Annotated in this window: 96 protein-coding genes, 2 tRNA genes and 3 rRNA genes (2 of these 101 only partly in view); 30 read left to right on the forward strand and 71 right to left on the reverse strand. The window is 64.3% G+C overall.

The window, feature by feature from the left end; all coding sequences use genetic code 11:
• The 6 genes from aceE to fabF form a co-directional block, all read left to right on the forward strand.
• A protein-coding gene (gene aceE / locus N2K95_RS10180; protein ID WP_304659209.1) for a pyruvate dehydrogenase (acetyl-transferring), homodimeric type crosses the window boundary here: on the forward strand, nt 1–1,097 show its final stretch. The gene continues 1,648 nt to the left of window position 1, outside the view; the window shows 1,097 of its 2,745 coding nt (coding positions 1,649–2,745); the start codon falls outside the window, past its left edge; the stop codon is at nt 1,095–1,097.
• Nucleotides 1,098–1,295: 198 nt separating this feature from the next.
• Nucleotides 1,296–2,519, forward strand: coding sequence for a PucR family transcriptional regulator (locus N2K95_RS10185; protein ID WP_255791635.1), 1,224 nt, complete (start codon nt 1,296–1,298; stop codon nt 2,517–2,519).
• A gap of 109 nt (nt 2,520–2,628) precedes the next feature.
• Entirely contained in the window at nt 2,629–3,582 is a 954-nt protein-coding gene (locus tag N2K95_RS10190) for an ACP S-malonyltransferase (protein WP_260651471.1), read from the forward strand.
• Nucleotides 3,579–4,640 (forward strand): beta-ketoacyl-ACP synthase III, encoded by a 1,062-nt coding sequence (locus N2K95_RS10195; protein WP_255791633.1) that lies wholly within the window; start codon nt 3,579–3,581, stop codon nt 4,638–4,640. The genes N2K95_RS10190 and N2K95_RS10195 overlap by 4 nt, the downstream gene beginning before the upstream one ends.
• 111 nt (nt 4,641–4,751) lie before the next feature.
• Nucleotides 4,752–4,997: an acyl carrier protein gene (locus N2K95_RS10200; RefSeq protein WP_055240832.1), complete on the forward strand. Its 246-nt coding sequence runs from the start codon at nt 4,752–4,754 to the stop codon at nt 4,995–4,997.
• Between the two features lie 80 nt (nt 4,998–5,077).
• The gene (fabF, locus tag N2K95_RS10205) at nt 5,078–6,316 is read left to right on the forward strand and encodes a beta-ketoacyl-ACP synthase II (RefSeq protein ID WP_255791632.1); all 1,239 of its coding nucleotides are present in this window, start codon (nt 5,078–5,080) and stop codon (nt 6,314–6,316) included.
• A 79-nt stretch (nt 6,317–6,395) separates the two neighbouring features.
• Here fabF and N2K95_RS10210 read toward each other — a convergent pair whose 3' ends face one another.
• The 7 genes from N2K95_RS10210 to N2K95_RS10240 form a co-directional block, all read right to left on the reverse strand.
• Nucleotides 6,396–6,899 carry a DUF3145 domain-containing protein gene (locus N2K95_RS10210; RefSeq protein ID WP_260651472.1) on the reverse strand — a complete coding sequence of 168 codons (504 nt, stop codon included), beginning with the start codon at nt 6,897–6,899 and terminating at the stop codon, nt 6,396–6,398.
• A gap of 181 nt (nt 6,900–7,080) precedes the next feature.
• Nucleotides 7,081–8,019, reverse strand: coding sequence for a tyrosine recombinase XerC (locus tag N2K95_RS10215; protein WP_260651473.1), 939 nt, complete (start codon nt 8,017–8,019; stop codon nt 7,081–7,083).
• Between the two features lie 31 nt (nt 8,020–8,050).
• Nucleotides 8,051–8,578, reverse strand: a complete 528-nt coding sequence (locus N2K95_RS10220; RefSeq protein WP_260651474.1) for a methylated-DNA--[protein]-cysteine S-methyltransferase — start codon at nt 8,576–8,578, stop codon at nt 8,051–8,053.
• A 54-nt stretch (nt 8,579–8,632) separates the two neighbouring features.
• Complete coding sequence (gene dprA / locus N2K95_RS10225; RefSeq protein ID WP_260651475.1) at nt 8,633–9,916, reverse strand: DNA-processing protein DprA; 1,284 nt, start codon at nt 9,914–9,916, stop codon at nt 8,633–8,635.
• A complete protein-coding gene (locus N2K95_RS10230) occupies nt 9,913–11,463 on the reverse strand; it encodes a YifB family Mg chelatase-like AAA ATPase (protein ID WP_260651476.1) in 1,551 nt (516 codons plus the stop codon). Before N2K95_RS10230 ends, dprA begins: the two co-directional genes overlap by 4 nt.
• A complete protein-coding gene (locus N2K95_RS10235) occupies nt 11,463–11,828 on the reverse strand; it encodes a YraN family protein (protein WP_260651477.1) in 366 nt (121 codons plus the stop codon). Before N2K95_RS10235 ends, N2K95_RS10230 begins: the two co-directional genes overlap by 1 nt.
• Before the next feature lie 158 nt (nt 11,829–11,986).
• Nucleotides 11,987–12,721, reverse strand: a complete 735-nt coding sequence (locus tag N2K95_RS10240) for an SDR family oxidoreductase (protein WP_260653784.1) — start codon at nt 12,719–12,721, stop codon at nt 11,987–11,989.
• 246 nt (nt 12,722–12,967) lie between these two features.
• On the opposite strand from N2K95_RS10240, the gene N2K95_RS10245 reads away from it, so the two are divergent.
• Nucleotides 12,968–14,089, forward strand: coding sequence for an MSCRAMM family adhesin SdrC (locus tag N2K95_RS10245; protein ID WP_260651478.1), 1,122 nt, complete (start codon nt 12,968–12,970; stop codon nt 14,087–14,089).
• A 31-nt stretch (nt 14,090–14,120) separates the two neighbouring features.
• Here the strand turns inward: N2K95_RS10245 and N2K95_RS10250 are convergent, their stop codons facing one another.
• Nucleotides 14,121–14,711 (reverse strand): 2'-5' RNA ligase family protein, encoded by a 591-nt coding sequence (locus N2K95_RS10250; RefSeq protein WP_260651479.1) that lies wholly within the window; start codon nt 14,709–14,711, stop codon nt 14,121–14,123.
• A gap of 42 nt (nt 14,712–14,753) precedes the next feature.
• On the opposite strand from N2K95_RS10250, the gene N2K95_RS10255 reads away from it, so the two are divergent.
• Nucleotides 14,754–15,344 carry a GNAT family N-acetyltransferase gene (locus tag N2K95_RS10255; protein ID WP_260651480.1) on the forward strand — a complete coding sequence of 197 codons (591 nt, stop codon included), beginning with the start codon at nt 14,754–14,756 and terminating at the stop codon, nt 15,342–15,344.
• 3 nt (nt 15,345–15,347) lie between these two features.
• Here N2K95_RS10255 and N2K95_RS10260 read toward each other — a convergent pair whose 3' ends face one another.
• The 10 genes from N2K95_RS10260 to N2K95_RS10305 all read right to left on the reverse strand — a co-directional run bounded on the left by N2K95_RS10260 (nt 15,348) and on the right by N2K95_RS10305 (nt 21,768).
• Nucleotides 15,348–15,668, reverse strand: coding sequence for a DUF2469 domain-containing protein (locus N2K95_RS10260; RefSeq protein WP_227901490.1), 321 nt, complete (start codon nt 15,666–15,668; stop codon nt 15,348–15,350).
• A gap of 7 nt (nt 15,669–15,675) precedes the next feature.
• Nucleotides 15,676–16,437 carry a ribonuclease HII gene (locus N2K95_RS10265; protein ID WP_260651481.1) on the reverse strand — a complete coding sequence of 254 codons (762 nt, stop codon included), beginning with the start codon at nt 16,435–16,437 and terminating at the stop codon, nt 15,676–15,678.
• Entirely contained in the window at nt 16,434–17,192 is a 759-nt protein-coding gene (lepB, locus tag N2K95_RS10270) for a signal peptidase I (protein ID WP_260651482.1), read from the reverse strand. Before lepB (N2K95_RS10270) ends, N2K95_RS10265 begins: the two co-directional genes overlap by 4 nt.
• Nucleotides 17,193–17,203: 11 nt before the next feature.
• The gene (lepB, locus tag N2K95_RS10275) at nt 17,204–17,914 is read right to left on the reverse strand and encodes a signal peptidase I (RefSeq protein ID WP_260651483.1); all 711 of its coding nucleotides are present in this window, start codon (nt 17,912–17,914) and stop codon (nt 17,204–17,206) included.
• A gap of 5 nt (nt 17,915–17,919) precedes the next feature.
• On the reverse strand, nt 17,920–18,279 hold the full coding sequence (rplS, locus tag N2K95_RS10280; RefSeq protein WP_146364401.1) for a 50S ribosomal protein L19: 360 nt from the start codon (nt 18,277–18,279) through the stop codon (nt 17,920–17,922).
• A gap of 232 nt (nt 18,280–18,511) precedes the next feature.
• Nucleotides 18,512–19,291, reverse strand: a complete 780-nt coding sequence (gene trmD / locus N2K95_RS10285; RefSeq protein WP_260651484.1) for a tRNA (guanosine(37)-N1)-methyltransferase TrmD — start codon at nt 19,289–19,291, stop codon at nt 18,512–18,514.
• A complete protein-coding gene (gene rimM, locus N2K95_RS10290; protein ID WP_260651486.1) occupies nt 19,292–19,855 on the reverse strand; it encodes a ribosome maturation factor RimM in 564 nt (187 codons plus the stop codon).
• A 179-nt stretch (nt 19,856–20,034) separates the two neighbouring features.
• Nucleotides 20,035–20,277 (reverse strand): RNA-binding protein, encoded by a 243-nt coding sequence (locus N2K95_RS10295; RefSeq protein ID WP_104053842.1) that lies wholly within the window; start codon nt 20,275–20,277, stop codon nt 20,035–20,037.
• Nucleotide 20,278: 1 nt separating this feature from the next.
• Nucleotides 20,279–20,686, reverse strand: a complete 408-nt coding sequence (gene rpsP, locus N2K95_RS10300; protein ID WP_229948989.1) for a 30S ribosomal protein S16 — start codon at nt 20,684–20,686, stop codon at nt 20,279–20,281.
• 194 nt (nt 20,687–20,880) lie between these two features.
• A complete protein-coding gene (locus N2K95_RS10305; protein WP_260651487.1) occupies nt 20,881–21,768 on the reverse strand; it encodes a VOC family protein in 888 nt (295 codons plus the stop codon).
• A 227-nt stretch (nt 21,769–21,995) separates the two neighbouring features.
• Here N2K95_RS10305 and N2K95_RS10310 point away from each other — a divergent pair, with 227 nt between their 5' ends.
• On the forward strand, nt 21,996–22,799 hold the full coding sequence (locus N2K95_RS10310) for a hypothetical protein (protein ID WP_260651488.1): 804 nt from the start codon (nt 21,996–21,998) through the stop codon (nt 22,797–22,799).
• On the opposite strand, the gene N2K95_RS10315 is transcribed toward N2K95_RS10310, so the two are convergent.
• From N2K95_RS10315 to N2K95_RS10340, 6 genes are all read right to left on the reverse strand, one after another.
• A complete protein-coding gene (locus N2K95_RS10315) occupies nt 22,796–23,341 on the reverse strand; it encodes a GNAT family N-acetyltransferase (protein ID WP_260651489.1) in 546 nt (181 codons plus the stop codon). The two genes, N2K95_RS10310 and N2K95_RS10315, sit on opposite strands and share 4 nt — an antisense overlap.
• Nucleotides 23,341–23,913, reverse strand: coding sequence for an alpha/beta fold hydrolase (locus N2K95_RS10320; protein ID WP_260651490.1), 573 nt, complete (start codon nt 23,911–23,913; stop codon nt 23,341–23,343). Before N2K95_RS10320 ends, N2K95_RS10315 begins: the two co-directional genes overlap by 1 nt.
• 8 nt (nt 23,914–23,921) lie before the next feature.
• Nucleotides 23,922–24,461: an NUDIX domain-containing protein gene (locus tag N2K95_RS10325; RefSeq protein WP_260651491.1), complete on the reverse strand. Its 540-nt coding sequence runs from the start codon at nt 24,459–24,461 to the stop codon at nt 23,922–23,924.
• Nucleotides 24,462–24,574: 113 nt separating this feature from the next.
• Nucleotides 24,575–26,158 carry a signal recognition particle protein gene (gene ffh, locus N2K95_RS10330; RefSeq protein ID WP_255791611.1) on the reverse strand — a complete coding sequence of 528 codons (1,584 nt, stop codon included), beginning with the start codon at nt 26,156–26,158 and terminating at the stop codon, nt 24,575–24,577.
• A gap of 161 nt (nt 26,159–26,319) precedes the next feature.
• Complete coding sequence (locus N2K95_RS10335) at nt 26,320–26,658, reverse strand: P-II family nitrogen regulator (RefSeq protein ID WP_146364419.1); 339 nt, start codon at nt 26,656–26,658, stop codon at nt 26,320–26,322.
• A complete protein-coding gene (locus N2K95_RS10340) occupies nt 26,655–27,953 on the reverse strand; it encodes an ammonium transporter (RefSeq protein WP_255791610.1) in 1,299 nt (432 codons plus the stop codon). The genes N2K95_RS10335 and N2K95_RS10340 overlap by 4 nt, the downstream gene beginning before the upstream one ends.
• A 233-nt stretch (nt 27,954–28,186) precedes the next feature.
• Here N2K95_RS10340 and N2K95_RS10345 point away from each other — a divergent pair, with 233 nt between their 5' ends.
• Complete coding sequence (locus N2K95_RS10345; RefSeq protein ID WP_260651492.1) at nt 28,187–29,857, forward strand: hypothetical protein; 1,671 nt, start codon at nt 28,187–28,189, stop codon at nt 29,855–29,857.
• A gap of 79 nt (nt 29,858–29,936) precedes the next feature.
• Here N2K95_RS10345 and ftsY read toward each other — a convergent pair whose 3' ends face one another.
• Nucleotides 29,937–31,124, reverse strand: a complete 1,188-nt coding sequence (gene ftsY / locus N2K95_RS10350; RefSeq protein WP_260651493.1) for a signal recognition particle-docking protein FtsY — start codon at nt 31,122–31,124, stop codon at nt 29,937–29,939.
• Nucleotides 31,125–31,186: 62 nt separating this feature from the next.
• Between ftsY and N2K95_RS10355 the strand changes: the two genes are divergently transcribed.
• Together N2K95_RS10355 and N2K95_RS10360 are read left to right on the forward strand one after the other, a co-directional pair.
• A complete protein-coding gene (locus N2K95_RS10355; protein ID WP_255791607.1) occupies nt 31,187–32,416 on the forward strand; it encodes an MFS transporter in 1,230 nt (409 codons plus the stop codon).
• Complete coding sequence (locus N2K95_RS10360) at nt 32,413–33,144, forward strand: glutamine amidotransferase (RefSeq protein ID WP_260651494.1); 732 nt, start codon at nt 32,413–32,415, stop codon at nt 33,142–33,144. The genes N2K95_RS10355 and N2K95_RS10360 overlap by 4 nt, the downstream gene beginning before the upstream one ends.
• Here the strand turns inward: N2K95_RS10360 and smc are convergent.
• Complete coding sequence (smc, locus tag N2K95_RS10365; RefSeq protein WP_260651495.1) at nt 33,141–36,758, reverse strand: chromosome segregation protein SMC; 3,618 nt, start codon at nt 36,756–36,758, stop codon at nt 33,141–33,143. The two genes, N2K95_RS10360 and smc, sit on opposite strands and share 4 nt — an antisense overlap.
• Before the next feature lie 214 nt (nt 36,759–36,972).
• Here smc and N2K95_RS10370 point away from each other — a divergent pair, with 214 nt between their 5' ends.
• Genes N2K95_RS10370 through N2K95_RS10385 form a run of 4 tightly spaced genes read left to right on the forward strand, consistent with a single transcriptional unit; the run spans nt 36,973 to nt 42,446 of the window.
• Nucleotides 36,973–37,998: a 3-oxoacyl-ACP synthase III gene (locus N2K95_RS10370; protein ID WP_255791604.1), complete on the forward strand. Its 1,026-nt coding sequence runs from the start codon at nt 36,973–36,975 to the stop codon at nt 37,996–37,998.
• The gene (locus N2K95_RS10375) at nt 37,992–40,619 is read left to right on the forward strand and encodes an alpha/beta fold hydrolase (RefSeq protein ID WP_260651496.1); all 2,628 of its coding nucleotides are present in this window, start codon (nt 37,992–37,994) and stop codon (nt 40,617–40,619) included. The genes N2K95_RS10370 and N2K95_RS10375 overlap by 7 nt, the downstream gene beginning before the upstream one ends.
• On the forward strand, nt 40,616–41,617 hold the full coding sequence (locus tag N2K95_RS10380) for an NAD-dependent epimerase/dehydratase family protein (protein ID WP_260651497.1): 1,002 nt from the start codon (nt 40,616–40,618) through the stop codon (nt 41,615–41,617). Before N2K95_RS10375 ends, N2K95_RS10380 begins: the two co-directional genes overlap by 4 nt.
• A gap of 10 nt (nt 41,618–41,627) precedes the next feature.
• Entirely contained in the window at nt 41,628–42,446 is an 819-nt protein-coding gene (locus tag N2K95_RS10385) for a serine hydrolase domain-containing protein (protein ID WP_260651498.1), read from the forward strand.
• A gap of 15 nt (nt 42,447–42,461) precedes the next feature.
• Here the strand turns inward: N2K95_RS10385 and N2K95_RS10390 are convergent, their stop codons facing one another.
• The 4 genes from N2K95_RS10390 to N2K95_RS10405 form a co-directional block, all read right to left on the reverse strand.
• The gene (locus N2K95_RS10390; protein ID WP_260651499.1) at nt 42,462–44,096 is read right to left on the reverse strand and encodes an HNH endonuclease; all 1,635 of its coding nucleotides are present in this window, start codon (nt 44,094–44,096) and stop codon (nt 42,462–42,464) included.
• Between the two features lie 137 nt (nt 44,097–44,233).
• On the reverse strand, nt 44,234–44,839 hold the full coding sequence (locus tag N2K95_RS10395; protein ID WP_260651500.1) for a hypothetical protein: 606 nt from the start codon (nt 44,837–44,839) through the stop codon (nt 44,234–44,236).
• A complete protein-coding gene (locus N2K95_RS10400; protein ID WP_260651501.1) occupies nt 44,839–45,957 on the reverse strand; it encodes a serine hydrolase domain-containing protein in 1,119 nt (372 codons plus the stop codon). Before N2K95_RS10400 ends, N2K95_RS10395 begins: the two co-directional genes overlap by 1 nt.
• A gap of 1 nt (nt 45,958) precedes the next feature.
• The gene (locus N2K95_RS10405) at nt 45,959–46,471 is read right to left on the reverse strand and encodes an ArsR/SmtB family transcription factor (RefSeq protein ID WP_260651502.1); all 513 of its coding nucleotides are present in this window, start codon (nt 46,469–46,471) and stop codon (nt 45,959–45,961) included.
• Nucleotides 46,472–46,593: 122 nt separating this feature from the next.
• Between N2K95_RS10405 and N2K95_RS10410 the strand changes: the two genes are divergently transcribed.
• From N2K95_RS10410 to N2K95_RS10420, 3 genes are read left to right on the forward strand one after another with little or no spacing between them, the layout of a single operon-like run.
• A complete protein-coding gene (locus tag N2K95_RS10410; RefSeq protein WP_260651503.1) occupies nt 46,594–47,064 on the forward strand; it encodes a hypothetical protein in 471 nt (156 codons plus the stop codon).
• On the forward strand, nt 47,064–47,366 hold the full coding sequence (locus tag N2K95_RS10415; RefSeq protein ID WP_260651504.1) for a transcriptional regulator: 303 nt from the start codon (nt 47,064–47,066) through the stop codon (nt 47,364–47,366). The genes N2K95_RS10410 and N2K95_RS10415 overlap by 1 nt, the downstream gene beginning before the upstream one ends.
• The gene (locus N2K95_RS10420; protein WP_260651505.1) at nt 47,363–47,770 is read left to right on the forward strand and encodes a VOC family protein; all 408 of its coding nucleotides are present in this window, start codon (nt 47,363–47,365) and stop codon (nt 47,768–47,770) included. Before N2K95_RS10415 ends, N2K95_RS10420 begins: the two co-directional genes overlap by 4 nt.
• On the opposite strand, the gene mutM is transcribed toward N2K95_RS10420, so the two are convergent.
• From mutM to N2K95_RS10440, 4 genes are all read right to left on the reverse strand, one after another.
• Nucleotides 47,751–48,758: a bifunctional DNA-formamidopyrimidine glycosylase/DNA-(apurinic or apyrimidinic site) lyase gene (mutM, locus tag N2K95_RS10425; RefSeq protein ID WP_260651506.1), complete on the reverse strand. Its 1,008-nt coding sequence runs from the start codon at nt 48,756–48,758 to the stop codon at nt 47,751–47,753. The two genes, N2K95_RS10420 and mutM, sit on opposite strands and share 20 nt — an antisense overlap.
• A gap of 12 nt (nt 48,759–48,770) precedes the next feature.
• Nucleotides 48,771–49,478: a ribonuclease III gene (rnc, locus tag N2K95_RS10430; RefSeq protein WP_255791593.1), complete on the reverse strand. Its 708-nt coding sequence runs from the start codon at nt 49,476–49,478 to the stop codon at nt 48,771–48,773.
• Between the two features lie 84 nt (nt 49,479–49,562).
• Entirely contained in the window at nt 49,563–49,766 is a 204-nt protein-coding gene (rpmF, locus tag N2K95_RS10435) for a 50S ribosomal protein L32 (protein WP_146364453.1), read from the reverse strand.
• A 2-nt stretch (nt 49,767–49,768) separates the two neighbouring features.
• On the reverse strand, nt 49,769–50,335 hold the full coding sequence (locus tag N2K95_RS10440) for a YceD family protein (protein WP_255791645.1): 567 nt from the start codon (nt 50,333–50,335) through the stop codon (nt 49,769–49,771).
• A gap of 237 nt (nt 50,336–50,572) precedes the next feature.
• Here N2K95_RS10440 and N2K95_RS10445 point away from each other — a divergent pair, with 237 nt between their 5' ends.
• Nucleotides 50,573–51,154, forward strand: coding sequence for a YdcF family protein (locus N2K95_RS10445; protein WP_260651507.1), 582 nt, complete (start codon nt 50,573–50,575; stop codon nt 51,152–51,154).
• Here N2K95_RS10445 and coaD read toward each other — a convergent pair.
• Nucleotides 51,151–51,621: a pantetheine-phosphate adenylyltransferase gene (coaD, locus tag N2K95_RS10450; protein ID WP_260651508.1), complete on the reverse strand. Its 471-nt coding sequence runs from the start codon at nt 51,619–51,621 to the stop codon at nt 51,151–51,153. The two genes, N2K95_RS10445 and coaD, sit on opposite strands and share 4 nt — an antisense overlap.
• Nucleotides 51,622–51,661: 40 nt before the next feature.
• Between coaD and N2K95_RS10455 the strand changes: the two genes are divergently transcribed.
• Both N2K95_RS10455 and N2K95_RS10460 read left to right on the forward strand, forming a co-directional pair.
• Entirely contained in the window at nt 51,662–52,915 is a 1,254-nt protein-coding gene (locus N2K95_RS10455) for an aminotransferase class I/II-fold pyridoxal phosphate-dependent enzyme (RefSeq protein WP_260651509.1), read from the forward strand.
• Complete coding sequence (locus tag N2K95_RS10460) at nt 52,912–53,688, forward strand: spermidine synthase (protein WP_260651510.1); 777 nt, start codon at nt 52,912–52,914, stop codon at nt 53,686–53,688. The genes N2K95_RS10455 and N2K95_RS10460 overlap by 4 nt, the downstream gene beginning before the upstream one ends.
• Here the strand turns inward: N2K95_RS10460 and rsmD are convergent.
• The 3 genes from rsmD to N2K95_RS10475 are packed head-to-tail and all read right to left on the reverse strand — an operon-like array spanning nt 53,685 to nt 57,532.
• A complete protein-coding gene (gene rsmD, locus N2K95_RS10465) occupies nt 53,685–54,299 on the reverse strand; it encodes a 16S rRNA (guanine(966)-N(2))-methyltransferase RsmD (RefSeq protein WP_255791588.1) in 615 nt (204 codons plus the stop codon). The genes N2K95_RS10460 and rsmD overlap by 4 nt on opposite strands.
• A gap of 58 nt (nt 54,300–54,357) precedes the next feature.
• Nucleotides 54,358–56,583, reverse strand: coding sequence for an ATP-dependent DNA helicase RecG (locus tag N2K95_RS10470; protein WP_260651511.1), 2,226 nt, complete (start codon nt 56,581–56,583; stop codon nt 54,358–54,360).
• The gene (locus N2K95_RS10475) at nt 56,573–57,532 is read right to left on the reverse strand and encodes a DAK2 domain-containing protein (RefSeq protein ID WP_260653785.1); all 960 of its coding nucleotides are present in this window, start codon (nt 57,530–57,532) and stop codon (nt 56,573–56,575) included. The genes N2K95_RS10470 and N2K95_RS10475 overlap by 11 nt, the downstream gene beginning before the upstream one ends.
• A 240-nt stretch (nt 57,533–57,772) precedes the next feature.
• Between N2K95_RS10475 and N2K95_RS10480 the strand changes: the two genes are divergently transcribed.
• Together N2K95_RS10480 and wecB are read left to right on the forward strand one after the other, a co-directional pair.
• Nucleotides 57,773–58,051, forward strand: a complete 279-nt coding sequence (locus N2K95_RS10480; RefSeq protein WP_260651512.1) for a hypothetical protein — start codon at nt 57,773–57,775, stop codon at nt 58,049–58,051.
• 89 nt (nt 58,052–58,140) lie between these two features.
• Nucleotides 58,141–59,274 carry a non-hydrolyzing UDP-N-acetylglucosamine 2-epimerase gene (gene wecB / locus N2K95_RS10485; RefSeq protein ID WP_260651513.1) on the forward strand — a complete coding sequence of 378 codons (1,134 nt, stop codon included), beginning with the start codon at nt 58,141–58,143 and terminating at the stop codon, nt 59,272–59,274.
• Nucleotides 59,275–59,614: 340 nt separating this feature from the next.
• Here the strand turns inward: wecB and N2K95_RS10490 are convergent, their stop codons facing one another.
• The 5 genes from N2K95_RS10490 to N2K95_RS10510 form a co-directional block, all read right to left on the reverse strand.
• On the reverse strand, nt 59,615–61,186 hold the full coding sequence (locus N2K95_RS10490) for a glycosyltransferase (protein WP_260651514.1): 1,572 nt from the start codon (nt 61,184–61,186) through the stop codon (nt 59,615–59,617).
• 313 nt (nt 61,187–61,499) lie between these two features.
• Nucleotides 61,500–65,246 carry a CDP-glycerol glycerophosphotransferase family protein gene (locus N2K95_RS10495; protein WP_260651515.1) on the reverse strand — a complete coding sequence of 1,249 codons (3,747 nt, stop codon included), beginning with the start codon at nt 65,244–65,246 and terminating at the stop codon, nt 61,500–61,502.
• Between the two features lie 64 nt (nt 65,247–65,310).
• The gene (locus tag N2K95_RS10500) at nt 65,311–66,027 is read right to left on the reverse strand and encodes a phosphocholine cytidylyltransferase family protein (protein ID WP_260651516.1); all 717 of its coding nucleotides are present in this window, start codon (nt 66,025–66,027) and stop codon (nt 65,311–65,313) included.
• 247 nt (nt 66,028–66,274) lie between these two features.
• Nucleotides 66,275–69,094, reverse strand: a complete 2,820-nt coding sequence (locus N2K95_RS10505) for a CDP-glycerol glycerophosphotransferase family protein (RefSeq protein WP_260651517.1) — start codon at nt 69,092–69,094, stop codon at nt 66,275–66,277.
• Between the two features lie 167 nt (nt 69,095–69,261).
• Nucleotides 69,262–71,991 (reverse strand): bifunctional glycosyltransferase/CDP-glycerol:glycerophosphate glycerophosphotransferase, encoded by a 2,730-nt coding sequence (locus N2K95_RS10510; RefSeq protein WP_260651518.1) that lies wholly within the window; start codon nt 71,989–71,991, stop codon nt 69,262–69,264.
• A 502-nt stretch (nt 71,992–72,493) separates the two neighbouring features.
• Here N2K95_RS10510 and N2K95_RS10515 point away from each other — a divergent pair.
• Nucleotides 72,494–73,423, forward strand: a complete 930-nt coding sequence (locus N2K95_RS10515) for an SGNH/GDSL hydrolase family protein (RefSeq protein WP_260651519.1) — start codon at nt 72,494–72,496, stop codon at nt 73,421–73,423.
• A 27-nt stretch (nt 73,424–73,450) separates the two neighbouring features.
• Here N2K95_RS10515 and N2K95_RS10520 read toward each other — a convergent pair whose 3' ends face one another.
• Complete coding sequence (locus tag N2K95_RS10520) at nt 73,451–75,886, reverse strand: accessory Sec system protein Asp2 (protein ID WP_260651520.1); 2,436 nt, start codon at nt 75,884–75,886, stop codon at nt 73,451–73,453.
• Nucleotides 75,887–76,006: 120 nt separating this feature from the next.
• On the opposite strand from N2K95_RS10520, the gene N2K95_RS10525 reads away from it, so the two are divergent.
• Nucleotides 76,007–78,262, forward strand: coding sequence for a tetratricopeptide repeat protein (locus N2K95_RS10525; protein ID WP_260651521.1), 2,256 nt, complete (start codon nt 76,007–76,009; stop codon nt 78,260–78,262).
• Between the two features lie 68 nt (nt 78,263–78,330).
• Nucleotides 78,331–81,081: a bifunctional glycosyltransferase/CDP-glycerol:glycerophosphate glycerophosphotransferase gene (locus N2K95_RS10530; protein ID WP_260651522.1), complete on the forward strand. Its 2,751-nt coding sequence runs from the start codon at nt 78,331–78,333 to the stop codon at nt 81,079–81,081.
• Here the strand turns inward: N2K95_RS10530 and N2K95_RS10535 are convergent.
• The 9 genes from N2K95_RS10535 to N2K95_RS10575 all read right to left on the reverse strand — a co-directional run bounded on the left by N2K95_RS10535 (nt 81,056) and on the right by N2K95_RS10575 (nt 93,883).
• A complete protein-coding gene (locus tag N2K95_RS10535) occupies nt 81,056–84,133 on the reverse strand; it encodes a bifunctional glycosyltransferase/CDP-glycerol:glycerophosphate glycerophosphotransferase (protein ID WP_260651523.1) in 3,078 nt (1,025 codons plus the stop codon). The two genes, N2K95_RS10530 and N2K95_RS10535, sit on opposite strands and share 26 nt — an antisense overlap.
• A gap of 1 nt (nt 84,134) precedes the next feature.
• The gene (wecC, locus tag N2K95_RS10540) at nt 84,135–85,421 is read right to left on the reverse strand and encodes a UDP-N-acetyl-D-mannosamine dehydrogenase (protein WP_260651524.1); all 1,287 of its coding nucleotides are present in this window, start codon (nt 85,419–85,421) and stop codon (nt 84,135–84,137) included.
• A complete protein-coding gene (locus N2K95_RS10545; protein WP_260651525.1) occupies nt 85,402–87,303 on the reverse strand; it encodes a glycosyltransferase family protein in 1,902 nt (633 codons plus the stop codon). Before N2K95_RS10545 ends, wecC begins: the two co-directional genes overlap by 20 nt.
• Entirely contained in the window at nt 87,304–88,191 is an 888-nt protein-coding gene (locus tag N2K95_RS10550; protein ID WP_260651526.1) for an ABC transporter ATP-binding protein, read from the reverse strand.
• Nucleotides 88,178–89,059, reverse strand: a complete 882-nt coding sequence (locus N2K95_RS10555) for an ABC transporter permease (protein ID WP_260651527.1) — start codon at nt 89,057–89,059, stop codon at nt 88,178–88,180. Before N2K95_RS10555 ends, N2K95_RS10550 begins: the two co-directional genes overlap by 14 nt.
• Complete coding sequence (locus N2K95_RS10560; protein ID WP_260651528.1) at nt 89,059–90,819, reverse strand: glycosyltransferase family 4 protein; 1,761 nt, start codon at nt 90,817–90,819, stop codon at nt 89,059–89,061. The genes N2K95_RS10555 and N2K95_RS10560 overlap by 1 nt, the downstream gene beginning before the upstream one ends.
• A complete protein-coding gene (locus N2K95_RS10565) occupies nt 90,816–92,015 on the reverse strand; it encodes a glycosyltransferase family 4 protein (protein WP_260651529.1) in 1,200 nt (399 codons plus the stop codon). Before N2K95_RS10565 ends, N2K95_RS10560 begins: the two co-directional genes overlap by 4 nt.
• Nucleotides 92,016–92,097: 82 nt before the next feature.
• Nucleotides 92,098–92,526, reverse strand: coding sequence for a hypothetical protein (locus tag N2K95_RS10570; RefSeq protein ID WP_260651530.1), 429 nt, complete (start codon nt 92,524–92,526; stop codon nt 92,098–92,100).
• A gap of 355 nt (nt 92,527–92,881) precedes the next feature.
• A complete protein-coding gene (locus N2K95_RS10575) occupies nt 92,882–93,883 on the reverse strand; it encodes an LCP family protein (protein WP_260651531.1) in 1,002 nt (333 codons plus the stop codon).
• A gap of 95 nt (nt 93,884–93,978) precedes the next feature.
• Between N2K95_RS10575 and N2K95_RS10580 the strand changes: the two genes are divergently transcribed.
• Entirely contained in the window at nt 93,979–94,455 is a 477-nt protein-coding gene (locus tag N2K95_RS10580; protein WP_260651532.1) for a DUF3515 domain-containing protein, read from the forward strand.
• Here N2K95_RS10580 and N2K95_RS10585 read toward each other — a convergent pair.
• The 6 genes from N2K95_RS10585 to leuC form a co-directional block, all read right to left on the reverse strand.
• The gene (locus N2K95_RS10585) at nt 94,452–95,594 is read right to left on the reverse strand and encodes a D-alanine--D-alanine ligase family protein (RefSeq protein WP_260653786.1); all 1,143 of its coding nucleotides are present in this window, start codon (nt 95,592–95,594) and stop codon (nt 94,452–94,454) included. The genes N2K95_RS10580 and N2K95_RS10585 overlap by 4 nt on opposite strands.
• An 11-nt stretch (nt 95,595–95,605) precedes the next feature.
• Nucleotides 95,606–96,649, reverse strand: coding sequence for an NAD(P)H-dependent glycerol-3-phosphate dehydrogenase (locus N2K95_RS10590; protein ID WP_260651533.1), 1,044 nt, complete (start codon nt 96,647–96,649; stop codon nt 95,606–95,608).
• Nucleotides 96,646–97,440, reverse strand: a complete 795-nt coding sequence (locus tag N2K95_RS10595) for a lysophospholipid acyltransferase family protein (protein ID WP_260651534.1) — start codon at nt 97,438–97,440, stop codon at nt 96,646–96,648. The genes N2K95_RS10590 and N2K95_RS10595 overlap by 4 nt, the downstream gene beginning before the upstream one ends.
• 9 nt (nt 97,441–97,449) lie before the next feature.
• Entirely contained in the window at nt 97,450–98,790 is a 1,341-nt protein-coding gene (gene murA, locus N2K95_RS10600) for a UDP-N-acetylglucosamine 1-carboxyvinyltransferase (protein WP_255791558.1), read from the reverse strand.
• 278 nt (nt 98,791–99,068) lie between these two features.
• The gene (leuD, locus tag N2K95_RS10605; protein ID WP_255791557.1) at nt 99,069–99,668 is read right to left on the reverse strand and encodes a 3-isopropylmalate dehydratase small subunit; all 600 of its coding nucleotides are present in this window, start codon (nt 99,666–99,668) and stop codon (nt 99,069–99,071) included.
• A 10-nt stretch (nt 99,669–99,678) separates the two neighbouring features.
• Nucleotides 99,679–101,130, reverse strand: a complete 1,452-nt coding sequence (leuC, locus tag N2K95_RS10610; RefSeq protein WP_260651535.1) for a 3-isopropylmalate dehydratase large subunit — start codon at nt 101,128–101,130, stop codon at nt 99,679–99,681.
• A gap of 111 nt (nt 101,131–101,241) precedes the next feature.
• On the opposite strand from leuC, the gene N2K95_RS10615 reads away from it, so the two are divergent.
• Nucleotides 101,242–101,961, forward strand: a complete 720-nt coding sequence (locus N2K95_RS10615) for an IclR family transcriptional regulator (RefSeq protein ID WP_255791555.1) — start codon at nt 101,242–101,244, stop codon at nt 101,959–101,961.
• 35 nt (nt 101,962–101,996) lie between these two features.
• A complete protein-coding gene (locus tag N2K95_RS10620; protein ID WP_260651536.1) occupies nt 101,997–102,425 on the forward strand; it encodes a potassium channel family protein in 429 nt (142 codons plus the stop codon).
• A 20-nt stretch (nt 102,426–102,445) separates the two neighbouring features.
• On the opposite strand, the gene thiL is transcribed toward N2K95_RS10620, so the two are convergent.
• The 12 genes from thiL to N2K95_RS10680 all read right to left on the reverse strand — a co-directional run.
• On the reverse strand, nt 102,446–103,459 hold the full coding sequence (gene thiL / locus N2K95_RS10625) for a thiamine-phosphate kinase (protein ID WP_260651537.1): 1,014 nt from the start codon (nt 103,457–103,459) through the stop codon (nt 102,446–102,448).
• A gap of 133 nt (nt 103,460–103,592) precedes the next feature.
• Nucleotides 103,593–103,665, reverse strand: a tRNA-Glu gene (locus tag N2K95_RS10630).
• A gap of 124 nt (nt 103,666–103,789) precedes the next feature.
• Nucleotides 103,790–103,861: transfer RNA gene (locus N2K95_RS10635), tRNA-Gln, on the reverse strand.
• A gap of 112 nt (nt 103,862–103,973) precedes the next feature.
• The gene (locus N2K95_RS10640; protein ID WP_260651538.1) at nt 103,974–104,699 is read right to left on the reverse strand and encodes an HAD family hydrolase; all 726 of its coding nucleotides are present in this window, start codon (nt 104,697–104,699) and stop codon (nt 103,974–103,976) included.
• Between the two features lie 12 nt (nt 104,700–104,711).
• Nucleotides 104,712–106,229 (reverse strand): glutamate--tRNA ligase, encoded by a 1,518-nt coding sequence (gene gltX / locus N2K95_RS10645; RefSeq protein WP_260651539.1) that lies wholly within the window; start codon nt 106,227–106,229, stop codon nt 104,712–104,714.
• A 42-nt stretch (nt 106,230–106,271) separates the two neighbouring features.
• Entirely contained in the window at nt 106,272–106,871 is a 600-nt protein-coding gene (locus N2K95_RS10650; protein WP_260651540.1) for a hypothetical protein, read from the reverse strand.
• On the reverse strand, nt 106,871–107,644 hold the full coding sequence (locus N2K95_RS10655) for a fumarylacetoacetate hydrolase family protein (protein ID WP_260651541.1): 774 nt from the start codon (nt 107,642–107,644) through the stop codon (nt 106,871–106,873). The genes N2K95_RS10650 and N2K95_RS10655 overlap by 1 nt, the downstream gene beginning before the upstream one ends.
• A 45-nt stretch (nt 107,645–107,689) precedes the next feature.
• Nucleotides 107,690–108,445, reverse strand: a complete 756-nt coding sequence (locus tag N2K95_RS10660) for a DUF1648 domain-containing protein (protein WP_260651542.1) — start codon at nt 108,443–108,445, stop codon at nt 107,690–107,692.
• Between the two features lie 79 nt (nt 108,446–108,524).
• Nucleotides 108,525–108,641 (reverse strand): 5S ribosomal RNA (gene rrf / locus N2K95_RS10665).
• Between the two features lie 278 nt (nt 108,642–108,919).
• Nucleotides 108,920–112,053: ribosomal RNA gene (locus tag N2K95_RS10670) — 23S ribosomal RNA — on the reverse strand.
• A gap of 532 nt (nt 112,054–112,585) precedes the next feature.
• A 16S ribosomal RNA gene (locus N2K95_RS10675) occupies nt 112,586–114,113 on the reverse strand.
• Together the 16S, 23S and 5S rRNA genes form the textbook arrangement of a ribosomal RNA operon.
• A gap of 643 nt (nt 114,114–114,756) precedes the next feature.
• Nucleotides 114,757–115,343: the 3' portion of an MBL fold metallo-hydrolase gene (locus tag N2K95_RS10680; protein ID WP_407080077.1), read on the reverse strand. 202 nt of this gene lie beyond the right edge of the window; the window shows 587 of its 789 coding nt (coding positions 203–789); its start codon lies off the right edge, out of view; the stop codon is at nt 114,757–114,759.

Consider the following 115,343-nt stretch of genomic DNA (forward strand, 5'->3'; position numbering starts at 1 on the left):
TCTTCCCCACGGCCAAGATCTACAACCCCAAGGGCCAGAACTACCTGTCCGTGGACCGGGACCTCGTCCTGGCCTACAAGGAGTCCCCGCAGGGCCAGATTGTGCACGTGGGTATCAACGAGGCAGGCTCGATCGCGGCATTCACCGCGGCAGGCACCTCCTACGCCACCCACGGCGAGCCGCTGATTCCGGTCTACGTGTTCTACTCGATGTTCGGCTTCCAGCGCACCGCCGACTACATCTGGGCGGCCACCGACCAGATGGCACGCGGATTCCTGATCTCGGCCACCGCCGGCCGCACCACCCTGACCGGTGAAGGCCTGCAGCACGCCGACGGCCACTCGCCGATCCTGGCCTCCACCAACCCCGCGGTGAAGACCTACGATCCGGCGTACGGCTACGAGATCGGACACATCATCCGGCACGGCCTCGAGGAGATGTACGGTCCGGATTCACAGGATCCGAACGTCATCTACAACCTCATGGTCTACAACGAGCCGATCCAGCAGCCCAAGGCCCCCGAGGACCTGGACGTGGAAGGCATCATCAAGGGCATCTACCTGCTGGCCCCGGCGAAAATCGACGGACCCCGCACCCAGCTGCTGGCCTCCGGCGTTGCCGTGCCGTGGGCACTGGAAGCCCAGAAGCTCCTGGCTGAGGACTGGGGTGTTTCGGCCGATGTCTGGTCCGTAACCTCCTGGAACGAACTCCGCCGCGACGGCCTTGCCGCCGAGGAGGAAGCCTTCCTGAATCCCGGCTCCGAGCCGCGGGTGCCGTTCGTGACCCAGCAGCTGGCCGGGGCAACCGGACCGATCGTTGCGTCCACGGACTACATGAAGGCCGTCCCGGACCAGATCCGCCAGTTCCTGCCGAACGAATTCGCCACCCTCGGTGCCGATGACTTCGGTTTCGCGGACACCCGTGCAGCTGCACGCCGGTACTTCAAGATCGACAGCCACTCGATGGTGGTGCGCGCACTCGAGATGCTCGCCCGCCGCGGTGAAGTCGACGCCAATGCCCCCAAGGAGGCAATGGAGAAGTACCACCTGCTGGACGTCAACGCCGGTACCAGCGGAAACGCCGGGGGCGACGCTTAAGCGTTCTGCCTCTCCACCGGGCTAAAGAAAAGGGAACCGCCGCATCTGCGGCGGTTCCCTTTTCTTTGCCTGAGGACCCCGGTGCGCCGCAGGTGGCAGCGGACATGACCCGGGGTTAAACCTCAGCTGCCCGCCTAGCCAACTTGTAGCCTTCACACAAAATAGCGGTTCACTCCCGCAGGCCGTAAGCTCGCAGGTATGCCAGTGCGTCCCCCTCAGTCCGCTGCCTCGGCACCCCCGGAAGCAGACCAGCCCACCGTCGAGCGCCTGAAAGCGAATATCGGCAGGCTTTCGACTGCCACCCTGCAGCAGCTGGACATCTCCCTGCCCTGGTACCGGGGCCTCCGCCCGGACGAGCGCTCCGCGCTGGGAATGGTCGCCCAGAAGGGCATCGCGTCCTTCGTGAACTGGTACCAGCGACCCGCCTCCCCCGCCTGGGTCCTCAGCGACGTCTTCGGCACCGCACCGACCGAGCTCACCCGCTCGATCAGCCTCCAGAAAGCACTGCAGCTGATCCGCGTGGTGGTCCAGGTCGTGGAGGACCGGGTGCCCGAACTGGCCGGCAGCGAGGTGCAGTCCAAGCTGCGCGAAGCGGTGCTGCGCTACTCGCGGGAAGTGGCCTTCGCCGCGGCGGATGTCTACGCCCGTGCGGCCGAAACCCGCGGAGCCTGGGACACCCGGCTCGAGGCACTTGTCGTGGATGCCATCCTGCGCGGCGAGAGTTCCGACGCACTGCGCTCCCGGATTGCCGCCGTCGGCTGGAGCTCGACAGCACCGGTGACCGTTATGGTCGGCGGCTCGCCGGCCGAAGCCAATGCCACCTTCGTGAACGAACTCCGCCGGGCCACGGGCCGGCTGGCCGAAGACACCCTCGTCGGAATCCAGGGCGAACGGCTGATCCTGGTCCTGGGCGGCCTGGAAGACAAGGCCTTCTCCTATACCCGCCTGTCCGAACTCTTCGGTCCGGGACCGGTGGTGTACGGCCCGCCCGCCCCGTCGCTCGTCGACGCCGGACCGTCCGCCCAGGCGGCGTTCGCCGGACTGACCGCCGCCCGCGCCTGGCCTGCCGCGCCCCGTCCGGTCGCGGCCGACGACCTGTGGCCCGAACGGGTGATGTCCGGCGACGACACTGCGCGCAAGGCCCTTGTTGAGAGCATCTACACGCCCCTGCTGGGCGCCTCCAACGGCCTGGCCGAGACCCTGAGCGCGTATCTGTCGCTCGGCCACTCCCTGGAGGCCACGGCACGTGAACTCTTTGTCCACGCCAACACGGTCCGCTACCGGCTGCGGCGCGTCTGCGACGTGACCGGCTGGGATCCGATGCTGCCGCGGGAAGCCTTCGTACTGCAGACCGCGCTCGTGGTCGGACGCCTGGCTCCGGCCGGAAAAGCGGTCCCGGAGAAGCCTGCGGCCCGCCTCTGACCCCTGCCCGGACACCGCCCCCGGCTTGTAGACTTCCTACAAAGCCGTCCGGGGAGCTTGGTCTACGCAAACACCCGGTCCCGTCCCCTATGTTTGGAAAGCTGTATACGTGCTTGCAATTGTCTGCCCCGGCCAGGGGTCCCAAACGCCAGGATTCCTCGCGCCGTGGCTTGAACTGCCCGGCGTGCGGGATCACCTCTCAGCGCTCAGCGACGTCGCCGGCCTGGACCTGATAGCCCACGGCACGGTCTCCGACGAGGACACCATCAAGGACACCGCCGTCGCGCAGCCGCTGATCGTGGCCGCCGGCCTCATGGCCGCCCGCCTGCTGCTGGACCCCGCGGCGCTGACTTCCTCCACCGTCCTGGCCGGCCACTCCGTCGGCGAAATCACCGCCTCGGCCATCGCCGGCGCGCTCCCGGAAAAGGATGCCCTGGTGTTCGTCCGGGAACGGGCCAACGCCATGGCCCGGGCCGCAGCGGTCGAACCCACCGGCATGAGTGCCATTCTCGGCGGGGACCCCGACGACGTCGCCGCCGTACTGGAAGCGGCCGGACTCACGGCAGCCAACGCGAACGGCGGCGGGCAGACCGTCGCAGCGGGAACGCACAACCAGCTCGAGGTCCTTACCGCAGCACCGCCGGCCAAGGCACGCGTCATCCCGCTGAAGGTCGCCGGCGCCTTCCACACGTCCCACATGGCACCGGCCGTCACCGTCCTGGAAGAACTGCGTCCGTCCCTGACGCCGCAGGCGCCGCTGGCCACGCTGCTGTCGAACCGCGACGGCGCCGCCGTGGTGTCCGGCGACGCGAACCTGGACAGCCTGATCGCCCAGGTGTCCCGCCCGGTCCGCTGGGACCTGTGCATGGAGAACATGCTCGCCATGGGCGTGACCGGCCTGCTGGAACTGCCGCCGGCCGGAACCCTCACCGGACTGGCCCGCCGCGGCATGAAGGGTGTTCCGACCCTGGCCCTGAAATCCCCAGAAGATCTAACCGCTGCCCGGGAGTTCATTCGTGAGCATGCCGGAACTGCAGCAACAACCGGAGAAGGTAACGCGTGAGCACGCCCACCCTGAAGCAGTCACCCGTCAACGAATTCAGCCGGATCCACGGCATCGGCGCCTTCCGGCCGGATGTCATTGTCAGCAACGAGGACGTCTGCCAGTGGATCGACTCCTCCGATGAGTGGATCCGCCAGCGCACCGGCATCGTGACCCGGCACCGCGCGGACAAGGGCACCTCAGTGGTGGACATGGCCGAAGCCGCCGGCCGCGAGGCACTGAAGAACGCCGGCATCGACGGTTCGCAGCTGGGTGCAGTCATCGTTTCCACCGTCACCCATCCGTATGCCACACCGTCGGCCGCCACCCAGATCACCGAACGGCTGGGAGCCACGCCGGCACCGGCCTACGATGTCTCGGCCGCCTGCGCCGGGTACTGCTACGGCATTGCCCAGGCCGACGCGCTGGTCCGCTCCGGTGCCGCCACTTACGTGCTGGTCATCGGCGTGGAGAAGCTCTCCGACTTCATCGACAACACGGAACGCACCATCTCGTTCCTGCTCGGTGACGGTGCCGGCGCCGTCGTCGTCGGCCCCTCGGACACCCCCGGCATCGCGCCGTCCGTCTGGGGCTCGGACGGCAGCAAGTCCGGTGCGATCGGCATGACCCACTCAATGCTGGACGTGCGTGAACTCTCCCTCGCCGCCGAGGCCGACGGCGGCATGAGCCCCGCGGACCTCTCCGAGCGTGAGACCAAGCTCTGGCCCACCCTGCGCCAGGACGGCCAGACCGTGTTCCGCTGGGCTGTGTGGGAGATGGCCAAGGCGGCCCAGCAGGCGCTCGACGCCGCGGGCATCACCGCCGAGGATCTCTCCGCCTTCGTCCCCCACCAGGCCAACATGCGCATCATCGACGAGATGGCCAAGCAGCTGAAGCTGCCCGAGTCGGTCATCATTGCCCGCGACATCGCCGACGCCGGAAACACCTCCGCCGCGTCCATTCCGCTGGCTACCTACCGGCTGCTGAAGGAAAACCCGGAACTGAGCGGCAAACTGTCGCTGCAGATCGGTTTCGGTGCCGGACTGGTGTTCGGCGCGCAGGTCGTCGTCCTTCCCTAACTTCCCCGCCCGCTGCCCCGGCTCCGCCGGTACAGCCCCTCAAACCACACCGCTTCGGCGGTTGGAAACCCGAACCGGTCCCGGACCGGCACTACAAGAAAAGGAGCCAACATGGCTAGCAACGAAGAAATCCTGGCCGGCCTCGCCGAGATCGTCAACGAAGAGACCGGCCTGGCCCCCGAGGCCGTCGAGCTGGACAAGTCCTTCACCGACGACCTGGACATCGACTCCATTTCCATGATGACCATCGTCGTCAACGCTGAAGAGAAGTTCGGCGTACGCATCCCGGACGAAGAGGTCAAGAACCTGAAGACCGTCGGCGACGCCGTGGACTTCATCTCCAACGCCCAGGCTTAACCCTCCGGCGGCCGCTGCCCCGCGGCGGCCGCCCGGCTCCGCCGGAACCTGCACCCGCAACTGCTTCAAGAGAGTGAATCATGGCCCGCAAAGTAGTCATCACAGGCCTTGGCGCCACCACGCCGATCGGCGGGGACGTTCCCACCATGTGGAAGAACGCACTCCAGGGCGTCTCCGGCGCCCGCACGCTCGAAGACGAGTGGGTGCAGAAATACTCCCTCCCGGTGACCTTCGCGGCGCGGGCCTCCACTCCTGCCACCGACGTCCTTTCCCGCGTTGAAGCCAAGCGGATGGACCCCTCCACCCAGTTCGCCGTCGTCGCCGCCCGCGAAGCGTGGGCCGACTCGGGCCTGGACGGCGATATCGACAAGGACCGCCTCGGAGTGGCCTTCGCCACCGGCATCGGCGGCATCTGGACCCTGCTGGACGCCTGGGACACCCTGCGCGAAAAGGGACCCCGCCGCGTCCTGCCCATGACCGTACCGATGCTGATGCCCAACGGCCCTGCTGCCGCCGTCAGCCTCGACCTGGGTGCCCGTGCCGGCGCGCACACCCCTGTCTCCGCCTGCGCCTCCGGAACCGAAGCCCTGCATCAGGGCCTGGACATGATCCGTTCCGGCAAGGCCGACATCGTCGTCGCCGGCGGTGCGGAAGCGTGCATCCACCCGATGCCGCTGGCCTCGTTCGCCTCCATGCAGGCACTGTCCAAGCGCAACGACGACCCCGCACGTGCCTCCCGGCCCTACGACCGCGACCGTGACGGCTTTGTTATGGGTGAGGGTGCCGGCGCCCTGGTGCTTGAAAGCGAAGAGCATGCCCTGGCCCGCGGAGCGCGGATCTACGCCGAGCTCGCCGGGACCGCGGTCACTGCCGACGCGTACCACATCACCGCCCCCGACCCCGAGGGCCTGGGCGCCACCCGCGCACTGAAGGGCGCACTCCTCGACGCGCAGGCCCAGGCCGAGGACGTCGTCCACGTGAATGCGCACGCCACCTCCACTCCCGTCGGTGACAAGCCGGAATACACAGCACTCAAGGCAGCCCTGGGCACGGCCCTCGACGGGGTTGCCGTGTCCGCCACGAAGTCGCAGATGGGCCACCTCCTGGGTGCCTCCGGTGCAGTCGAGGCCGTCCTGACCGCCCTCGCGGTTTACGAACGGCAGGCACCGGCCACCATCAACCTGGAGAACCAGGATCCGGAAATCCCGCTCGACGTCGTGACCTCCAGCCGCCAGCTGCGCGGCGGAGACATTGTCGCGCTCAGCAATTCCTTCGGCTTCGGCGGACACAACGCCGTCGCCGTACTGCGCAGCCGCTAAAAAGCTCCGCCAACGCAACAGGCGTCCGGTCCCTGCGGGGACCGGACGCCTGTTGCGTTGGGGCTACGGAGTGTTCGAACTAGCCGACCTGGTGGAGCCACCGCACCGGAGCGCCGTCCGCGGCGTGCCGGAACGGCTCGAGTTCATCGTCCCAGGCTTCGCCCAGGGCCAGCGAAAGTTCATGGTAGACCGCGGAGGGATCGCCGGCGCCGTTTTCATACGCGTACCGGATGCGGTTTTCGGAAATCATGATGTTGCCGTGCACATCGGTGGCCGCATGGAAGATGCCCAGCTCAGGGGTGTGGGCCCAGCGGCTGCCGTCTGCTCCGGGGCTTTGGTCCTCGGTCACCTCATAGCGGAGGTGCGCCCAGCCGCGAAGTGCGGACGCAAGGAGGGAACCGGTGCCCTGGGGCCCGGTCCAGGCGATTTCGGCCCGTACCATTCCCGGCGCGGCCGGCTGAGGGAACCACTGAAGATCCGTTCGCTTTTCCACGACGGATCCGATGGCCCACTCGATATGGGGGCACAACGCGGAAGGGGCAGAGTGCACAAACAGTACTCCGCGCGCCATCACATCAGACATTCCATCCTCCATAGCTGTAGGTACGTCTTCCCCAACGACCTTGCTGTATGGACGGATATCGAGCCGTATGTGTCCGCTGTCCATCATTGTGCCGCAAGTTACGGCGATGCGCCAATGTAGCCTTCTGCCCCTGGCCGGCATGGATGATCCAGCCGCAGAACCGGTGCCGTTCGGCCGGACGTCAGGCCCGCGGATGGGCCTGGCTGTAGCTCTGGCGCAGCCGGTCCACGGACACATGGGTATAGAGCTGAGTGGTGGCAAGCGACGAGTGGCCCAGGATTTCCTGGACGGCTCGCAGGTCCGCACCGCCGTCGAGCAGATGGGTCGCCGCCGAGTGGCGGAGGGCGTGCGGTCCGGAGGCGGAGGTGTCCGGCACAGTTTCCAGCAGTTCTGCGACGACGCTGCGGACCTGGCGCTGGTCCACGCGTCCGCCCCGCTTGCCGAGGAACAGTGCGGGACCGCTGTCCCCCGTGGCCATTCCGGGGCGGCCGCGGCGAAGCCAGTCGTCGACCGCCAGAGCGGCGGGGAGCCCGTACGGGACCGTGCGTTCCTTGTTGCCTTTGCCCAGCACGGTCAGTGTCCGGCGGTCAGGATCGAGGTCATCGACGTCCAGGCCGGCGAGCTCCCCCACCCGGATGCCCGTGGCGTAGAGCAGCTCCACCATCGCACGGTCCCGCAGGGCTACGGGGCCGCCCTCGGCGGCAGCTGCCTGCAGGGTTTCGAACAGGTCATCCAGCTGACTGCTGCGCAGCACGCCGGGAAGTGTCTTTTCCTTCTTGGGTGCCTTCAGCCGCAGGGCCGGGTTCTCACTGATCAGTTCCTCGCGCAGCGCCCAGTTACTGAAGCTGCGGGCCGTTGCTGCGCGGCGGGCCAGTGTGGAGCGGGCCTGTCCCCCGGAGCTGAGTTCCCCCAGCCAGCCCCGCAGGATGCCCAGGTCCAGTTCCTTCAGGGATCCGGCGCCGGAGGCCGCGGCATAGTCGAGCAGTTTGGACACGTCCGACTCGTAGGCACGCACCGTATGTTCCGACCGGCCGCGCTCTGCCGTCAGGTACCGGCAGAACCCTTCGAGGGCAGATCGGAATTCCGCCGGCCAGCCCGTGGCGGTTGCTTTTGATGTCACCTCTTCACTGTTCTCTCTTTGCCGCCGCCGTTCAAGCAGGCACGCTGTCGGCACGCCGGCAGGTACGGCGCAGATGCTCTGTCTGCGGCGCCTGCTCCAGGTCGAGCAGGTACCGCTTGGCGTCGACTCCGCCGGAGTATCCGGTCAACGCGCCGCGGGACCCGACGACACGGTGGGTGGGAACCACCAGATTCAAAGGGTTGTGGGCCAGGGCGGCGCCGACGCTGCGGGCCTTGGCCGCATCACCAAGCTGGACCGCCAGTTCCTTGTAACTTGCCGTCGATCCGTAGCCAATGGCCGCTACCTGCTCCCATACCCTGCGCTGGAACTCGGTGCCCTGCGGGTTGGTGTCCACGGCGAAGCAGCACCGTGTGCCCTCGAAGTACTCGGTGAGTTGGCGTTCGATGTCTTCAAAGCCGTCCTCTGCTGCCATCCCGTACGGCGTCCCTCCCCCGGCCGGTACGGGCGGCGGTCCGAGCCGGACGGACGTCAGGACGCCGTCCAGGGCGACGAGGGTGAGCACCCCTATCGGGGAGGTGACGATTTTATGCGTGGTCATGATGGTGTTTCCTTTCTGGTGCGGTGAAGCGGAGTTGTGCAGGGTGGGTTGCAGCTAGTGCCGGCCGCGGCGCCACAAGTCCGCGCCGGTCCGTACCGCCAGGCCTTCGAGTTCCAGGCGGGCCAGTCCGGCGCGAACCCCCGGCGGGGACAGGCCCGCGACGGTGGCCAGCTTGTCGATGGTCGTTCCGCTGCGCACCGGGAGCGCGTCCAGCAGGAGCAGGTCCTCCACGGCCAGTCCGTCCTGAACGGCCCGGCGGTTTCCGCCCTTGCCGCCGTCTCCTCCCGGCTCCCCGGTGCGGGCATCCGCCTGCGTACCGACACCCTCCCGCGCGGCACCGGACTGCTCGGTATCCACCGCGGTGGTGTCCGCTGCTGTGGTGCCCAGCGGCTGCGCCAGCTCGGCAACTTCCTGTGCGTCAGTCACACAGACCGCACTTCCGTCACGCAGCAGGCGGTGGCAGCCGGCGGAGTTGGCCGAGTACACCGACCCCGGCACGGCGCCGACTTCCCGGCCCAACCCGGCGGCGTGATGGGCGGTGTTCAGGGCGCCGGACCGCCACCGTGCCTCGACCACCACGGTGACGGCGCTCAGTGCGGCAATGATCCGATTGCGCTGCAGGAATCTCCAGCGGGTGGGCGCCGACCCGGGCGGAACCTCGGACAGCAGCAGCCCGCGGGCAGCGACGGTGCGCAGCAGGTCGTCATTGCCGGCCGGGTAGAACCGGTCTGCACCGCACGCCATCACTGCGATGGTGGCGGTCTCCTCGGAAGGAGCAGAAGCGAGGGCTGCACGGTGGGCCTGGGCATCAATTCCGTAGGCTCCCCCCGAAACCACGGTGTACCCGCGGTTAGCCAGCCCCGCGGAGATGTCACCGGCAATGGATAAGCCGTATCCGGTGGCATCGCGGGAACCGACCACCGCCACCGTCCGCTCCAATACCGGCAGCCCCCGTGCCAGCGTTCCCCGCGCCCACAGGCACAACGGCATGCCCAGTTCCAAGTGGCGCAGGGACTCCGGCCAGCGGGAATCCTCCGGCACAAGAAGTTCACCGCCCAGCCGGCGTATCGCGTCCAGGTCCCGGCCCGGGGCCAGGTCCGCCACCCGGGGCGCCCACCGTTGAAGCCCCTCTGCCAGGGCGCTTCCCTGTCCGCTGCCGCTCGACAGGTAGGCGGCTGTTTCGGCGGCCACTGCCGGCGGCGCCGCCTGTTCCCCGGTGGCGATCCGCAGCGCCTGAACCGGGCCGGCGGCTGCCACAAGGGCGAGGCCCACCGTGTCCGAGGGTTCGAAGAGTCTGGACAACGCCGCCCGTGCCGTCAGCACCTCATCGACGCTCATGCTGCTGCACCCTGCCGGCGGAACGCGAGAGCCTGACCGACGTCGTCGGCGTCCGGGGTTCCGTGCCCGCCGAGATCAGCGACAGTCCAGGCCACCCGCAGGACGCGGTCATAGCCCCGCGCAGTCAGCAGCTGCCGTTCCATTGCCCGGTCCAGCGCGGCAGTCGCCTTGGTCGGAGGCCGCAGGCTCTCCCGGAGCAGGGTGCCCGGAACCTCGGCATTCGTTTCACAGCCCAGCGGCCGCAGCCGGTCCCGTTGCAGCCTCCGTGCCTCCTGCACCCGGGCCGCCACGGTGACACTGGCTTCCGTGCTCTCTCCGCCGAAATAGTCGCCCAGGGAAACCCGCTGCACGGAAAGCTGCAGGTCCACCCGGTCCAGCAGCGGTCCGGACAGCCGGCTGAAATAGCGGCGCCGCTGCTGCGGCGTACAGGTGCAGTCGATTCCTTTGCCCGCAGCCAATCCGCAGGGACAGGGGTTCGCCGCCAGCACCAGCTGGAAGCGTGCCGGGTACACCGCAGTTCCAGCCGCCCGGTGCAGGACCAGCTTCCCGCTCTCCAACGGCTGGCGCAGCCCATCCAGGACCCGCCGTTCATACTCGGGCGCTTCATCCAGGAACAGCACGCCGCGGTGGGCGCGGGACGCGGCCCCCGGACGCGGAATCCCTGAACCGCCGCCGATCACTGCCGCTGTGGAGGCGGTGTGGTGCGGGCTCTCGAAGGGCGGCCTGCGGAGCAGGGAACGGCACGGATGTCCCTGCCAGGCCAGGGAATGGATGGCGGTGACTTCCATTGCCTGGTCGTCGGGAAGATCCGGAAGAATCCCTGGCAGCCGCTCCGCCAGCATGGTTTTTCCCGCTCCGGGCGGCCCTGTCATCAGCAGGTGGTGCGCTCCGGCTGCGGCCACCTCGACAGCGAACCTGGCTTCTGCCTGCCCTGCTACGTCTGCGAGGTCGGGAACCCTGGGCCTGCCGCCCGGGCCCTCTTCTTCCGCATCATCTTTTCCGCCAAGCGTCACCGGCGGCGGAAAACTCAGTTGTTCGGGGTCTGCTCCGAGGTCCGCAGCCACCGCAGCGAGGCAGGAGTAACCGCGGACGCGTGCCGCGGGAACCAGGGCCGCTTCTTCGGCATTCTCCGTTGCCACGGCTATGTCCGTGTATCCGGCGGCAACCGCCGCCATGACGGCCGGGAGGACGCCCCGGATCGGGCGGAGCCTGCTGTCCAGCCCGAGTTCTGCCAGGAAAACGCACCGGCCCGGATTTCTCAGCACGCCGCCGGCGCAAAGTGCGGCGACGGCAATGGCCAGGTCAAAACCGGAGCCGTGCTTGGGTACGTCTGCGGGCATCAGATTCACGGTGATCCGGCGGCGGCTCAGCGGCAGCCCCGCGTTCTTCGCCGCTGACTTCACCCGGTCCCGGGCTTCGTTCAGGGAGGCATCGGGCAGCCCCAGCAGGACGAAGGACGGCAGGGACTGGCCGATGTCCGCCTCCACCTCGACGATTCTTCCCTGCAGGCCGACGAGTCCTATGCCGTAGGTCCGTCCGAGCGCCATCAGGAAATTCCCCTCAGGTGCTCCACGACGGGCGGATTGGTGCCGTCGTCGAGTACCGAAACCGCGTCGATCCGGCGGTGGGTGAAGTATCGACTGTTGGCCCTGGCCCAAGCCCCCGCCAACAGATAGAGGCGGGCTACTTTGTCCTGACCGATTGCTTCGAAGGGGTGCCCGAAGTCCAAGGAGGAGCGGGTCTTCACTTCCACCACCACCAGGGTGGCCCCGTCCACCGCGACCAGGTCGATTTCGCCCTCCGGACACCGCCAGTTCCGGTCAATGACGCGCAGCCCCGCTTCTGTCAGGTACCGCGCCGCCAGCTCTTCTCCCCGGCTTCCCAGAATATCTTTCGCTCTCATGCCCGCCACATTGGCTTGCCGCGGGCGGAACCGACACGGCGGGACACTGCCATGTGGAGAATGGCGGCGTGACCGGGCCCTGATGCCTACCTGTGGAGGAAGAACCTAGAGGGACCCGGAACTCCATGCTGCCGACTGTTTGCCGCCCCTGTTCGCCGGCGCGGCGTTCAGGCCAATCCGCCGTTGGCGAAGACGACCTGGCCGTTGACCCAGCGGCCAGGTCCGGCAAGGAAAGCCACCGTTTCCGCGATGTCCCCGGGTTCGCCCAGGCGTTCGAGCGGCGGGGCCTCCGCGAGGCGCGTGATGGTGGCGTCGTCCTTCCCGTCCAGGAACAACGCAGTCGCCGTCGGCCCGGGCGCCACCGCGTTGACCGTAATGTTCCGCCCCTTCAGTTCCCGCGCGAGGATGAGCGTCATCCCTTCCACCGCGGCCTTGCTGGCAACGTAGGCGCCGTAGCCGGGGTATTGGGTGCGCGTAACGGTGGTGGAGAAGTTAATGATTGCTCCGCCGGGACGGATCCGACGGGCTGCCTGCTGCGAGACCACGAACGTTCCCCGGATATTTGTGTGGTGCATCCGGTCCAGATCCGCCAGGCTCAGTTCCGCGATAGGGCCAAGGAGCATGATGCCCGCGGCATTGACGACCACGTCTATTCCGCCGAAGGCTGTCTCAACGGCGTCGAACGCGGCGGCCATGTCCGCTTCGTCCCCCACGTCCCCGCCCACGGCCAGGCCGTGTCCTCCGGCGGCGGCAGCGTCGGCAACGACCCTGTCTGCGGTCAAGTTGTTCCGCGCGTAGTGCACACCCACCGAATAGCCGTCCGCGGCGAGGCGGCGGACCACAGCCGCTCCAATCCCGCCGGACCCTCCGGTAACCAGGGCAACCCGTCCGGCAGTATCCATCACGCTGTCCCCTCGCTAGTCGATGGCAGGACCCTAGCGTTTTCGGTGTTCCGGGTACATCCCCCAGGGCCGCGGTTCCCTCAGTGTCGAGGAGTCCGAGCGTAATTTTGTGCGGGTCTTGCCCGGAGCCTGCGTAATTCCTGAAGGAAACACTGAGATACGCCCGTCAGGATAGCGACGCAAACGCGTAATTCGATTCTCATAAAGGAAATCATGCAAAACCGCAAGAGAAATACACCAGCTCTCGTGGCCGGATTTGCAGCCATCGCAGGGCTGTCGATTGCCACCGGCGGGCCGGCCTTGGCTACCGCCATGCCAGCAACCGGGGGTCCCCTCACCACGGAACCGCCGAGCCATTCCCCTTCGACCGGGACCTCCGTGACGGAAACAGGTGTCTACCTGTACCAGAAGCTGGACCCGAAGAAGCCTGCCGCCTGGGAGAACTCGGGCGAACAGAACTTCCTGGCGAAGCAGCCCGGACACCAGTGGTTCACGGATGTATCGGCTCTGGTTCCTTCCGAGGTATGCGGGCCCGGCTGGGGCATCCAGCAGGATGTACTCGAATTCAAGGGAACGTACGACTGGCCCAAGACGCTCCGCCACCCGGACGCCACCTTCCCCGGGAATCCGACGTTGAAGGACAACAAGCATCAGGAACTTGCAGATCTGATGACCGTGCCCGAGTGCGAGACCCCGTCGGACAAGCCTTCCGAAAACCCCACCCCCAAACCCACGCCTTCGGACAAGCCGTCCGAAACCCCCACGGACAAGCCGACCGAAAAGCCCACCCCGAAACCCACACCTTCGGACAAGCCCTCGGAAACACCGTCGGATACCCCTTCGGAGACCCCGTCGGAAAAGCCCTCCGAAAACCCCACCCCGAAGCCCACCCCTTCGGACAAGCCGTCGGACACCCCGTCGGAGACCCCCTCGGACAAGCCCACCGAAAAGCCCACCCCGAAACCCACACCTTCGAACAAGCCTTCGGATACCCCTTCGGAAACCCCCACGGACAAGCCTTCCGAAAACCCCACTCCGGAAACCACCCCGTCGGACACCCCGTCGGAGACCCCGTCGGAGACGCCCTCGGACAAGCCCTCGGACAAGGTGACCCCGAAACCCACCGCCACCCCGTCGCCGACCAGCACCCCGGCAGGTGCAGTGCCGCCGCCCGGAACGGACACCACCCCTCCTGCTGCAGGCAGCACTGACCCCCGCGTCTCGGTTGCAGGCACCACGGACCAGCGCGTGCCTGATGCAGGGCTCGCCCACACGGGCGCAAACGGAACCTGGCTCGCCGTAGCCGGTGCCGCCGTTCTCGCTCTCGGAGCCGGACTGGTCGTGATTGCCCGCCGCCGGAAGGCCTAGGCCCTAACCGGTCGGTGTACCCCGGATAGCTTCAGTGTCCGGGGTACACCACCGGCATCGGTGTCAGGGTTACCGGTTCCAGCCGCAGCGGCGGAACCGCACCAAGGTACCCGCGGGCCAGGGTGATGTGCGGACGCAGGGCCGCGGCAAACATAAAGTTCGGGTCCGACGCCATAAAGGCCGCACTATCGGAAACGCCGCATGCGGCCAGGAAATCCACCAGCACCTCGTACAGCTCCCCATGCAGCGCAGTAAGTTCCAGGGAAGGCTGATATTCCACCACCAGGGTTGAGCCCCTCGCCCCGAACCCTGCGGTCCCCAGCGGGTCGAGCCGGAAGGCTGAGGGAGGCAGCAGTGCCTCGGTCCGGGCAATATACCCGCCGAGAAGCTGGTCATAGGCGGAGCGGGAAATGCCGGTCTCTGCACTGATGACCCGATATACGTCCATCACCTTCCCGAAGTGGATCAGTGTTGCATGCAGCTGCCGGCGCGGCACCCGCCGGGTACCTGCGGGCAGCGCGTCCTGCAGGGACAGCAGGTGGGCCAGCGATGCGCCGTCGGGCTCCATCTGCGCGTAAAGGCGGAGATTTGCGTCAAAACCGGGCCGCTCGGATTCAGGCATGGGAAAAGTGTAGGCCGGGCGCCGTCGGCTAGGCTGTCGCGCATGGCTTTCGAGATTCCCCTGCTCCGCGACGACACGCTCCTGCTCCGCCCGCACACAGCTGCTGACCGCGACGCCGTCCATGCCCGCTGTGTTGACCCGTTGACCCTCAGGTGGACCACCGTTCCGGTGGATTACACCTCGGAGATGGCGCAGGAGTACCTGGAGACCATCTCGGCTCCGCAGGAGAACGCCGTGTCCTGGGCCCTCGACGTCGGCGGCCGCTATGCGGGAACCATTGACCTGCGCTTCGAAGGGGCCGCTTCGGGCTCCCTGGGTTTCGTCACCTCGCCGGAATACCGTGGCCGCGGCCTGATGTCGCGTGCCGTCCGGCTGGCAACGGCCCACGCCTTCGAGGACCTGGACTGGGACGTGGTGACGTGGAAAGCGAACGCGGGAAACGTCGGCAGCTATAAGACGGTCTGGCGCTGCGGTTTCCCGCGGCCCGTCGCCGTTCCCTACCTGCTGAACCACCGGGGAAAGATGGTGGAGGGCTGGATGTCCAGCCTCGCCGCCGAGGATCCCCGGCACCCCTCGGGCAGCTGGGAGGAAGCCAAAACCCGGCTTCCGTCCGTGCCCGTGAACGCGGGATAAACGCTAGAGCTCGTCCGCCTTGGGCAGAGTGAGGTCGTCGTTGCGGGTCAGTTCCTCCACATTGACGTCCTTGAAGGTAATGACGCGCACGCTCTTCACGAACCGTGCGGACCGGTAGACATCCCAGACCCAGGCGTCCTGCAGTGTGAGGTCGAAGTAGATCTCGCCGTCGGCGGACCGGGCCTGCAGATCGACGTGGTTGGCCAGGTAGAAACGGCGTTCGGTTTCCACCACGTAGCTGAAGAGGCCTACGACGTCGCGGTACTCCCGGTACAGCTGGAGCTCCATGTCCGTTTCATAGTTCTCAAGGTCTTCGGCGCTCATATTCCTATCATCCCCCAACTGTGCTTAAGTCGTCCCCCGGCTCCAGCACCGGTTCGCCCGGGCGGGGCTTCGAACCCAGCCGCCAGGACATACGGTGCAGCGGCGTGGGGCCGTGGACGTCGATGGCTGCGCGGTGAGACCCGGTTGCGTAGCCCTTGTTGATTTCCCATGAATAATGCGGGTTCGAAGCGGCAAACTCTACCATCATGGCGTCGCGTTCAACCTTCGCCAGCACGCTGGCGGCTGCCACGCTCAGGCACTGCATGTCCGCCTTGATCCGGGTGTGCACGGGCGCGGTGCAACCTTCTCCGGCCGCCGCCGCAGGACCGCCCGCCGGTTCCTCGAAGTCGTCGAAGAGGCTGCCCTGCCGCTCGGGCGAGAGCCAGTTGTAATTGCCGTCCAGCAGCACAACGTCGGGGCACACCGTCAGGCACACCTGATCCCACGCGCGGGTGCCGGCAAGCCGAAGGGCCGCCGTCAGCCCGTGCAGGTCGATCTCGGCGGCGGTCGCATGGCCGACACCCCAGGCGAGGGCCCACTTCTTGATCTGCGGAACCAGCGCATTCCGGTCCGCCACGGAAAGCAGCTTGCTGTCGCGCACGCCCTTGAGGGACCGCGCGCTGGCCAGGTCCACGGCCACCAGACCCACCGACACCGGTCCGGCCAGGGCACCGCGGCCGACTTCGTCGCACCCGGCAAGGATCCGGTGACCGGAGGCGGTGAACGTACGTTCGAGCCGCAGGGTGGGGGCCTTGGCGGTGGAACTCACTGGCCGCTGCTCGGTTCGGGGACGTCCTCGAAGACCTCCGGATAGCTGCTGACCCCGCCGACGCGGTTCAGGGGCCACGCCGTGACGACGGCCTTGCCCTCAATGTCCTTCACGTCCACGAAGCCGCCGCCGTCACCGTACTGGTGCTCCCGCGAATCCGCGGAGGCGTTGCGGTGGTCGCCCATCACCCAGACCTTTCCTTCGGGGACAACCACGTCGAAGGGGATGTCGGAGGGAGTGGCGCCGGGGTACAGGTAGGGCTCGTCCAGGGGTTCGCCGTTGACGGTGATCCGGCCCTCGGAGTCGCAGCAGACCACGTGGTCGCCTTCGGTGCCGATGACCCGCTTGACCAGGTGCTGCTGGGACTCGTCCGGCAGCAGCCCCACAAAGGTCAGTGCCTCACGGACCGGATTGGCTGCCTTCTCAGGGGTCTCCGGCAGCCAGCCCTTGGTGTCCTTGAAGACGACGACGTCGCCGCGGTTCAGGTCCATGGGTTCGGGGACCAGGAGGTTCACAAAGATACGGTCGTTGATTTCCAGTGTCTCCTCCATGGATCCGGAGGGAATGTAAAACGCCCGGAAAAGGAACGTCTTGATCAGGAAGGACAGCACCAGTGCTATGACCACGATGGTGAGGACTTCCCTGAGCCAGGCACCGAAGCCGCGCTTTTTCTCCTTCGGCGCGTTCGCTGCGTGGTTCCGCTGTTCCCCGGAGCCGGGCGTCCCGTCAGGGGACTGGTCCGGTTGCTGCGACATTGCGTTTCCTCTTATTTCTCCGTGTTCCACTCGGCTCCTAAGGATAGCCGGTCAAGATTGGTACCGCGTTCGAGCGGCCAAAGAATCCGCTGGGCCTGTCCGATCACCCGTTCGGTGGAAATCAGGCCGCCGCCGGGAGCTCCCAGCAGTGAGCGGGAATCCGCCGAGACTGAGCGGTGGTCCCCGAGCAGCCACAGCCTGCCTTCCGGGACGACGACGTCGAACGCGGAGTCGCTGGGAGTGTCACCTGGATAAACGTACGGCTCATCCACCGGAGTTCCGTTGACCGTAATCCGGGGATCCCCGTCGGAGCAGCAGCTCACATGGTCTCCCGCCACGCCGATGACCCGTTTGACGTAGACGGTGTCGCTGCCGGCCAGACCGAGCCAGCGCCCGACCGTCACGGCGGCGTCGGCCAGGGCCGGGCGTCCGCTGTGCAGCGGGGCCAACGAGCCCCGGCCGTCGAACACCACCACGTCGCCGCGCTGGATCTCCGCCGTATCGTAGGCGGTGCGGGACACGAGGATCCGGTCACCGGGTTCCAGCAGCGGCTGCATGGAGTCCGAGGGGATGTAGAAGACGTCGAAAAGGAAAGCCCGGACGAGTGCGGCGAGGATCACGGCGGCGGCGAGAGCACATAGCACAAAACGCCAGCCCACAAACCGGGGCCGGCGTTTCGCGTGCTTCGCGGGGGGACCCCCGGAGGCGGATGCTGCAGTCAAGTAAGTTACTTGGCGGGACGGAAGTCGCGCTTTTCCTTGATCTTGGCTGCCTTGCCGCGCAGATCGCGCATGTAGTACAGCTTCGCGCGGCGGACGTCGCCCTTGGAGACAACCTCGAGCTTGTCGATGACCGGGGAGTGTACCGGGAAGGTACGCTCCACGCCGACGCCGAAGCTGACCTTGCGGACCGTGAAGGTCGCGCGGAGGCCATCACCCTGGCGCTTGAGCACGAAGCCCTGGAAGACCTGAACACGGGTGTTCTTGCCTTCGATGATGTTTACGTGAACCTTGACGGTGTCACCGGCGCGGAACTCGGGGATGTCCGTACGCAGGGAAGCTGCGTCAACAGAATCTAGGATGTGCATTGTGTATCACTCCTGGTGAACGCCACAGGTCATTCACTTTGGTAACGGCAGCAAGAATGCGCCCGAAGGCTGCACGGATGCTGTCGAAGCTAAAAGACCGGCAGGACCGAGGATGGAATGCCGGTGTGTACATATCTGTTGGCCGCGTTCCCCCTGTGGCAGGTACGGACCCAGATGACACAACTCCCTATTTTGCCACACGCACTTCAACGGCACCAATCCGGCGCCGGGGTCAGGCCGGCGGGTGGACCCGGCCGTCGCGGATCTCGTAGCCCAGCGCCGCCAGGGTGGCACGGTCGGCCTTGTCCAGAGTGGAGGCGTCAAGCTTTTCGAGCAGATCCGGCCGGCGGGCTGCGGTGCGCTGCAGCTGTTCGTCCCGCCGGAACCGGGCGATCTTCCCGTGGTTTCCGCTGAGCAGGACCTCCGGGACCGCACGCTCGCGCCAGGCGGAGGGTTTGGTGTACACCGGGTATTCCAGCAGTCCGTCCGAGTGGGATTCCTCCACCAGGGACTCGGGATTGCCGACGACCCCGGGCACCAGCCGGCCCACGGCTTCCACCATGGCCAGCACCGCCACTTCACCGCCGTTGAGCACGTAGTCGCCGAGGCTGACGGGACGGACATCGAAGCGTTCCCCGGCCCATTCCAGCACCCGCTCGTCGATTCCCTCGTAGCGGCCGCAGGCAAAGACCAGCTGCTTTTCCTCGGCCAGCTCGTAGGCCATGGCCTGGGTGAAGACGGCACCGGCCGGCGAGGGGACAATCAGGACCGGCCGCTCGTCGCCGTCGCCGGCCACCGCGTCCAGCGCCTGCGCCCACGGTTCGGGCTTCATAACCATGCCCGCTCCCCCGCCGTACGGGGTGTCGTCCACGGTCCGGTGCCGGTCGGTGGTGAAGTCCCGCAGGTCATGGACGGCCAGGTCCAGCAGGCCTTCCTGCCGGGCCTTGCCGATCAGGGACAGCTCCAGGGCGGCGAGGTACTCCGGGAAGATGCTGACGACGTCGATACGCACTTACTGTCCGGCTTCCTTCGTGTCGGCCGGCGCTGCGTCCTTTTTGTCCTCGGGCTTGTTCAGCTCGAAGAGGCCCTCCGGCGGGGTCAGCAGCACGTAGCCGTCCTCAATGTTCACTTCGGGGACGATCGCCTCGACGAACGGCACGAGGATCTCCTCGCCGCGGGTGTCCTCGACCACGAGCAGGTCCTGGACGGTGAGGGTACGCAGGCCGCTGACGGTTCCGACGACGTCGTCGCCCACCCGTGCCTTCAGGCCCACCAGTTCGTGCTCGTACCAGCCTTCGTCGTCGTCGTCCTCATCCACCGTTTCGGTGTCGATGAACAGCTTGACGCCGCGCAGTTCCTCCGCACCGTTGCGGTCCGTGATTTCATCGAACCCCAGCAGCAGGATGTCCTTGTTCCACCGGGCGCTGATCACCGTCAGCGGGCCCTTTGCCGCCGGCTCGACGGTAAGTTCTGTGCCCGGGACAAAGCGGTCCTCCGGTGCGTCGGTCAGCACCTGGACGGTTACTTCACCGCGGATGCCGTGCGGCTTGCCGATGCGTGCCACCTGTAACTGCATGGAATCTCCTCTGTGGGGGTTTTCGTCGCCCGGGTTGGCCGGCGCCTGAAAAAAATCCGGCCCCTTCACCATTATCTGGTGTCGGGGCCGGATCCTGTGTACTGCTGTTACTGCTCTACTTCCGGTACTGCAGTGAAGAACTGTTCGCTTCCGCTGCGCCGTCGGTGATCATTTTCAGATCAGCGGCGCCGGTCCGTGTCCACTACGTCCACTCGTACCGGCTCACCGTTGGCAAGGGCTGCAATGACCGTGCGCAGTGCGCGTGCGGTCCGTCCCTGCCTGCCGATGACCCGGCCGAGGTCGTCCTGGTGAACCCGAACCTCGAGGGTTTCCCCGCGACGGTTGCTCTTGGCGGAAACCTTGACGTCCTCAGGACTGTCAACGATTCCGCGCACGAGGTGCTCCAGCGCTTCAGCGAGCAAGTTACTCTGCCTCAGCCTCGGTGGAGGCCTCGGGGGCCTCTTCCTTCTTAGCCTTGGGGGTGATGGCCTCGGGGACAATCACGGACTTCTTTTCGGGAACCACGAAGGGCTCCTTCGGGGCCTTGGTACGCAGGGTACCTTCCTGGCCTTCGATGTTCTTGAACTTCTGCCAGTCACCGGTGATCTTCAGCAGTGCTGCGACCTGCTCGGTGGGCTGGGCACCGACGCCGAGCCAGTACTGCGCACGGTCCGACTTGATGTCGATGTACGACGGCTCTTCGGTCGGACGGTACAGTCCGATTTCTTCGATGGCACGGCCATCGCGCTTGGCACGGGAATCCATGACAACGACGCGGTAGTGTGCTGAGAACTTCTTGCCAAGGCGCTTAAGGCGAATCTTTACGGCCACTTTTGTGGTCACTCCTGATCTGAAATGGGGCGAACCCGTACTTCTGCTCCCGTGGGGCGGGCCATAACGTTGGGGTTCAAAAGGACAAGATGCATGCACGGAGAGAGGGTCCGCGCAGATCGAGTACCTGACCATTGTGCCAGATGAGTCCATGTTTGGCGACTCTTGCGGCCGCGGCGGATATCCGCGGATTTTCAGGCGACGGCAACACGCAGCCGGTTGCGCCACGGGTCCTCGAAACGCAGCTCCGCCCCGGTGGAGTGGCTGGAAATCCCGGCGTGCCGGAGACGGTCCGCCAGCCCGGCGACGTCGTCGGCTGCGGGAACGCTGATGAGCACCTCCCCCAGGCCCAGCGTGTCCCTGCGCGGTCCGGCACCGCGGCTGTTCCAGACGTTCATCGCCATATGGTGGTGGTAGCCGCCCGCGGAAACAAAGAGTGCCTGTCCGTGGAAGCCGGCTGTCCGTTCGAACCCGAGCGTGTCGATATAGAAAGCGGCGGCGGTTTCCGTATCCCCCACCTGCAGGTGGACGTGCCCGACGGCGGCATCGGCAGCCCGGAGTCCACCCAGTGCCGCTTCGGTGAGGTGGTCACGGAAGTAGGCCTGCGAAGACAGCGGCAGCGACGCCATCCGCACCTCACGGCCGGCCGCGGTCTCGTCCCAGCCCCAGGTGTCCCGGGGCTTGTCATAGTAGAGCTCGATGCCGTTGCCTTCGGGGTCGGTGAAGTAGAACGCCTCGCTGACGAGGTGGTCCGCGGAGCCGGCAAAGGCCGACGGGTCATACCGGGCCGCCGAGGCAACCGCAGCGGCGAGGTCAGCCCGGGTTTCAAAGAGTATGGCGGTATGGAACAGGCCTGCCTCCCCACGGGAAGCGACCTGCAGGTCCGGCCCCGGGGCCAGATGCACCAGGGGAACGCTCCCGCGGCCCAGGTACATGCCGCCGTCGGACTCCGCCACCACGTCCAGACCGAGGGCGGCGCGGTAGTAGGCGGAGACGTTCGCCAGGTCGCCGACCTTGAGCATCACGGTGCCCATGGCGAGAGCGGCGGGCAGCAGGTCCCGGGCATTTACTTGAAGGTTCATGCAATGAGTTTACTTGAAGCTTCATCTAATCCCAAAGTAGGCGGAAACAGCACAAAAGGGCCATTGTCCGGCGACCTCATGCCTGTTACGGTCGGCACGGCAATGGGCCGCGGACAAATATCAACGGGGGAAACCGCATGCTGGGTGCAAAGCGAAGTGGAGCGGGGATGGGCCAGTCAACGGCCCAAAGAAAACGCAAACCATCCGGCGGAAGGACAAAGCGCAGGGTGCTGGGGGTCGTCACCGGCATCGGCGTCGTCTTGGCGGTGCTCGGCGCGGCTATGGTGGCCTTGAACCTGTTCGTCTTCTCCCATACCTACAATCCGTCCTGGTGGGATGATGACGTCCCGGTTCCGGAAACGTTCGTCCCCGCCTCCTCTTCCGAGATCGACGAACTCAGCGTCCTCTCCTCCGTCCCCGGGGTCCTGTTCCTGATCGCGATGTGCTTCATCTCCATCGGACGGGTCCTGCGCGGCGGGGTGGGCATAGCCCTCGCCCAAGGTCCGGCGCGCGGAACGGTCGTCTCCGCCAACACCTATCTCTCCCCGCGGGCCCACTTGGCGTGGCTGGGTGTGGCGCTGGCCTTCTGGATCGTCCTCGTTCCCGTTCCCGTCATACTGTCCCTCGGGGGCAGGTGGCCTGCGACCGTCAGCGACGCCACGCGGGATCAGGTCTGGGTCAATCTGGTGCTCTACGGCGGCCTCGCCGCGGCAATCGCCGGCACCCTTCTCGTCTCCCACCACAAGAAGCAGCACTATCTGGCGCTGGCCGCCGCCGATAACCTCCGGCTGGACGAGCCGCAGCGCGAAATCTGGCGCTGGCTCACGTTCCGCTGGCGCTTCGACCTGTGGCTCGGAGGGTCCGGAGGAGCATTCACCGGCGCCTCGTTTTCCGCCCTGGCCTACGACCACCCCGCTGCCCTGGTGATCCTCCTGGCCATCGGCATCGTTCTCATGGTCCTCGGGGTACTGCTGGCGCGGCAGTACTGGCGGGCTGAGCTGCCCCTGGGACTGGCGGAATCCTACTCTTAGGACGCCCCGGACGACGACGGCCGGGGCGCCGGGCCTCGTCGGTTGAGCAGGTCCCGACGCATGGCGACCCGCTCCCCCAGAGCATCCAGGCCCAGACTGATTTCGTGCTCCCGCACCGCCGCCAGTTCGCCGTCGGGCTCCGCCACAACCTCGAAGCCGCAGCTGGCGTAGAACGGGGCATTGAACGGAATCCCGGCAAACGTGCACAGTGTCATGGACGTGTAGCCCTGCTGCCGCGCCCAGCCGAGAGCGGCCTCAACCAGCGCCCGGCCCAGTCCGGCTCCGGCAGCATCGGGATGTACGGAAAGCTGCTCCAGGTGGGCCTGGCCGTCAACCTCCTCGAGGCGGGCGAAGCCGACGGGCGGATCGCCGCCCACCAGGAGGTGGAGGGAAGCGGCGAGCTCCTGAACCGTGGCAGGCGGCGGCAGCTCCCCGGAGCCTGCGGGCAGCAGCCCGTCCAGCAACGTGTCGGAGGCCGCTTCCAGCGCGGGCAGCACGGGAAGATCGCCGGGGCCGGCGTTCCGGATGGACGGTCCGAGCATCAGCTGTCCCCCGTCCGGTGGCCCCGGGCGAGGAACTCCCGGATCGCCTGTCTGCCGGCGTCCGTGTCCTGCGGCCGGTGGTTCCCGCCGACCTGCCGGTGTTCGGCTCCGGTGGAGACCAGGAAATCCGCCACCTCCTCGTACAGCGGCTCCCATCCGCCGGTGAGGACCAGCGTGGGAACGCCCGGAACAATGTCCAGCGGCGCGTCATCAAAGAGGGGCTGCTGCAGGTTGCGGTGGGCGGCGGTGGCCGGCAGGTCCCGGGTCAGGGAGAACACGGCAGGCTCGCATAAAACCAGGGAGTGGACCTTTGCCGGATTCCGCAGTGCAGCCAGCATGGCCGGAACCGCACCGGCCGAGTGCGCCACCAGGTGTCCGCCGTCGTCCAGCGCATCGCAGAGGATGGCAATGTCAGCTTCCAGGTCCGGCGGCAGCGGTTCGGCGACGGCGTCATAGCCGTGGCGCTTCAGGAACAGGCAGTCATAGTCCAGGGCAAGCCCGTGCTGCCGGGGCCAGGCGGCCGCACCGAAACTGCCGGCGCCGTGCACAAACACCACACGTTCCCGAGGCAAGCCCACTCCTAGCGTCCAAGGATTCCGGAGAAGCCCTCAACCGGGGGCATCATCCTGCGGAGCGACGGTGCTGCCAGCGGCGCCGGGGCGGCAGCCTCGCCGTCCACCAGCTCTACGATGGTGCCCAGTTCCAGGGCCTGGAGCGCGGCGTGCCGGCGCTCCTCGTCCAGGCCCTCACCGCAGTCCTCCAGGGGAACAAAACGGGCCTCCCGCTCCCCGCCGGCTCCGGTGAAGGCCGTGACGGAGGTGGTCACCGTACCGCCGTCGAACAGGAAGGCGATGGAGTCGCCCTGCCCCTGGACTCCCTGCACATAGTCCAGCACCAGGACGCGGCCGACGTCGAACTCCGGATCCAGGGTGGCGCGGGCAATGCGGCGGGCGGCCGAGCGGGGATCTTCCCCGCTTTTCACCACACCGCCGGGCAGCTCCCAGGCGTTGCCGCTGCGCAGCAGCAGTACGCGGCCGTCAGTGGTGCGGACCAGGACGCGTGCCGTAATGCTGCGCCGGAAGACTGACCCGTAAAAGCCGCTCAGGCCCTGTGCCGCCATGCTGGTCCCTTCCTTTGGTGTCTGGGTTCCGTGGTGCCGTGGAAGCACGCATCGGCCGTTAACCACGCAACGCCGGACGAGGGGTCCGGCGCTGCGTGGTGGATGGCTGGTCCTTACTTGCCGAGGAACTTATCAAAGCCCTTGGGCAGGTTCAGCGACGCGGGATCGAAATCCGCGTCCTGGGCGCCGAAGGCGCTGCCGGTGGGCAGTGCCTTGCGGGCACCGGCGGCCCGGGCCTCTGCTGCCGCGCGTTCCTGGGCTGCCTTGGCCGGGTTGCCGGACTTGGCCTTCTTCTTGCCCTTGGCTGCCTGCTGCTTCTTGCGCGCACCGCCGAAGCCGCCGGGGCCTGCCATGCCGGGCATGCCCGGAATGCCGCCGCCTGCTGCCATTTTCTTCATCATCTTCTGCGCCTGCGCGAAACGTTCCAGCAGGCCGTTGACCTCGGAGACGTGTACGCCGGAACCGCGGGCGATGCGGGCACGGCGGGAGCCGTTGATGATCTTGGGCGCAACCCGCTCGTGCGGGGTCATGGAGCGGACGATTGCTTCGACCCGGTCGATTTCGCGTTCGTCGAAGTTTTCCAGCTGCTCACGCATGCCGGCGGCGCCGGGCATCATCATGAGCATTTTCTTCATGGAGCCCATCTTGCGGATCTGCTGCATCTGGGCGAGGAAGTCGTCGAGGGTGAAGTCTTCCTGGTCGGCGAACTTCTTCGCCATCCGGGACGCTTCATCCTTGTCCCAGCTCTGCTCGGCCTGCTCGATCAGGGTGAGGACGTCGCCGAGGTCCAGGATGCGGCTGGCCATGCGGTCCGGGTGGAAGACCTCGAAGTCGGTCAGGCCCTCGCCGGTGGAGGCGAACATGATCGGCTTGCCGGTCACCGAGGCCACGGACAGTGCGGCACCGCCGCGGGCGTCGCCGTCGAGCTTGGTGAGGACCACGCCCGTGAAGTTCACGCCCTCGTTGAAGGCCTGGGCCGTGTTGACGGCGTCCTGGCCGATCATGGCGTCAATGACGAACAGGACTTCGTCCGGGTTGATCGCGGCGCGGATGTCCGCGGCCTGCTGCATCAGTTCGGCGTCCACGCCCAGGCGGCCGGCGGTGTCGACAATAACGACGTCGTACAGCTTGGTGCGTGCTTCCTCGATGCCCTGGCGGGCGACGGCGACCGGATCGCCGGTGGCGGACTCGAACTCGGAGGAGACGCCCGGGTGCGGAGCGTAGACGGGCACGCCGGCGCGTTCGCCGTTGACCTGCAGCTGGCGGACGGCATTGGGGCGCTGCAGGTCCGCTGCGACCAGCAGCGGGCTGTGGCCCTGGGACTTCAGGTGCTTGGAGAGCTTGCCGGCGAGGGTGGTCTTACCGGCACCCTGCAGGCCCGCGAGCATGATGACCGTGGGCGGGTTCTTGGCCAGGCGCAGCCGCCGGGTCTCGCCGCCGAGGATGCCCTTGAGCTCCTCGTTGACAATCTTGACGACCTGCTGGCCCGGGTTCAGCGCCTGGGAAACCTCCAGGCCGAGGGCGCGTTCCTTGACGGAGGCAGTGAACGCACGCACCACGGGAACGGCGACGTCGGCGTCCAGCAGGGCGCGGCGGATCTCGCGTACGGTGGCGTCGACATCGGCCTCGGTCAGCCGGCCCTTGCCGCGGAGGTTCTTGAAGGTTGAAGTCAACCGGTCAGACAGTGAATTGAACACGCGCCGCGCACTTCTTTCGTCAGTTCTTCGCCATGTTGGCAGGCCCAGCTGTTAAGGGTACCAAGCCGCTCCGGCTATTTGGCCCTCCTGCCCCCGCTGTTCACAAGGACCGCCCGGCTGGAGCACCAGCCGGGCGGTAGTTCCTCCTGCGTCCGAAGGACCTAGAGGGCGGAGTCCCCGCGCTCCCCCGTCCGGACCCGGAGGGCTTCCTCCACGTTCACCACCCAGACCTTGCCGTCGCCGGCGCGGCCGGTGTTGGCCGTGGAGACCAGCACGTCCACAATGTCGTTGACCCAGTCATTGGCCACCAGGATCTCCACCCGCACCTTGGGCAGCAGGTCCACGGTGTATTCCGCGCCCCGGTAGACCTCGGTGTGTCCGCGCTGGCGGCCGTATCCGTTGGCGGAGCTGACGGTCAGTCCCTGGACCCCGTAGCTTTCCAGGCTGCCCCGGACCGCGTCGAGCTTCTCCGGCCGGACAATAGCGGTTACGAGTTTCATGAGTTGACCGTCTCCTTAGGGGTGGTGGTGCGTGCCGTGTCCTGGAAGGGGCTGAAGGAACCGCCGGTGCCCAGTCCGCCGAATTCGTACGCGGTTTCGGCGTGTTCGCTCAGGTCCACGCCGTTGACCTCGTCTTCCTCCGAGATCCGGAAGCCCATGGTCTTGTGGATCGCGAGCCCGATCAGCAGCGTGAGGACACCCGAGAAGACGATGGCCACTGCCGCAGCTGCTGCCTGGGCCCCGAGCTGGCCCAACCCGCCGCCGTAGAACAGGCCCCCGCCGGCGCCGTCGACCGGCAGTGCGATGAATCCGAGGGCGAGGGTGCCCGCCAGGCCGGCCACGAGGTGCACGCCGACGACGTCGAGCGAATCGTCATAGCCGAGCCGGTATTTCAGCCCGATGGCCAGGGCGGACAGGACGCCGGAAACCAGGCCGAGCCCCACGGCGGCCAGCGGGCTGACGTTGGCGCAGGCGGGGGTGATGGCAACGAGTCCCGCGACGACGCCGGAGGCCGCTCCCAGCGATGTGGCCCGCCCGTCGCGCACCCGTTCCGTCAGCAGCCAGCCGAGCATGGCGGCGGCCGGTGCTGCGAGGGTGTTGATCCAGATCAGGCCCGCTTCTTCGGCAGTGCCGGCAGCGCCGCCGTTGAACCCGAACCAGCCGAACCACAGCAGGGCGGCTCCGAGCATCACGAACGGGATGTTGTGCGGGCGCTGGTTGGGGTCCTTTCCGAAGCCCTTGCGCCGGCCGAGGATCAGGGCCAGCACCAGGCCGGCCACGCCGGCGTTGATGTGCACCACGGTGCCGCCGGCGAAGTCGATGGCTTCACCCACCACCGACCCCACGGCGCCTTCGGCACCGAGGAGGCCGCCGCCCCAGACCATAAAGGCCAGCGGGCAGTAGACCAGGGTCACCCAGATCGGCACGAAGACGGCCCAGGCGCCGAACTTGGTCCGGTCAGCAACTGCGCCGCTGATCAGGGCCACGGTGATGATGGCGAATGTTGCCCCGTAGCCGGCGGTGATGAGGTCCTCGCTGCCGAGGATGTCTTTCAGCCCGAAGGAGGTGAAGGGGTTGCCGAACAGCCCGGCGACGCCGTTCCCGCCGGTCATGGAGAAGCCCCAGAGGACCCAGACCACGCCGATGATTCCGATCGAGACGAAGCTCATCATCATCATGTTCAGCGCTGCCTTGGCGCGGGTCATGCCGCCGTAGAAAAATGCCACGCCCGGCGTCATAAGCAGCACGAGCGCTGCTGAAATCATTACCCAGACGTGACCTGCTGACAGATCCATCTTCACGTCCCTTCACAAATGGCGGGCATCTCCCGCACAAGGAACTCTGCCGGGGCCAGATTTCCGGCCCGGCCCGGTGGTGTTGCCGGGAGGTTACAAACCCGGCGTTGAAGTTAAAGAATCGTGACGGACACATTTCGGCCAGGTTTCCCCGCGCGGTGCGGCCGCAGGGAACCGGCCTGCCGGGTCGCTAGGATGAGGGCACTGTCTCAAACCCCTAAGGACCATCCCCCGTGCCACACGCGAGCCCAGACCATGACACCCCGGATTCGAAAAAACCCGTCCGACGCCGCACAAAGGTGCTCGCCGCCGTCGCAGGCGTGGCGGTTATCGCTTCCGCCGCAGTAGCCGCGCCGCTCCTGCTGGACGACAAGGACACCGCTCCGGCCGCGGCGGCCCCCAGCGGCACGCCGTTCACCGTCGAGGCGAAGCCGACCCTGCCGCCCGCTCCGGCGTTTACGTTCTACGAACAGGCGGGCCCGCCTGCCGGCTCTCCGCTGAATCCGGTGGAGCCGCTGAGCATCAACGTGGCGGCGGAAACCACCGGCACCTCGCTGCCCTCCGGCCTGATCGGGCTTTCCCTGGAAGCCACCGACCTTGCCGATCCGTCACTGTCCGGTGACAACCCCGAGATGGTGCAGTCCCTCTCCGGGCTGGGCCGCCCGCTGCTGCGTTTCGGCGGCAATGCCGTGGACCGCCGGTTCTTCTGGACCTCCGCCGGCGAAGCCATTCCCGGCAACCTGTCCGGGGACAAGGCGCACCCCGTGCGGGCCGTAACCCCGGCGGACCTGGAGCGGGTCAACACCCTCCTCGAAGCGGTGGACGGACAGATTGCCCTCACTGTGGACCTGGGCAATTACGATCCGGCACGTGCCGCGGACATGACCAAACACGCGGCGGCCATCTTCGGCGAGCGCCTTGTCGGCGTCACGGTAGGCAACGAGCCCAACGGGTTCGCCAAGACCGGTCTGCGCGGATCCGACTACGGCATCGACGCCTACCTGGTGGAGCTGAAGGCCTACGCCGAGGCAATGCACGCCGTGGCGCCTTCCGTGCCGATCGTCGGCCCGGGCACCTACGAGTCGTCCTGGTGGTCGGCGTTCGCCAAGACCCCCCTGCCGCAGGAGCGGATTCTCTCCTACCACCACTACCCGCTCTCCTCCTGCGAAGGCTCGGATCCCCTGGGCGAACCGGTGATGGGCAACCTGACGAACAGGTACATCCATGACCACGCCAACGAGTTCCGCGGCGTCGGCCTGAAGCCCGCCCAGGAAGCAGGGCTGCAGGCCTGGATCCCGGAAACGGGTGTCTCCGCCTGCCCGGGCAGCAACGAAACCACCAAGACCCACGCGTCGGCGGTGTGGAGCGCCGATTATGCCCTGAGCGCCGCGCAGATGGGCATCTCCAGGGTCAGCTTCCACAGTTCGCTGATCACCTGCCAGGGCGGTCCGCCCATGTCCGCCATCTGCGTAGGCGGGGCCTACCTGCAGCCCAACGGGATGGTCGATGAACGGTCCAACTACTACGGAATGTCGATGGTCGCGGAAATGGAGCCGGGCGACTTCCTGAAACTCGATACCGCCGGCGGCGGTCTTTCCTACCCGTACGCGGTGCGGCACGCGGACGGAAGCGTCAGCGTGGCGGTAGTGAACAACAACAACCCGGAAACCGACGCCCCGACCAACGTCAGCCTGCAGCTGCCGGGCAAGGCCCTCACCGGGACCATGACGCAGATGACCGGCACTTCGTACTCCTCTCAGGACAGCACCCTGATTGACGGCCGGCCCGCAGAGGGCGTGCCTGCCGCCGAACGGCTGACCGTCCCCGGGTTCGAGTACGGTTCCGCCACCCAGACGTTCCCGCTCACCGCCGGAACTGTCACGGTCCTGAACTTCACGTTCTAAACCGCCGGCCGGGCTTTCCGCCCACAAAAAAGGGCCCCGTACTGAGTACGGGGCCCTTTCTTGTGCTCGCTGTTAGCTGCTAGCTCAGCAGGGCATCCACGAAGCTCTCGGCCTCGAACGGCGCCAGGTCATCCGCACCCTCGCCCAGTCCCACCAGCTTCACCGGCACACCCAGGGTGCGCTGGATCGCGACGACGATGCCGCCCTTGGCGGTGCCGTCCAGCTTGGTCAGGACAATGCCGGAGATGTTGACGACCTCGGCGAAGACCTTCGCCTGGGTCAGGCCGTTCTGGCCGGTGGTGGCATCCAGGACCAGCAGGACCTCGTCCACGGCTGCCTGCTTCTCGATGACGCGCTTGACCTTGCCGAGCTCGTCCATCAGACCGACCTTGTTCTGCAGTCGCCCGGCGGTGTCGATCAGGACCACGTCCACGTCGCCTTCGATGCCGGCCTTGACCGCTTCGAACGCCACGGAGGCGGGGTCGGCGCCGTCGATCTCGGAGCGGACGGTGGGCACACCCACGCGCTGTCCCCAGGTGGCGAGCTGCTCGGCGGCGGCGGCGCGGAAGGTGTCGGCCGCACCCAGCAGCACGTCCTTGTCCTCGGCCACGAGGACGCGGGCCAGCTTGCCCACGGTGGTGGTCTTGCCGACGCCGTTGACGCCCACCACCATCACGATGGCGGGGGTCTCGGCGTGGCGGGTTACGGCCAGGGAGCGGTCCATGGTCGGATCCACCAGCTTGATCAGTTCCTCGCGCAGCATCGCGTGGACTTCCTGGGGATCCTGGCTGCCGGACACCTTGACCCGCTGGCGCAGGGCGTCCACGAGTTCCATGGTGGGTTCGGTGCCCAGGTCGGCGAGGAGGAGGGTTTCCTCGATCTCGTCCCAGACGTCTTCGTCGATGGTGTCGCGGGAGAGCAGCGCCAGCAGCGCCTTGCCCAGCGCGTTGTTGGATTTTGCCAGCCGGGCACGCAGCCGGGCCAGCCGGCCCTGCACGGGTTCGGGCGTCTCGATGCCCGGCGCCTGCGGGGCGGGGGCTTCCTCCAGATCGCGCAGGTCATCCGGGACGACGACGTCGGTCTCCCCCGGCGGCGCCTCGAGGGTGTCGGTGCCGCCGCCCGTTCCGGTGACCGGATCGTTGGCGTCCCGGCGGGTGGGGTACATGCTCTTGGGGGTCCGCCGGGTCCGTACCAGCAGTGTCGCGGAGAAGCCGACAACGGCGATCGCAACAAGGACATAGATCACTATCGAAAGGGTCTCATTCACGCTCCCAAGCTTCTCACACGCTGCTCATTCGCTCCCCGGGAATCTGAGAGAATCGCCTTATCATGGTGCGCTCCCCCAGAATCCCAATCCCCCAGGAAATCCAGGTCCTTATCGCGGCCGCCTTCGTCATAGCCCTTGGCTTTGGCCTGGTGGCGCCGGTACTGCCGCAGTTCGCGCAGAGTTTCGACGTCGGCGTCACGGCTTCCGCCGTGATTGTCAGCGCGTTTGCGTTTACCCGGCTGGTGTTCGCCCCGGCCGGCGGCATGCTGCTGGAAAAGCTCGGCGAGCGCCCGGTCTACATTGCCGGCCTGCTGATCGTGGCCCTGTCCACCGCCGCGTGTGCCTTTGCACAGAGTTACTGGCAGCTGCTGGTCTTCCGCGGCCTGGGCGGCATCGGCTCCACCATGTTCACCATCTCGGCCATGGCGCTGATCATCCGGCTGGCGCCTCCGGAGGTCCGCGGCCGGGTCTCCGGCGCCTATGCCTCCTCCTTCCTGCTGGGCAACATCGGCGGACCGCTGCTCGGCGGCCTGCTGGCGGGCCTTGGACTGCGCGTACCGTTCCTGGTCTACGCCGCCGCCCTGGTGCTGGCCGCCGGCGTCGTCTACTTCCGGCTGAAGGATGCCCGGCCCGCCCCCGGAACCGAGGACACGCAGGCCGCGGCCAAGCCGGTGCTGACCGTGCGGGAGGCCCTGCGCGATTCCTCCTACCGGGCGGCGCTGGCCTCCTCCTTCGCCAACGGCTGGTCCTCCTTCGGGGTACGCAATGCCCTGGTCCCCCTGTTCGCCGCCGCGGCGCTGTCCGCCGGACCGGAGGTGGCGGGTATATCCCTGACCGCGTTCGCCGCGGGCACCGCCGTCGTCCTGACCTTCTCCGGCCGGCTGGCCGACAGCTGGGGCCGCAAGCCCCTGGTCCTCATCGGCATGGCCGTGAACGCCGTGGCCACCGGGCTGATGGGCTTCAGCTCCAGCGTTCCGGAGTTCCTGATCATCTCCGTCATTGCGGGCATGGGCACCGGGCTGCTCAATCCCGCCCAGCAGGCGGCGGTGGGTGACATCATCGGCAACGGACGCAGCGGCGGCAAGGTCCTGGCCACCTTCCAGATGGCCAGCGACACCGGTGCGATTGCCGGACCTATCCTCGCCGGCATGCTCGCCGATTCGCTGGGTTACTCGTGGGCATTCGGCGTCACCGGCGCCATCGGCCTGCTGGGCTTCCTCGCCTGGCTGGCGGCGCGCGAAACCCTGCCTGCCCGCAAACCGGCTCCCGCCCCTACTACCATCGAGGAATGAAGCCTTTCCTGCTCCTGGCCACCCGGGCCGAAGATGATGCCGCCGACGAGGAATACGCCTCGTTCCTGCGTTTCGGCGGGCTCGCCGAGGAACAGCTGCACCGGGTACGCCTCGAAGCCGCCCCGCTGCCGCCGGTGGACCTGGATTCCTACAGCGGCGTGATTGTGGGCGGCGGCCCGTTCAACTCCAGCGACCCGGAGGAAACCAAGTCCCCGGTCCAGGTGCGGGTGGAATCGGAAATGGCCAAGCTGCTCGACGACGTCGTGGACCGCGACTTCCCGTTCTTCGGCGCCTGCTACGGGGTGGGCACGCTGGGACGGCACCAGGGGGCAACAGTGGACCGGCGCTACGGCGAGCCCGTGGGCCCCGTCGAGGTCCGGCTGACACCCGAAGGCCGCCGGGATCCCCTCCTGGACGGCGTGCCGGACAGCTTCGCCGCCTACGTGGGGCACAAGGAAGCCGTGGCCGAGCTGCCGCCGCACGCGGTGAAGCTCGCCGGATCGGCGACCTGCCCGGTGCAGATGTTCCGGGTGAAGTCCAACCTCTATGCCACCCAGTTCCATCCCGAACTGGATGTGGCCGGGCTGCTGACGCGGATCTCCGTGTACCGGCACGCCGGCTACTTTGAGCCGGACGAGGCGGAGACGGTGATGGAGGCGGCCCGCGGATCGGCCGTGCACGTGCCGCCGCGGGTGCTGCGCAACTTCGTTCAGCGGTACGCGGCCTAACCCTGCTGTGCGCCGGCGTCCGTTCCGCGCTCGATCCGCTGGCTGATCACCGTGGACACGCCGTCGCCGCGCATCGTGACGCCGTAGAGCGCGTCCGCCACCTCCATGGTGCGTTTCTGGTGGGTGATGACAATCAGCTGGCTGGACTCGCGCAGCTCCTCGAAGATGCCGATCAGCCGGCCGAGGTTCGTGTCATCCAGGGCCGCCTCCACCTCGTCCATCACGTAGAACGGCGAGGGCCGGGCCTTGAAGATGGCCACCAGCAGGGCCACCGCGGTCAGCGACCGCTCACCGCCGGAGAGCAGTGAAAGCCGTTTGATTTTCTTGCCGGCGGGCCGGGCATGGACCTCGATGCCCGTGGTCAGCATGTTGTCCGGATCGGTCAGCACGAGGCGGCCTTCCCCGCCCGGGAACAGCCGGCCGAACACCTGCCGGAACTGCTCGGCGGTGTCCCGGAAGGCAGCGGTGAAGACCTCCTCCACACGGCGGTCGACGTCGGCAATGATGTTCAGCAGGTCCTTCCGGGTGGCCTTGAGGTCTTCCAGCTGCGTGGACAGGAACTGGTGGCGTTCCTCCAGCGCCGCGAATTCCTCCAGCGCCAGGGGATTGACCTTCCCCAGCGCGGCAAGATCCCGTTCGGCGCGTTTCAGCCGTTTCTCCTGCTCTGCCCGCACATACGGGATGCCGTCCAGGAGCGGATTGCCGTCCTCGTCCACCGGGGTCCGCAGGGCAGCCCACTTGTCGCCGCTGACCGGCTCGGCCGGCACCGGAACGGGTTGATCCGGCCCGAAGTTCGCCACCAGGTGCTCGGGCGTTATGCCCAGCTCCTCCAGGGCACGGGTTTCCAGTGCCTCGATCCGCAGGCGCTGCTGTGCGCGGGCGAGCTCGTCGCGGTGGACCGAATCCGTGAGCCGGGCCAGTTCGGCGGCGGCCTCGTTGGTGGCGCTGCGGACGGCGGCCAGTTCGGCGTCCCGGGCGGTCCGGGTCTCCTCGGCCCGGGTCCGTTCCTCGGCCGCCAGCGCCAGGGACACCTGCAGGTGGGCCAGCACGGCGTCCGCTGCCGCACCAACGGCCACGGCCCGGGCATGCTCCGCGGCCCGGCGCCGCGCCCGTTCCGCGGCGGCAGCGCGGGCCCGGCGTTCGGCCTGGGCGGCGCGTTCTAGGGATTCGGCGCGGCCGGCGACGGCCTTGAGCTGCTCCTCGGCCGAGCGCAGGCCGAGCCGGGCGTCCGTTTCGGCCCGGCGTGCGGAGGCTGCGGCGAGCGCCAGGGCGTCCCGGCGGTCGGCGGACGGTTCCTCTTCGGGTCGGTGTTCCTCGCCCGCGGCAGCCAGACGCTCCGCTACGGCGGCCAGGTTCGCTTCTTCCGCCACCACGTTGGCTTCGGCTGCCGCCATCAGGGACGAAAGCCGTTCAGCTTCCCCCGAGGCGGCGCGCAGGGCGGAGCCCAGGGTGCCGAGCCGTTCGGCAACCGCAGCGAGCCGGGCATCGGACTCGTGCAGGGCCGCGAGCGCCGCGTCCGTCCGTACCCGGCAGGCCTTCACCCGTGCGGCGGCAGCCCCGATGCCGGCTCCGGCTTCCTCCGCACGGGTCCGTGCCGCGGCCAGCCGGGCGTCGGTCTCCTCCACCGCTGCGGATATTTCGAGCAGGCCCGGGGCCGAGACGGATCCGCCGCGGACGCTGAACGCGGTGAGGACATCGCCGTCGGCCGTCACTGCCGTGGCGTCGGGAGCGGCCGCCAGCAGGCTCACGGCCGATTCCAGGTCGGCTACGGCGACGGCAGAGCCCAGCAGCGCGTTCAGCGCATCCTGCACCGTGGCATCGGCACTCACCAGGGACAGCACAGGCACCGCGCCGGGCGGGAGCTCCGCGGGCAACTCCCGGACCGGGGCGGACGTCCCGGACAGCAGCAGGTCCGCCTGTCCCTCCCCCGCATCCTTCAGGTGCTGCAGTGCCTGCGCGGCGGCGCCGAGGTCCCCGGCGGCCAGGGCATCCGCTGCCGTGCCCAGGGCCGCGGCGACCGTCCGTTCATAACCCGGCTTGACGCTGACCAGGTCCGCCAGCGGCACCAGCACCCCGTCCAGACCGGCGTCCCGCAGGAAGGCAGTGCCGTTCCGCCGGTCCAGGCCGACGGCGAGCGCCTCCCGGCGGGCGGCCAGGTTCTCCGCCTCGCGGAGTGCTTCCTGCCGGGCCTGCTGCAGCTGCTGCAGCGCCTCTTCGGCTTCCTCCGCAGCTGCCTGCGCTTCTTCGTACTCGGCATCCAGGTCCGCTTCGCCCGCTTCGGCGCCGGCGGCCGAGCCTTCCAGCTTCTCGAACTCTTCCTGTGCACGGGCACGGCGTTCCTCGGCGGCGCTGATCGAAGCCCGCAGCCTGCCCACCTCGGAGCGGGACGAGGCCACCCGTGAGCGGGCGGCTTCCACCGAGCCGGTCAGCCGGGCCAGGCCCTCGCGCCGGTCCGCGGCAGCCCGCAGCAGTCCGGTGTACCGCTTCTCTTCGGCGGCGGCGTCCGCTTCGGCGGCCTCGCGGATCTCCACGGCGTCCTCAAGCCGTGCCCGCCGGTCTTCGATGTCGGCTTCCAGGGCCGCTGCTTCGGCGCGGATCCGGTCTGCCGAGGCCTGCAGCTGTTCCGGGTCCCGTCCGCTGCCCGCGTCCGGTTCCGCCGTGCCCAGCAGCCGGGCGCGTTCGGCCGCGAGGGCGGCGAGGGAACGGAACCGCTCCTGCAGCGAGGACAGCTCGTACCAGGTGTCGCGGGCTTTGTTCAGCTGCGGTGCCGCTTCGGCAGCCAGGGCCTCCAGCGCCGCCTGGCGCCGGCGCCCGGCGGCAACGGCGGCGTCGACCTCGGCCCGGCGTGCCTTCAGGGCGTTCTCATCCGCAGCCTCTTTCTGCCAGGCAGCGGTCAGGGTGGCCAGGTCATCGGCGAGCAGGCGTGACCGGGCGTCCCGGGCATCCTGCTGCACGGTCTTGGCCCGGCGGGCGACGGCGGCCTGCTTGCCCAGCGGTCCGAGCTGGCGGCGGAGCTCCGCCGTGAGATCCGTCACCCGGGCCAGGTTTGCCTGCATGGCGTCGAGCTTGCGCAGGGTTTTTTCCTTGCGCCGGCGGTGTTTCAGGATGCCCGCGGCCTCTTCGATGAACCCGCGGCGCTCCTCCGCTCCGGCGTGCAGCACCTTGTCCAGCTGCCCCTGGCCGACGATGACGTGCATCTCGCGTCCCAGCCCGGAGTCCGAAAGCAGTTCCTGGATGTCCAGCAGGCGGCACGGGCTGCCGTTGATGGCGTACTCGGACCCGCCGGCACGGAACAGCGTGCGCGAAATGGTGACCTCGGAGTATTCGATCGGCAGGGCGCCGTCGGCGTTGTCAATGGTCAGCGAAACCTGGGCCCGGCCCAGCGCCGCGCGGCCCGAGGCCCCGGAGGTGCCGGCGAAAATAACGTCTTCCATTTTGCCGCCGCGCAGGGTCTTGGCGCCCTGCTCGCCCATCACCCAGGCCAGGGCATCCACCACGTTGGATTTTCCGGACCCGTTGGGGCCAACCACCGCCGTCACACCGGGTTCGAATTCAAAGGTGGTGGCCGATGCGAAGGACTTGAATCCTCGCATGGTCAGGGTCTTCAGATGCACGGGGGTTAATCTCTCCTACCGGGGTTGATTCCTTAAATCTACGCGGTTAGCGTCAAAATTCCGCTCTACTCGGAGAGCGTAATCCGGCTTTTGCCTCCGGAATCGCGGGGCCGGTAAGTAGGCTTCTAGAAGAGTCATATGATTTTAGGGCGTGGATGCAGGCTTCACGGCGGCCGCCAGCGCGATAAGTTCAGCAGCAGACAAGGCAGGCATTTTGACCGGGAACTTCAACTTCCAGCACTCCAACTCCGCCATCCTCAGCGTGAACAGCGTTGAAGCCCCGGTGGTCATGAGTTCCAGTGAATTCGACGAGCGCCTCGAGCCCTCGCTCAAGCGGCTGCGGCTCTCCAAGCGCATGCTCGAGCGGGTGGCGGGCGTGAGCGAACGGCGGTGGTGGGCTGCCGGCACCGCGTTCGACGACGGCGCCACCGAGGCCGGCGCCAAGGCCCTGGCCGAAGCCGGCGTCGAGGCGTCCGAAATCGGGCTGCTCATCAACACCTCCGTGACCCGCCGGAACCTTGAGCCCTCCGTCGCCGTCAAGATCCACAACGGCCTGGGGCTTCCCTCCTCCGCCATGAACTTCGATCTGGCCAACGCCTGCCTGGGCTTCGTCAACGGCATGACCCTGGCGTCCAACATGATCGACTCCGGGCAGATCAACTATGCCCTGATCGTGGCGGGCGAGGATTCCCAGGGCGTGCAGGAAGCCACGTTCGATCGGCTGAACGCCTCCGATTCCACCCGCGACGACTACCTGCGCGAATTCGCGACCCTCACCCTCGGCTCCGGCGCCGCGGCCGCCGTCATCGGCCGTGCCGACCGGCACCCGGGCTCGCACCGCATCCTCGGCGGCGTCTCGCGTGCCGGCACCCAGCACCACGAACTGTGCGTGGGCGGCATTGACGGCATGTACACCGACACCAAGGGCCTGCTGGACGGCGGACTGGAACTCGTCGTCGACGCCTGGCACGAAGCCCACGGCAACGGCTGGGACTGGACCGGGATGGACCGCTACGTCACCCACCAGGTGTCCAACTCCTACACCAACGCCATCATCAAGGCAGTGGATCTGGACCGCAAAAAGGTGCCGATCACGTTCCCGAACTGGGGCAATGTGGGGCCGGCGTCGCTGCCGATGACCCTGGCCCAGGAATCCCGTTCCCTGAACCCCGGGGACCGGGTGCTGTGCATGGGCGTGGGCTCCGGCCTGAACACCACCATGATGGAGATTGCGTGGTAGAGGAGCTTTGGCCCGGCGTTTCCCCCGCCTGGTCCTCGTTTGTCCACGTTCCCTCCACCGCCGCCGTCGAGGTTCCGGGCACGGTCCGCAAGTGGCATGTGCTCGACAACGGCCCTGACCTGGCCGCGGCCGGCGTCGAACCGGCCGGAACCCTGCTCTGCGTGCACGGCAACCCCACCTGGTCCTACCTCTGGCGCGCCCTGCTGGCCGCCGGAGCGTCCGCCGACAAGCCGTGGCGCGTGGTGGCCGTGGACCAGCTGGACATGGGCTTCTCCGAACGCACCGGTGCCTTCCGGCGGCTCGAGGACCGGATCACCGACCTCGGCAACCTGACGGACACGCTCGGGATCACCGGCCCCGTGGTTACCGTGGGCCATGACTGGGGCGGCCTGATCTCCCTGGGCTGGGCGCTGCGGCACCGCCGCCAGCTCGCCGGCGTCGTACTGACCAACACCGCCGTGCACCCGGCCGGCTACTCGCTGCCGCCGGCGCTGAAGCTGGCCCTGCACCCGGCCGTCCATCCCTGGGGCACGCGCAGCACCGACGCCTTTATCCGGGTCACGCATTCCCTGGCGCAGCCTGCCCTGCCGGCTCCCGTCCGGGAGGCCTTCGCGCTGCCGTACCGCGGCACCGCCCGCCGGCACGGGGTCGCGAACTTCGTTGCCGACATTCCCGCCGTCGAGACCCACCCCAGCTGGCGCACGCTGAACTCCGTCGCCGAGGGCATCCGCCGGCTCAATGTTCCCTCGCTGGTCCTCTGGGGACCTAAAGATCCCGTCTTCTCCGACCGCTACCTCCGCGACCTGCTGGAGCGGCTGCCGGCCTCCTCCGTGCACCGGTTCGAAGGTGCCGGGCATCTGCTGCCCGAAGACGTCGACATTGCCTCCCCCGTCTTCGCCTGGCTGCAGACCGCCGTCGAAAAGCCTGCGGATTCCGCACTCCGGCGCACTGAGCCGTTCCGGCCCATGCTCGCCGAGCTGGACGAGCGTGCAGGCGATACCAGCCCCGCCGTCGTCGACATGGCACCGCTGGGCGGCGACGGCGCGGCCGCCGGACCGCGCACCCTGTCCTGGGCCGGGCTTGCCGAACGCGTGAACGCCCTCGCCGCGGGACTTGCGGCCGCCGGTGTGCGGCCGGGAACCCGGGTGAACCTGCTGGTGCCGCCCGGCATTGAACTGACCTCGCTGATCTACGCCTGCCTGCGCCTGAACGCCGTGATTGTGGTGGCCGACGCCGGGCTGGGCACCAAGGGCCTCGGCCGGGCCATCAAGGGCGCCGGACCGTCGTTCCTGATCGGCATCGACCGTGCGCTCATCGGCGCCCGGGCGTTCGGCTGGCCCGGCACGCGGATCAGCGTTTCCGAGTTGTCCCCGGCCCGCCGGCGGGTGCTGGGCGTGAAGCACACCGTGGAGGAGCTCATCGCCGACGGCGCCGGCTCCGAGGTGCCGTGGTACCCGGCAGATCCCGATGCCGACGCCGCCGTGCTCTTCACCTCCGGTTCCACCGGTCCGGCCAAGGGCGTGGTGTACACGCACCGGCAGCTGGCCGCCATGCGTGATGCCATCAAGGACACCTATAACCTGCGTGCCGGCACCTCGCTGGTAGCCGGCTTCGCGCCGTTTGCCCTGCTGGGACCGGCGCTGGGCGCGACGTCGGTGACGCCGGACATGGATGTCACCTCGCCTCGCACGCTCACTGCCGCGGCCCTGGCCGATGCAGCGGTGGCCGTGGATGCCACCACGATCTTCGCCTCGCCCGCAGCGCTGACGAATGTGCTGGCGACCTCCGGAGAGCTGGATGCTCCGCAGCGGGCCGCGCTGGCCCAGGTGGAACTGCTGCTTTCGGCCGGTGCACCGATTGCCGAGCCGCTGCTGGCCCAGGTGCAGGACCTGGTGCCGAAGGCGTCCCTGCACACCCCGTACGGCATGACCGAGGCGCTGCCCGTCACCGACATCAGCCTGGAAGGCATCCGTGCCGCCGGGTCCGGCAACGGTGTCTGCGTCGGCACTGCGGTGTCCCGCGCCGAGGTGGCCATTGCCGAAGTCTTCCCGGACGGGTCCGTGGGCAGCGAACCGCTGACCGTCCCGAACCGTACCGGCGAAATCCTGGTCAGCGCCCCGCACGTCAAGGACCGCTACGACCGGCTCTGGATCACCGAGAGCCACAGTGCGTCCATTGACGGCTGGCACCGCACCGGCGACGTCGGGCATTTCGACGACGAGGGCCGGCTGTGGGTGGAGGGGCGCCTGGGCCACATCCTCAGCACGGCGGACGGCGTCCGCACTCCGGTAGCCGCGGAACAGGCTGCCGAGGCGGTCGACGGCGTGGGCCGCGCGGCGCTGGTCGGCGTCGGACCTGCCGGAGCGCAGGTTCCCGTGGCCGTGGTGGAGACCGATCCTCCTGCACGCCGCGCCGGAACCGCGTCCCCGAAGCTGACCGCAGCCGTGCGGTCCCGCGTGGCCGGGCTGGTCGGGCTCGATCTGGCAGCAGTGCTCGTGCTGCCGCAGATGCCCACCGACATCCGGCACAATTCCAAGATCGACCGCACCGCACTGGCCGGCTGGGCGTCCCGCCTGCTCGCCGGCGGTCCGGTGCCGCGCCTGGGTAAGGGCAAGCGGTGAGTGCCCTGGCTCCGCGCAATGTCCTAGTCACCGGCGCGAGCGGCCTGCTGGGCGGCGCCGTCGCGGACCTGCTGGAGGCCAAGGGCCACAAGGTCCGCACCCTCCAGCGCCGGCCGGGAGTTCCGGGCCGGGACTCCGTGGCCGGGTCCGTTGCCGATCCCGCTGCCGCCGCCCGTGCCGTCGACGGGATGGACGCGGTGATTCATCTCGCCGCCAAGGTCTCCTTCACCGGTGAATGGCGGGAGTTCGAGGAAACCAACATCGTCGGCACGCAGGTCCTACTGCAGGCTGCACAGGCTGCCGGCGTCCGCGACGTCGTCTTCGTATCGTCTCCGTCCGTGGCGCACTTCGGCGAACCGATTGCCGGTGCAGGTGCCGGCACTGCGGACCCGGCCCGCGCCCGCGGTTTCTATGCCGCCTCCAAGGCCGAGGCCGAGCTGATTGCGCTGGGGCTGAATTCCACCGGGTTCCGCGTCGCTGCCATCCGGCCGCACATTGTCTGGGGTCCGGGCGATACGCAGCTGGTCGAGCGTGTGATTGACCGTGCCCGCTCCGGCCGGTTGCCGCTGCTCGATGCCGGTGCTGCCCTGATCGACACCACCTATATCGACAACGCGGCGGCTGCCATTGTCCGCGGCCTGGAGCGGATGGATGCCGCGTCCGGCCGTGCCCTGGTGGTGACCAACGGCCAGCCGCGTCCGGTCGGCGAACTGATTGCCGGTATCTGTGCGGCCGCGGGAGTGTCCGCACCGGGCTGGAGCGTTCCGGGCAGGGTTGCCCGCGGTGCCGGAAGCCTGATCGAACGGGTCTGGTTGAAGGCGGGGAGGCGCGGTCTGGTTCACGACGAACCGCCCATGACGCGTTTCCTGGCCGAGCAGCTGTCGACATCGCACTGGTTTGACCAGCGTGAAACCCGTGAAGTCCTGGACTGGACTCCGGAAGTGTCGATTGAAGACGGCATGCTCCGGCTTGCCCGGCACTACTCCCCCACCTCCTAGGATGATGCCCGTGCAAAGCCTCCAGAAGATTGAGTCCTGGCCGGTAGACAATGCTGCTGCCGCCGTCGTATCCGCCGACGGCGAGGTGCTGGGGACCGCCGGTGAGCAGGACCGCCGTTTTCCGCTGGCTTCCGTCACCAAGCTGCTGAGCGCCTATGCCGTGCTGGTGTCCCTGGATGAGGGCGCGTTGGAACTCGATCAGCCTGCGGGGCCCGAGGGCTCCACGGTCCGGCATCTGCTTGCCCATTCCGGCGGCTACGATTTCGGCGAGCGCACGGTCCGCTATCCCCCCGGCACGCGGCGCCTGTATTCCAATGCGGGTTTCGAGGTACTCGGCGAGACGCTGGAGCAAGCAACGGGCATGACCTTCGGCGAATACCTGCAGGAAGGCGTGCTGGTACCGCTGGGGATGTCTTCCACCTCGCTGGAGGGTTCCCCTGCTGCCGGTGGTATCTCCACTGCTGCGGACCTGTGCCGGTTTGCTGCCGAGCTGCAGGCTCCCACGCTCACCGATCCGGGCCGACTCACGGAGGCCACGCAGGTGGTCTTTCCCGGTCTCGCCGGAGTGCTTCCGGGTTTCGGCCGGCAGAAGGAGAACGACTGGGGTCTCGGTTTCGAGATCCGTGCCCATAAGTCTCCCCATTGGACCGGCGCCAACAGTTCGCCGGCCACGTTCGGCCATTTCGGCCAGTCCGGCACCTTCCTTTGGGTGGATCCGAAAGCTCGTGCTGCAGCTGTCTGCCTTACCGACCGCGATTTCGGTCCCTGGGCTGCGGAAGTGTGGCCTCCCTTTACCGATGCGGTTCTTGCCGAGCTGTCCGGCCGGTAGGGTCCTGCGGGTCCATCACGCAGCCCAGATCAGGTCCACAATGCATTCTTCCAGGAGCGTCGTTGGAAATCCTGACCGTTTTACTGGCTGTATTCCGGCGCTTGATTGATCTTCGGTTTCGGGCCCCGTTCTATGCGCCGCTCCTGCTCCGGCTCTGGTTCCGCTTCCCGCCTGGTCCCCGGATACGGCTCCCGCTCCTGCTCCAGCCCTGACCCCTGGCAGCGGCGGTGCGGTAGACCGATAGGCGTGTCCCGTTGGGGTGGTGGTCTCAACGGTGTGCGGTCCGCTCTGCCCGATAGAATCGCCTAGAGAATCGACCGTTCGAGCCTTCCAACCCGGTGCTTCCTTGGCCTGGTTGCACGCCTCGCAGAGTCCCTGCCCATTCACCATATTGGTGGGACCGCCGTCCTGATGCGGACGAATATGGTCAAGATGCCGAATCGGTGCCCCGCACCACGGCATTCGGCAGGTCTGGTCGCGTGCCGCAATAAACCGTCCCAGCGAAACCGGGAACAAGCGCGCCCGGGAATCCATTGCGACTAATTGACCGGTGGTCGGTTCGGTGTAGAGCCTGCGGATCCAGCGTTGTTCCTGCTCGTCCTGCTTTGTTTTCCGCCCTGCGGGTTGTTCCGGGCCCTCTTCCGGTTTGGCGCCACGGGTATCCCTCCCGACTTCCTTTCCGGCTTCCCGCCCGGGACGACGACCCCTGATCAGATCCCTCGCCCACTGGGCCGGCACGGGACCGTACCCAGGGACCAGGGCAGGCTCTGAGTCTCCGCCCAGCAGTGTCCGGTCCGACATCACCAGCTGCACTTCCACCTTCATCCGTTCTGCATCTGCCTGCCCGGTGACGCGCTCGACGAGGGTGTCCGCCATAATCTGGCCCCGGCCCCGGCCGTCTCCTGACGCACGCAGCCGGTCCGCTTCTCGGGACAGCGCGGCAAAGACGCCCACGCCCTGGGCGACAGGCAGGAGTCCGGTCAGATAGGTCATGGTGTCCGGTGCGGGACGGCAGGAGACAAAACGCTCCGATTCGGCCTTGGCTGCACGCTTGACCGCTGCCCGCGGATCGAGCCTGTAGGCCGCGCCTCTGGCTCGGGAAATGATCTGACGGTCTCCCAGGGTCTCCAGGACGTCGGGATCTCCGGCGACTTCTTCATCCACACGCCGCCGGTCCTCCAGGCTCAGGCAGGCGGTTTCACGGACCAGCAGCGTTGCCCGCCACTCGCTGATCCTCCCCAAGGTCAGGGCCTGCAGAGTGCACGGCATCTCGGAGGTCAGCACCTTCGCGAAGCCCAGCAGCCGCCCGCCGCGGTTAGGCGATTCCCTCCGTGCCAAGGCAATCTGGGAGGCAACGCCGCGGCTCAGTTCCTCCCGGCGGACTCGGGCCTCGGCCTGCTTCCGGTGTTGCGAAGCATCAAACAAGGCAGTTGCCCGAGCCTGCGCCGCAGCAGCTGCGGCTTTGAGTTCCTCCAGGGCACGGATCCGGTCAATGAGACCGCCGTCCTGTTCCCCCGCCTGCTCTCCATCACCGCCGGGAAGGCCCTCCGCGTCCTCCGCGAGTACCTCAACCCACGTATTCACCAGCGCGGTGCCGGCAGCCAGGCTGCCGGTCCGCTGATGGCTTTCGGACGGAGAATATTCGAACATGTGTTCGAGTCTATCGGGACCGCGGACGCCGATCTAGGGAACAAATACCTGTTCCACTACCCGTTTTTGAGGCTTCTTCCTCCGTCCTCTTGTCGATGCTCCCGTGGGCTGAGTTGGCCACCCAGAGCGGCATGAACCTACCCACCTATAAAGGAAATTACGACGACGGCGACCAACAGGGCTGCCTGCCCAGCCAGTGCGAGATTTCCCGGCTCCTTCTTCGCTTTCTTTCCTGCCTTGGACTTTCGGCGTGGCTTACCAATTAGTGACTTACCAGTAGTAGGCACACCTGGCGCTTCCCGCACGGGAAGGGACGGACGCCGGGCCTCCTCCGCCGCCGGTGGCGCCGCCGCATCGTTCGCCGCCGCCGCAACGTTCGCCGGTGCTGCCGACGCCACCGCCGCCGGCTCAGCAGCCTCGGTCTCGGCAGCTTCCCCCGCCACGCCCTCCGACTTAGAAGACCGCCCCGGCAGCTCAGGCCAGTGAAGAACCGCACCCGCAACAGCCGCAGCCAGCGCGACGACGGCCACCACCCAAAGGACCACGGATCCGGAACTCCACGGGGAGATCAGACGTAGAATTCCCGCAATCGAAGCCGTTTCCAACAAACCGGCCAGCAGGGACCTCCGGCTCGGACCGGAGGGCCTCCCCACCTGCTTCCAGACAGGAAGCGCCACGGACAGAGAAAGCACCATCAGCCAGAGGGCGAGCATCCAGGAGACCAGGGTCAGAGCCAGAGCCATCAGAGACCTTCCTTCAACAGGGCCAACGCGGCCTCTTCCTGCCCGGCAGCCACGCTCGAGAGGATCAGCACGGCTGTGCCCGCCTCACGGTCCATCGCCACCATGGCGGAAAAGCCGCCGGTTTGGCCGTTGTGCCACGTCGCAGCACGCCCGGTCGATGAGGAGACCTGCGTAAACCACGCCAAACCCACCTGCTCGTCGCCGCCGCCGCCGCCCTCGCCGCCGTCACCGCCGCCCTCGCCCGTGTCCCAACGCGGCTCCAGTGCCGCGGAACCCGGGGCCGTCTCCGCCAGCAGCGCCTGAAGGTATAGCGACATATCCGCTGCGGTAGACCGGATCCCACCCATCGGCGCCCCACCACCGGCGGTCCAGGCAGCGTGCGGCAGTCCGCTTGCAGCCCGCCCCGTCGGAGCATCGGGTCGCAGGTTGCCGGCAGTGACCGGAACGTACGTGTCCTTCATTCCCAGGGGTTCCAGGATCCGCTCCTGCAGCAGATCGGCGTAGTCCATCCCGGCTTCCTTCGCGAGCAGCTGCCCCAGGAAGGCATAACCGAGGTTGGAGTAAGCCACCGTGCCCCGCCCTCCCAATGATGCGGACTGTGCATGTTCGATCACCTCGGCGGGCGGGGCAGTGTAGGGGTCGCGGCGGAGAGCGGAATTCAGAAACGACGAAACCAACGCACCGGGATCAGTGGCAAGCCGGGGAAGCCCCGACCGGTGACTGGCCAGCTCCGCCAAGGTGACGGTACCGATTTCGGCCTCCGGGTCCTTCAGGTCCGGCCCCAGGATCTCGGCAACGGTGGTCTCCAGGGTCACCTCGCCGCGCTCGACGGCGTCCGCCAGCAGGGCCGCCGTGAACGTTTTGGACACCGATCCGATCTCGAACTCGGTCCGTTCATCGGCGCCGAAGCCGGCGATCCGCACGGTGCCGTCTTCCAGGTAGGCCACGCTGAGCTTGTCGGCGGGTTTCTGCAGCAGGGGCCTAACAGTTTCCGCCAGTGCCGCATCGCCGGAAACCTGAGTGGACAGGCGCGGCGCCCACGGTGCGGCCAGCAGCCCGCAGGCCAGTACAGCGGACGCGGAAAGGGCGGCGACGGTAATACGTCTGCGTTTGTTCATATCAGTTACCTCCGGAGGCAGCGGTCAGAATGGCGAGCAGCGGAATGACGCGGGCGGGCGGAATCCGGTAGCGGGACCGGGCATGCGGTGCGAGCCAGCCGGCAGCCGTCAAAGTGTGAACGTGGTGGTAGATCTGCCCGGACGTTCCGGACCCCAGTTCCTCCACCAGCCCGGCCACGGTCTCGGTTCCGCCGAGCACCGCACGCAGCACAGCCAGGCGGAGGGGATGGCCCAGGGACGCAAGGGTGTCGGCGAACCGGGTCCAGTCGACGTCGAGCAGATGCTCGGTCTCCAGCCCGTACTGGTACTCGTAGTGGGCGCCGGCGGCAGTTGTGGCGGTGCCGGTGAACAGCACCGCTCCCGGCTCGGGGTGGCGCTTCCTCATCCCTTCAAGGGCCCAGAACACGTCCGCATCATTGGCGGACGACGCCGGACCGGCAGCTTCCGCGCGCTGTTCCAGCGCTGCGACACGTGCCTCCAGGGCCTGAAGCCGGGCGTCGTCATCAATGGGCATGGCTAGAGAATTACGTAATTCCAGAATAAATACAAGACTTACGTAATTATTTGTTTGCAGACCAGCGACTTTCCGCAACGGAAACCCTTCCCTTTCCGTTGCGGAAAGTCTAGGCTGCCGGTATGACGCAAAACCATGCCGCCCGTCCCTCCGCCGAAGAAGCACGCCAGGCACTGAAATCCGTCTCCCAGTCAAAGCAGGCTCTGGCTCCGCACGTCAGGTCGCCCGCATGGCTCTATCCCGTCCAGGGCATAGGTATGGGGGTGTTCGTCATCGGCCTGGTCTTCTCCAAGGACGCCGGATGGGCGTCCGCCCTCATTGCGGTGTCCGGAGTGCTCTTCAGCGTCCTGCCGATGCTTCAGACCCGCAGCCGCCTGGTGATTGATGTGTACACCCATCCCGGCAGCCGCGGACTGGCCTGGACGTATGTCGCCGCGTTCGCGCTCATCGCCGTCGCGGCCCTCGTGCTGTACTCGACCTTCAAGCTGGCATGGATAGGTTATGGCGCTGCCGTGCTTGTCCTGATGCTCACGCTGGTGATGGGACCGGCCATGGATGCCCGGCTTGCACGCGCGCTGCGGAACGCCGCCTGATGGGCGAGGGATTCAGTGAGGTTATCCATGTACCCACCCGGCTGCGGATCTGTTCGATCCTTGCCGAAGTGGGCGAAGCCGAATTCGGCGTGCTCCGGGACGCGCTGGACCTGAGCGACTCGGTACTAAGCAAACACGTCAAGGTGCTCGAACAGGCCGGGCTTGTCACCGTGCGCAAAGGTTCTGTGAACGGCCGCACTCGAACCTGGGTGGCCCTGAACAAGACCGGGCAGAAGGCATTCAAGGCCCACATCGAGGAGCTCCGCAAGCTCGCTGCCGCCGGAGACCTGCTCAACCCATGAAAATCTACAATCCACAGGTCATCCTGTTCGTCACCGACGTCGCGCGGGCGGCACGCTTCTACGCGGCCCTCGGCTTCACTGAAGAATTCCGCGCAACCGGAGCAGGGACGGCACCGGTCAAAATCGAAATGGCATTGGACGGCTTCGAACTCGGGCTCGCACTGCCTGGACCGGCGGCCGAAGCCCACGGGCTCACCCCGGTCATAGCCGGACACCGCGCGTGCCTCACGCTCTGGACGGACGACGTCGCAGCCGCCTACGCCGCCGCGCTCGACGCCGGAGCAAAAGACCTTCAAGGGCCGCACCCGTTCCTGGACGGAAGACTGCGGGTTGCCTTCGTCGAGGACTTCGACGGGCATCCGATCCAGCTCGTGGAACGGGAACCTACCAGCGGCCGTTCCTAGGCCGCGGCTGGCAGACCGGACAGCTGTACGAGGACCGGTTCATAAACGAGTCGCGCCGGATCAGGGTGTGCAGGCCCAGCTCCTCGCAGCGCGGGCAGGGCAGCCCCTCGCGTCCATAGGCGTTCAGGGAGCGGGAGAAGTATCCGGAGGCGCCGTTGACGTTGACGTAGAGCGAGTCGAAGCTGGTGCCGCCGGCCGCCAGGGCGCGGGTCATCACGTCCCGGGCGGCCTCTACCAGCCGCAGTGCGTCGGCTCGGCGCATGGTGTCCGTGGCACGGGCAAAGTGCATGCGCGCCGCCCACAGGGACTCGTCGGCGTAAATGTTTCCGACCCCGGAGATCAGGCCCTGGTCCAGCAGGGCACGTTTGATGCCGGTGCGCCGCAGCCGCAGCCGGCGGTAGAACTCGTCAAAGGAAAACGCCGGATCCAGCGGGTCACGGGCAATATGGGCCGCCTCGGCAGCCACGAGCGGCAGCGCGGTCTCGGACAGGCCGCCGGGTTCGCCGTCGGGCGTCGGGACCAGGTCGGTGAGGAACATGCCGCCGAAGATCCGCTGGTCCACAAAGCGCAGCTCGTCCGGCATGGCAGCACCGGAGGCATCAGCGGCGGGGCTGAGCGTGAACCGGACTTTCAGGTGCTTTTCGTCCGGAAGTGCGGAGTCCTCCATCAGCAGCTGCCCGCTCATGCCCAGGTGCGCCATCAGCGCAAAGGAGGGCACGACGTCGTCGGCCGCGCCGCCCGGCGAAGCCGCACCGGACGCGCCGCCCAGCGAAGGAGCAGACTCAAGCAGCGGCAGCCAGAGGAACTTGCCGCGGCGGACGACGTCGGCCACCACCGCGCCTTCGAGGTTGCCGACGAGGTCGGCCGGCCCGGGTGCGTGGCGCCGCACGGAACGCGGGTCCACCACTTCAACACCGGTGATGGTGCGGCCGCGGACCCATGAGGCCAGTCCGCGGCGGACCACCTCCACCTCGGGAAGCTCAGGCATGGCCGGGCGCCCCTAGGCGCCGGCAGCCGTGGTGCCGGCTTCCTTAGCGTTGATCAGCTTCCAGGTCGCAGCGGCGGCTTCCTGCTCGGCTTCCTTCTTGGAGTGGCCGGTGCCGGTGCCGAAGGGCTTGTCGCCGATATGCAGGACGGCCACGTAGCTGCGGGAATGATCGGGACCGGAACCGGAAACCCGGTATTCGATGTCGCCCATTTTCCGGCCGGCGGCGATCTCCTGGATGCTCGTCTTCCAGTCCGTGCCGGCGCCCAGCGCTTCGGCGTTGGACAGCAGCGGCCCCACGAGGCGCATCACCATGCTGCGGGCGGTTTCAATGCCGTGGTCCAGATAGACGGCACCGATGATCGCTTCCGTGGTGTCGGCAAGGATGGAGGACTTGTCGCGCCCGTTGGTGAGCTTTTCGCCCTGGCCCAGCAGGATGTACTCGCCCAGGCCCAGGTTCCGGGCAATGCCGGCGAGGGCGCGGGTACTGACGACGGCGGAGCGGCGCTTGGCCAGCTCACCCTCGGAAAGGTCAGGATTATCCCGGTAGAGCGCATCGGTTACCGAGAACCCCAGAATGGAGTCGCCGAGGAATTCCAGGCGCTCATTCGTGGGGATGCCGCCCTGCTCGTAGGCGTAGGAGCGGTGCGTGAGTGCAAGACGAAGCGTCCCGGCGTCGATATCGACACCGAGACGCTTCATAAGCTCTTCAGTATTCTTCACTTTTTGGATAAACCCGAAAAGCAGTATTCATATGCCCGTCCGCAGCACCGTTACTGATGCGCACAACCGGGCCGAACACTGGTCTTAGACGTCCGCGACCTTGCGGCCCTTGTATTCAAGGAACAGCGCAGTGCCGGCGGAGTCGGTGACGACCTTAGCCTGGTGCGGCAGGCTATAGGTGACGCGGCCGTTCTCCACGGTCTTCACCAGGTTGGGCGCGGTCGCCTTCCACTGGGACCGGCGTGCACGTGTATTCGCGCGGGACATTTTCCGCTTCGGAACAGCCACGGCTAACTCTCTTCTCTCTCGTCTGAATCTGTACTTGGTGCCGCAGTATCTTCTGCGGCCGTGCCGGTCAACCCGGCGAGGGCTGCCCAGCGAGGATCCACTACTTCATGGTGGTGACCCGGATCCTCCTCTAGGCGCGCTCCGCATTCGGAGCAAAGGCCTGGGCAGTCTTCCCGGCACACCGGCTGGAACGGCATGGTAAGAACCACTGCGTCCCGCAATACCGGTTCAAGATCGATGACATCTCGCTCGATCCGGTGCTGCTCTTCTTCATCTTCTTCTTCGAAGGACTCAGCGTCCTCGTAGTAGAAGAGTTCCTGCACATCGACTTCTTGGTCATACGCGAGTGGCTTCAGGCACCTGCCGCATTCGCCCTTTACGGGGGCAATTGCTACGCCGGATACCAAAATCCCTTCGTGCACGGCCTCCAACCTCAGATCGAGCTCGAGGCTGGATCCTTCCGGAACGCCGATAAGCGCAACACCGAAGTCTTTCGGTGCCGGTACATGTTCATGCAAGGTCCGCATCGTTCCCGGGCTGCGCCCGAGGTCCCTGACGTTGATAGCCAGGGGAGTTTCCGGATTGGACCGCGAAAATTCGCTAATGAGAACTCCTGTAGAACATAGACCGACATATCATCTTAGCCTGACTTGCCGGAATCTCTCAAACTGCGGCTGCACCGCAGCCAGGGAGCCCATGCGGGCACGCGCTCCACATCCCAGTTTACCCGCCGGCGGCCATCCGGCTAATCGGCGTCCCGGAGCCGCTTCCCCGCCGGACGCGGAGCCGTCCCCTACTGTTGGAACGTGACAATCCTCCGCTGGTTCCTGGGGCACCGGCTCCTTCGGCACAGTACGACGGCGGCCGTGTGCCTTTTTGCCGTCTGGCTGCTGGTCGCGTCGATCCTGTTTGTCTACCCCTCCGCCAGTGCCGCCGAGCCCGCCCGCGCGGACGCCGTCGTCGTCCTGGCCGGTGCCGGCAACGAACGCCTGCCGGTGGGGCTGGACCTGGTGAAGCAGGGCTACGCGCCGGTGCTGGCGCTGTCCGCTACGTTCACGCCCGGCAACATCCGCGCCGATGCGGTCTGCACCGGCAACCGCAACCCGCTGATCGTCTGCTTCAACCCGGAGCCGATGACCACCCGCGGCGAGGCACGGGCCGTCGCCCGCCTGGCGAAGGACCGCGGTTGGACGGACATCATTGTGGTGACGTCCCGCTACCACGTCACCCGCGCGGAGCTGAACCTCGAACAGTGCAGCTCGGTGAACGTCACCATGGTGGAATCGCAGCCGGACCTGGGGCCGGGAGACTGGCTGGGACGCTTCGTGGAGGAGACCGGCGGCGTGGCGGCCGGACTAATCCGCCCGGCCTGCGCGAATCCGATCTAGCCTGCCTGCAGCTGCTTCAGGACCGCGACGGGCACGTACTCCGAAACATCCCCGCCCAGTGCCGCCACTTCCTTGATCAGGGAGGACGAGAGGTGGGTGTACCTGCTTTCCGCGGCCAGGAAGACGGTTTCCACGCCGGTGAGCTGCCGGTTCATCACGGCCATCGGCAGTTCGTACTGGTAGTCCTGCACGGACCGCAGCCCCTTCACCACCGCGGACGCACCGTGGTCCCGGCAGAACTCCGCCAGCAGCCCCTCCCCCATGGGAACCACGGAAACCCCGCGCAGCGAGCCCAGGGTTTCGGCCGCCAGGGCCAGGCGTTCCTCGGCACTGAAGCGGTACTTCTTGGCGTAGTTGGTGGACACCGCCACGATGACTTCGTCGAAGAGGCTTGCCGCACGGGCAATCACCTCCACGTGGCCGTTGTGGATGGGGTCAAAGGAGCCGGGGCATACAGCGCGTCGCATAGGTCGAATCTACCGGGTGCCGGCGGGTAATACTTGTTGCATGAGTAACAGCACAGCCGCGTCCCTGCTCCGCGCGCAGACCGGCAACGGACCAGCCGCCGCCCAGCCGTGGCAGCGGACAGCGGCAGGAGCCAACCTGCTCGCAGCGGACGGCAACCTCGGCGTGACCATATTCGAGGAGATCACCGCGCTGGCCGCACGGCACGGCGCCATTAACCTGGGCCAGGGCTTCCCGGACGAAGACGGCCCGGCCGAAATGCTCGACGCCGCGCGGGCCGCCATTGCCTCCGGCGCCAACCAGTACGCGCCCGGGCAGGGCCTGCCGGTGCTGCGCTCCGCCGTCGCAGCGCACCAGGAGCGGTTCTACGGCCTGCAGGTGGACCCGGACACCGAGGTCATTGTCAGCACCGGCGCCACGGAGGCCATTGCCTCGGCCCTGCTGGCCCTGACCGGTCCCGGCGACGAGGTGCTGACCTTCGAGCCGTTCTACGATTCCTACGGCGCGGTCATCGGGCTCAGCGGCGCCACGCACACCACCGTCGCCCTGGAGGCTCCGCATTTCCTGCCCGCCGACGGCGCCCTCGAGGCGGCGTTCACCGACCGCACCCGCGTGGTCCTGGTCAACAACCCGCACAACCCCACCGGGGCGGTCCTCCCCCGCAGCGTGCTGCAGCAGATCGTGGATCTGGCGGAAAAGCACAACGCCGTGATCGTCACCGACGAGGTCTACGAACACCTGACCTTCGGGCCCGTCCACATCCCGGTAGCGACGCTGCCCGGTGCCGCGGACCGGACCCTGACCATTTCCTCGGCTGGGAAGACCTTCTCCGTCACGGGATGGAAGATCGGCTGGCTCACGGGCCCGGCGCCGCTGGTGTCCGCGGTCCGTACGGTCAAGACCTTCCTGAGCTACACCTCCGGCACGCCCTTCCAATCCGCCGTCGCCGTCGGCCTCGGACTGGAGGACGACTACTTCACCGGAGCCGCTGCGGTGCTGCAGGCCAAGCGGGACCTGCTCGGCGCCGGCCTCCGGGCCGCCGGGATGGACGTCCTGCCGTCCTCCGGAACGTACTTCGTCACCGCCGACACCTCGCCCCTGGGCATCACCGACGCCACGGAGCTGGCCCGCCGGCTGCCGGAACTGATCGGGGTAGCGGCCATTCCGGTCGCCGTGTTCTGCCACGCCGAAGGAGCCCGGCGGACCCGGTCCCTGCTCCGGTTCGCGTTCTGCAAGAAGACCGAGGTCCTGGACTCGGCCTCCGAGCGCCTCGCCCGGCTGGGCGGTGTGCTGTGAATGCGTCCCGGCTGCTGCGGGGCATCGGCGCCCACGCCACCATCAGCGAGGACGGTTTTACCCCCGGCGCCTATGTGCTGAGCATCGGCGGCGCGGAGCAGTCCCACGTGGATATGGCCCGCCCGCAGGAAATCTCCTACGAGTATCTGCGCCGGATCGGCAACGTCCTGGATCTGGCCGCACCGGCCGGGCAGCCGCTGCGCGCCCTGCACCTGGGCGCCGGAGCGCTGACCCTCACCCGCTACCTGCAGGCCACCCGCCCGGGGTCCGAGCAGGTGGCGGTGGAGCTGGAACGCGAGCTGCTGGACTTTGTCCTGGCGCATCTTCCACTGCCGGAGGGGACATCCTTGGAGACGGTGATCGGCGATGCCCGCGAATCGCTGGACCGTTTTGCCGGGCAGTCCTTCGACGCTATCGTGCTGGACATTTTTGCCGGCCCCGATGCACCCGCGCACCTGGCGACGTCGGACTTCTACGCCGAGCTGGCGGCGCTGCTCTCCCCCGCCGGCGTACTGCTGGTCAACGTCGGCGACGATCCGCCGCTGGCCTTCGCGCGCCGGCAGGTGCGGGAAGTGCAGGCGGCGCTCGGGACGGACGGAGGGGTGGCGGCGCTGGCGCAGCGCGACATGTTCACCGGCCGGTACCCCGGCAACATTGTGCTCGCGGCAACGCCGTTCCCCTGGCCCGCCGAGTGGACGCAGCAGCTCCTGGCTGCCGGTCCGCATCCGGCGGCGGTGCTGACGGGTGAGGACCTGGACGTGTTTGCCGGCTAGGCCTGCGCGGCTTCCGCTTCGTCCTCGCCGGACTCTGCGTCATCGTCGGACGGCTCGGCAAACCACAGTGTGGTCTCGCCGTATTTACGTTCGCTGAAGCGCTCCATGCCCTCGGGCCAGACCGGCTCGGGGGAACGCGTGGAGCGTTCCAGTACCACCACGGCGTTGACGGCAAGATGTCCCGCCAGCGGCGTGAGCACCGTGGCCAGTTCGGCTTCGGTGAAGGCGTAGGGCGGGTCAATGAAGACCACGTCCCAGCGCACATCCGCGGGGACGCGCAGCAGGAAGGTTTCGGCCTTGGCCCGGTGCACGTTCACGCAGGTCCGGGCCAGGATCTTGTTGACGAGCTCGGCGTTCTGCCGGCAGGTGGCGGCGGGCTTGTCGGCGAGTTCCACCAGGTCGACGGCGGTCGCTCCGCGGCTGGCGCTCTCCACTCCCAGCGCCCCGGACCCGGCGAACAGGTCCAGCACGCGGGCTTCCTGCAGGATGCCGTAGGACTCCAGGCGGGAGAAGAGGGCTTCCTTCACCCGGTCCGTGGTGGGGCGGGTTCCGTCCCCGGGAACGCTGAACAAGGTGGTTCCGCCGGCAGCCCCGGCAATAATGCGGCTCATGCCTTCACTTTATCCGCTGCCCGGAGCGGGACCGGCCCGGGAGACGGGCTGAGTGCGGCTAGCCGCGTTCCAGGAACGCTTCAGCTTCCGGGTTCAGGGACGCCTCGATCGCTTCGTCCAGGGCCGGGTACTCGCGCAGGTCCGGGTCCTCGGCCACCAGGGCGACGGCGTCGGCGCGGGCCTTTTCGATGAGCTTCTCATCCTGGACCGCGCGCAGCAGCTTCAGGGTGGACCGGCCGCCGGACTGGCTGGCGCCGAGGATATCCCCCTCGCGGCGCAGCTCGAGGTCCTTGCGGGACAGCTCGAAGCCGTCGGTGGTGGCGGCCACGGCCTCCAGCCGCTCACGGCTCGGGTGCCCCGGTTCCAGCTGCGTGACGAGCAGGCAGGTGCCGGGCAGCCCGCCGCGGCCCACCCGGCCGCGCAGCTGGTGCAGCTGGGAGATGCCGAACCGGTCCGCGTCCATAATCACCATGAGCGAGGCGTTGGGCACGTCCACACCCACCTCGATGACGGTGGTGGAGACCAGCACGTCAATGTCGCCGCGGTTGAAGGCGGCCATGGTCTCGTGCTTTTCCGTCGGGTCCAGCCGTCCGTGCAGGGGCGCGATGATCTTGTCGGCGAGCGCCGGGACGGTGGTGAGGTACTCGGTCAGTTCCGTGACGGACGTCAGCTCCTGCCGCTGGGCGCGTTCCTGTCCCGCGGCGGCTTCCTTCGGGTCGAACAGGGCCAGGTCGCTGCCGGGCTCTTCTTCCTTGGCACCGATCTTGGGGCAGACCACGTAGACCTGCCGGCCTGCGTCGATCTCCTCCCGGGCGCGGGCCCAGATCCGCTGCTCCCACTGGGGCTTCTCGGCCAGCGGCGAGACGTAGGTGGAGATGGGGGCGCGTCCGGCGGGCAGCTCGGTGAGGGTGGAGACCTCCAGGTCACCGAAGACGGTCATCGCGACGGTGCGGGGAATGGGGGTGGCCGTCATGACCAGCAGGTGCGGGGTGCTGTGCCCCTTGGTACGCAGCACATCGCGCTGCTCGACGCCGAACCGGTGCTGTTCATCCACCACCACCAGGCCGAGGTCGGCAAAGGAGACGTGCTCCGACAGTAGGGCGTGGGTGCCGATGATGATGCCGGCGGCACCGCTGGCGGCGTCCAGCATCGCGGTGCGGCGCCCGGCGGTGTTCATCGACCCGGTCAGCAGCACCACCTTGGTGCCGTCCGGGTCCCCGTCCAGCTGCCCGCCGCGGCCCAGCGGGCCGAGCATCGCGCTGATGGACTCGTAGTGCTGGGAGGCCAGGACTTCGGTGGGTGCCAGCAGGGCGGCCTGTCCCCCAGCGTCGATGACCTGCAGCATGGCGCGCAGCGCCACCAGCGTCTTGCCGGAGCCCACCTCGCCCTGCAGGAGGCGGTTCATCGGATGGTCGCCGGCGAGCTCGGCGGACAGGTCCCGCCCGATCTCGGCCTGCCCGTTGGTCAGGGTGAAGGGAAGGGAAGCGTCGAAGCGGTCCAGCAGCCCGCCCGGGACGGCCGGGCGCGCGGTGGCTTCCTCCTCGGCGGTGAGGGCACGACGTCGCGCCAGTGCGGTCTGCAGGACCAGGGCCTCCTGGTACCGGAACCGGTGCCGGGCGGCGTAGGCCTCCTCCATAGTGTTCGGCCGGTGGATCTTGTTGTAGGCATCCGTGATGTCGGGAAGACGGTCGCGCTGCCGGATTGCCGCCGGGATCGGATCGCGCAGCCGGGCGGCTTCCATGTTGTCCAGCAGCATCGACACGGACTTCGCGATGGTCGGGCTGGCCACCCTGGCCGAGGCCCGGTAAACGGGGATGGGCCGTTTGGCCTCCTCCTCGTCCACCGAGTCTTCATCCAGGAGAACATAGCTGGGATTGGTCAGCTGCAGCTGGCCCCGGTAGGCGCCCACCTTGCCGGAGAACATGGCCCGGGTGCCGACGGTGAGTTCCTTGGAAGCATTGAATCCGTTGAAGAACGTCAGGTGCAGCTGCCCGAGGCTGCCGTCGGTGTCGTCGGTGACAACCACCTCGACGATCGTCCCCTTGCGGGCCCGCATCTGCCGGCGGTTGTTGCTCTGCACCCGGGCTATCAGGGTGACGTCTTCGTCGAACGGTATTTCGGCGATGGGTGTGAGCTCGCCGCGCTCCAGGTACCGGCGCGGGAAATGGTGGAGCAGATCGCCAACGGTCTTCAGGCCAAGCTGCTTCTCCATGGCATTGGCCGTAACCTTGCCGATCCGGCGGTCCAGCGGAAAGTCGAGTTCCCTGGGGAGCCTAGAGTCCATGGGCCTCGGGGATTTCATTGGTCTCGTGGCCGTCCGCGGACAACTCCGTAATCGTGAGGTTCACGGGATCCCCCAGGCTGCGCAGCAGATCAATGGCGGCGCCGGCGTCGGGCGTGTGGACGTGGATCCGCCAGCGGTAGCCGTCCCCCACCGGGCTGACGGCGCTCATGATGACCGAGTCGCCCAGCTCGTCCAGCTGCAGCCGCAGGGTAGCGGCATCCAGCGGGCTCAGGGTGATGGTGCACATGACTTCCACGCCTTCCATGCGGGGCATGTGGGCGTGGATGTGCGGGTCCTGGACGTCGTAGCCGTGCAGTCCGTCCAGCAGCTCTTCCTGCAGCTCCTCGCCCAGGGCGGCGGCGCGCAGGGCGTCCAGCACCAGCAGGAAGCCGACACCGCCGGCGTCGACCACGCGGGCACGGGTGAGCGCATCGAGCTGGCTCTCGGTATGGATGACGGCGGCCAGGGCCGCGTCCATGATGGCGTGCAGGGTCAAAGCGAGCCCGGCATTGCTGTCGTCGCCGGTGACGGCTGCTTCGCTGTCCGAGGCGGCGTGGGCGGCAGCTTCCAGGACGGAGAGCATGGTGCCGGGCACCGGATCGCTGAGTACGGACCAGGAGCGCAGCTGTGCACGCTGCAGGGCGGTGGCGAGGAGGGGTGCGGAGAGCCGGGTTGCCCCGGCCAGGGGTTCGGCCATGGAGGTCAGGAACACGGAGAACAGCGTTCCGGAGTTGCCGCGTGCAGATTCCATGGCGGCCCGGCCAGCAGTTTCCAGCAGGGCACCGATGTCGGCAGTGTCTTTCGCTGCGGCGGCCTTGGATGCCGCACGGAGCGTCAGGTACAGGTTGGTGCCGGTGTCGCCGTCGGCCACGGGGAAGATATTGATGGCATTGAGGCGGTCGCTGTGGTTGCCCAGGGAGACCTCTGCGTTGCTCAACCATCGCTTCAGCGCTTGCGCGTTGGCGGTGATTTTAGTCTGCAAAGTAATCCCGATTCCTGCTTGCGTAGGTGTCTTTGGTGCTGCTGGTGCCGCTCATTAGCGCCCGTCCCGTCCGGTCTTCGCCGTCATTGCCGCTAACCGTCTATGTCATTAGGAAGCCTACCGCAGGGCACTGACAGAAGCGGATAACGATTTGCCGCCGGTTGGTGCTGCGGCTGGTAGGAACTCAAGATGTGGAATGGTTGGTCCATGCCCTCTTCGCATTATCCGGACATCGCCGCTGCCCGGCACCTGAAAACAGCGCCAGGTCCAACGTCGACTCCCGTGGCGACGGGCGATAGCCCTGCTTCGGGCAACCCGGTGAAACCTGCGCCCCGGGAGGACCCTGCGCGCCGCGGGAACCCGGTGCGGGCCACGGCCGAACGCAGCACGGAATACCGCCGGCAGCGGCTGATCGCCCTCTCCTTGGCAGTCCTTACGTTCCTGGCTGTCCCCACTCTGGTGATACTGCTGGTCCTGTTCGGCTAAGGACAATGCCGCTGGTTAACCGAGGAATTTGGCCTCTTGGCATAAGCTAAGGGGATTCACAAGCTTTAGGTCGTCACCGGGGGTTTCTTTTGCCAGTCATTATGCCTATTTACGGGACCCGTCCCGAGGCCATCAAAATGGCGCCGATTATCGCCGAGCTGAAGCAGACCCCCGGCCTGGAGTGCTTTGTTACGGTCACCGGCCAGCACCGTTCAATGCTGGATCAGGTGAATCAGCTGTTCGGCATCACCCCGGATCATGACCTGAATATCTTTGAACCCGGCCAGTCGCTCAATGACATCCTTGTCCGGACCATCAGCGGGCTGGACAAACTCTTCGCGGTGAACCGGCCGGACGCGGTGGTTGTCCAGGGCGACACCACCACCTCGACGGCAGCCGCCCTTGCTGCCTTCAACTGCGGAATCCCCGTGGTCCATGTCGAAGCCGGTCTGCGCAGCGGCAACCCGCTGTCACCATTCCCCGAAGAGGGCAACCGGAAGATCACGTCCCAGATCGCCAGCCTTCATCTGGCACCGACGGAAACCAGCCGTGCCAATCTCCTGGCGGAGAACGTCGACCCGGCAACCATTGTCGTTACCGGCAACACGGTGATCGATGCGTTGCTTGCGACCGTCCAGAAGCAGGTGCCGTTTGCGGATCCCCGGTTGGAGGCATTGGCTTCCTCCGGCCGCCGGGTTCTCCTCGTCACAACACACCGGCGGGAAAACCAGGGCGAGGCGATGAGCGGGATAGGCCGAGCCCTGGCCCGCATTGCCACTGCGGAACCTGACCTGACCATCGTGTTCCCTGCACATGCCAACCCGGCCGTCCGTGATGCGGTGCTGCCGGCATTGGAAGGTCTCCCGAACGTGCTAGTCACCGAACCGCTCGAATACGGCGAGTTCACCCGGCTGCTGTCGCTGGCCCACATTGTCTTGAGCGATTCCGGCGGCGTTCAGGAAGAGGCCCCGAGCCTCGGCACCCCGGTTCTGGTTCTGCGAGAGAACACGGAGCGGCCGGAGGCGGTGGAGGCAGGGGTGGTGAAGCTTATCGGCACTGATGAAAACCGGATATTTTTCGAAGTCAATCGACTTCTGCATGACCAGACGCACTTCAACTCGATGGCTGAAGCCATGAATCCTTATGGGGACGGAACCGCTTCATTGCAAAGCCTGACAGCAATGTACCGGCTATTTATAGCTGCGACGAAAGAGTCCCCGTAATACAACTCGCATTAGCTCCCCCGGCCCCGCCGACAGCATTCTTGCACTCCGTCTCGCCATGCCCAGTAGGTTGGCTCTGAGGATTGGCCACCTTACTAGCAGCTAGGTCCAACGGCAGGGGGGTCGCTTTTCCGGGAAAAACCTCGCTGGATAATAACCAAGAACAGCTCTTGCACCTCCAATTGGGGGGGTGAAGGACATCCGCAGGGCCGGGTTGTCAAAACGCCAACCCGGCCGTTCCCGAGGAGTTCCGCCACGCTGTCGGCGGTTGTCTCCATGGACATATTTTGTCGGTTTGACTCTGGGTTCCCGGCTTCCCTGTCCGACTCTCAGGGTTCGGCTAACCCGCGTGCACAGACTCAGTTATGTGGTCCTCTGAGGGGACGACTTCATCCCCCTGCGTAGCTCGCCCTTTCACAATTTTGTCTTCCAGAACCTGCATCCAATCGTCCAAGAACCGCGACTCCGACAAGGTGCTTAAAACTTCCATTGCAGATCGCGCCATCTGCTTCCGTCGGTCATCATTATTCAGGAGGTAGGTCATGGCATCGGCCAATTCACGTAGATTTCCGTGCTCTACAAGCAGTCCATCAACACCGTTTCGTATCAGGGCTCGGGGTCCATATTTCACGTCATAGGAAACAGGAACACATCCCGAGGCCATACTTTCCGCAAGAGAGAGACAGAAGCCCTCGTAGTCAGACGCGACAACAGAGACAGCTGCTTCCGAGAAGACCTGGTACGAGTCGTTAGTAAAGCCGACTACGCGAGCGGATTTTTCCAGTCCTAGCGACACTATCTCTGCACGAATTTTCTCTTCATCAGGCCCGCGACCGTAGAACTCCAGTTTTGCTTCCGGAACCGTCTTCAGGACAGCTGGGAACGCACGAACCACATCAAGTTGCCCTTTCATATCGTGGAATCGACCCAGGACGACGACCTTTTTTTCATCACGAGGTCCAACGCCAGTCGATTTCGGCATATGGTGAGGAATCACTTGTACCGACTCGAGATGCCCATACTGTTTCCAGATATCTATCCGTTGTTCCTCGGTGAGGACGATAACATCCGTATATTTGTGCATGTGGTCAAAAAAATCGCGCATGTCGGCACGAACTTCGCCATAGGTATACGGTGACGGAAAATGATTGTTGTGCACCGTGTAAATAACTCGCGCGTTATTTTCACGTTCAAGCGCCTCCAGCGCGGTGCGCCGCAGGCCGTATTCGGAGATGATGGTCGGCGAGGCATCGCCATTGAGGACATGGTGCTGCATCCAATGCCTGAAGAGATCGACCTTAGTCCGGAAGAATAAGCTCGTTCCTTCTACCTGATTCAGAACTATTCCCCGCAACTTTCCGGTGACCGAGTCCATTAGTTCTTCAAGGTAACAAAATCCGCCCCTATCGAGGTAACGGATGAGCTCAGGTTTGTTCTCTGAATTCATCAACTCAATCTTGCAGACGCGCCCTGCAACGTCATGCCATTCCCGCCGCACACGCTGGTTATTGTGCATATGGTCAATAAAGTGCACCTGTTCGCCGCGCATCCACACAAAATGCCTGTAGGTACCGTTCTCACGACCCCGCCATGCTTCGCTTCGCTTGTCGTCCTGAACGTACTCCCAGCCATCTCCACCGAGAGGGGACACGTAGAGGGTGGAGCTGCCGTACTGGGGCTGGCCGGCGAGGTCGTTGTACATGCTCCGAACGATCGTGAGATCGCTCAGACGTCCCAACGCACGCAGGCGGTTTGCGTGCCCGTCGTAGTCAGGAGTGAAGGTGTCAACAAGAATTTCTGTAGTGATCCCTTTCGTAGCAAAAGCCTGAGCCCGTCGGAGAACTGACACCGCCAAGCCTGTGGGCTGATCCGGCAATGCTCCGAACATTGCCACATAGACGTGATGCTCCATCGTTGCCCTGCTTTCTCCTAGTTAGGATTTTTGTCTGGATATGGCATGCCTGGCGACAACGGAGGATATGTAGCTATGCCCTCAAACAGGTCCAGACCTTTGTGTCCGCCGGAAATAACACTGCTACAGCGTTGATTCGTGGCGCTTGCTGTCGCAAGAGAGACTGCCCTGATAAAGCGACCACGATGATGACCTAGGAGAACCTATAGTTGCATCGCCGTTCTACCCGTCTACAGGGTGCAGCTTATGGAAAAGCTACCTTCATCACGGCTACTGACAAAACTATCCTCGCAGGCTTCCCCGACCACGGCGTCTACAGCGCTATTGCCGCAAACTTTTCTAGGGCATCCTTTTGGTACGCCTCATAATTAAACGGCTCGTGGGGTATGTCGCCTCGGAAGAAGCGATGGAAGCCGCGGGCAAGCCCATCTACCGAATTCTCCACGAGAAGCCCGTAGCCGCCCTCGAGGACGCTTCTGGGGCCAACAACGTCAGTAGAAATTACCGGGCGATCCAAAATTAATGCTTCTAGGACCACGAGCCCCTGGCCCTCGTAATCGGAAGAGAAAACGAAGCAATCAGCGTTCTTCAGGATTGCGAACGGGTTCGTTCGACGTCCAGCCAGTAAGACTTTTCGCTGTATGCCGAGAGTATCGATCAGTCGCTGAAGCGATTCGTGCAGCGGGCCGTCACCAAGAATCGCAAGCTTCGCTCGAGGCTGCTCCTGCACGACTTGCGCAAACGCCTGGATAAGCTTCGCGTGTCCCTTTTCGGGCGACAGCCGGCCCAGCGTAACGAACAGCGTGTCTCCGTCCTTGACCCACGAGGCTATATCTACGTCTAACGGTTCTTCTGCCATACGAAGCGTTTCGTCCGGATTGACCAAGTTATTGCAAAACGTGAATGCTTCCTTGTCTAGGCCAAATTTATCAGACAATCGGCCCGCGTTTTCTTCACCGACGCTCTCAGTAACCGATATCAGAGAGTCGAAGTTTTTAAACAGCCTGAAGTTTGCCTCGAGGTATTCAAAGCGGTTCTGCCACTCCTTGTACATATCGTTATGCAGATAGATCGACTTCTTAGCCTGATCTAGCGGCGCGTTACCGAAAAGCGCGGCCCAGAAACGAGCGTATCCCTCAAAACAGATCACCGAGTCGAACACTGAAGCACCGAATACGCGCCGGAACTCGCGCGCAAAGGCCCGGTTGATGATCTCCCACATTTCCGCAGAACTCACATTGTGTTGAGCGTTCATCTTGTCGATAACCCAACGCTCTTCGGGCGTAAGGACGTGGTTTCCTACGCGCGCCAACACCCTGACATGGGACGGGTTTTGCGCGAACTTCTCGAGCCGGGCAGGTTGTGATGCCAAGGCGTCTGGATCTACTACGACATACACATTATTTTCTTTTTGATCAATGTGAGAAACCAGGTTTAGGTAGCTGGTAGTAATGCCGTTTGGTAGGAAGGAGCCTTGGAACAGCAAGACGTTGCGTTTATCGTCCTGCTGGTTTGGAATCACGCACTCATCACTTTCGAAGAAAAAGAACTCCAAGACGCGCGATGAAGATCGTCCGTCTTCCAGGGGACAGAATTCAAGCTCTCTTTGAAGGTGCATCGCTGATTTATGAGCGGAATGAGGAGACATAACAGCGTCAGTTACTGACTTGATGACCGCGTCGAGGTCGTGACATACCGTCCCCGGCATCGACTTGAGATCGAAGTAAAGACCCCGTTCACTTTCATAAGTTTCGAGGTCATGGGTGTAGTAGACGATCGGACGACCTGTCGGAATGAAGTCAAAAAAGATACTGGAGTAGTCCGTGATCAATACATCCACAATGGCCAGTAGATCATTCGTATCGATCTCCGTCGGGACCGTGTGAAGATCCAGCAGGGCTCCCTTGGCCCTATCGCTCGTCATGGTGTGCCCCCTATAGAGGAAGTGCCATTCACCAGACCCAAGTGCCTCGACGTCATTTAGAAGCCGGTCACTATCCAAGCTCCTGTCTGCCAAGGAGCCTCGCCAGGTTGGAGCATACAGAACCACCCTGCGACCGGCGGGTACACCTAATCTGTCTCGCAAGGCCTGGCGACGCTCGGCTGTCGCATTGAGAGTAGCGTCTACACGTGGATAACCGGTCACAGCCAGTTGGCCGCTGAACAAGCCCGCTACATCGTACTTGTCGATCAGACAGTCGGCAGTGAAACGGTTGGGGGCGATAATATGCGTAGCATGCAGGAAATTACGTGCAGCGTTCTTGTGGTCCAAGACGCCACTCTTGATGTCGCGGCCAAGCGTCTTCAATGGGGTGCCGTGCCACGTGTTCAGATATGCCTGGCCTTCTCTACGTATGAAATACGGCGGAAAGGTATTGTCATTGATCAAGTATCGCGCGGTTGCAAGGTAGCGCAGATAAAGGTCGCTGTCTCTCGGAGCGAAAATAACGTCAGGACGACCAAACAGTTCCGCCGGGATATCCTTACCGCTATCGAGTACCCAGACGTGCTTATAGCTCTCAAAACGAGGATCGTCGCTGATATTTCGAAACAGCTGCAAAGGATTACCCGCAATCGCTGTCCCATGGCCGCTTTCGTACACGATCGTATGATCCTGAATGCTGAGAGTTTCCATGTATTCGGTGTAGAACATTCCCTGCTTCTGGGTTTTGTTCTTCATGTACTGAGCGGTGTCGACGGCATGAGGACGTTTGAACTGCCGAATTTCGGCAAAGGCAGCAGACGCTTCTTCATGGCGTCCCCCCAGCATGAATGTACGACCTAGCCTGAAGTACAGCTCAGCGTCATAACTTGAACTGCGCTCCGCCGCACTGGCATATGCAGCGGCGGCGACGGTAAAGCACCCCAGCGCTTCGGCCCTTAACCCAAAGTTCTTTAGACTTGGGGCTGATTGCGTAGTTTTAACGATCATGAGGTCACGTTCGAGTGCCTCTTCAAGGTAGGAATTTCCGAGACCCGCGGGCCCTATCGGGGGTTGGTCGTCCTCCCGAGAAAGGTAATAAGCTAGCGACGCCTCTTTATATTTCCCTTGCTGCCGAAGGACGTGACCGAGACGGTACTTCCAATAGCGGCTCCCTGGGAGCGTACTACCTAGGGAGCGAGTATAGTTTTCCTCTGCTTTCACCAGATCGCCCATGCGTTCATAGGAGAGCCCCAGACGCCAATACAGGGTTTCAGATGCTGGGTCGATTTTGAGGCCGGCACGAAAAGCGCTGGCCGCACCTTCCCAGTCGTATATCTTCTGGCGTGCAATCCCGAGTCGGTAATATAAGTCAGATGTATTCTTGCCTGAACGTATAGTCTTTTCATAACTAGATGCAGCTAAAGGCCACTGGCCCCGTGCTTGAAAGAAAGCGCCCACACCCCACTCGCGCGCGCCCAGACGTGTGTCCAGCGAAACGGCCATTTCATAGGCCCTCTCAGAGGAGTGCTCATCCCCTGTCAACTGCCAGGCCCAGCCCTCTTTGAAGTGATACTTGGCTTCCTCGGGGCGGATTCGTGCGCTCCTGGCATAAGCATCAGCAGCCTGGGCATACCTGCCCATCTTGAAATGTGCGTCGCCCAGACGTTCAGCCCACACAGGATCACCGCTGTGCGACGCTAGGCCTGCTTCCAAAACTTCCGTTATCTGCCACGTGGGGCCTTTGCCTTTCACAACCATATCGAGACGCGCCTTCACAATGTGCGCTTCGCAGGTCTCGATACGATGAAGCCAGGATTTCTGCGCTGGATCTATCTTCAGCGCGCGCTGGTAATGACGTATAGCTTCACTGAAATGCTTTTGTCGTTCGAGTACAAAACCAAGCCGGTAATGCCAAGCTGCATTATCCGGCTGAAGGGTTACTGCCCTTGCCATGAGCGGCTTCGCCTCATCCAGCCTGTTCAAGCGGAAATAGGCGTGCCCCAAACGGAACACAACCTTGGGGTTTTCGCTTTCGCCGCTGCGCAGGAGACGCTCATAGGCTGCAGCCGCTGCTTGCCAGTCATCCTTGTTTTCCAGATTCCGTGCATGCTTGTATATGGCCTGCCAACCTAACATTGTTCCCCCTATGGAGCTTGTCGTGTCTACCTGGCTCTTATGAACGCATATATCTGTTGCGTAGCTAAGCGATGACGGTTTGGGCGTCCATCATCTGTTGGTTTGCGCGTATTAGGTCCTCGGCGAAATCTATCTCTACAGCGTAAAATTGGCCGATATCCATTGGGATATATTTTGCCCCTCCCTCAGCAATTGCCAACTCAATTCCACGCTCGAAATAGTCTTGGTCGGCAACGCGCACAAGCTGCTCGGTCAAAAGGACCTTGTCACGCGAGGATACGTAGTTGATGCCGATTGCCTCACCAAGTGCCTGCTGGACCTGCTTGGATAACTGGTTGATGTAACCCTTTTCATCTACCGTATATTTGACCTCTTCGTCAGAGACCGAGGAAGTGTCCACTGCAATAAACGACCTATCCTCGTAGATTGCGTCTCGGAGGTACTCAAGCATCCCTGGATCGAACACCACATCACCATTCATCCAAAGGACACCCCCGTCGAAGGAGTTTTTCAGCGCCTTTAGGAGACTTTTAGATGTATTCGTCTGGTCGAAGGCTTCGTTGTAAACGAATGATGCCTCCGGCATGTGTTCCATGATCTGCTCGAGCTTGTAGCCCACCACGATGGTCAAACGAAGTTCATCTCCGAAGGCTGCACGCAGGTTCTCTACCTGTTGCCCCATGATCGTACGCCCATCGTCCAATTGGGTCAGTGATTTTGGGTGTGGCCGCGCGAGCCTAGTTCCCATTCCAGCGGCGAGAATAACAGCTTGTACAGTCATTTAATGTCCTGTCGATTAAAGGTGCGTCTTTAGGGAAATGCCCTACAAGTACTTGCAGCTTCCCTGCCGCACGCCGCCAAATCGTCAGATGTAACGCGTTCCCCGGCTACATGATACGCGGAATATGAAGAAATGGTGAGTTTCTGGCAGAAATATTGGGTGTCATCCCACTCTGCCGTTCTCCACCGAAAGCTGCTTACAGCAGTTGCGGCTGGTCCATGGGCACGTTTTAGCTCCCTGAGGATACTCAAGCTTCAGCTGGTTCTCTGTGCCCCTCCTGCCTCGCCCAAACAGCCTCAATTACCCGAGCCGCCGCACCGCCGTCGTCCTGTGGGGCATACCGGCGAACAAAATCTCGGTAGTGCCCGCGATACAGCTTTCCAGTGGTCTCACTATTCAGAATTGTCGTCACCAGCTCGTCCGTAGTCCGGACCAAGGGCCCTGGTGACTGTTCCTCAAAGTCGAAATAGAAACCTCGCTCGGAATCCCGGTACTGGGCAAGGTCAGGGGTGAGAAAATATATCGGCTTTCCTGTCACGCAGAAATCGAACATGGCAGATGAATAATCTGTGACCAGCAGGTCCGCAGCCAGATACAGGTCGTTTATATCCGGATGGGAAGTCACGTCTACATAGCAGTCCTGCCCGGTGGTCTTCCGCTGGCCAGCTATCTTGTGGTGCCCGCGGTAGTGCAATACATAATCTTGTCCCAGCCCTGCCGCGGCGGCCTCGAAATCCAAGTAGGGACTCGCTGCCGCTCTGCTGTTCCTCCACGTGGGCGCGTAGAGCAGCATCTTCTGGCCGTCCTCTATGCCCAGCCGGCGCCGGGTCTCGGCCCGGCGAACTGGAGCCGTATAGGCGGTCAGTGCATCGTTGCGAGGATATCCGAAGATGGCCGGCTCCGTCCGGTAACCAAAGGCTGCGCTCAAAGTGTCGGCAGCGAATTTGTTTTGCGCCAGCAGCATGTCCCAAGCCGCAGCCTCCCGTGTGATGAGTGCCCGGTAGGAGGCGGTTGTTCCGGCAACGGGTGTGTCTGCACCTATGCTTTTTAGCGGGGTCCCGTGCCAGGTCTGCAGGTAGACCTGCCCCGTCCGTTTCCGGAAGTAATGCGGAAAATTGTTGTTGTTGACCAAGTAGCCCGCAGTCGCGAGGAGCCGGAACCACAACATACTCTCCCTCAAGACGGGTGTGCAGCCCCGGGGCACCGGCACTGAGAAGTCAGCGACGGACCAGTAGCGCTGCAGACCAGTCGTGCGGCCACCGAGAAGGTCGCTGATCGCTCGACCGCTGTCGGAACAGAATTTGCCGTCGAAAGTCTCGAACAGGACAATTCCCGGATCGACTGGCGCCTCCGTTTGGGCGTAGGCCGTGATCGCGAGATTGCGGTGGAGAGCCGTCCATTCGACCGCGGTCCGCGGAGCGGAAACGCGAAGGACCAAATCCTGCTCGTTGCCCTCCCCCACCAATTCCAAGCTCAGCAACTCGTGTTCGAACTGTAGTGGTAGCTCCGCGAGTAACTGCCCCAGAGCGGGCACGCGGGCCGTGGGGACGCCTCCGGCCTTAGCGGCGGCAAGTACATGAAGTACCCGGTAATGTCCCTGCTCCCAAGCGGACTCTCCGTGCCCCCATTTATCTTGCAGCAGGGAAAAATTTGCCTGGAAGCTTCCATCCTCATCCAGCCAGCGGGTGGATGAGGGGCGGAGGTCATCGCGGGCAGTTCGCAGTACCAGGTCCGGAAGGTCCGGTCCCGGGGGGCCGGAGCATGCGCCGACGCGTCCCTCCAAAATGATCGTGGCAGCGTTTTCGAGCATCTGTGCATTAGTTAACGTCAGGCGTTCCGGGCGCCACGAAAGCTGCAGGTAACCGTAACCGGTGCACTCGGCGCGCAGCGCGGCGGTTGCCTCTGATACTGAGGTCAGGTCGGTCCCCGAGTTGCCCCATGCCACGAGTTCGGTCTTGCCGTTGGGTAGAAGCGCCCGCAGCGCCCAACGGTTCTCCCGTTCACCGCTGTGGAAGGCGCCGGCGACGGAGGCCGCATCAACAATAAAACCGGTGCCATTGGTCTCCTGCCCAAATTCGATTGGCAGCTGCCCAGGTGCGTCGAGGTAGAGCCTCACCGGCACGACGTCTTCTGACTGGCCGAAGCCGACCCGCACGGCATTCCCGTCAATCTCCACAGTAGAAGCAACGCACGTATACCGGACGGCTTTGAGCCGAAGCCCTTGCGCGGCATCCATCAAACCGATCACCCGTGACCGGGCGTCCACCGTTGCGCCCACCGGAAAGCGCCGTGGCACCAGATCCACGTCCCGAACCCGGATCAGGTCGGTCGCGGAAAATCCTCCAACTCGCAACGTCACCTGCAGCGTCCACTCCCTGACCCCGCCGGGCTGGTGCAGACCCATCAATGTGCGGGTATCCACCGATACGGCAAACGCCGCCCCTGCGTACGACCGCCAGCGATCCGCAGCCGCGACGTCGATGCGAGGATCCTGGTACCTGTGCACGGCGAGCGCGGATACAGCACATGATCCTTGCTGCCGGAGGCCTACCTCCAGGATGCTGTCTGCAGGATCGATGCCGGCGAGGTAGGCCCATGCCCCGATGTGGAGACTGCCATCCCCGACCCACTCGAAACGGGTTAGTCGGGCCATTACCCGCAAATCGACTGCAGCTAAGTTCAGCAGCCAGGGCTCAACGGCACTGGACAGCAGCGGCAAATAGGCAGGCACAGCCAGCCGTTGGCCCGCCGCCGAACTATCTGATGTGGGGGCGGTGAGGTAACTCCTGCCATTGTCCTGCAGATCCGCAAGAACCAACAGAACATCGCCGCGGCGCTGTGCGGCGGTGAGTGAGAGCAGAACCCGCTCGTGGACGCCCACGAATTGCAGGATCCCTTGCCCCATTGGACCGTCAAGCATTCCTGCAATGCACCGCTGTATAACCTCGAAGTACTCATGCCCGCTGTGCTGAATGTAGTCCATGTGGGGCATCAAGTCGGTCAGGCGCTGCGCATACCACTGCGGAGCAGAGGCTTCGGGAACGTCTTTGTGTACGAGGGAGGACATCCCGTCCCACCAGCTGCTCAGCACCTCAGGATTTGGATTCGGAGCCGGGATAGGCGTCAGTTCCGGCTCCGCCCAGATCGCCGAAGCCGACGTCTCCGGCTTCGCTGCCAAGGGTCCGCCCCGGACCAGCAGTCCCTTCACTCCCCGTTTGAGCCAACCTGGACTCTTCATTTGGAGTGGTCCGCCGTGTCGGGCACGCTGCCAAGGGCAAGCTGTCCATTCCACCGGCGCGTCAGGTCCTCGATGGCCGTCGTAATCCGGGCGCAGCTGTTCGAGTCCCAGACGTGGAAGGTCCGCTGGACGCGCTCTTTATATACCGCCGACTCCGCTGCATCTACCCGTATCAGCAGCGCGACGGCGTCATCCACGCTGTCCGCAACCGGACCCAAACCGTCCCGATCATAATCAAAGTAGCCCTTGCGGTACACATGTCCGCCGCCGAAAATGTCATCACTGTCCGGCTGCATGTACAGCACCCGCGCTCCGGCGTATGCACCGTCGAATGCTATGGAGGAATGGTCGGTGACCAGGGTGTGCGCCTCAACCAGCTTTTCCTGGACCGAAATGTCCGGGTACTTGGCGGACTGGACGTGGTCCGGGAGGTCCAGCAGTGGCACCATGACTTCGAGTTCAGGGTGCGGAAGGAAGAGGATTCGGTGCCCGCGGGACACACAGAATTCCCTGAGCTCGGCTGAGCGGAGCAACTGCAGCCACGCGCTCCCGAACTCGCTTTCCTCGAAGATCCGGACCCGGGCGGCGTCCGAGTCCGCTGCGGCGAGCTCCTTACCCAGGTACTGGCGCCAGGTAGGTGCGATCAGGATGGTCCGGCGTCCTTCCACCGGCGAGCGCCGGGCGGATTGAAGCAGCGTGTCGTGCCGGGCGAACCCGGTGGGTTTCACTTCATAGGGTGTGAGGTTGTAGCCGTTCCCGTCCCCGGCGATGGACTCGTACTCGGCTACCGAGGCAGTGACCATGAGAGCAATGTCCTTGGTATTCAGCCACAGGGACATGTCGTCCTTGATAACGCCGTGTTGCAAGAACACAAACCGCGCTGTTCCCGGGCCGAAGCGGCGTTTACTGACCGGGTACTCGACGTTGTGATTGGCGTGCGAAGAGATTTTGAACGCGGCATTGAGGTACAGCAGCACCGACTCATCGGATCCGTATTCAACGAGTTTGAAACCGTCCCGGATCAGGCGGTCCCAGTCCTGGCTCTGCCGATCCAGCAGGAACCAGGCGTTGACGTCCGGACGCTCACGCAGCAGGTAGCGGTACAGGTGCTCGGCGTTATCATCCGCCCGGCCGATCCGGTCCATCAGAATCCATGCGTCCTTGTAACGGGAGACGGCGGGTTCCTGGCCGGCACGGGCGATCAGTTGTTGATCGGCTTTCGCTTGCTGGGCAGCTCTTCGACGTTTGGTCACGCGCCTCGCTAACCGGGTGCTGCTGTCCCAGGCTTCCGCCGGTGCGCTTTTCCCCGTCAGTGATCGGTGCAGGGTGCGGTTCTGCCGAAGCGTATCGACTTTCCGGCTCAGCTGGGTGATCCGCTTGGCCAGCGATGCCGGGGCCATCGGAGCAACTGCCGGCTGCATCAATCTGAAGCCGGGCAGCTGCTCGGGAACTTGGCTTGGCTGAAGCGGCACGCCTCGGTCAGTGGTGATCACGGCGGGTGTGCCGTCCAGAACCATTTCCAGCTGGAGGCCTTCCGGCAGAATTAGGATCCGTTCCCTGATCAGGGTCCTGCCCAACACCTGATGGTCACGCACCTTGGCCGCCAGGGGGGCCACCGGCGCACCGTCTAGGAATATCTTTTCCTCGGGGTGCCGAGCCTGAAAGAGGTAAGAGTAGCGGACCGTACCCCGCTGTTCATCACGTGCTGTTTCCTGCACCACCGGAGGGACGCTCTCCAATCTCTTGTAATAGCTGCGCAGGATGTTGTGGAAGATCCACCCCTGGCTGACCACGCTAAAGGTGTCGATCACTTCCGTATCCAAAAGTGCCACAATCTCTTCGAGCAGGGCATGCATGGTTTCCTGATGCTCAGCAGTTGCACCCGCGGTATGGCTGTGCATCCGCTTGTCATCTATGTAGAACCACACCAAGTCATAAAGCACCATGTACTGCGCCCAGTGCGGAATCCTCCCGAGCCGTTCGTTAATGGCTTGGAGCATTCCGAGGTACCCGTACCTCGGAAGCTCGTTATAGGCCCGCGGATCGGCCCAGGCTCTCGCCACCAAGGACGCTCCCTGCCGGCGATTGCGCCGGTACAGGTAGCGGGCCGTGGCTACAATGCCGAGTACGGGTTCGTCCACCACCGCAAGGTAGCGGCCAATCAGGTTGGAGTCCTCGAACTTGGGCCGAATCCGTTCGTCAAAGGTCAGCTCATGTCTGGCCAAAACATCCCGACGTAGGAACGCGGTAGGGCCGTGCAGTTGGATGTACTCCGGGTTCTCCTCCAAGCTAACCAGGCTGTTGCCAAACCGAAACTTTTTGCCGAGGGGATGACTATGGTTCAGGTTGCTGGTGCCGTCCTGAAACTGGACCAGCCGGGTCGCCAGCAGTTGCGCGGCACCGTTCGTGTCGCACTCCAAGAAATTAGCCACATCCTGGAAGTAGGAGGGATGGAAAATGTCATCTGGATCGCAAAAAGTGACCCAACTATTTTCAGCCAACACCAGACCGACGTTTCGGGCTGCACCGGGCCCGGCATTTTCCTGCCGTACAAGGCGGAGGGCCGGGTGGTTCTGCCTCGCCCACCGGTCCACCAGCTCAGCCGAGTTATCGGTGGAGCCGTCGTCAACTACCACGATATTTAGGTTCTGGAGTGGATACGACTGGGTGCGTAGCGATTCCAGGAACGCCGGCACATATTCCGCTACGTTATAGAGCGCCACCACGAGTGAAAACTGGCCTCTAGACAAGTTATTCTCCAGTCAATTGGTTCAATCCAGTAAGTCGAGTTGGACCGTTGCGCTTTGAGCATCCGTGCAAGCAGTGTACCGACGGCTCGGACACTTTATCGGCATTGAGCCTATCTTTCGACCGTGCCCCAGAGAAGCAAGATACGATTGGTACTCGCGCAGGGGTCGTACCAAAACGGCTTTCCTCTCGTGCGGACGCTGGGTTCTCACCAATGCAGACACGCGAGGCGGTGACGCCCGTGTGTGCGATGTACATGAACATGAACATGAACGATTACCGCGATATATATCACACCAGAGAACTATCGTCTCGCACTGAGAAGGGTCCGAGTTCTACTTCGGATCACACTATCTACAAGTTTTCGAAGTATTAGTGTCATCTAGCGGAAGACAATCCAACTGCCGCAATGACGAATTGAGCTTCGGGCCGGTCAGCGTTGTATACGCTGTATCTAGAACCAAAACCGAAGGAGCATAGATGGCGAAGCGATACATCCGGCTGAAAGAGTACACACCTCGTAGTGACCAATGGATCACTCCATCCCCCGAGTACCTTTCGGGCACTGACGGAACCCTGCAAGTGGGACCGTTTCGGTGCCGCTCAGATGAAAACGGGTTTATACAAACCGGCAACCCCTCACTTCCCGGTACGCAACCCGTAGTCTTTTTGGGAGATTCGTTTGTGGAGTCTCTCTATGCTCCCGAGCATGACCGGTTTGTCTCCGTCGTCGAGCGGACCCTCCGCAGCAAAGGCCACAATGTGCAGTGTATGAATGGAGGATATTCGGGATCCACAACACTGCAGCTGCTGAACGTCCTAGTCAATAAGGTCTACCCTCTTGTCGGCCCGGGCGGAACCGTCGTCCTGTTTGCTCCGCACAGCGACCGTGACTACCTCTACAAGCAAGGCACCTATTGGAGCGATACGGCACGTGGTGCCACGATTCTTCCGCCTGGCGAACCTGGTCATCCAGAGATCCCGCGCGGACAAGCAGCCGCTGTCATGGTCCTCAGACTCTTAGCCACAGCGGCCCAGCAATTGGGGATACGCTTGGTGCTCGCTACGGCACCCTACCGCACCGGCGAGTATGATACCGATCCGCTGTTTCCACTCAGGTATCATGGGCGCTCCGACTGGTTCCGTGTCGGAATGACGCGGCGAAGGCATTGGATTTCCACGATTGAAGACACGGCCGCAGAATTCAACCTACCAATGATCAGGGCTGAGGAATTCATCGGCGGCGACCCTACCTGCTTCTATGACGAACTTCACCTAAATGCTCTAGGCCAGGCGCGCGTCGCCGCTTACGTCTCGGAAAAACTCGGAGACCTTATGACCGATGATGACCGTGACCACGGAGCGGTTGGTTCAGACTCGGCACCTATTGGGTCGCCACAAGGTGCTTGACCCGAGGGCTTCCAAGCTGGCTAGAGACTATTCCAAGGAAATCTTCATCTCGTAACCGAGGGTCCTGAGTAACTCCTCCCGAAAGATGCGATAAAATTCGGGCTCATAGTTGTACGGAGAGGGCCCCCGAGGATGGGAGGAATCGCTAAGTGTTTTCGCTCCGCCACCGCTGATCACTTCTGCAGGAACATACTGCAGGAACAACTCGTCCAGTTTGGACCATCGCATATTGAGTTCGCTGACGAACTTCTTCGGAAATTCCACTCGGGTACCTTTATTGAAATAGGAGTACACCGCGCGTGCGCCATTCAATATTACCCGTGTCTTCGGAAAGTTTCTCCGTCGAAGCGTCTCGAATTCTTGCGCAGCGGTGCGGAAAGCCTGGAGATATTCTTCCTCGTCATCCCAAAGGTTTAGTGTTTGTCGCTCGTCGACCGCTTCGGTCCAATATGGAGTATTGTGCAACTTCCATTCATTATTGGTCACAAGCGAGCCTTGCGCTCGTAAACAACCGAAACGCGCATCGGCAAAAAAATCGACAATCAAAACGTCGGGAGCGGCACCACTAACAAGGCCAACCAAGTATTGTTTTTCGAAGTCACGTACGGTTACCCGCGTTGAGTGCTGATCGGGGCCAGTAAGCTCTTCCGCAGGTACCTCCACAGGTTTTGACATAAGTGACAAGAATGAGGACTGGTAGTGCTCATTTCCCAACGAGAAATACGATTTCCAGTCTGGAGACAAGCGACCGTTGAAGTTGTCTCGGGAAACACAAGAACCGACAATATCAACGGTGGGTCTATTCGGAAGCTGATGTGAATCAAATAACGCAGCAACGGATACCACGCCCTCTAGCGGCTCACTAAACACAGCATCACCGAACCGTGCTGTCACGAAGGCCGCATACCGCCCAGGCGGGGTCCCTGTCAGCTCGATACCCTCGTACCTCGGCGTCGCATAGTACGCCTTTGAATAGTCAAGCCATGAGCCGCTGAACTGTTCGTTAATCTGCGCCCGATGATCCGAGGCCAGGGGAAACGCCTCTATTGGAGCTCCACCCTCGATCAGGCATAGAACGAGATAGTACTTGACGTCGTGGTAGTTGGCAGTCGGGATTCCCTCTACCGCGAAGTAGCCTTCGAAATGAATTCGTTCGGCCGCGGCCCACCGGGCGCCTTCCTTAAAGTACGCCCCTCGGGCAGTTGCACCAAGTGCCGGGCGTTTGGTCAACGTCGTACGCGACTCGTCGGTCTCAATTTTGTACAGGTACCCTTCGCCCACACTCCATACGCTCCGCGGGCGATTGGAAGTAGCCGGCACTAAATGCTGATTCCCGCCATGACACACGGTCAACGAGAGATTATACTTGCCCTCTGGGAGGCCGGACAATGGAACGCCTTTATGCGCGAGCGATGTGAACTTTGCCATAGAGTAATCGCAATACTGATGCTCATAAAATCTGGTGCTTAACAGTGGATCTTTGACGCCCCCCATCGGGACCTCGTAGGTCATTCCTTCGCCGCGGAACAGGATCCGTGTTCGCACCTTGCCATACTGGTCCGCGGGATAACCCTTCACGAAGGCGTATCCGTCCGGATGAAGTACCGACCCTTGGAAACTAAGAGATGTGAAGGAGTGAACAACCTCATTCCTGCTGCATACCTGATCCAGTGTCAACCCTGGAGCCGCATTACCGGGAGCTAGCGATCCGTTGCGAAGGTTACCTAAGACCGGTTTCGCGCCCTCGCTCAATAAACTCATGATGCTAGTTATTGTTGGAACGTTGTATCTTGTGACCGCACTGTGGGTGTCAACCAAGGGGCTTGACGTCAGAATATAGTTGAAGTTGGAGTACTTACCCAACTCACTCAGATAAGGCTCAATCGAACTTTTATGTTGCGGGTCGGCTTCGGACGAAAAAAGGTACACGTTACGCGCAAGGTTAGTGTCTTCCCGCAATAAATTCGGGAGCAGGGAATCCAGGTATTCACGTTCGGCAGATGATCCATCGTTTGTCATAGCCCTGAACACCTCGGGCCATTTCTTCTTGACCGAACTACCTATGTGCATTTGTGGAGCGGTTGCTAAAATCGCCCCATAGTTGTACTTGATCCCATAATAGAGGGCGGCACTTCCACCCTTGGAAAACCCAGCAGCAGTGCACTGGTCTTGGGCGATACCCAGGTAATTCATGGCCTGCTCTATCAGGGAGGCGATCGCCCGTTCCACGCTAAAATCAAGAGCGGTGCACAAATAATACGCGAAGTTGTCCGAGAAATCATCGAGTATCCATAAAATATTTCCACGAATGCTCAGTATTGGACCGCCGTCGAAGTCATACGTGCCGGGGTCGCGAAATCCCGAGAATATGACGATCAGATTCCGGCGGTCTCCAATTGCTTTGCGGTACTTGTATTTCACGGTCACGCCTTCGTGCAAATATGTACCTTCGACGATGCTCATCTATATGCCGATTCCTCACGCCTAGCCTGCCGAACAAAAGTATTCAGGCGTCTTACTCCACCACGGACCGCACAGGAAGCGATTCGTATGAAGCGCAGGAAGACCCGTACTATTTACTGCATGTTCCTTCACAGTTGCCAGAGCGCCAAAGAGAGTCTATCCGACGATGACAAGTTTGTAGCGCTAGAGCTTGGCGTACTGGACGACTTCATTTCTGTGCCGGGTCAAGGGGACTCACGGACACCACAGAATAGACATCTTGAGTATCTGGCGGCACTCCACTTTCGGGGAGAGGGCGACCTTGCTCTGGAGCTCTTAGAACGCGCGCTTGCATTGACCTCACACGAGTCCTTACCCACCGATGGCGCAACGGCATCCACAGTGCAACTACTTATCTTCAAGGCAGAGCTGCTTATGGCGGCAAATTCATTCCCTGAGGCTGAATCAACTCTCCAGTATGCGGCTTCATTCAAGAGTTCGCCGCAAACGATCGCGGACATCGCCATTCTGCATACGAGAGCACTCGTCAACTCGTCTAGAAAGCCGTGCGCCCTGGCCGTGCTTGCGGCTGCCTGCGATTCCCTGACTCCCGAGACGATACCGACCGAACTGGTCAGCACACTCGCCGCTCTACTCGTCGATCAGGGCGACTATGAACAGGCGGAAGGGATCCTCCGCGCCCACATCCACCAGCTGTCCGAAATACAGCCCGTCCGGCAACCCGACAATGCCGTCCTTTGCCGCGTGCAGCTTGCGTCCGTGCTGTTTGAACAGGGGAAATATGCTGAGACCATGGACACGCTGCGGCAGACGGATCCCGGCGACACTTCAGCTCCTCAGATCTTCAGCGACTTGTCCGACTATTACGCGGCTGCCTGCGGTGCCGTTTCCTCTGGAAAGCTGCTCTCCGAGTGCCTGAGTGCGTCAAAATTTCTTTCCCATACCGTTGACACAGATGCGGATAGCCTCCAGTTGTTCGCGGCTTTCAACTGGCTTCGATCGAGTGAGACCAGCAAAGACGCAATGCTGCGTGGTTTCCGCAATAGTGCGACTGTGGCCATCAGGCCTTTGGGTGAAATCTTCCACGCCAAGGAACTTAGCCTTCAGGGTAACGCGTATGAGCGCTTAGCGAAGCGTGACTATGCCGGAGCCGTGGCCGCGTTCGAACAGCTTGAGAAGCTGCGGACAGAGGCATCCCGCGGAGGAACTCTAATGGCGGTTTTAGATTCCAAGGCTCTGGCATTTTCCCTCGTCCAAGCGGGGCATTTCGGGGCTCTGGACGCCGTGCGCCGCGCCCGACGATATTCTCAGCTCCTCCTTGGTCTCGCGTCGGCCAACACCCTCTGGGCAGTCCTTGATGAAGCTCGGGTTCTGTTGGACCGGAACAAGACCGCACCGGCCGGTGCTCTGGTCCGGCAAGCACTCTCCCGGGAGACACTGCCCAGCGATGCGCGGGAAGTGCTCTTGAGGCTGCAACTAGTCCTCATGGAGGTCAACACTCGCTCGGGCCGAGTTCAGGAGAGTCTGAAATCGGCTGGGTCGTTGGCTTCCGCAGCTGCTGGTCTCCGAAGCACTGCTCCGGATTTGGAATTCATCGTTCAGTATCAAGCTGCCGCGGCCAAGGCAGCAGCAGGCGACTTCGACACGGCTGAGCACGAGTTTGATGCACTGCGCCATGCTCTGGAAGGCGCGGCGAATGTACCCCCTGAGCTTACCCTCAAGGCCACCTACGGCCTGGCCCGGGTTATGCAACATCGCGGAGAGTACACCCACGCGCTTTCGCTGCTCCGCCCGCTGGCGGATGCATCATCCGCCATGAGTAAGCCACTGTCTCTGCGGATCCGCCGCAGGATCGCTGCATGTCACATGAGCCTAAATGAGTATTCGGCCGCCGCCCATGTCTACCGTTCCTGCGCGGACGACCTGAGTAATTGGGCCGGGGACAAAGATCCCGATTACCTGGATCTGCGTCTATCACAGGCGGACTGCCTGATGGCCTCCGGACAATACAAGCCGGCCCGGAAGATTTACCGCACGCTCTGGGAGATTCTTCACAAGGACTATGCAGGACGAGACCGTTTTTACATCAGGGCCGTAATGGGGAACGCGACGTGTCTGAGGAGGCTGAAAGACTATTCAGGTGCCGTGCTCAACTACCGTCGTGTTCACAATCTCGAGGCACGAACCGAGTTCATGTCCCAAGAGGAGACTTTTGAGCTCGAAAAATGGCTTGCATGGAGCCTGGAAATGACGGGGGCACAAGAGGATGCCGCTCAGCACTACACCGAAGCGATCCATTTACTGGAGGAACTTGAGGCGGGGCGTAAGGACCTCCTCGAAGACCTCAGGTTCCGTGCGCTTTGCTGCATTGGATGACGGATGTCTACCACGGACGTGCCAGCCGCCAGCTTCGCCCCAGCCAGTTCCAGAACTATTAACCTCAGGTGAGTTATAACATGACCAAAGGGCTTTTTTCAGTCGTCGTAGCGCTGTACGGCGTAGAAGACTACGTGGATACCTTTTTCCAGTCTCTCGAGCGGCAGTCCTTCCCCTTCGCAGATCTCGACATCGTCGTAGTCGACGACGAGTCACCGGACGGATCCTACGAAATCGTGAAAAGGTGGGCGCGCAAGTACCCCGGCGTTATCCGCCATACCACCCAGGTGAATGGCGGGCCCGGAGCCGCCCGTAATACCGGTCTCGACATGGTTCGCAATGAATGGGTCACCTTTGCCGATCCTGATGACGCCCTCCAAGCGGACTACTTCCGAAACGTGGCCAACTTCCTTGAACGGGACACGAACAACAGTGCCGCGATGTTGACTACGCGAGTGATGATCTGGAACGAGAACCAACGACGGGTTACAGATACCCACCCGCTTCGGCGCAAGTATATGTTCGGCGAGCGGCTCGTGGATCTTCGCAAGGAGCCCAATAACATTCAGCTCGGCGGCGCGTCCATCTTCCTTAAGCGTGCTGTCCTGGAAGCGGAGTCCCTCCGCTTCGATGAGAGGGTGAAGCCCACTTTCGAGGACGGCGAGTTCATTGGACGCTATCTGGGGTCATGCGAAGACCCAGTTGTCGGGTTGATTCCGTCCGCAAGGTACCTCTATCGCAAACGGGGAAATGGTACCTCCTTGGTGCAGAGTGGCTGGCAGGTTTCCGAACGCTATGACGACATCCTCAGATACGGATACCTAGGGCTCCTTGAGGGTTTGAAACGACGGACGGGCACGGTCCCGGTCTGGGCACAGAACATGGTCCTATACGACCTCCAGTGGTACTTCGCGGAGGATCGCAGCATGAACAGCAAGACGGCGTGGATTAACGATGAGCAGAAGGAGACCTTCTTGGCGCTCCTGATGCGTGTCGTCGCCCATATAGACCGTGAAACCATCGACACTTTTGCTGTCGTCCCGCTGGACTGGACGACCCGAGAAGCCTTGCTCGTGCGTTACAAAGGGCATGGCCTCAGCGTCCCCCGCGTTTTCAAGTGGTCAGCGGCCGGCCAATCACCGGCGCAGATCCTTTACACCTACTCCGGCACCACACCGTCAGAGCGGTTCCGGGTAAATGGCACCGAGGTCGAGCCCACCCGCACCAAGACAGTCGCGTACAACTATTTTGGTCAAAATTTCTTCATGGCCCGCTCTGTTTGGTTGCCCACGGATGGGACAATCGAGGTCTGGCTGGACGGCGAGTTTGTGCCTTTTGAGTCGCCCAAGCGGCCCGGGTGGACGCGTCCGTTGCCTGCCGAAGGAAAGTGCAAGCTTGGTCCGATCCGGAAGCCGGCGCGCCACTCCCTGCCTGCCTTGGGCGCGGTGGGGCGCCGTGTGCTCGCGCCAGCTAGTTCTATGGCGAAAAAACTGGACAACCGGTTGGGGATTGAGAGCATCGTTTCCGGTACGGCCAAGTCTGCAGCGCTTAAAAACGTAGCGATCCGCGTAGCCCGGCGGAAGGTGCAGAGCGCGTTAGGCAATCGGCGTCACCAGGCAGACCAGAAAACAGTGGACTGGGCCCTGTCCCCCGCAAACGTCGCAAAGTTCAAGGACGCCTGGGTAATCATGGATAGAGTCGACCAAGCGGACGACAACGGTGAACACTTGTATCGCCACGTGGCAGCCAACCATCCGGAAGTGAACGCATGGTTCCTTCTGGATCGGACATCCTCTGACTGGAGCCGGCTTGAGTTGGAAGGGTTCAGGCTGGTGGAGTACGGTTCCCGGGCAGCTATCGCGCTTGTGCTAAACGCGGCGTACCTCATTTCCTCCGACGCAACTGCAGAAGTCCAGTACCCGATCGGTCGCGGTCGTTACCCCATGTCTGACGCCAAAATCGTCTTTCTTCAGCACGGTGTCATTACTCAAGACCTTTCCCGATGGGTGAACCCCAAGCCCATATCGCTGTTCGTTACCTCAACCCGTCCGGAGTACGACTCTATTGCCGGCAACAACTCGCCATACAGATTTACCGACCGCGAGACCTGCCTTACGGGGCTTCCACGCTTTGATGCACTTCAGCAGAAGGCCTTGGCGACGCCCGTCGCGGAGCGCAATATTCTACTTGTCACCCCAACATGGCGCCAGGAACTGAAGACAAAGGCAGGCCTGGCAACGACAAGTGAGGAGCGCCGAACGGTGCTCGAATCGTCAGAGTATGCCCGCAACTGGTTCGGACTGCTGCGAAGCCCTGAGTTGAAGGAATATGCCGATCACAACGGTCTCGAAATCGTCTACTTGCCGCATCCGTCCTTTGCGGATTTTGGCGAGATAGAGTTCCCCGATTACGTTCGAGTCCATCGTCGTGCCGACGGCAGCGTCCAGGATATTTTCGCCCGCTCACAGGTTGCATTGACTGACTACTCTTCCGTAGCTTTCGACCTCGCACTCATCGGGTCTCCATTGGTCTATTTCCATTTTGATCGAGGAGAAATCTTTAACGGCAAGCACAACTACCGCAAGGGGTACTTCGAATTCGACCGGGATGGACTTGGCCCCGTTGCTCTGAGCCCCGATGAGGTTATGCATCATCTGGCCGACTTGGCAGAACGTAACTTCGAGCGCGATGAGCTATATACCCTCCGGACTAAACAGGCTTTCGCTTACTTGGACGATGGCAACTCCGAACGGGTATTCCAAGCCATCAAGGCCTTGAACCAGCCGGAGTCTCCTAGCCCAGGCGGATCCGGGAACTGAATGCGAATGCAGTAGCCCGGCCTGCCGCAAATCCGTCATCTAGGGCAGCAAATGCCCTAGATGACGAATTCGCCCGTTTGGGTGAGCCCCGCAGCGCCGAGACCAGCTCCGCAGTCGTTGACACCAAAGGGACACTGGGTAGATCCGCCGCAGGATCCAGATACAATCCCCGCGAGTTCCGGTACTCCTCCAGGTCCGGAGCCAGCAGGTAGATTGGCCGGCCGAGCACCGCATAGTCGAAGACCGCGGAGGAATAGTCGGTCATCAGGACGTCGGACGCGAGATACAGGTCGTTGACCTCCGGGTAGTCGGTCACGTCAATCGCTGCGGGGTGCTCGTCGATCCGACGCTGGCCGGCGACGTTGTGATGGCCGCGGATCAGGAACGTGTACTCCGGTCCCAGACGCCGGCTGGCTTCGGCCACGTCCAGGAAACCCACCCAGTCCGAACGACCCGCAGCGTCCCGCACGGCGTCCCGCCAGGTGGGCGCGTAGAGCAGGACCTTCTGCGCGGAAGGAATACCCAGCAACGCACGGACCCGTGCCCGGGTTTCGGGTGCCTCGGCGTCCAGCAGCGCATCGTTCCTCGGGTACCCCGCCGTCAGCACCTTCCCCGTGTAGCCGAGTGCCGCGGGCAGCGTCCGGGCGGCGAAGTCGTTCTGCGCCAGCAGCAGGTCCCACCATTGCGTTTCGCGTTCCATCAGGTCCCGGTAGGACAGCGAGAGCAGACGCTGCGGAATGTCCAGGCCGATCTTCTTCAGCGGTGTCCCGTGCCAGGTCTGCAGATAGTACTGATTCGGTGACTTCCGGAAGTACCAAGGGAAGTTGTTGTTGTTCACCAACAGCCGCGCGGAAGCCAGCTTGTCGTACCACTGCGCAGATCCCTGCAGCAGCGGCACGGCATAGTCGGGAACGGGCACGGATAGGTCTGCAACGGACCAGTAGAGCGGTTCGTCGAAGCCTGAGCCGGCCAGGTAATCGGAAATGGCCCGCGGGCTGTCCGTGCAGCTCTTGCCGCCGAAGCTCTCGAAGAAGATCCCCGGGCAGGTCCGCCGCTGGGCGGCGGGCCCGAAGCTCGCACGCCGCAGCCGGTACTGGTGGAACGTTCCCGTCTCGTCATCGGCCAACGGCGCACCGATACTGACCGCCATCGCACCGGCGGATGTCCGCAGCCCGCGGATGCGCGCCCCCGGAAGCACCTCGGAGCGGAAGGCACGGGCTGTGCGTTCCTCGACGGCGACGGCAGGATCACCGGGACCTGCCGCTCCCCCGGTCCGTCGCACGCGCAGGGTGTAGGCACCCGACGGCGGCGCCGGCAGCGCCCTCCCCCACCGCTCGGTCGAGAGCGGAACACGAAGCCGGAGGGTCCCGTCCCGGACGTCCAGCACTTCGGCGGGCAGCGAGAAGCGTGCCGTCACCAGGGCGTACGCGGCACCTGCCGGACCGCCGTCGACGTCGATCTGCAACTCGTCCGCACCATCAACGGAGAGGGCAGCCAGTGACGTGACTGCCGGACCGGGCGGGCGGGTCTCCCCCTGAACGACTGGCAGGGGAACTGTCCGCTCCACCCGGTGTCCGGCAATCTCCGCCCGCACCGTGAGTTCCGCGGCCGGTGCTTCCAGCTCCACGGTGAACGCAGATGCTGCATAACTGCAGTTCCGGTCGCCGGACAGGAGATCGATCTCCGGATCCGTCCAGCGGATGAGCGGGAGTGCTGCGCCGGAAGCTCCGGCGGAGACCTGCAGCTCGACGGTATGGGTGCGCAGATCCACGTTGCGCAGATAGGCATGGCCGCTCACGGTCATTTTGCCCCCGGGGCCAGGCTGCGGTTCCCCCAGATGCACCTCCAGCTCAAGCCGGTTGGGCTGCACCTCCAGTAGGTCCCGGTCCACCGGTGTGGAAATCGCGTTCAGCAGCGGCGGCTCCGCAAAGATCCGTCCGCCGTCGAACGTCAGCGGGCTGGCGGTTCCGTTGTTGATCCGGTCCACCACGGCCCGCCGGATGTCCTCCCACTGTCCGTCGGATGCAAGGTGCAGCAGGACCCGGGACTGCGGGTCGATCTGGGCAAGGTAGCCCCGGGCGGACGGATACAGCTCCTGAAGGCCGTCGCGGAGCAGCTCGCCGAACTCCACGGACGCATCGGGCACTTGTTCGATATACGGAATCAGGTCGGTTCCGAGCAGCCGCCGGTACCAGTGCCCCAGCACGGGTTCCGGCGCCTCCTTCCGGAACAGATCGGTGACGTCCCGGGCAACGGTCAGCCGGTCCTGCAGATCTTCCAGCAGGTGTTTGGCCTGCGTGATGGAGGACCCGTCCTCACGGATCCGCCACCAGTAGACAACGGGGCTGAGGATGTCGAACCCCTCGGCCCGGAGGTAGGCGCGGCTGGTGGTTTCCTGGTCCTCGTAGCGGATGCCTTCCGGGATGGGCCCTACGCAGCGGTTCCAGAAGTCCCGGACAAATACCTTGTTCCACAGGAACACATCGTCAATCACCTCGGGGCAGTCGGCCAGCCGGACCCCTGTGCGCTGCTCCGAATGGATCCGCTCGGCCAGACGTACCGGGGTTCGTTTACTCCCGCGGATCCTGCCGTAGGACCCGACGGAGAATTCGGACCCGCTGCGCGCCAGAGACGTGACCATGACGGCGTAGGCATCGGAGGGCACGACGTCGTCCGCGTCCGCAAAGGTGAGGAACCGGCCGGTGGCCGCGCGGATCCCCTCGTTGCGTGCGCGCCCGTTGCCGCCGTGGGGCAGCTTCACGAGGGTGATCCGCCGGTCATGCCGGGCGTAACCGGCGGCAAGGGCCGCCGTCCCGTCCGTGGAACCGTCATCCACCAGGATGATCTCCAGGTCCCGGTAGCTCTGCGTCACGAGGCTGGTCAGACACCGTTCCAGGTACGGGGCAACGTTGTACATGGGAACGACGACGCTCAGCAGCCCGTGCCCCTCCGCACCGGCACCCGGGGCAGCCAGACGACGGAGCCGTGCCCGGAGCGCGGGGTGCAGTGAGCCGGCCAGGCCGCTCAGTGCACGGGCGGAAGCTTTCGGCATGTCAGGCCCGCCAGAATCCCCGGGTGTCCACAATCTTTTTGCCCGCCAACTGCTCGGGGGTGATCTCCCGGAACGCGTCGTGGTCCACCAGGAGGACAACGACGTCGGCAGCGTCCACCGCGGCGTCGGTCCCTGTCAGGGAGACGTTTCCGAAGGCGGCCAGGTCCTCCGGCAGGTCGGACTCACTGAAGGGGGAGCCCACCACAATCCGGGCCCCGGGATTGGAATCCGCGAGCCGCCGCACAATCTCCACCGCGGGCGATTCGCGCATGTCGTCCACGTTTGCCTTGAACGCCAGGCCCAGGGCGGCGATGGTGGGGCTTTCGTGCCCTGCCATTGCGGACTCCACGGCAGCCACCACGTGGTCCGGCTTCGCGTCGTTGACCTCGCGTGCGGTGCGGATCAGCCGGGAGTTCTCCGGGTCAGCGGACACGATGAACCAGGGGTCCACTGCGATGCAGTGGCCGCCCACGCCGGGGCCGGGTTGCAGGATGTTGACGCGCGGATGGTGGTTGGCCAGCTCGATCAGGTTCCACACGTCGATGCCGAGATTGCTGCTGATCACGGAGAGCTCGTTGGCGAAGGCGATGTTGACGTCGCGGTATGCGTTTTCCACCAGCTTGGCCATTTCCGCGGTGGCGGCGTCGGTCAGGTGGATGCCGCCCTGGCAGAAGGTGCTGTAGAGGGCGGCGGCCGCAGTGGCTGCCTCCGGGGTCAGTCCGCCGATGATGCGGTCATTCATAACCAGTTCGATCATGATCCGCCCGGGCAGGACCCGCTCAGGGCAGTGGGCGAAGAGAACCGTCGCCTCGCCGTCGTTCGCCTCCGCAGCCAGATCGGGGCGCAGGGCCAGGATGACGTCGGCCATCCGCTGGGTGGTTCCGGGAGGAGAAGTGGATTCCAGAATGACCAGGTTGCCGGGCTGGATCTGCGGAGCGATCTTCCGCGCCGCCTGCTCCACGTAGACCAGGTCCGCCGTCTTATCCTCGCGGAACGGAGTGGGGACGGCAACGATGTACGCGTCGGCCTGCGGGGTAGTCGACTGCGCTACGAGGTGGCCCTGGCTGACGGCGCCGGCCACATGGATTCCGAGGTCGGGTTCCACAAACGGCACGCGGCCTTCGTTCACGGCCTCCACCGTGTACGGGTTAACGTCAACGCCGATCACGTGCAGGCCCTTGCCCGCAAGGATGGCGGCGGTCGGCAGGCCGATGTAGCCCAGGCCGATGACGGCGACGGTGGCGACTGCCGTTGTGGTTTCGCCGGGGCTATATGTCTGTGTGTTCATTCGGTTCCCCATAGAATCGGAGGTCCCCCGAGGCCAGCAGAGTGGCATCGTCGACCTTCCACGTATGTCCGCTGGCTTCACGGACCTGGAAATAGTTGAAGCGGTCCGCCGAGTAGATCCGTTTTCCGGCGGCGGCAGCCTGCTTCAGGAAGCCCGTGTCCTCACCCAACCCCAGTGACGGGAAGGGCAGTTCGAGGGCAAGAGTGCGCCGGGTGACAATCGTCGGTCCCATGACGAATTCCGTGTAGCGGTGTTCGCGGTGGCCGAAGCGCAGGACGACGGCGTTGGAGCTGCGCAGGTGCATGTAGTGGGCCTGTTTGCCCACCACATCGGCACCGGAATACTCCAGCGCGTACAGCTGGTCGCTGAGGTAGTTCGGACCGTAATGGTCGTCGTCGTCCATCTTGGCCACAACCTCCCCGGAAGCCGCCTCGACGCAGCGGTTCAGGCACTCCCCCAGTGACACCTCGGTGTCTGCCGTCAGCAGGCGGACCTTCTTCAGCCCGGAGGCAGCGGAAAGCGCCTCCAGCCGTTCGGGCTCGAGGACAAAACCGTGTGTCAGCAGCACCAGTTCCACGTCCACGTCCTGCTGCGACGCGAGGGTGCGGAAGACGTTCTCCAGCTGGTGCGGCCGGATGGTCGGCACCAGGGCAGACACCGTGGGACGGACCGGCGGACGGGACTTTAGCGGGGCCGCGGCTGCCACAATCGTTTCGGCGCGGTGTGCGTAGGTATGCGCGGACCAGATCCGGCGCTGGGCCCGGTGGACGGTGCGGTCATTGTATTCGGCGTTGCGGACCAGTCCGCCGCTCAACGCGGCGGCTTCTTCCCGGGTGTGGGCAACGGGGACTTCGTCCGGGGTGAAGAAGCGGGCAACGGCATCGCTGGGGGTGCTGATGACGGGGGTCCCGGCGGCGCTGATCTCGAAAATGCGCCGAGCACACATGCTCGGTGAATCCACCACGGAATTGACGTTCAGGAAGACCTTGTAGGCCTTATACGCGGACAGCATCTGCGGATAGGACAGCGAGCCGACCACCCGGGAATCCAACGGCGCGGGGAACTGGTAGTTCGGGTCCCCGCCGAGCTTCCGGGAGAAGATTTCCAGACCGGTGGGAAGCTTCGCGTCCATCGCCCCGCCCAGGAGCATGTCCATCTGCTCCCGCCGCTCCGGATACTTGTGGACGAAGTACATCCCGGCGAAACCGATGTCCCGGGCGTGGCGGCCGTACTTCGGCCGTGCCGGGTTATGGATCGCCGGCTGGGCAGCGAACGGGAGGACGTCGATATTGTTGTGGCCGAGGTCCCTCCGATAGTGCTCAACTCTGCGCACGTCGGAGGTAAAGACATGGTCGAACAACGCAGCCGCGGGGAGGAAATCCGCATAGTGCGGCGGGTCTTCCTTATTCCAGAAGACGGTAGGGATGCCCTGGCTGCGGCTGTAGGCAAGCAGGTCTACGAGTGCGGAGGCCGGGCCGGTGGGTCCGGCCAGTTTCCCGCGCCAGAGCCGGCTGTTCCCGGCCCAGGCGGATTCCACGAAAACCAGATCCACGGCGTGGTCGGTCAGTTGCTGCCGCCAGCCCACCGGGTCCAGCGCCACGGTGTTCCACTCGAAGGCGAAGGCTGCGGCGGAGAACTCGTCGAGGATCACGCCGACGGTCAGGTCGCTGCGCCGGGGCGGGCGTGCCGGGACGGTGGCTGCCGGAATAGACAACCGTCGCTTGGAACCGCGGCCTATCCAGCCGGCTTCCACGCCGCGGGTGTTCGAGGGGTCAGCGAACCCCTGTTCGGCACGCCGGCGGACCTGCCATTCGCGCAGCTCTGCCGGTCCCCCGGAACGCAGGTGCCAGAGTCCGGCACGGACGTCTTGCATAGACGCCATTTACTGGACCCTCGCGCTGCGGCGTCCGGTGGACCGCTCCTGGATGCGTGTGACTGTGAGTGCTTCCATGGCGTCTTCGCGGATTTTCGCCGCGCTGATGTTGTTTCCCTTGGACAGGTGCCGGGTGAAGTCCTTATAGGCCTTCACGACCTCCCGGGGCCCCCCGTCCATCAGCAGGTCGCCCTTGTCCATCCACACCACCCGGGAACACATGTCGAGGACGGTTTCGAGGCTGTGGCTGACCAGGAAAACGCAGCCGGCGTTTTCCCGCAGCTCGTCCATCCGCTTCCGGCTGCGGTCCGCAAACTGCGCGTCGCCTGTGTTGAGTGCCTCATCAATAAGCAGGATTTCGGGATCGATGCTGGCGGCGATGGCAAACCGGAGGCGGGAGGACATACCGGAGGAATACGAGCGCATCGGCAGGTGGATGGCCTTTTCAAGGCCGGAGAGTTCAACGATGGACTCATACCGTTCGGCGATCTGGTCATAGGTCAGACCCATCGCCAAGCATCCCAGCACTACGTTGTGGTCTCCAGGAAGTTCGGGGACGAGGGCCGCGTTGACGCCCAGCATGATCGGTGTGCTGGAGGCGTACACGGCTCCGGTGTCCGGCGTGACCTGGCCGTTGATCAGTTTCATCAGTGTGCTTTTGCCGGAACCGTTGCGCCCGACGATCCCGACCGATTCGCCCCGGACCGCCACCAGTGACATCGGGTTCAGGGCGTTGACGGTCACCAGGTTGGGTTTGCCCGTGAGGCGGCGCATCAGACCGCCGCTCCGGCTCCCCGGGACCGTTTCGCTCGAAGGCACGCGGTAGCTCATGCTCACTTCGTCGATGACAACGCAGGGATCCTCTGCGAGGAACTGCAGGTCTTCAGGCGCGTCCATAGGTCTCCTCCGCCCGCCAGAAATACACGCTTCCTACTGCTAGGGCACCCAGTGCCCAGCAGCTCAGGATGGCCCAGGACTGCCAGGATGGCACGGAGGCGTACAGCAGGCAGTCCCGCACAATATCCAGGACCTGGAACAGCGGGTTCAGTTCAAGGACCTTCAGCATTACCGGCTGGTCGATGAAACGGTCATACGTGTAGAAGACGGCACTGGAGTACATCCATGCCCGCAGGGCGAAACCCAGCAGGTGTACGACGTCGTTGACCTTGGAGATTACCCGGGCGAGGATCAGGCCCACTCCCAGGTTAAAGATCCACTGCAGTGCCAGCGCCGGGAGAACCAGCAGCCACCGCCACGTGATGTCCTCCGTGGGCGGGACCAAGAGGACAAGCAGCATCATCACAATCAGCACCGGAATGTTGGCCATGAGTTCGCGCAGGTTCACCGAAATGGGAAGGGTGGCCCGCGGGAAACTGAACGCCTGGATCACTGCGCGGTTCTGCTGGATGGACCGGGCGCCGTTGGTGATGGCCCGGGAACTGAACTGGAACAGGAAGATTCCGATGACCAGGTAACCGATGAAGTTCTCGATCCCAGCGCCAGTGTTCAGCAGCAGGCCGAAGATCAGGAAGTAGGTCAGACCGTTCAGGATCGGGTTCAGGATCAGCCAGGCACTGCCGAGGCGGTCCCTGCGGTTGCCGCTCTGTACCCGCGACTTGGCGTCGTAGGCGATGAAGTGCCGGTAGTTCCAGATCTGGACGAGGTAGTCGACAAACCCGGGGCGGGCGCCGACCCGCTGCAGTCCCCTGATGTCTACGGACAGGGGCTGGACCGCGGCAAGCGCGTCCTCACTAGGCCGGGCCATTACGCAGCCCCTGCGAGGCTTCGATACCACTGCGAGGTTTGCTCTGCCGCTGATCCCCACGTACGGGTGGCGAGGACATGGTGACGTCCGTTGCTTCCCAGGGAGGCACGACGCTCGGCATCGGAGATCAGGCTGTCGATCGCCTCAGCCAGATGCGCCGGATCGGAGGGCCGGACCAGGAGCCCGTTGTCTCCATCCCGGACCAATTCACGCAGGGCCGGTAAATCGCTGGCTATTACGGGCCGGGCGCAGGCCATGGCCTCCACCGGCTTCAGCGGAGTTACCGCTCGTGTCACGTCCAAATCCTTCCGAGGCACAACGAAGATGTTGATTGCCTGATGGTACAAATGGGCCTGTTCCCGGGGAACGCGGCCGGTGAAAATCACGCGGTCGGTCAATCCGAGTTCGGCAGCCAGCGCCTTCAAACGGGGTGCAGCTGCTCCGTCGCCGACAATCAGGCATTTGAGGTGCCGTTGCCGGTCAGCGACCAGACCGAAGGCTGTGATGAGATCATCCAGCCCCTCATAGTCAACCAGACTGCTAACGGTTCCGATCAATTCAGTGTCAGGATCCAGCCCGAGCGAGCGGCGGGCCGCCGCTGCAGCCAGGGGTGCTTCGAGGTATCCCTCCCCCACTGCGTTGGGAAGCAGCCGGATCCGGTCCCAGGGAACACCGCTGCCGGCAATCTGTTCCGCCATGACGGTCCCGAGCGTGGGCACCAGGGCAGCCCTGCCCATAACGTCGGCTTCCCGTTCGGAGAAGAGCCGGTACCTCTCGCTCTGCCGCGCCTCGGCCGGGCGGGTCGAAGCCCACGTATCAGCCAGCTGGCCGCGGACCTCATAGATCCACGGAATGCCGAGGGCCTCGGCGACGGCGGCAGTCACCAGCCCGTTGACGAAGTGCGTGGTGGTATGCAGAACCGCCGGCCGCGTCTTCAGGGCAAGGGCGAGCGTTTGTTCTGCCTGCAGCCGCAGTCTTCCCTGCATGCCGAAGGGAAGACGGGCCGGCAGGATCCGGTGATACGTCACACCGTCGATCCGGTCCTGGTCCCGGGCGAAGAGCCGGCCCACCTGGACGGGATATCCCGGGCGGGTCACGGCATGGACGTTCCAGCCCAGCTCGTGCTGCGCCTTCAGGATCGAATGGCTCCGCTGCGCGTAGCCGCTGCCGGTGTGCGGCAGGGAGTTGGTGAGGACGTGTAGGACGGTGGCTGGGTCCGGTGTGTAGGACTCAACGCGGTCGAGTCGGGGCTGCCATCCCGAAAACACGGCCAGCTCGGACGCCAGGCGCCGCTGCTGCCGGCGTTCGGCGCCTCGTCCGTGGGAAAGGGCCTCCACGGCGCCGCTCATGTCTCCTGCGTGCCAGCGGCTGCGGGCGACAGCGCCGGGCAGGCCTTTGGTACCGGGGCGTACCCGTGCCAGCAGCTGCCCGGCCTCCTGGGGGAAGCCTGCTGCGATGGCGACGTCGGCCAGGCGGAGGGCCTGTTGGCTACCCGTGGTTCCGCCCGGTGCGGCGGCTGCGGTGAGGCTGCGGGACAGCGCAGGGGTATCTCCGCTGACGAAAGCCGCCAGCGGACCCAGAAAACTGTTCCCAGGCATTTTTCCGGCGATCCTCCCGGCACCGGCCGCCAGCGGATGCACCAGGGATGCCGGCAGCCTCCGGGATATCTGCAGGGCCAGGACTACGGGGTCGTCCCCCAGGTGTTCCAGGGCAGTGGCGCCGGCGAGGGCGGCGCTGCGTACATATCGCAGTGCCGTCACTCGGACCGGCCCGCTGCCACGCTTCGCAGGAGGTCCGCATAGGCAGCGGAGAGTGCATCGAGGTTGGCGTTGTGATGCACCCAGTCCCTGCCGTTGGTGCCGGTGAGCAGCCGGCTGCGGTCTGCGTGTAGTTCCTTCCACAGCTGGGCAATAGCCTCGGCTGAGGAATCAACCACGTCGCCGGCGTTCGCATCCTCGATAATGGAGCGGGCCTCACCGCGGACAATGCCCGTGACGTGCCGGCCCACTGCCAGTACTTCGTAGGTTTTTGACGGAATGGTGGTCTCAAAGGACTTCCAGTCATCCCGCAGGGAAATGACGCAGGTATCCGCGTTCCGGTAGTACTCCATGACTTCGCGGCGGCGTGCCGGGCCGTGGAAGGTTACGGGAGCGTTCAGTTCCTCCGCCAAGGCCATCAGCTCACGCCGCTGGACGCCGTGCCCCACCATGGTCAACCGGACGTAGTCGCTGGCCAGGGCAGCTGCCCGCACCACCAGGTCAAGCCGCTGGCTTTCGCCGTGGTTGCCCAGGTACAGCACGTTCAACCGGTCCCGGTCTTCGGGAGGGGGAGGCAGCAGCTCCCGTACGGAAATATCGACGCCGTTCACCACCGTGGCTACATTCCCCAGTCCGCGGTCGCGCAAGGTGGCAGCGAATCCGTAGGTCACGGTCACCACTAGGTCTGCACGTTCCTGGAACGCCACCACCGCGCGTTCCGTCACGCTCTTGGCACTGCCCCGGACAATCCGGGCGTCGCGGGCAATATCAGGCCAGGCGTCCCGCATGTCCACTACGAGCGGCACCCGCCGGAGCCGGGACACCAGGTACCCGGCGCCGAGGATGGGAAGGCTGGGAACCGTGACAATCACGGCGTCCGGGCGGCGTGTCATCAATCCGGCTGCCACGGAGGCCGCCGCGCTGAAGCAGTGGTCAAGCAACCGTCCCAGTCGGGTGGCCCGGTGCCAGAGGTAGGGCACCCGCAGGATGCGTTCCCCGTACCGGCCCGTGTCCCGGCGGAAAGCGCGGCCGGCTTCCCGTTTCGGCAGGGTCCGTCGTCCGTGCGGGGCGTGCGCCACCGGGGTTATTACATCGATGTCCCAGCCAAGGCTCCGGAAGTACCGGTTGAACTGGGTCCAGCGGCGCTGGGGAGGGCTGTGTTCGGGCGAGTAGGAATGCGTCAACAATTGAAGCCGCATTTACCATTCCCCCATTACTCAAATTACTCAAAACTAAAAAGAAAACCCTGCGCTCTATTGACGCAGGAGACCGGCACCTATTCTACGCTTCGTTCCTGCCTGCTTTGAACGGAAGCGATGCCGCGGATCCCCGAAGCTTCAGATAATAGAACACTCCGATGCCCAGAAGAAACAGGATAACGCCGCCCCGCACTATCCAATCCGTGCCGCCGGAACCGGAATTCGTGCTCTCTGCGGCAAGGGCTGAGGGTGTCGGAGTGGGCTTGGACGTGGCCGCAGTGGCTGACGGGGTCGGCGATGTCTTGGGGGTCGGCGACGCTGTCGACGTAGGCGACGGGGACGGAGCCGGTGTAGGAGAAGGCTCGGCGTCCGGGTCAACGATCTGCATGGTCACCGGATCCCAGACGTCTCCCGTGTAGAAGAGGGTGACCGGATCGATGAGACTGCCGGTGCCCGGTTCGATGAGCAGTCCGGTGCCCGGGTGGACCAGGAACCCGGTGCCCGGGTCCACAACGTACCCCGTTACCGGATCGATTCGGTCCGCCTGTGGACTCGGCTCGGGCTCCGGGCTTGGTTCGGGAGCTGGCTCGACAGGGGCTGGAGCAGGCTGAGGGGCAGGAGCCGGTTGAGGGGCAGGCTGGACCGGCACCGGCTGGACTGGGACAGGCTGAACTGGGACAGGCTGAACTGGGACAGGCTGGACCGGGACAGTGGGCGGCTGGGGCTGAGTGGGCTCCGGCTCCACCACTACCGGCGGGGGCGGGGTCCCTTCCACAGCCAGGGCCGGACCCGCAAACACCGTAGCCGCTACCAAGGCACCCATGAGCGCGCCGAGGACACGGGGGGCAGAATTCTGTTGCATGGTGTTAGTTCCCCCGGTCAGCAGCCATGTAGGCCGGCATATTGTCGTCGTCGAGTGCGGCGGCGATTTCACTGATTGCAGCATAGTCGGGCACCACAACGGACTGACCGTCCGCGGATGTCCCCACGCCTTCGTTCGGCAGGGTGGCCATGGAGATGTCCCCGGAACGAACGTTACGAAGGCCGATTGCCAATGCCCCGGCCTCGGACGCGTCCAGGTTCTCGTCAACGCTCAGGTACGGCGATATTTCGCTGACCACGTTGCTGACCTTGACCGGGTTGGTCAGGGTCCCCTTGTTGAGGACACCGGAGATCACGCCGCGGAGGAACGCCTGCTGGTTCTTGACGCGCTGGTAGTCGCCGTCTGTGAAGGCGTATCGCTCCCTGACGTATTTCAGTGCCGACTCGCCTTCAACCGTGATGGGCCCTGCGGCAAAGAACTCACCCTCGGCGCCCTCGGACTGGAAGGCAACGTCATTGGTGAGCGTTACCCCGCCCAAGGCATCCGTCAGCCCCTTGAAGCCTTCAAAATCGATAATCGCCACGTGGTCAATCGGGGCGTCGAAAAGGGTCTGCACGGTGTCCACGGTCAGGGAAACTCCTCCGAGGGCCATGGCGGCGTTGATCTTGGATTCCCCGTACCCCGGAATCTGCACCCAGGTGTCGCGCATAATCGACATCACGTAGACACCGCTTCGGTCCCCCGGCACATGGACGAGCATCATGGTGTCGGACCGTGCGTCGTCGGACGCGGGATCCCGGGTGTCGCTGCCCAGGAGCAGGATGTTCTGCGAATCCTCCGCGGCGGCGGCCTTCTCCGGACTGTTCGCCGGAAACGCATTGGGAATGCTGTTGGTTCCGTTGTCGAACGTCCGTGCCAGATGCCACAGGTAGCCCCCGGCCGCCACCGCGGCCACCACCACAAGGGTCAGCAGCACCAGCAGGACGGCGCGGACCGGATGCCGCTTTCGTGGCGCGGAGTCCGGGGACGGGGAGTACTCGCTCAAGTGTTTTTCCTCAGGTCGGGGGCGGTATGAGTCTATACATTCGGCGGGGCACCTCCGATTCCGGTCCCGGGCTGCGCTGCGGATACGCTGGAATCATGAAGTTCTATGCGTTACCCGCAGTACTCGCACTTTCCGCAGTCGCCGCCACCGGCTGCAGTCCGGTGGCCAATGTCGATTCGGCCCCGGACGCCGCCAACCCCGACTGCGCCGCCGTGATGGTGGCCCTGCCGGACGAGATGGCGGGTTACGCGCTGCGGGACACGGACAGCCAGTCGACGGCGGCCTGGGGCAATCCGTCCCGGGCAATCCTCAAGTGCGGCGTCCCGGTCCCCGGGCCGACCACCGATCCGTGCGCCGAAGTGAACGGCGTTGACTGGATCCTGCGCGAAGGCGAAGACACCTGGACCGCCACCACCTACGGCCGGGAGCCGGCGGTGGAGGTGATGTTCGATCCGAACGAGGTGGCGTCGTCCACCGTCCTGGTCCAGCTGCAGAACGCAGTGTCCAACATCGAACCCACCCGCCAGTGCCTGAGCCCCGAGGACACCCTGGAGCTCGAGCAGCAGGGTTAGCGCAGCCCGGTCTTCCGGGCCAGGGCGAGCGAGATCAGTTCGTCGATCAGCTCGCTGTACGGCAGACCGGACTTGGCCCACATCTGCGGGTACATGCTGATGGGGGTGAACCCGGGCATGGTGTTGATCTCGTTGATGATCAGCTGGCCGTCCGGGGTGTAGAAGAAGTCCACCCGGGACAGGCCTTCGCCGCCCACGGACTCGAATGCGGTGCCGGCGAGACTGCGGACCCGGGCGGTGATATCTGCGGGCAGGTCGGCCGGGCAGCTCAGCTCTGCGGCTGCACCGTCCACGTATTTGGCTTCGAAGTCATACCAGTCATGGCCGCCGTCGCGCACGGCAACTTCGCCGGGCTGGCTGGTGCGCGGGTCCTCGGTCCCCCGCCCCTGCAGGACGGCCACTTCAATTTCCCGACCGGTGATCCCGGCTTCCACCACAACCTTGGGATCGTGCAGGCGTGCGGCTTCAATGGCGGCCGGAAGTTCCGCGGCATCGGTGACGCGGGTGATGCCCATGGAGGAACCGGCGCGTGCCGGCTTCACGAACAGCGGGAAGTCCAGGGCACCGGCGCGGTCCAGGCAGGCCTGCGGATCCCGCAGCCACTGCCGGTCGGTGATGACCTCGTAGGGACCTACGGTCAGGCCCGCGGCTTCGAAGACCACCTTCATATAGTGCTTGTCCATACCCACGGCCGATGCCAGCACGCCGGCACCTACGTACCGCACGTCGGCCATTTCCAGCATGCCCTGCAGGGTGCCGTCCTCGCCGAAAGGTCCGTGCAGCAGCGGCAGCACGACGTCCACCGCGCCGAGGCTCCGGGGCAGGCTGCCGGCAGCGTGGGCCACGAGTTCCCTGTTGCCGTCCTGGGATGAGAGCACCACGGATTCCTCCGACACGGGAACCTCGGGCAGGGTGGCGGCGCGCAGGGACCATTCCGCCGGATCCGCCGAGACGAGGCTCCACTGGCCGTTCTTCGCAATGCCGATGGGCACGACGTCGTACTTTGTCGTATCGATGGCCTGCAGCACTCCTGCTGCAGTCACGCAGCTGACGGCATGCTCGCTGGAACGTCCGCCGAACAGGACGGCCACCCGGGGGCGGGCGCCTCCGGGACGGTCCGTTGCGGCAGCGGCGGGCAGGGGTTCAACAGTCACGGGGCGGACACACCTTCGGATTTCAGTTCTCGGGCCAGCAACCGCGGGCCCAGTTCATCAACAGTAATGACGCCCTGCAGTACGGCGACGACGTTCTCGGTAATCGGCATGTACACGCCGAGCTGGGTGGCACGGTCCAGCACGGCCTGCGCGGACTTGATGCCCTCGGCTGTCTGGGTCATGGACGCGTTGACTTCCGCCAGGCTCAGGCCCTGGGCCAGCAGCGTGCCGGCGGTGTGGTTGCGTGACAGCGGCGAGGAGCAGGTGGCAATCAGGTCACCCATCCCGGCGAGGCCGGCCATGGTCTCGGCGTTGCCGCCCAGGGCCAGGGCGAGGCGGGTGGTTTCCGCCAGGCCGCGGGTCATGACCGACGCCTTGGTGTTGTCGCCCATCTTCCTGCCGTCGCAGATTCCCACCGCGAGGGCAATGACGTTCTTGACGATGCCGCCGATCTCCGTGCCCACCACGTCCACGTTGGTGTAGGGACGGAAGTAAGGCGCAGTGCAGGCCTCGGCGATCCAGGCGGCGGTGTCCAGATCGGTGCACGCCACCACGGACGCGGTGGGCTCCTGCCGGGCAATCTCCATGGCGAGGTTCGGGCCGGAAACCACGGCAATGCGTTCGGCGGGCAGCCCTAGTTCCTCGGCGATCACCTGGCTCATCCGGGCGTCGGTTCCCCGCTCGAGGCCCTTCATCAGCGATACGACGACGGCGTCGGCGGGAATGAGGCCCGCAACGTCTCGAAGCTGGGCGCGCAGGGACTGTGCCGGAACCGCAAGGACGACAATCTCCGCTCCGGCCAGCACCTCGGCAAGGTCCGTGGAGGCGCGCAGATTGGCGGGCAGGACGGTGTCCTTGAGGTACTGGGTGTTGCGGTGCCTGCTGTTGATGTCCTCGGCCACTTCGGGGCGCCGGGCCCAGAGCCGGACATCGGTGCCGCGTTCGGCGCCGGAGTCGGCGGCGATCTTGGCGAAGGCGGTACCCCAGCTTCCGGCACCAAGGACGGCGACGACGGCGGGGTGTTCACTGCGGGCGGTCACTGGCCGGCCTCCGGTTCGGTTGGTGGAGTTTCTGCGCCGGATCCGCCGGTTCGGTTTTCAAACGAGCGGCCTACCTGGCGCTGGCCTTTGGCCACCGGGTTCCACCGCTCGGTGGGCGGCTGGGCGCCGCGGAGCTTGGAGACCATATCCGTCAGGTCGGACATAATCCGCTCCGTAGCGGCATCCAGCACCGCTTTGCTGACGGGCAGGCCCGCGAATTCGGACAGGTCCACCGGCTTGCCGACCACCAGCCGCACCCGCTTGCGCGGGAACAGCTTGGGGAACTTGGCGTAGCGCGGGAACGCGTCCTGCGCACCCCAATGGGCAATAGGGACAACGGGGGCACCGGTCTGCAGGGCCAGCCGCGCCGCCCCGGTCCGGCCCTTCATCGGCCAGAGATCGGGATCCCGGGTGAGCGTGCCTTCCGGGTAGATCACCAGGGTGCGCCCCGCTGCCAGGGCCGCGCGGGCGGCGTCCAGGGAGCCGGCGGCCCCGGTGGTAATCCGTTCCACCGGGACCTGGTTCGTAGCGGACAGCGCCGGTCCCAGCACAGGCACCTTGAAGAGCGACGCCTTCGCCAGGAAGTGCGGCGACCGGCCCTGGTTGTACAGGAAGTGCCCCACCACCACCGGATCGATTTCAGTCACGTGGTTAGGGCAGACAATGAAGCCCGGATCCCGGGGCAGGTTCTCCGCCCCTTGCCACTGCTTTTTCAGGAAGATGTTGAATACCGGCCGGAGAGACCCGGCGAGCAGAGCAAAAACAACCCGTGACTTATTCGATTCCGTCATTCCGTCAGGCTACCGGAGTCCGGCAGATACGCCGGAAGCGACGTCAAAGTCCGCTCCGAGTCCCTCAAGCTTGCCCTGGAAGTGCTCGTAACCGCGGTTGATCAGCTCAATGCCGGTCACCCGCGAGGTGCCCTCGGCTGCCAACGCCGCGATGAGGTGGCTGAAACCGCCGCGCAGGTCCGGGATGTCAATCTCGGCGCCGCGCAGCTGCACGGAGCCGGCGATGACCGCCGAGTGCAGGAAGTTCCGCTGGCCGAAGCGGCACGGGACGCTGCCCAGGCACTCACGGTGCACCTGGATGTTGGCGCCCATCCGGATCAGTGCGTCGGTGAAACCGAAGCGGTTCTCGTACACGGTTTCATGCACGATGGACACACCCTCGGCCTGGGTCAGCGCAACCACCAGGGGCTGCTGCCAGTCGGTCATGAAGCCGGGGTGCACGTCGGTTTCCAGGACGAGCGGGTTCAGGGCGCCGCCCGGGTGGTAGAACCGGATGCCGCCGTCGTCGACGTCGAACGCGCCGCCGATTTTGCGGTAGGTGTTCAGGAACGCGGTGAGGTCCTTCTGCTCCGCACCCTCCACGTAGATGTCGCCCTTGGTGACGAGGGCTGCGGAAGCCCAGGAAGCGGCCTCATTGCGGTCCGGAAGCGCCCGGTGGTTGTAGCCGGTCAGCTCGGAGACGCCCTCGATGCGGATGACGCGGTCCGTCTGCACGGAGATGATGGCGCCCATCTTCTGCAGGATGGCGATCAGGTCCATGATTTCCGGTTCCACGGCTGCACCGCGGAGTTCGGTGATGCCGACGGCCCTCACAGCGGTCAGGAGCACCTGTTCGGTGGCTCCGACGCTCGGGTAGGGCAGCTCCAGCTTGGCGCCGCTGAGGCCCTTGGGGGCGGAGATGGAAATGCCGCCGGGGCGCTTTTCCACCACGGCACCGAAGTTGCGCAGCATCTGCAGGTGGTAGTCGATGGGCCGGTCGCCTATTTTGCAGCCGCCGAGGTCCGGAATGAAGGCTTCACCCAGGCTGTGCATCAGGGGCCCGCAGAGCAGGATCGGGATGCGCGAATCGCCGGCGTGGGCGTCGATGTCCTTGGACGCCGCGGTCTTGGCGTTCGTCGGGTCCATGGTGAGGTCGCCGGTGACGGGGTCCTTGGTGACCTCGACGCCGTGCAGCTGCAGCAGGGACGTCACCACCTCAACGTCCTTGATTTCCGGAACGTTGCGCAGTGTGGACGGGCCGTTGCCAAGCAGGGCCGCAACCATCGCCTTGGGGACCAGATTTTTCGCCCCGCGGACCGGTACCTTCCCGGAGAGAGGAACACCGCCTCGGATGGTGAGGACGCTACCCATGAACACCTGATTTCTTAAAATAGTTTGGCCCCGGAAGCAATAAGAGACTGCACTCAAGCATATGAGCAAGCGTCTGCTTACTGAAATAACTCCGCCTCTCCGGCGGGCAGCGCCGGTGTGATTCCGGTCATGTCCACCGCAGCGGAACGCGGATAGGCCCCGCCCGAAGGGGGGCCCATCCATGATATCGGGGCTGCAGGGAAGGCAGAAAACCGTCCGGAGCGCAAACCGGCAGCGTGCTGATCATCCCGGGGCCGGTCGGCTACGCCGGCGCTGCCTTACTGCAGGGCGGGGAGGGTTGCCGGCTTATAGGACGGGCGCACAGCTTCGAAGGCGGTGATCTCGGACTCGTGGCGCAGCGTCAGGGCAATGTCGTCCAACCCCTCCAGCAGGCGCCAGCGGGTGTACTCGTCAATCTCGAAAGGTGCCGTGACGCTGCCGCAGACGGCCGTCCGGGCCTGCAGGTCAACGGTCACTGCGGTTCCCGGGGAGTTTTCCAGGACCTTCCAGATGAGCTCGATATCGTCCTGTGCCACCTGGGCGGCGACGAGGCCCTGCTTGCCGGCGTTTCCGCGGAAGATATCGGCAAAGCGGGAGGAGAGCACGGCGCGGAAGCCGTAGTCCTTCAGGGCCCAGACGGCATGTTCGCGCGAGGATCCGGTACCGAAGTCGGGGCCGGCCACGAGGACGGAGCCCCGGCGGTAGGGTTCCCGGTTCAGGATGAAGTCCTCGTTCTTCCGCCAGCCGGCGAAGAGTGCGTCCTCGAACCCCGTGCGGGTGATCCGCTTGAGGTAGACCGCGGGAATGATCTGGTCCGTATCGACGTCGCTTTGGCGCAGCGGGACGCCGATACCGGTGTGCGTGGTGATTTTTTCCATAACGGTTCTCCTAGGCTGCGGCGCCGGCGACGGCGCCCGGCAGCGGATCAAGGTCGGAGGGCGAGCTGAGGGTTCCCCGGACGGCCGTGGCGGCTGCCACCACCGGGGACACCAGGTGGGTCCGTCCGCCCTTGCCCTGCCGGCCCTCGAAATTGCGGTTGGAGGTGGAGGCGCAGCGCTCCCCCGGTTCGAGCTGGTCCGGGTTCATGCCCAGGCACATGGAGCAGCCGGCAAACCGCCATTCCGCGCCGAAGTCCTTGAACACCCGGTCCAGTCCTTCCGCCTCGGCCTCCAGCCGAACGCGTGCGGAGCCGGGCACCACCATCATCCGGACGGCGGGGTCCTTCTGCCGGCCGCGGATGATGTCCGCCGCTATCCGCAGGTCCTCGATGCGGCTGTTGGTACAGGACCCCAGGAAGACGGTGTCCACCCGGATGTCCTTCATGGGGGTGCCGGCGGCCAGATCCATGTAGGCCAGCGCGCGTTCGGCCGCGGCGCGTGCGTTCTCGTTGCTGAAGTCTTCGGGGGCAGGAACGGCTTCGGAGAGCGGGACGCCCTGCCCGGGGTTGGTTCCCCAGGTCACGAACGGCTCCAGCGTGTCGGCGTCGAGGAAGACCTCTGCGTCGAACTCGGCGTCTGCGTCCGTGGCCAGGGATTTCCAGTGTTCGACGGCGGCATCCCAGTCCCGGCCCTGCGGGGCGTGCGGGCGGTGCCGCAGGTAGGCGAACGTGGTTTCGTCCGGGGCAACCATTCCGGCACGCGCACCGGCTTCGATGGACATGTTGCAGATGGTCATCCGCGCTTCCATCGACAGCGCACGAATGGCCGAGCCCCGGTATTCCAGTACGTAGCCCTGCCCGCCGCCGGTGCCGATCCGGGCAATCACCGCCAGGATGATGTCCTTGGACGTGACGCCGGGACGCAGCGTGCCTTCGACGTTGATGGCCATGGTCTTAAACGGCTTCAGTGACAGGGTCTGGGTGGCCATCACGTGTTCCACCTCGGAGGTGCCGATACCCATCGCCAGCGCCCCGAACGCCCCGTGCGTGGAGGTGTGCGAATCGCCGCAGACCACGGTGAGTCCGGGCTGGGTCAGGCCCAGCTGCGGGCCCACCACGTGGACAATGCCCTGCTCCGCATCTCCGAGCGAATGCAGCCGCACGCCGAATTCGGCGCAGTTGGCCCGCAGCGTTTCAATCTGGGTCCGGCTCACCGGATCGGCAATGGGCTTATCTATGGCCAGTGTGGGCGTGTTGTGGTCCTCGGTGGCGATGGTCAGGTCCGGCCGGCGCAGTTGGCGGCCGGACAGCCGCAGCCCTTCGAAGGCCTGCGGCGAGGTGACTTCGTGGACGAGGTGGAGGTCGATATAGAGCAGGTCGGGAGCACCGTCCTCCCCCTTGCGGACCACATGCTCGTCCCACACTTTCTGTGCGAGTGTCCTGCCTGCCACGTGCTCACCCATATCAGGTACCCCTCGTTGTGTTTCCCTGTGGCATTAAGAAAACCAGCCGACGAGTGCGCTCCGCCACTTTTCCGATTTGCATCTCAGATAGTGAGACGGCAGTATCAGTTTATGGACACAGCGAGCGGGGTAGGCGTCATTGACAAAGCGGCCATGGTGCTGGATGCACTGGAGGCCGGGCCCACCACGCTGGCGCAGCTGGTTTCCGCCACGGGGCTTGCCCGCCCCACGGTGCACCGGCTGGCGCTTGCCCTGGTGCACCACCGGTTGGTGGGACGCGATATTCAGGGCCGCTTTGTCCTGGGCGGGCGCCTGGTGGAACTTGCCTCTGCGGCCGGCGAAGACCGGCTCATTGCTTCGGCCGGGCCGGTGCTGCTGGCGCTGCGCGACGCTACGGGTGAAAGCTCCCAGGTGTTCCGGCGGCAGGGCGAATGGCGGGTCTGCGTTGCCTCCGCGGAGCGGCCCATCGGACTGCGGGACACCATTCCCGTGGGCACCCAGCTGTCCATGAAAGCCGGTTCCGCGGCGCAGTGCCTGCTCGCCTGGGAGGACCATGACCGGCTCCTTGAAGGCCTGCACAATGCCCGATTCACCCCCACGGTCCTGGCCGGCGTCCGGCGCCGCGGCTGGGCGCAGAGCCTGGGCGAACGCGAACCGGGTGTCGCCTCCGTTTCCGCGCCGGTGCGCGGACCGTCCGGCCGGGTCATTGCCGCCGTCTCGATTTCCGGGCCGATCGAACGCCTCACCCGCCAGCCGGGCCGTGTCCACGCCGAAGTGGTGGCCAAGGCAGGAGCCCAGTTGACCGAGGCACTGCGCAAGAGCGGGGAGTAACCCTATATTGGGAATCTCCAACGCGGGAGGTTCCCATGAAGCGGATGCGGGTGCTGTGGCACGTTGTCCGGATCTCCGGCGCCGACTACATTTTCACCGGCTTCCTGATTGTCCTCGGTGTTGCCAGCTTCCTGCTGCCGCGGCTCGAACCGGAATTCACCGATTTCGGCGACGGCCTCTGGTACCTGTTTGTTTCCTTCACCACCGTCGGTTTCGGCGACTACGTGGCCACCGGTCCGGCCGGACGGATCATCACCGTGGTGGTGACCCTGTACGGAATCCTTGTGGTGGCCCTCATAACCGGCATCATCGTCGGCTTCTACACCGAGCTCCTTAAGGCCCGGGCCACCAACGCACTGGATGACTTCGTCAAAGAGCTCGAGCATCTGCCGGACCTGTCACGCGAACAGCTGCTGGACCTGGCCGAGCGGATCCGGAACCGGCGCATCTTCCCGGACTCCTGAGCAGCTGCGGCTCTGTACCGCTAACCGGCGAAGTGGTCCCAGCCGATGGTCGACGGAGCCTGCCCGCCGACGGTGACGCCCTCCCCTGCGGCCACGTCGCCGATCCGGACAAATCCCTCGGGCAGGACCGCGTCCGGCGGAAAGGCGGCCAGCAGCCCGTGGTCCTCTCCCCCGCCGAGCACCCAGGCCAGCGGGTCGGCTCCCAGCCGGACTGCTGCCGGAGCCAGCACCTCGGCCCGGGACGCGAGATAGCCGGCGTCGAGGTCTATAGCCACGCCCGAGGCACGGGCGATGCGGCCGGCGTCGCGCACGAGGCCGTCGGAGACGTCCAGCATGGCCGTGGCGCCGGCAATTGCCGCCCGCGGACCCAGATGGACCGGCGGATGGGGACGGTTCTGTGACGCAACGAGCCCAGCGAGAACCTGGTTCTCCTCTTCCCGGACTATTGAGTAGTCCAGGCTGCTCTCCAGCACGGCCAGGCCGGCTGCGGCAGCGCCCAATGCGCCGGTGTGTGCCAGCACGTCTCCGGGGCGGGCTCCGGAGCGCAGGACCGGAGCGCGGCCCTCAAGATCGCCAGTCACGGCTGCGGTGACGACAATCTGGCTGCCCCGGCCCAGGTCTCCGCCCACCACCGAGCAGTGGCCGGCGTTCAACGTTAGGGACTGCACCCCTGCCGCAAGTCCGGTCGCCAGGTCCTCCACCCAGGCCACGTCCGTGCTGCCCGGAAGCGTGAGGCTGACCACCAGCGAGGTAGGAACGGCACCCATGGCGTTGATGTCGGACAGGTTCTGCGCAGCGCATTTCCAGCCCACGTTGTATCCGGTAGTGCGGTACCCCGAGGGCCAGAGCAGGCGGAAGTCTGCGTCCTGGACGAGGGTGTCGATGGAGATCACCATCCGGCCGTCCGGCGCAGCGATAACAGCGGCGTCATCGCCCGGGCCCACGAGTGCCGTAGTGGGTCCGAGCCGAGGGAAGATCCGGGCCAGGAGCGCCTTCTCATCGAGCTGGTCCACGGTCAGGGCTTCTGGCGGCACGGGCTGTTCCTCTGGTTATTGTTCTGCGGCTATCGATCGAAATTAGCACGGCAGGAATCGCAGGAGGTTCGTCGGAACTCCCCCGGGCAAAACAAAACCGGCCCCGGACATAATGTCCGGAGCCGGTGAATTGTGACCCCAGCGGGATTCGAACCCGCGTTACCGCCGTGAGAGGGCAGCGTACTAGGCCGCTATACGATGGGGCCGTGTACAGTGCTCCGAGCTTTACAGCTCAGGCACTTCCTTGCCGGTTTCGAAGAACCGGCCTGTAGAGTATTTCATACTCTTTCAGAGGAGACCAATCGGGGCTAAACCACCAATTGATTACCGCTGGGATACCAGGACTCGAACCTAGAATGTCGGTACCAGAAACCGATGTGTTGCCAATTACACCATATCCCAATGCACTTCTTTGGCTGCTTCTCGAGGAGTTATCCCCGGCCGCAGCCCCTCAGCACGAGATATAACTATACACGGCTTCCGGACCAAGTACAAAACGGGCCCGAAGGCCGCGTCAGACCAGCTCCAGCAGCTCCCCGAGCGAGCCGATGGTGTGCACCCCCGAAGGCGCTGCTGCTCCGTCACCGCGCACCGGAGAAGGATTGTCCGTGCGGTCGAGCCAGACGCCCAGCAGGCCGGCGTCGGCCGCTCCCACTCCGTCCACGGTCAGGTTGTCCCCGACGTAGGCAGTGCGTTCCCGCTCGCTGCCGAGCAGGCGCACTCCTTCATGGAAGATCGCCGGCTCCGGTTTGGCCGCGCCCACGGTGTCGATGCCCACCAGGACCTTGATCCGCTGCAGCCCGGCGGCGTCCAGCTTGGCCCGCTGGTAATCGTGGACATTATTGCTCACGGCGCCGTACGCAATGCCGCGGGCCTCCAGCGCGTCCAGGAGGGGAACGACGTCGTCGAACGCCCGGAAGTAGCGAGGCAGGGCCGCTTCGTAGGCCTCGTTCCAGGCGCGGGCGGCGTCACTGTCCAGCGGCGCCAGCCCGGCCCGTTCGCGGGCGTGCTGCAGGCGCAGCACCCGCTGATCGGCAAAGCCCAGCCGGCCGGACAGATAGGCGTCGTAGTGCCCCTGCGGGTCGGCGGCGAACAGGGAGGTATAGGCCTCCCAGTCCGCCGCCGTGAAATGGGTCAGGTCATCGGCGCCGACCGCCTGCAGCGTGCTGCCCATGGCAGCCTGCAGGTCGATGAGCGTTTCGTCGATGTCGAAGAGCACTGCATCGACGGACCTGCCCATGATGGCAGTTCCCTACGCGGCGGCGCGGAAGGCGCGGATCCGTGCGAGGGAGGATTCCCGGCCGAGGATGACCATGGATTCGAACAGGGGCGGTGAGATCCGGCGTCCGGACACAGCTGTGCGGACCGGGCCGAAGGCCAGCCGCGGCTTGATCCCCATGTCCTCCACCAGGGCCTGGCGCAGCGCAGCCTGGATGTTCTCCGCAGTCCAGTCGGACACGGATTCCAAGGCTGCCAGGGCGGCGTCGAGAACCTCGGCCAGGTTCGCCGGCAGGCCCTTCCGGGCGTCGTCGGCAACGTCGACGGCGTCGTCGGTCTTGAACAGGAAGCCGAGCATGTCCGGAGCCTCACCCAGCAGGGTGATGCGTTCCTGTACCAGCGGCGCGGCTTCGGTCAGGATTTCCTCGTCACGCGGGGTCAGGGTCTCCCCTACCAGGCCGGCCTCCTGCAGGTACGGGACCAGACGGTTGCGGAAGTCTTCAGCCTCGAGCATCCGCACGTGGGTGCCGTTGATGGCCTCGGCCTTCTTCAGGTCGAAGCGGGCGGGGTTGGCCAGCACGTTGTGGATGTCGAAGTTTTCCACCAGCTGGTCGACGGTGAAGATGTCCTCGTCCGCGGACAGGGACCAGCCCAGCAGGGAGAGGTAGTTCAGCAGGCCTTCGGGGATGAAGCCGCGTTCCCGGTGCAGGAAGAGGCTGGATTCCGGATCACGCTTGGACAGCTTCTTGTTGCCGGCACCCATGACGTACGGGAGGTGTCCGAACAGGGGCATGTACTTGGCCACGCCGACGTCGATCAGGGCACGGTAGAGGGCCACCTGGCGCGGGGTGGAGGACAACAGGTCCTCGCCGCGCAGGATGTGGGTGATACCCATGAGGGCATCGTCCACCGGGTTGACCAGCGTGTAGAGCGGTGCGCCGTTGGCCCGGACCACCACGAAGTCGGGAACGGTTCCGGCCTTGAAGGTGATCTCGCCGCGGACCAAGTCTGTGAAGGTGATGTCTTCATCCGGCATCCGGACGCGCAGCACGGGTGAGCGGCCTTCGGCCCGGAAGGCTTCAATCTGTTCCGGGGTCAGGTCGCGGTCATAGTTGTCGTAGCCAAGCTTGACGTCACGGCCGGCGGCACGGTGGCGTGCTTCGACTTCCTCCGGGGTGGAGTAGGACTCGTAAACGTAGCCGGCCTCGCGCAGCTTCGCGATGACGTCCTGGTAGATCTCGCCGCGCTGGGACTGCCGGTACGGTTCGTGCGGGCCGCCCACTTCCACGCCTTCGTCCCACGTGATGCCGAGCCATTTCAGCGCGTCGAGGAGCTGGAGGTAGCTCTCCTCACTGTCGCGTGCGGTGTCGGTGTCTTCAATGCGGAACACCATGGTGCCCTTGGTGTGCTTGGCATAGGCCCAGTTGAAGAGGGCGGTCCGGATGAGGCCAACGTGCGGTGTGCCCGTGGGAGACGGGCAGAAGCGCACGCGTACGGGCGTGTCATCGGTAACGGTGGGAAGGTCAGCTAAGGGAGTGGGAGCGTTTGTCATGATGGTTCCCAGTTTAGACTCTTCCGTCAGGTAGCTGCCTTATTAGGCGTAGGACAGCAGCCAGAGGAAGATTCCGCCGCCCGCAGCCGCTCCGGCCGCGCCGGCGGCCAGGTGTCTCGACGGGTTCCCCTGCCGCACCCTAACGGCGAGGACAGCGGCCAGCACGCCCGCAACGAGGATCCCCGCCGCTGTTCCCGGCAGGCCCGGGAGGAGCAGGGCCGCCGTCGTTCCCAGGATTACGGCGCCCGCGCCCAGGGTGAGGTCCAGCCAGGACCAGGAGGTGAAGGCATTGGCGATGAGGAGCACGACGGCGGCAGCCAGCAGGGCGAAGACCGCGGCCGAGAGCGTCAGCGGTCCCTGCAGCCAGAGGATGATCCGCTGGAACATAAACGCCAGCGCCGCAGCACCCAGCACGGCGGGCGGGAGGGACGACGGCGGCAGGCGGCGCAGGTCGTCACGGCGCTGCAGATAGGAGACCAGGACTGCCGGGAAAACACCCATCAGCAGCGCAGCTCCTACGCCCCACGGAAGGGCGGCGCCGGGTGAAAAGCTGAGGAACGGAGCGGCCAGGAGAATGAGGGACCAGATGAGCGAAGCCCCTGCTGTCTTTCGTCCGGTCTCCCGGACCGCTCCGCGCGGCATCAGCTACGGACGGTATTGGCCAGGCGGCCAATGCCTTCGATGTCGACTTCGAAGCGTTCGCCGTCACTGATGATCCCGACGCCTGCCGGGGTGCCGGTGAGGATGACGTCGCCGGGCAGCAGGGTGAAGGCCTGCGAAACGTAGGAAACCAGTTCCTTGACGCCCCAGATCATGGAGTTGGTGTTGCCGTCCTGAACCAGTTCACCGTTGAGGTAGCCGCGGACCGCGGTGTTTTCGGGATCCAGTTCGGTTTCGATCCACGGGCCCAGCGGGCAGGAGGTGTCAAAGCCCTTGGCCCGCGCCCACTGGTCGTCGGTGCGCTGGGCATCGCGGGCGGTGAGGTCGTTGGCGCAGGTGTAGCCGAAGATGACCTCGTCCACGCGTTCAATCGGGACATCCTTGCAGATGCGGCCGATGACGACGGCGAGTTCGGCTTCATAGGAAACCTCGTCCGAGAAGGACGGCAGCACTACCGGATCGTTGGGCCCGATCACCGAGGTGTTGGGCTTGAGGAACATCAGCGGCGCCGGCGGCACGTCGTTGCCCATTTCGCTGGCATGGTCCGCGTAGTTGCGGCCGATGCCGACCACCTTGCTACGCGGGATGATCGGGGCCAGCAGGCGCACATCTTCAAGCTTGTGCCGCTCCCCCGTCAGCTGGACGCCCGAAAAGAACGGGTCACCCTTAATGACGGCGATTTCTTCGCTGCCTTCTTCTCCTCCGACCACGCCGAAGGCGGGGTCGCTGTCCTGTACAAATCGAGCAATACGCATGGGTACAAGCCTAGTGGAGAAACGGACTCCGCCGGCAGGCGGTACCTAGGGCGCCTGGAAGACCCCGAAAACTGTAGGAACGACAACAAAAACCACGAGGAACACTACGACGGCGGCGCGTCCCCTGCGGTTGCCGACATTCACCGTCAGTCCGGTGCCGGTTCCGCTGCGCTTAGGTACCAGGATGTGGGGATCATTCGGGTCGTTGTAGAGGATGCCGCCGACCCACCGCTTATCCTCTTCCTGTTCCTGTTCCTCGACTGTTGGGGAGACACCGTCCCGCTCAGCCGTCCGCCGCGCCCAGCGGGCGGCAGCCGCATAGGAAAGGATCAAGAAGCCAAGGATCAGGGGAATCACCACGAGGGCCGGACCGCCGCGTACATGGTCCGGGCTCCGCCAGCCGGCAACCGTGAGCGCGCCGATCAGCGCCGCTATCAGGACAGAAGTCCCACCCAGGGCAACAACCGTGCCACGGACCATTCCCTCCCGGCGATACAGCTCCCAGTCCGAAGGATTCTTTTCAGGGGGCACCATGGCGGGTACGACGGCGGCCACCAGGGTCAGGAGTGCACTGGCACCGGCCCCCATCAGCAGAGGGAAGAAGGCGGTCCCGAAGGATTTGGCCTCCCAGACGTCCGGGCGGCCGCCGGCTCCCCAGTGGGTGGGAATGGTTTCCGGCAGGGAATCGTAAATCGTTGTTCCGTAGGCAAAGCAGGACGCCAGAACGAGCACTGCAGCGAAATGGATCAGCCAGAGAATACCGCGCCCGCTGGTGATTTTTGTCTCGACTCTGGAATCCATCCATTTAACCTATCCGCATTTGCCGGTTAAACAGGAAGAGCCCGTACCAACACTGGTACGGGCTCAACCTTCAAATATTGTCCGGCGGTGACCTACTCTCCCACATCCTCCCGGATGCAGTACCATCGGCGCTGTGGGTCTTAGCTTCCGGGTTCGGAATGGGACCGGGCGTTTCCCCCACGCTATGACCGCCGTAACCCTTCCACCCGCACCACACACCCAAAACCAACCGGGCATGCGTGGGGAAAACAATGGTTACAACACGTCCCGGAACCACCCCAACAAAGGGGGGTGCCGGCAGTGCGGTAAATTGTGAACCCTCCCCCCCTGGACAAGGAGGAGTGGTTCATGTTCCTGGGCGAACAACCAACGGGTTGTTGTCCGGGAACCACATAGTGGACGCAAGCAGCATGATCTACAACACCCTTTATACTTTGACGGACCGTTTGAAGTCGTGTCCGTCCAGGTGCTGGTGTGGTGTAAGTTATCGGCCTATTAGTACCGGTCAGCTTCACGGGTCTTTAGTCCCCGCTTCCACATCCGGCCTATCAACCCAGTGGTCTGGCTGGGGGCCTCTCACACACAAGGTGTATGGAAATCTCATCTCGAAGCGGGCTTCCCGCTTAGATGCTTTCAGCGGTTATCCCATCCGAACGTAGCTAATCAGCGGTGCACTTGGCAGTACAACTGACACACCAGAGGTTCGTCCGTCCCGGTCCTCTCGTACTAAGGACAGCCCTTCTCAAATTTCCTGCGCGCGCAGCGGATAGGGACCGAACTGTCTCACGACGTTCTAAACCCAGCTCGCGTACCGCTTTAATGGGCGAACAGCCCAACCCTTGGGACCTACTCCAGCCCCAGGATGCGACGAGCCGACATCGAGGTGCCAAACCATGCCGTCGATATGGACTCTTGGGCAAGATCAGCCTGTTATCCCCGAGGTACCTTTTATCCGTTGAGCGACGGCCATTCCACAATGTACCGCCGGATCACTAGTCCCGACTTTCGTCCCTGCTCGAGATGTCTCTCTCACAGTCAAGCTCCCTTGTGCACTTACACTCGACACCTGATTGCCAACCAGGCTGAGGGAACCTTTGGGCGCCTCCGTTACTCTTTAGGAGGCAACCGCCCCAGTTAAACTACCCATCAGGCACTGTCCCTGACCCGGATTACGGGCCGAAGTTAGATATCCAGTATGACCAGAGTGGTATTTCAACGATGACTCCACCCGAACTGGCGTCCGGGTCTCACAGTCTCCCACCTATCCTACACAAGCCACACCGAACACCAATACCAAACTATAGTAAAGGTCTCGGGGTCTTTCCGTCCTGCTGCGCGTAACGAGCATCTTTACTCGTACTGCAATTTCGCCGAGTTTATGGTTGAGACAGCGGGGAAGTCGTTACTCCATTCGTGCAGGTCGGAACTTACCCGACAAGGAATTTCGCTACCTTAGGATGGTTATAGTTACCACCGCCGTTTACTGGGGCTTAAATTCCCAGCTTCGCCCGTAAGGGCTAACCGGTCCTCTTAACCTTCCAGCACCGGGCAGGAGTCAGTCCGTATACATCGTCTTGCGACTTCGCACGGACCTGTGTTTTTAGTAAACAGTCGCTTCCCCCTGGTCTCTGCGGCCCCGATCCCCTCCGGACAGCAAGTGTCCATCAAGGTTGGGGCCCCCCTTCTCCCGAAGTTACGGGGGCATTTTGCCGAGTTCCTTAACCATAATTCTCTCGATCGCCTTAGTATTCTCTACCTGATCACCTGTGTCGGTTTGGGGTACGGGCGGCTGGAACCTCGCGCCGATGCTTTTCTAGGCAGCATAGGATCACCGGATCCCCCCGTGAGGGGGTCCCGTCGGATCTCAGGTTCGTCATCCAAGACACCGTGACGGATTTACCTATCACGGACCCTACGTCCTTAGACCAGGTCTACCATCGCCTGGCCCGGCTACCTTCCTGCGTCACACCTGTTAATACGCTTACCTCCCAGGATCAGGTCCCGTGCTCGGCCAAAACCCTCACACCACAAGGGTGATCGGGCAGGCTCCGGACGGTTAGTGTCCCCTGCTTGGTATGGGCGGTTCTTCGCCGGTACGGGAATATCAACCCGTTGTCCATCGACTACGCCTGTCGGCCTCGCCTTAGGTCCCGACTTACCCAGGGCAGATTAGCTTGACCCTGGAACCCTTGATCATTCGGCGGACGGGTTTCTCACCCGTCTTTCGCTACTCATGCCTGCATTCTCACTCGTGTAGGCTCCACCACTGGTTTACACCGCAGCTTCACTGCCCACACGACGCTCCCCTACCACTCCAGACGACTGAACCACGAAGGCTTATCTATATCTGAAATCCACAACTTCGGCGGTGTACTTGAGCCCCGCTACATTGTCGGCGCGGAATCACTTGACCAGTGAGCTATTACGCACTCTTTCAAGGGTGGCTGCTTCTAAGCCAACCTCCTGGTTGTCTGGGCAACTCCACATCCTTTCCCACTTAGCACACGCTTAGGGGCCTTAGTTGGTGGTCTGGGCTGTTTCCCTCTCGACTATGAAGCTTATCCCCCACAGTCTCACTGCTGCGCTCTCACTTACCGGCATTCGGAGTTTGGCTGACGTCAGTAACCTTGTAGGGCCCATTAGCCATCCAGTAGCTCTACCTCCGGTAAGAAACACGCAACGCTGCACCTAAATGCATTTCGGGGAGAACCAGCTATCACGGAGTTTGATTGGCCTTTCACCCCTACCCACAGCTCATCCCCTCCATTTTCAACTGAAGTGGGTTCGGTCCTCCACGACGTCTTACCGTCGCTTCAACCTGGCCATGGGTAGATCACTCCGCTTCGGGTCTAGATCACGCCACTGCATCGCCCTATTCAGACTCGCTTTCGCTACGGCTTCCCCTCACGGGTTAACCTCGCGACGTAACACTAACTCGCAGGCTCATTCTTCAAAAGGCACGCTGTCACAGCTACAAGGCTGCTCCAACGGTTTGTAGGCACACGGTTTCAGGTACTATTTCACTCCCCTCCCGGGGTACTTTTCACCTTTCCCTCACGGTACTTGTCCGCTATCGGTCATCAGGGAGTATTTAGGCTTACCAGGTGGTCCTGGCAGATTCGCACGGGATTTCTCGGGCCCCGTGCTACTTGGGATCCTCTCCAAGCGGCAGCATACATTCCGGTTACGGGGCTAACACCCTCTACGGCCCGGCTTTCAAACCGGTTCACCTATGCACCTGCACTCACTTCACCGATCCGGCAGAATCGGTACGGAAAGTCCCGCAACCCCAGTGATGCAACGCCCGCCGGCTATCACACACCACTGGTTTAGCCTCTTCCGCGTTCGCTCGCCACTACTAACGGAATCACTGTTGTTTTCTCTTCCTGTGGGTACTGAGATGTTTCACTTCCCCACGTTCCCTCCACGCACCCTATGTGTTCAGATGCGGGTCACCCGGTCACTCGCGCGCCGGGCGGGGTTTCCCCATTCGGACATCCTGGGATCAAAGTTCGGTTATCAACTCCCCCAGGCTTATCGCAGATTCCTACGTCCTTCTTCGGCTCCTGATGCCAAGGCATCCACCGTGTGCCCTTAAAAACTTGACCACAAAGATCAATTTATTATCGCTATCGAGAAAACCACGGTCTCCCCAGGCACCCTTTGAGGGGGCACCCGGATCCACCAGGTTTTTCTGAAATTGCACTTAATATTTTAAGATGCTCGCGTCCACTATGTAGTTCTCAAACAACAACCCCGTCACACCCATCCCCGCACCGAACAACCCCGTCAAGAGGTGTCACATGTGCGGTTCCGGCCTGCGCAGGAACAAACAGAAACAAACCAGTCAACCCGCAGACCCTCCCCCCTTTGACAAGGAGAGGATCACGGGTGCCTGTTGCTTCAGGACCCAACAGTGTGCCAAACGACGAACCGGCCCAACCAGGACTGCAGCAGGTGTTCCAGGAACCCTCCCAGGGGAGGGAACGTACTGACCCGTGCAGCCGGCATGCCGGCGCCTATCCATTGATATTCCACCCTTGAGCACCCACCGGAGAACATATGTCTCCGATATGGGCATCTCCTGCGAAGCACACATCCAACACTGTGGAAGGACATGGTCTTCGAGGTGCTCCTTAGAAAGGAGGTGATCCAGCCGCACCTTCCGGTACGGCTACCTTGTTACGACTTAGTCCCAATCGCCGGTCCCACCTTCGACGGCTCCCTCCCACAAGGGGTTAGGCCACCGGCTTCGGGTGTTACCAACTTTCGTGACTTGACGGGCGGTGTGTACAAGGCCCGGGAACGTATTCACCGCAGCGTTGCTGATCTGCGATTACTAGCGACTCCAACTTCATGAGGTCGAGTTGCAGACCTCAATCCGAACTGAGACCGGCTTTTTGGGATTAGCTCCACCTCACAGTATCGCAACCCTTTGTACCGGCCATTGTAGCATGCGTGAAGCCCAAGACATAAGGGGCATGATGATTTGACGTCGTCCCCACCTTCCTCCGAGTTGACCCCGGCAGTCTCCTATGAGTCCCCGCCATAACGCGCTGGCAACATAGAACGAGGGTTGCGCTCGTTGCGGGACTTAACCCAACATCTCACGACACGAGCTGACGACAACCATGCACCACCTGTAAACCGGCCACAAGTGGGGGACCTGTTTCCAGGCCTTTCCGGTTCATGTCAAGCCTTGGTAAGGTTCTTCGCGTTGCATCGAATTAATCCGCATGCTCCGCCGCTTGTGCGGGCCCCCGTCAATTCCTTTGAGTTTTAGCCTTGCGGCCGTACTCCCCAGGCGGGGCACTTAATGCGTTAGCTACGGCGCGGAAAACGTGGAATGTCCCCCACACCTAGTGCCCAACGTTTACGGCATGGACTACCAGGGTATCTAATCCTGTTCGCTCCCCATGCTTTCGCTCCTCAGCGTCAGTTAATGCCCAGAGACCTGCCTTCGCCATCGGTGTTCCTCCTGATATCTGCGCATTTCACCGCTACACCAGGAATTCCAGTCTCCCCTACATCACTCTAGTCTGCCCGTACCCACTGCAGACCCGGGGTTGAGCCCCGGGCTTTCACAGCAGACGCGACAAACCGCCTACGAGCTCTTTACGCCCAATAATTCCGGATAACGCTTGCGCCCTACGTATTACCGCGGCTGCTGGCACGTAGTTAGCCGGCGCTTCTTCTGCAGGTACCGTCACTTTCGCTTCTTCCCTGCTGAAAGAGGTTTACAACCCGAAGGCATTCGTCCCTCACGCGGCGTCGCTGCATCAGGCTTCCGCCCATTGTGCAATATTCCCCACTGCTGCCTCCCGTAGGAGTCTGGGCCGTGTCTCAGTCCCAGTGTGGCCGGTCACCCTCTCAGGCCGGCTACCCGTCGTCGCCTTGGTGGGCCATTACCCCAACCAACAAGCTGATAGGCCGCGAGTCCATCCAAAACCGCATAAAGCTTTCCACGGACCGCCATGCGGTGGTCCGTTGTATCCGGTATTAGACCCGGTTTCCCAGGCTTATCCCGAAGTCAGGGGCAGGTTACTCACGTGTTACTCACCCGTTCGCCACTAATCATTCTGTGCAAGCACAGAAGTCATCGTTCGACTTGCATGTGTTAAGCACGCCGCCAGCGTTCATCCTGAGCCAGGATCAAACTCTCCGTAAATGTGTTACAGACACAGACCGGGGACCAAGGAAAATTGGTCGACCGTCCTGCACTAAATTCGAAACCGGCTAAAAAAACCGTCCCAATACCCACGGGGTGGGCGGAAACGGCCTGTTCAACCAATCAATATAAATAAATTGGTATCAATAAACTTGGCACACTATTGAGTTCTCAAACAACAGACGCAATCCGAAAATACTCGGGAAAACAATGTTTTCCTTTTCTTCTTCGCTGCAATGTTTTATATCTTATTCCATTCCGGCGTTATTTGCAATTCGCGGTTTCCCTCGTCGGGACCCCGTGAAAAGCGTTTCCGCCGTTCCGGACCCAGCATCAACCGGAGTCTTTCCCGCCGGCCCTGCGAAGGGCACGCACCGGTTGGACTCTGTTTTTTGTTGGGGTTTGGCCGCCATGCTCGGGCGCTTTTCCAGCGTCCCGGCCGCGGCGACTCATGCAACTTTACACATCGGTTCCGGTCCTTGCAAACCGGATCGAAGTGATCCGCCGCACAGGCTTCGGGCCCCTTTTCCGGTCCCGGCCCGGCGGCCGATATGTCCATTTTAGGACTCCCTCGCGTCCTCGATGCAAGCCCGTCGTCGGTTGTCCTCGTCACAGGTTCTTCGGTACTGCAGGTGGAGAGTCCCTAACCCTCGCCGCGGAGATACGCCAGCTGCGCGCCCACCGACAGCTCGGCGGCGGAACGGACGTTTGCCGGCACATCCGAATAGACCAAATCGGCTATCTCGGCGGACCCGGCGTGCGGTCCAATCTGTGCCAACGCTGCCCGGATCTGTTCCAGCCGTTCTTCACGGTGGTCCCGGTAGGTCAGGACCAGGGAGCTGAGGTCCGGCTGGACCGGGCCGTGGCCGGGAAGGACCGTGGCCGGGCCCAGTTCGGAGAGCCTGTCCAGGGTGTCCAGATAATCGCCGAGGGTTCCGTCCGGGTAATCCAGCACGGTGGTCCCCCGGCCCAGGATGGTGTCCCCCGTGAGAATGGAGCCGTTGGGGCCGTCGTCGGGAAGCCAGAAGCAGACCGAATCCGAGGTGTGGCCCGGTGCTGCCAGCACACGGATGGCCACGCCGGCCGCGGAGATTTCCTCATCGGCCGTCAGGGGCGTCCCCGCCACGCAGTAAGCGGGATCGAACGCCCGCACCGGAGCACCGGTCAGTTCGGCGAACCGCCGGCTGGCCTCCGTATGGTCGGAGTGCCGGTGCGTGATGAGGACCAGCT

Source organism: Arthrobacter zhaoxinii, assembly GCF_025244925.1.
In the GTDB taxonomy this organism is placed as follows: domain Bacteria; phylum Actinomycetota; class Actinomycetes; order Actinomycetales; family Micrococcaceae; genus Arthrobacter_B; species Arthrobacter_B zhaoxinii.

Excerpts from the sequence above, each read along its gene's own strand:
- N2K95_RS10490 (WP_260651514.1), bottom strand. The coding sequence starts at position 61,186 with ATGGAGCATCACGTCTATGTGGCAATGTTCGGAGCATTGCCGGATCAG.
- N2K95_RS10580 (WP_260651532.1), top strand. The coding sequence starts at position 93,979 with ATGAAGTTCTATGCGTTACCCGCAGTACTCGCACTTTCCGCAGTCGCC.
- N2K95_RS10240 (WP_260653784.1), bottom strand. The coding sequence starts at position 12,721 with ATGGATACTGCCGGACGGGTTGCCCTGGTTACCGGAGGGTCCGGCGGG.
- murA (WP_255791558.1), bottom strand. The coding sequence starts at position 98,790 with ATGGGTAGCGTCCTCACCATCCGAGGCGGTGTTCCTCTCTCCGGGAAG.
- N2K95_RS10525 (WP_260651521.1), top strand. The coding sequence starts at position 76,007 with ATGTTCCTTCACAGTTGCCAGAGCGCCAAAGAGAGTCTATCCGACGAT.
- N2K95_RS10390 (WP_260651499.1), bottom strand. The coding sequence starts at position 44,096 with ATGTTCGAATATTCTCCGTCCGAAAGCCATCAGCGGACCGGCAGCCTG.
- lepB (WP_260651482.1), bottom strand. The coding sequence starts at position 17,192 with ATGTCGCAGCAACCGGACCAGTCCCCTGACGGGACGCCCGGCTCCGGG.
- N2K95_RS10340 (WP_255791610.1), bottom strand. The coding sequence starts at position 27,953 with ATGGATCTGTCAGCAGGTCACGTCTGGGTAATGATTTCAGCAGCGCTC.
- N2K95_RS10470 (WP_260651511.1), bottom strand. The coding sequence starts at position 56,583 with ATGGACTCTAGGCTCCCCAGGGAACTCGACTTTCCGCTGGACCGCCGG.
- N2K95_RS10620 (WP_260651536.1), top strand. The coding sequence starts at position 101,997 with ATGAAGCGGATGCGGGTGCTGTGGCACGTTGTCCGGATCTCCGGCGCC.
- N2K95_RS10565 (WP_260651529.1), bottom strand. The coding sequence starts at position 92,015 with ATGCGGCTTCAATTGTTGACGCATTCCTACTCGCCCGAACACAGCCCT.
- N2K95_RS10335 (WP_146364419.1), bottom strand. The coding sequence starts at position 26,658 with ATGAAACTCGTAACCGCTATTGTCCGGCCGGAGAAGCTCGACGCGGTC.
- N2K95_RS10210 (WP_260651472.1), bottom strand. The coding sequence starts at position 6,899 with ATGTCTGATGTGATGGCGCGCGGAGTACTGTTTGTGCACTCTGCCCCT.
- N2K95_RS10495 (WP_260651515.1), bottom strand. The coding sequence starts at position 65,246 with ATGTTAGGTTGGCAGGCCATATACAAGCATGCACGGAATCTGGAAAAC.
- N2K95_RS10355 (WP_255791607.1), top strand. The coding sequence starts at position 31,187 with ATGGTGCGCTCCCCCAGAATCCCAATCCCCCAGGAAATCCAGGTCCTT.
- N2K95_RS10640 (WP_260651538.1), bottom strand. The coding sequence starts at position 104,699 with ATGGGCAGGTCCGTCGATGCAGTGCTCTTCGACATCGACGAAACGCTC.
- N2K95_RS10500 (WP_260651516.1), bottom strand. The coding sequence starts at position 66,027 with ATGACTGTACAAGCTGTTATTCTCGCCGCTGGAATGGGAACTAGGCTC.
- N2K95_RS10505 (WP_260651517.1), bottom strand. The coding sequence starts at position 69,094 with ATGTCCTCCCTCGTACACAAAGACGTTCCCGAAGCCTCTGCTCCGCAG.
- N2K95_RS10395 (WP_260651500.1), bottom strand. The coding sequence starts at position 44,839 with ATGGCTCTGGCTCTGACCCTGGTCTCCTGGATGCTCGCCCTCTGGCTG.
- N2K95_RS10655 (WP_260651541.1), bottom strand. The coding sequence starts at position 107,644 with ATGCGTATTGCTCGATTTGTACAGGACAGCGACCCCGCCTTCGGCGTG.
- leuC (WP_260651535.1), bottom strand. The coding sequence starts at position 101,130 with ATGGGTGAGCACGTGGCAGGCAGGACACTCGCACAGAAAGTGTGGGAC.
- N2K95_RS10615 (WP_255791555.1), top strand. The coding sequence starts at position 101,242 with ATGGACACAGCGAGCGGGGTAGGCGTCATTGACAAAGCGGCCATGGTG.
- N2K95_RS10260 (WP_227901490.1), bottom strand. The coding sequence starts at position 15,668 with ATGAGCGCCGAAGACCTTGAGAACTATGAAACGGACATGGAGCTCCAG.
- N2K95_RS10230 (WP_260651476.1), bottom strand. The coding sequence starts at position 11,463 with ATGGCGCTCGGACGGACCTACGGCATAGGACTCGTCGGCCTGCAGGGA.
- wecC (WP_260651524.1), bottom strand. The coding sequence starts at position 85,421 with ATGAACACACAGACATATAGCCCCGGCGAAACCACAACGGCAGTCGCC.
- N2K95_RS10400 (WP_260651501.1), bottom strand. The coding sequence starts at position 45,957 with ATGAACAAACGCAGACGTATTACCGTCGCCGCCCTTTCCGCGTCCGCT.
- N2K95_RS10555 (WP_260651527.1), bottom strand. The coding sequence starts at position 89,059 with ATGGCCCGGCCTAGTGAGGACGCGCTTGCCGCGGTCCAGCCCCTGTCC.
- N2K95_RS10360 (WP_260651494.1), top strand. The coding sequence starts at position 32,413 with ATGAAGCCTTTCCTGCTCCTGGCCACCCGGGCCGAAGATGATGCCGCC.
- coaD (WP_260651508.1), bottom strand. The coding sequence starts at position 51,621 with ATGCGACGCGCTGTATGCCCCGGCTCCTTTGACCCCATCCACAACGGC.
- leuD (WP_255791557.1), bottom strand. The coding sequence starts at position 99,668 with ATGGAAAAAATCACCACGCACACCGGTATCGGCGTCCCGCTGCGCCAA.
- N2K95_RS10535 (WP_260651523.1), bottom strand. The coding sequence starts at position 84,133 with ATGCCGAAAGCTTCCGCCCGTGCACTGAGCGGCCTGGCCGGCTCACTG.
- rimM (WP_260651486.1), bottom strand. The coding sequence starts at position 19,855 with ATGCAGTTACAGGTGGCACGCATCGGCAAGCCGCACGGCATCCGCGGT.
- N2K95_RS10405 (WP_260651502.1), bottom strand. The coding sequence starts at position 46,471 with ATGCCCATTGATGACGACGCCCGGCTTCAGGCCCTGGAGGCACGTGTC.
- N2K95_RS10650 (WP_260651540.1), bottom strand. The coding sequence starts at position 106,871 with ATGCCGCGCGGAGCGGTCCGGGAGACCGGACGAAAGACAGCAGGGGCT.
- dprA (WP_260651475.1), bottom strand. The coding sequence starts at position 9,916 with ATGAGCGTCGATGAGGTGCTGACGGCACGGGCGGCGTTGTCCAGACTC.
- N2K95_RS10325 (WP_260651491.1), bottom strand. The coding sequence starts at position 24,461 with ATGGCGGCACAGGGCCTGAGCGGCTTTTACGGGTCAGTCTTCCGGCGC.
- N2K95_RS10480 (WP_260651512.1), top strand. The coding sequence starts at position 57,773 with ATGCCCTCTTCGCATTATCCGGACATCGCCGCTGCCCGGCACCTGAAA.
- N2K95_RS10305 (WP_260651487.1), bottom strand. The coding sequence starts at position 21,768 with ATGAACCTTCAAGTAAATGCCCGGGACCTGCTGCCCGCCGCTCTCGCC.
- N2K95_RS10545 (WP_260651525.1), bottom strand. The coding sequence starts at position 87,303 with ATGGCGTCTATGCAAGACGTCCGTGCCGGACTCTGGCACCTGCGTTCC.
- N2K95_RS10220 (WP_260651474.1), bottom strand. The coding sequence starts at position 8,578 with ATGACCACGCATAAAATCGTCACCTCCCCGATAGGGGTGCTCACCCTC.
- N2K95_RS10550 (WP_260651526.1), bottom strand. The coding sequence starts at position 88,191 with ATGGACGCGCCTGAAGACCTGCAGTTCCTCGCAGAGGATCCCTGCGTT.
- N2K95_RS10250 (WP_260651479.1), bottom strand. The coding sequence starts at position 14,711 with ATGCCTGAATCCGAGCGGCCCGGTTTTGACGCAAATCTCCGCCTTTAC.
- N2K95_RS10595 (WP_260651534.1), bottom strand. The coding sequence starts at position 97,440 with ATGACGGAATCGAATAAGTCACGGGTTGTTTTTGCTCTGCTCGCCGGG.
- gltX (WP_260651539.1), bottom strand. The coding sequence starts at position 106,229 with ATGACAAACGCTCCCACTCCCTTAGCTGACCTTCCCACCGTTACCGAT.
- N2K95_RS10415 (WP_260651504.1), top strand. The coding sequence starts at position 47,064 with ATGGGCGAGGGATTCAGTGAGGTTATCCATGTACCCACCCGGCTGCGG.
- N2K95_RS10520 (WP_260651520.1), bottom strand. The coding sequence starts at position 75,886 with ATGAGCATCGTCGAAGGTACATATTTGCACGAAGGCGTGACCGTGAAA.
- N2K95_RS10185 (WP_255791635.1), top strand. The coding sequence starts at position 1,296 with ATGCCAGTGCGTCCCCCTCAGTCCGCTGCCTCGGCACCCCCGGAAGCA.
- N2K95_RS10515 (WP_260651519.1), top strand. The coding sequence starts at position 72,494 with ATGGCGAAGCGATACATCCGGCTGAAAGAGTACACACCTCGTAGTGAC.
- mutM (WP_260651506.1), bottom strand. The coding sequence starts at position 48,758 with ATGCCTGAGCTTCCCGAGGTGGAGGTGGTCCGCCGCGGACTGGCCTCA.
- N2K95_RS10410 (WP_260651503.1), top strand. The coding sequence starts at position 46,594 with ATGACGCAAAACCATGCCGCCCGTCCCTCCGCCGAAGAAGCACGCCAG.
- fabF (WP_255791632.1), top strand. The coding sequence starts at position 5,078 with ATGGCCCGCAAAGTAGTCATCACAGGCCTTGGCGCCACCACGCCGATC.
- N2K95_RS10315 (WP_260651489.1), bottom strand. The coding sequence starts at position 23,341 with ATGCTCGGACCGTCCATCCGGAACGCCGGCCCCGGCGATCTTCCCGTG.
- rsmD (WP_255791588.1), bottom strand. The coding sequence starts at position 54,299 with ATGAGCCGCATTATTGCCGGGGCTGCCGGCGGAACCACCTTGTTCAGC.
- rplS (WP_146364401.1), bottom strand. The coding sequence starts at position 18,279 with ATGCACATCCTAGATTCTGTTGACGCAGCTTCCCTGCGTACGGACATC.
- N2K95_RS10660 (WP_260651542.1), bottom strand. The coding sequence starts at position 108,445 with ATGGATTCCAGAGTCGAGACAAAAATCACCAGCGGGCGCGGTATTCTC.
- N2K95_RS10255 (WP_260651480.1), top strand. The coding sequence starts at position 14,754 with ATGGCTTTCGAGATTCCCCTGCTCCGCGACGACACGCTCCTGCTCCGC.
- N2K95_RS10455 (WP_260651509.1), top strand. The coding sequence starts at position 51,662 with ATGAGTAACAGCACAGCCGCGTCCCTGCTCCGCGCGCAGACCGGCAAC.
- N2K95_RS10200 (WP_055240832.1), top strand. The coding sequence starts at position 4,752 with ATGGCTAGCAACGAAGAAATCCTGGCCGGCCTCGCCGAGATCGTCAAC.
- N2K95_RS10420 (WP_260651505.1), top strand. The coding sequence starts at position 47,363 with ATGAAAATCTACAATCCACAGGTCATCCTGTTCGTCACCGACGTCGCG.